We start from the raw sequence: 97,494 nt of genomic DNA, 5'->3' as shown, positions 1-97,494 counted from the left end.
GATTGATGACTTTTTGGGGCGTGAAAGCACCGACAAGTCAGTGGAAAGCACAGTCTATTTCGATAATGTGGACATTGCGAACCTCAAGAATGTTGCTGAGAGCGCGAAATATCCTGACTTCTGGAACACTCAATATTTATAGAAGGTAATTCACATACAATTAAAGAAACCTCATACAAGCGGGATTTTTTTAAATTTATATTCCAAATAACACTTATATATAAATTATCTTCATAATTCCCTATTGGTAATTCTAAAAAAACGTGATGTTCTTTTTTCAGAACTATCGCTAGAAAATAAATAGAGAGAATTTCAATGGCATTAGAACCTATTGACTCCCGACTGATAGGTGTTGGAGCACTTCTTAAACAACAACGTTTGGCCGTCCCCGCTTATCAACGCCCCTACACTTGGGAGGTTGAACATGTAAAAGAGCTTTTCAAAGATATAATTGACGCAAAAATAAAAAATAGTGACCAATATTTTCTTGGAACAGTTGTTTTAACAAATAAAGATAACTCAATAAAGAGTATAATTGATGGACAACAAAGAATAGTAACAACATCTATATTAATATCAGCAGTTAGAAACTATTTTTCTCAAAAAAAATGATGAAGCTCGAGCCTCAAAGGTTAGAGAAGATTACATATCAAATGCCGACCTTCGAACAATGAATTCAAGCCCTCGCGTACTCATACTTCCAGAAGATCAGAATTTTTACAACGAGTATGTTGTTGCTGTCCCTGATATTGGCCAGCGTGCCCCAAGAAATCTTTCAGATACTCAGAAGAGATTATTTCACGCAATCAAAGAAGCCCAAAAAACCATTAAACACTTTACAATACTTTCAAAAAATCCAGACAGTGATTTATTTGACTTAATTGATTTTATAGAAAAGAAAGTTGTTTTGGTTTATTTAGATGTCGGCAGCGAATCAAATGCCTATATAATATTTGAAGTATTAAATGACAGGGGACTTGATTTAACTGTAGCTGACTTACTCAAGAACTATGTGTTTAGCATAGCTGGGACAGAAGGCTTGCCATCTTGTCAATCAAAATGGAAAGAAATGACAACCCTCATTTCCAATTCAAACGGAGAAGGAGACATTAAAAATTTCATACGCCATGATTGGATTTCAAGAAATGGATTAGTAAGAGAAAAGAATTTATATGATGAGATAAAAAATAAAGTCAAAGATGAAATAACCATCGCATCATATGTTGAAAACCTTTTAACATCAGCAAAAATTTACTCATCTCTATCAAATGCATCATCAGATTTCTGGAAGGAATATTCAGAAACCGTTCGAAAATCACTATCTTTATTCAATATTGCCAATATCACTCAAGTAAGACCTCTACTACTTTCTGTTTTTTCTCATTTTTCCAAATCTGAAATCAATAAAACAATACCTATGCTTGCTTCTTGGAGTGTGCGCTTTTTAATATGCGGATCTGGAGGAAGCGGAGTGTTGGAAGATAATTATGCACAACGGGCTAAAGATGTTTTTGAACAAAAAATCAAAACAGCTCGTGAGCTTCTAGATTCTTTTGATATAGTACCGACTGACGCGCAATTTGAAAAAGATTTTACAAGCGCAAGGGTTGCCAAAGTACCTTTAGCACGTTGGTACTTATCTGAACTGGAATTGGAAAAAACAAAAAATACCGAGAAAATTACAAACCCAGATACATCAAGTGTTAATCTTGAACATGTCCTTCCTCAAAATCCATCTCCATCTTGGGACATTGACGCCAGAATTTCAGGAAAATATATTAATATGATTGGCAATCTAGCTTTAATGGATGCAAAATCCAACTCCATTATAGGAAATAGCTCTTTTGAAGATAAAAAGGAACTATTTTTATCTTCATCATTTGAACTCACAAGAGAAATTGGAAATAAAGAAAAATGGGGAGTTGAAGAAATTGAGAGCCGACAAAAGGATCTTGCCAAACTCGCTATAACACGTTGGAAAATTAAACCATAAAATCCATTCACTATAAAGCTAACATACTGTATCAAAACCCCACGTTTCCGGGACATGGCAAAAAAGCTCTGGCTGTCATGTCTTGGTTTCATATCAGAACTGCGGTTTATGATACAATGTGGAGGGATCGAAGAACTATTGGTTGATTTACCTTAATTCTGATTTTGGGCTTTTGGCGTGCTGATTGACGGTTTCTGGGGTAACATTCGTCTACGTTTGCAGCAGAGCAAAAATCAGAACCAGGAAGAGTTAGTCAAAACGCTAAAAACATGAAATCAGGAAAAATATTATTCAATCAATAGTTTTTACAACCATCAAACTGAAAGGTGCTGTCTGGAACCAACACCCCTCGTAATTGCATCAGGGCTGCACAAACTGTTCCTGCCCGGTAATGCCGAGTTTGGTAATACCAAGGCGCTGTGCATCCGCCATGACGTGAATGACCGTCTTGTAATTAGCAAGCCGGTTGGGCTGGACATGAAATTCGGCGCGGGTCTCCTCCGGCCCTATCGCAATCTGCCGCATACGGGCTTGCAGATCATCTTCAGACTGCACTGGCTCGCCATTCCATGTGATCGAATTGTCAAAGTCGATCACAAGCGTCACCACCGGCACTTCGATGGTCTGTGGTGGCGGATTACCCTGCGGCAGATCAATAGAGACCGACTGTGTCTGCAAAGGAATTGTTATGATCAGCATGATCAGCAAAACTAGCATCACGTCGATCAGCGGGGTGGTGTTGATATCAACAATACCCTCGTCTTCCGTTGTGCCGCCCGACCCGACATTCATGCCCATGCTCAGTTGTCCTTCGGTTTTTCGGTAATGAAGTCGATATGGGAAATACCGGCCTGCTGGCAGGCTGCGATGATCCGGCCTACCGTTTCATATTTGACCGTAGCATCGCCCCTAATCTGGATTTGTGGCTGGGGCTGCACTACCGCCACTTTCTCAAGCTGGCTTTCCAGCTCTGCCTGATCACGCAAGCCGGTCTGGTTCCACCACAGATGCCCATCCGCCGTGACAGCAACAACAATGTTGTTAATTTTTGTTGCCGTGGGCTGGCTCAGATCTTTCGGCAGGCTCACCTTGACCGTATGCGTGGCCACCGGGATGGTGATCAGGAAGATGATCAGCAACACCAGCATGACATCGACAAGCGGGGTCGTGTTGATGGCGGAGACGACCTCGTCCTCTCCCCCATCGCCGCTGCCGACATGCATCCCCATGGTTCAGCCCACCCGGTTAGAGATGGTCGCCGTTGTGGGGGAACTGTCAGGGCGCACCTGAATATGTTCCACCCCACCATGGCGCACACCGCCAATCAGGATCGACTGCAGATCATCAGCAAAATCACGCACCTGATCCATCGCCCCCTTGTTGCGACGAACCAGAAGGTTGTAGCCCAGCACTGCAGGAACCGCCGTGGCCAGACCGATCGCCGTCATGATGAGCGATTCACCCACAGGCCCTGCCACCTTGTCGATCGAGGCCTGACCGGCAATGCCGATAGCCGTCAGCGCGTGATAGATACCCCACACCGTACCGAACAGACCAATAAACGGCGAAGTAGAGCCTACCGTGCCCAGAAACGCCAGACCCTTTTGCAAGTTGTTCTGTGTATTGTTGACCGCCCGCTGAATGGACATGCCAGTCCAGCTATGCAGGTCGATGCTTTCCTGCATTGTACCTTCGTGATGTTCCGCTGCAGCAATACCGGTTTCAGCAATATAGCGGAAAGGCGAGGCCTTGGTCAGAGAAGCAGCCCCTTCCTGAATGCTGCGCTTGGTCCAGAACCGGCGCACAGCCTCCTTGCCTGCCGTAAACAGACGTGCCTGCTCAATGAATTTCGTAATCATGATGTACCATGTACAGCGACATCAGCAGCATGATCAGCAGCACACCACGGGCAATCACATCACCATTGCTCCATAGAGCGCCAAGCCCATAAGGATTGGCCTCAGGCGCTGCGACCGCGGGTGGTTCAGCCGGTGCAGTCACTGCGGGTGTAACAGGCGCCGGAGCAGGCTCCGCGGCCGGCGCATCAGCAGCAGGCGCAGGCGTTGCCGCAGAAGGAGCAGCGACCTCAGCCGGCGGTGCTGCCGGGCTTGCTGTTTCTGCTGCCGTGGGGGCTGCATCCTGCGCCATGGCCGCAACCGGCAGACCTGACATGAGTGTTCCGGCAAGAACAAGCGCGGAAAATGAGGTGCGGGACAGTGTGGTCATCGTATTCAAAATCCTCGTCTGGCTACCCCGACCGACTGAAACCAGTGCGTGCGGGAGAAGATTGCATGTCGTAACCATGGGTACTCAGTTATCCAGCCTGAAGCGGATGACATAAACCTTGTGCAGTTCCTTGACCGGCGCACCGTTGCGCAGGGCGGGGTGGTAGCGGGCCCGGTGAACATAATCCAGTGCTGAGGCCGCAAAAGCCTGCCCACCAGTTACGGAACGTACTGTACAGTTGCTGGTCATGCCTGTTGTTTCCACATCGCACACCAGTGTCACGCGGCCTTCAATATTATCCTCCTCCATTTCTGGCGGATAAACAGGCTGCACATTGTTCAACGGCACCGAGCCCGCCGCCGTATCCGGCACGCTAGGAACATTGAGCGGCACAGGCGGTGCCTCAGCCGTCATCTGCTGTGGTGCAGGCGGCGTTTTGGGCGGCGCATGTGTCACACGCCGGATAGGCGGCTTGGGCGGTGGCGGCACGGCTATTTTGGGCGGCGGAGGCGGCAAAATACGTGTCTGCATCGGCGGTTTGTGCTCAGGCAATGTCCCGCCATTCCCCATGCCTTTTACCAGCATGACGATACCCAACACATGCAGCACAAAGACCGTTAAAAGAGCCAGCGCGCTGATGCCAACCCCGACCCGCAGGGCATTGCGCTGTCCTTGCCGAAGCTCGACAGTGTCATGCCCGGTTTTATCGTGCATAATACTCCACCCTTTTCCTCGCCCCCACAGAACACGCCATACATGAACAGTGAAAAGAATAGTTCCAGATAAGGATACTTTCCTGAATCAATAAAGAACAGGGAATACCCATAATAAGCTTATAACTTACCCAACAAGGTCAGTTACACATCGCATGAAAGGGCATGAGCAGCCGCCAACGCGCAGGCTTCATCCATATCTGCGCTGGCACCGCCAACGCCAACGGCCCCCAGAAGCACACCATCCCTGATCAAAGGGACAGCTCCCTTCGCATAGATCATGTTTCTACCTTCCAGTTCCGCAATTCTCTGCATAACGACGGATTCTGGAGGAATGACCCCACTCCGGCACCGAGTAGCCGCTGCTGTAAGCGCTTTGCCCTGACTGCCATAAATGCTGGCCCAGTTAGACTGATCCATGCGGGCAAACGTAACCAGACGGCCCCCTGCATCACAGACACTGACACACACGGCAATACCAAGCTCTTCCGCCTTTGCGAAAGATGCTGCCAGTGCCTTTTGTGCCTCATCAAGACCAATGGTCATTCTTGGATCTCTTTGCAGTTTGTTCGATCACCGAACGTTTCGTTCAAGAAACTTTTGTTTTTCTAACGCATAAACTGCACCAATGAAAACAAAAATATGATCAGGAACGCGACAATATGAAAACATGATGAAAATGCAGCATGAAAGATGCCCAACCATACTGACACACAAAGGCGCACCATCATGGCTCTGACCATTCCCCGCCTGTCAGCAACAAAGAGGGGGCTCTCATAAACTCAGGAAATTATTCCATATTTATGGATATGTTTTTCTAACGAGAACGCTTTCCGTTCCATAAACACTCTCTCCTGCATGGAGTCTTGCTTACCGCTGGCAGGATGGCTCCATCAGGGCCGCCCCCCATATGAACCCAGCCAGAGAGTCGGCTCCTGATGTTGCGCCATACGCAACAATGCGCGTCATATGCTCCTGTAATACAGTGTTGGTCCTGGTATTTTTTAACTCCCGCAGGCACGCACACCATACGGAAGATGCATGTCCTTTTGATGCGGCATCCAGAAAAGCAAAGGATAATGTGGTGGTCGCCCCTCGGGCTCCTTCCAGCAGAGGCGCGCATACACGAACAGGATCAGGCAGAAAAAACCATGCTGCCAGCATAAGCCCACACAGAAAATCATCCCCCGCAGGTGTCAGCCCTATCCCCAGACCAGCAAGCTCCGCAGCCCCCTTACGTAACAATGACGCATCGTCCCGTCTGATCCCCGCCGCCAGTTGCGACAGAGCATAGCTGGGTAGGGCTGATGGATCGCACGCCCCCAGAACAGAAGACAGTAAGTCTGATCCATGCACGAGAAGCCGCGCTGTTTCGGTCAGTTTTTGCCGCAAACAGACTGCGCTATCAGATAATGTGGCAACAGCCGATGGCCACACAGCCGCATCACCAACCTGAATATCGTACGGACTATCCGTATATGACCGTTGTCGAAAAAACCCTCCTGCCCCGCAAGCTCAGACCAGACAGGCCAGTGATCCAGCATGATACATAACGGGCCATCCTGTTCGCTCAGCGGACACAGGATAACAACCCTATCCTCCTCGCGCAGGCTGACCACCAGATAAACATGGCGCGGAAACACCGCCAGAACCCGCACGGGTGCACTCACCCCCATAAGAGAGGCCGCGACAAACGCCCCGACCCGGCAGGCTCTGACTTGTTTCATTCAGCCCCGTCTTGCTCTGGTACGATCCAGGTTCCGGCGTCTCCGGCTACAATGGCTGCAATTTCAGACAGCGCACCAATGACAGCAGGTTTACCCGTGCGGTTTACAAAACGGCAGGCCGCTTCGATCTTGGGCCCCATTGATCCTTTGGCAAACTGCTCCGCCATAAGATGAGAGGGCGTGACCCGCCGCAAAAGACGCTGCTGCGGTGTATCGTAATGTTCGAAAACCCCCTGAACATCAGTGGCAATAACAAAAAGATCAGCCGGTATCTGCATAGCCAGAAGACTGGAGGCCCGGTCCTTGTCGATAACCGCCTCCACGCCTTCCATCCGCTGACCCTCTTTTTTGACAACCGGAATACCCCCACCCCCAGCACATATGACAACCGTGCCGTTATCCAGCAACCAGCGGATAGGCCTGTGCCACAGAATGCGCTGCGGCTGCGGAGAGGCAATCACCCTGCGCCATTTGCGCCCGTCCTGACGGAATACCCAGTTATATTCAGCCTGAAGCGCTTCGATCTGATCGTGTTCAAAGGTTGGGCCAATAAACTTGCTGGGGTCTGAAAACTCCGGATCATTCGGATCGACCTCCACGCGCGTCAGCAACGTTGCGACAGGGACATCGTAACCCAGAATATTCCCCAGCTCCTGCTCGAGAATATAACCGATCATGCCCTCGGTTGCCGCACCCAGCACATCGAACGGGTAAGGCTCTGCTCCTTTGAAGGATTCGGACTGCATAGCCAGAAGCCCGACCTGCGGGCCATTGCCATGGGTAAGGATGAGTTGATGCTGCCGCGCAACCTCCGCCAGCGCACCGGCGGCCACCCGTGCATTTTTCCACTGCACCGCCATACCCAGCGGTTCGTTCCGCTGCATCAACGCGTTTCCGCCCAGTGCGATCACCAGTTTCATGACTGAATTTTCCCTACCTGCATGGTGCCATGACTGGCATTAAGTTCATATAATGCACATAAGTTCGTATTAAACAATCAAATGCGTCAACCAGCCCTACCTCTGCACCGGACACTGTGTGCATTGTGAAAAAAAGAGCGCTCTGTGAACATTCGACGAAAGCTGGTTTTAGAACCAGACATCACGCAAACGTGATGTAAAAGCTTTTGCCCGGAGCCCACCATGTTCCAGATCATGGAAACATTAGAAATCTTTCCCTATATGCTACCCCCAAATTAATTCTTAAGAGCGTGGATCAATCAGTGACGACTTCAGAAGCAGAGACTCAAGACAGACCAAAAACATTTGTTGGTTCTCTCTCCTACGGCCTGAACATCATCATGGCATTCGGGCGGGCCAACCCGCGTATGACCCTGTCGCAGGTGTCTGAAAAAACCGGAATGGACCGGGCGGGAGCGCGCCGTTACCTGCTGACACTGGTGCATCTGGGGTTTGTTTCGCAGGACGGCCGCCTGTTCCAGTTGACCCCTAAAGTCATGGAACTGGGCTACGCCTACCTGTCCTCCGTGCCTCTGTCCGAGAAGGCGCAATATTATCTCGAAAAAATCCGTGACCAGTCGGGCTTTCCCGCGGCACTGGGTATTCGCGATGGACTCGACATTGTGCACATTGCCTCCGCCAACACGGATGCATTCAGTTTTCCCGCGCTCACCATCGGCCGCCGCTTTCCGCTGGCCTATGCCTCCGCCGGGCGCTGTATTCTGGCCATGATGGAAAAAAGCGAGCGGGACGCACTGCTCAAACAGATTACCCTTGAGCCGCTTACGGAACAGAGCCTGACCAGCATGGAAGCCCTGCGCCGTGAATGCCGCACGATCCACAAGCAGGGTTATGCCATTGTCGATCAGGAAATGCAGATCGGCGTCCGCTCTCTGGCCGTGCCCATTTTTGACAGCCGCCAGCGGGTTGTCGCCAGTTTCAACACTTTCACTTTCAGTTCTATGGTGCCCATGGAAAAACTGCTGGCCGACGTGTTGCCCGACATGCTGGCCGCTGCCGAAGATATCAGCCAAACACTGATCTGATTCCGCACCCAATATACAGACCAACCCAAAGGGGCTGAGCATACTCAGCCCCTTTATTTTTGGAAAAATCTTTATTTTTCAAAACACAACCATGAACCATATCAGATCAGAAAACGCAGACTGGCACATGGGTTCGTAATTTCTCCCTTGCATTCGCCCGGCCATTTGTTGCTAATACGCACATATGTTCACTATAAGACCAAGAGGCCAGCATGGGTGCATCCAGACAGTTGCGCATAGGCGTTCACTACGAACCTTCTAATGTGGACCCCCATCTCGGCGCTGCGGAACTCGCGCTGCAGATGACCAATGGTGTCTTTGATACACTGGTGAACAAGACGGCCGATGGTGCGTACCGCCCCGGTCTGGCGGAAACGTTCAGTATTTCAGATGATCATCTGACCTATACGTTCCACCTTCGCAAAGATGTCCTGTTTCACGACGGCACACCCTTTACTGCCGAGGCCATGAAGGTTTCGCTTGATCGGGCCCGCAACCCGGACAACCGCTCCCAGTTGGCGGGAGGCCTGCTTGGCAGCTACCGCGAAAGCCGGGTGGTGAACGAGCACTGCCTCGAAATTGTGCTGGATTCTCCATACGCCCTGCTGCTCGATGCCCTTAGTCAGGGCTGGCTGGCCCCTGTTTCTCTGGCCTGCGCGCAAAGTGCCGGTGGATCCTTCATGCTGCACCCGGTTGGCACGGGGCCTTTCCAGTTTGTACGCTGGGACAAGACAGACTGCCTCGTTATCCGCCGGAACGAACACTATGCATGGGCACCGGATTGCGTGGATAATCAGGGCCCGCCCCTGATTGACGAAATCCTGTTCAAATTCCTGCCAGATGACGCCACCCGCACCGCTGCGCTGCTGGACGGTAGCGTGGACATGATTTTTGCCGCCAATCCTGCAGAGGCGCAGAACCTGCGCGCAACAGACGGGCTGGACGTCACCACATGGCCTATCCGGGGTGTGCCGGTTTCGTTGATGATGAACATCAAACGGAGCCCCACCAGCAGTCTCGCCGTGCGGCAGGCTATCAGCCATGCTCTGGATGTCGATGCACTGGTGCACGAAGTTTTCCATGGCGAGTTCACCCGCGCCTACGGCCCGGTTTCGCAGTTTACGCTGGGATATGAACCTGGCGTGGAAAATATGTACCCTCACAACCCCGCCCAAGCGGTCCATCTGCTTGAACAGGAAGGGTGGCTACCCGGCCCGGATGGTATACGCATGCGTGAAGGGGAAACCCTGCGCGTGACATTCTATGCGCTACCGGTCAATTTCTACCCCCAGTTCGGCGCGATTGTAACGCGGCAGCTGGCTCAGGTCGGTATTGCTGTCGATGTTGAACTCTGCACCCCGCCACAATGGATTCAGGCTGGCATGCAGGGGCTGCACAACCTCATTCCGCAGGGCAAATACGCAAGCTCCTCGCAGCTTCTGGGGTTTGTCTATCATTCCCGCAAAAGCGGTCAGGGCTCCTATGGCTGGAGCAAACGCGCCGCTGCGGATTATCCCCAGATCGACACCCTGATAGACGAGGCGGAAAACTGCCTGACCCCGGAAGAATTCGTGCCCCTGTTCGCTCAGGTGCAGATGGAGGTCATGCAGGCTGCACTGGCGGTGCCGCTCCACTGCAATGCAACAATCGTTGCCGCACGCGACACCATTACGGGCCTGCGCTTTGATGCCATCGGAGCTACCCGCTTTTTCATGACACCACATTCCAGCAGGACAAGGCCTGAACCATGGCATCCAGACTTATCATCCGGCCGCGGGAATACCATGATTCCGTCAGGCTGATGCGCGTTTCCGAAGCCCTCCGTCATGAGGAGGGCGTAACGGAAGCCATCGCATGATGCAACGCCAAACAACCGCAAAATTCTTGCAACCTCGGGCCTGCTGACACCGCAGGCCAGTGCGGCAAACCCGGACGACCTCATCATCGCTATCGTGGCTGATACCGAGGCTCTAGCGGAACAAGCACTTGAGGCCGCAACCCGGCTGCTGGCGCAAAAACCGCAGAACGCACAGGGTACGCTTCAGCCGCGCTCGCTTGATGCCGCTGTAACCATGCAGCCGCAGGCTAATCTGGCCTGTATTTCCGTGCCGGGCGCCTATGCTTACCGCGAAGCCAAGCGCGCTCTGGAACTGGGCCTGAATGTCTTCCTGTTCAGCGACAATGTCAGCCTTGAAGATGAACGCAGCCTGAAAGAGCTTGCCGCCGCCAAAAACCGCCTGCTTATGGGGCCTGATTGCGGCACCGCGCTCATCAACGGTGCCGGGATCGGCTTTGCCAATGCCGTCGCCCGTGGGCGTGTGGGCATTGTGGCAGCATCTGGCACCGGTACACAGGAAATTTCCTCGCTACTGGACTGGCTGGGCCTTGGTGTCAGTCAGGCTATCGGCACGGGGGGGCGCGACCTCAAACAGGAAATCGGCGGGCTGAGCATGCTGCAGGGACTGCATATCCTTGCGCAGGACAGCAATACCGATGTGATCGTCGTGACATCCAAGCCCCCCAGCCCTGCCGTGGCGGAAAAAATTCTTGCCACCTGCGCGACCTTGCCAAAACCCGTTATCATCAACTTTATCGGGCAGGGAGCTACGGGCTCCGAGGGTAATCTCACCTTCACCCGCACGCTAGCGGAAACCGCGCTGGCTGCGGCGCAGGCGATGGGGGCCTCCACGCCCCTGCCAGCACTCGATACCGCCACACAGGACAGTTTCCTGCAAAACAGCCTACAGGGCCGCAAGCCGGAACAGCGTTACCTGCGTGGTCTCTATGCTGGTGGCACACTCTGCTACGAGGCGCTGTTTCTGCTGAAGGATGTTGTAAACGGCGTGTATTCCAATCTGGAGCACGGCGCTTACGCCCTGACAGACCCTTTTACCAGCAAAGAGCATACAGTCATTGATCTGGGGGAGGACGCCTATACCGAAGGCCGCGCTCACCCAATGATCGACCCCCTGCTGCGTAACCAGCGCATTCTGCACGAAGCGCAGGACCCGCAAGTCGCCCTGCTGCTGATTGATCTGGTGCTGGGCTACGGCGCACATGCAAACCCCGCGGCCCTGCTGGCCGAAACCATTGCACAGGCCCGCGCTCTTGCTGACGCACAGGGCAGAAACCTGCCCGTGATCGTGACAATCTGCGGCACCCGTGCCGACCCGCAGGATTATGCCCTGCAGGCCGCCACGCTGGAAAAAGCCGACATTCTGGTCGCCCGCAACAATGCCGAAGCCGTAACACTGGCCGGCCGTTACCTGAGGATGCTCCATGACTGATACCGGAAATCCGCTCCTGGCGGGCCAGCCCCCCTGTGTCGTGAATGTCGGCATTGACCTATTTGCCGAAACGCTCAGGCAGCAATCCATTACGGTGGTGCAGGTTCTGTGGAAGCCGCCCCCGCCGCAGGACGATGACCTGCTCAACCTGCTCGATTCCCTGATCTGACCGGAGAACCACTGATGACGACGCTTAAAGACCGGATAGAAGACGCCAATACCCGCACGGTTGACATTATCCGACAGGGCAAGCCGCAACTGGTGGACGTAGCCCCCGCACTAGACGTGCTGCCGGGCATGCTGCCCAACCTGATCCTGCACTCCGCACCCGCCATTGCGTGGGATGACATGTGCGGCCCGCACAAGCATGGCATTATTGGTGCAGCTCTGTGGGAAGGCCTTGCCAGCACGCCGGAAGAGGCGGAGCAGAAGATCCGCGAAGGCGAAATCCTGACAGCCCCCTGCCACCATCACATGGCGGTTGGTGCGGGAGCAGGCATTACCTCTGCCTCCACCCCCATGCTGGTGGTGGAAAACGCCACTTTCGGCAACCGCGCCTATAGCTGCATTTCTGAAGGTGGCGGGCTGCGCCTGCTCAAATGGGGTGCGTATGATGAAACGGTTTTTCGTAACCTGACATGGCAGGCCAAGGTTTTTGCCCCGGTGCTCAAGCAGGCGCTCAAAGCCGCCGGGCCGATTGATATTCGCAACATCATTTCCCGCGCGGTGGAAATGGGGGATGAGTGTCATAACCGCTCGATTGCCGCCACGGCGCAGTTTCTCAAGGAAATCTATGGCCATCTCATGGCTGTGGACATGCCGGCAGAAGACGTACGCGCTTCCATAAAATTCCTTGTAGAATCGGAGCATTTCTTCCTGCATGCCATTATGGCAGCCGCCAAGTCCATGCTGGTACCAGCCGAAGGTATCGAATACAGCACCATTGTCACCGCCATGGCGCGCAATGGGGTTGAATTCGGTATCAAGGTGAGCGGCCTTGGAGACCAGTGGTTTATCGCCAAGGCCAACCCCGTACGCGGTCTGTTTTTCCGTGCGGAATGGAATGATTCCAATGCCGCGCCCGATCTGGGAGACAGCGCCATTACCGAAACCATCGGCCTTGGCGGTTTCATCCAGCCTGCGGCCCCCACGGTTACCCAGTATGTTCAGGCCACCATGCAGCAGGCTATCGCCAATACGCATGACATGCTGTCCATCTGCCATGGAACCAACCCCGATGTTCGCATCCCGGCCATGGACTTTGCGCCCGGCCCCATCGGTATCGACATCCGCAAGGTTGTGCAGACCGGCATTACCCCCCTGCTGGACACCGCCATAACCCATAAGGAAGGCGGGCTGATCGGCGCGGGTGAAGTGCATGCCCCACTGGCCTGTTTTGAACTGGCACTGCGGGCCTTCGGCCAGAGCCTGCAAGGAGCGGCATGACATGACACTCCCTGACAAGATCGCCGCGGCCAACAACGAAGCCCTGTCCCGCTTTGCCGCGGCACGCCCGGTCTGGGTGGATGTGCGCCCGGCCATTGACGTACTGCCCGGTATGACACGCGCCACCGTGCTGCATGCGGGCCCGCCCATTGCCTGGCAGGATATGTGCAACCCCCAGAAAATGGGGGTTGTTCAGGCTGTCCTTCACGAAGGCCTTGCGGAAACGGAAGCCGAAGCCGAGCAGATGATCCTGCAGGGGCAGATTGTCGTAGCCCCGTGCCATGAATACGGGGCCGTTGGCGGCATGGCGGGCATTACCAGTGCCTCCAGCCCGCTGGCGGTCGTGCATGACCCTGTTCACAACCGCTATGGTTACTCGCAGCTTTTTCAGGGCCCGGCCTCGGGCCTTCTGAACCGCGATGAATACAATAACGAAGCCCGCAAGCGCTGGCGCTGGCTGGAAACCGTGCTGGGCCCGGTTCTGGGGGCTGCCATCCGCAGTATTCCCCCCATTCCGGTCAAGCCCATGATTGCCCGCGCATTGGAAATGGGCGACGAATGCCATAACCGCAACAGCGCTGGCAGCGCCGTTATCCTCAACGCCATTGCACTGGCGCTGTACGATACCTGCACGGACCGCGCCTTGTTGCAGGAAACACTGGCCTATCTGAAAGTGAACGAACAGTTCTCGCTCTGCCTGTCCATGGCAGCAGGTAAAGCCATGGCCGATTCCATCAAAAACATTCCATACAGCACGGTTGTTTCCGCCATGTGCCGCAATGGTGTTGAGTTCGGCATCAAGGTCAGCGGACTGGGTGAGCAGTGGTTTACCGCACCGGCCAACCGGATCGAGGGATTATATTTCTCGTCTGAATGGGGCGATGCCGATGCTGTGCCAGATATCGGTGATAGCAGCATTATGGAAACCATCGGCCTTGGCGGGCATGCACAGGCGGCGGCCCCTGCACTCCAGCAGTTCGTGAACGGTTCCTTTGCCCGCGCGGTCTCGACCGTGCAGAGCATGCAGCTAATCACCGTTGGCCAGTTGATGGAATTCAAGATCCCGACCATGGATTTCATCGGGGTTCCGGCGGGTATTGATATCCGTAAGGTTGTGCAGCAGGGGATTACACCTGTGATCGACACCGCCATTGCCCACTGCAAGGGCGGTGTTATCGGGGCAGGCCAGACACAGGCTCCTGAAGGCTGCTTTACCGCAGCACTGCGCGCTTTCGGCAAGGCATATCAGCCTAGCTGACAGGACAGCAGAATATAGCGGAGCGCGTAACTGGCGTTCCGCCATATTTTATCAAACCTTCCGTCTTTCAGGCCAGTTTTTATGCCACTCCGGCCCATGTATTGCGCCGCCAGTCCGCTACCGCAAAAGGACTGCCCGCCGTATCGATACCCGTACACACCACTGCCCCAAAACAGGTAGCTCCGGGTGTTGTCGGCAGCACGTCATGCCCCATGGCCGCCAGCCCCGCCTGAGAGGGATGGCCCTCTTCCATCAATAGTCGCTTGCCCTGACTACGCCAGCGTGGCGCTGCGACAGCAGTGGCAAGATCCTCCCCATGACACTGCATGCGAATAATCAGTTGCAGCAGGGTCTGTACCTGCCCATCCGCACCGGGGGTTGCAAGCGCCATCCTACCCTGTGGCGAGCGCAGCAGAGCGGGGGCCAGTGTATGCACAGGCCGCGCACCCGGCCGCCACGCATTGGCACCCTGTGTAAACCCGCCTGCCCGGTTGTTGAGCGTAATGCCCAGTTCCGGCACCAGCAGGCAGGAGCCGAAATCATCAAAAACGCTGACAAGCGAGGAAACAACCAGCCCGTTGCGGTCGGTCACGGAAACACCTGCGGTGTGCAGATAAGCCCGTGGCCCGCCCCGGCGGCTGGCCTGCGCCGGATCAACCTGCAAGGCTACATCCAGCAGGGCCTCCCCCTCCCCCGCACGGTCCCGATAGGCAAAAGAGGCTTCTGTCAGTTCCACAGCCAGATGATCGGACAGAACGGCACTGCCCTGCCCCATACGGCTGAAATTGCGTAACGCCATGCCCAGCAACACACCCTGTGTTGGCGGAGGCTGCACCATTACGCTCAGTTCACCCAATTCAACGGACAGAGCGGGCCCAACTTCCGTGACATGAGCCGCCAGATCCTGCGCATCCAGCGCACCACCCTGTGCCTTTACGGCGCGCACGATATGCGTTGCCACATCCCCTTCGTAAAAACACTGCGGCCCATGCTGGACAAACAGCCGCAACAGCGCTGCCAGTTCCTTCTGTACGAAGCGCGCTCCGGCAGGGAGGTTCAGGAGCGACCACGAGGCCGCACCATTGGCGCGCAGGCGCTCGGCATGCGTATGGACTGTCTGCGCCATGGAGGCGGACACCATCACCCCGCCTTCAGCCAGATGAATGGCACGGGCGAGAATATCCGAAAACAGCAGTGTTCCCCAACGGGCATGCATACTGGCCCATGCACCGGCAAGACCGGGCACGGTTATGCTGTTCGCCCCGTCATCAGAACAGACGGTGCCATGCCGGGGGGCTGCACCTGCGCCACTGATGGCGCTCGTGCCTATACCGTCATCCACCAGCGCAAACAGATCGCCCCCAATGCCGCAGGCATCGGGCATGATCACGCACAGCACGGCCTGGGCGGCAATGGTTGCATCCACAGCGCTGCCACCGCGCAGCAGCATGTCCTGTGCGGCGGCAACAGCCAGCGGGTGGGCAGCGGATACCGCCCCCACATCGCCCATCAGCACCGGCCTTACGGCAGAAGAATAGCCATCCGCTATCCGCCAGTTCGTGTACTGCATAGGGTCAGACCGCCGTATAACCGCCATCGACCACAATCGATGTGCCAGCAATGTAGCGCCCTGCGCTGGAGGTCAGCAGCAGCACAAGCGAGGCAACCTCATCCGGTGTGCCATGCCGCCCCAGCGGAATTTCCGCATCGATCAGGGTGCGGCGCTCCGCAGGGTCGCGCTGGTATGACCAGAACGGGTCGTTGAACGGTGTTTCAATCCAGCCGGGCAGCACACAGTTTATCCGCACACCTGCCGGGCCAAGCTCGGCAGTCAGACTACGCGCCAGCCCCGGCAGGGCCGCCTTGGTGGCTGATAGGCCGACATACCGGCATGGCCCTTGATCGCCCCGGTTGATGAGGTGAACACGATGCTCGGATTGGCAGAAGCCTTGAGATAAGGCGCTGCAGCCTGTGTGAAGAAAAACGGCATCTTGAGATTGAGCGCCACCGTGCGGTCCCACATCTCGTTCGTCCAGTCCTCAAGGGCGGAAGACACCATCAATGCAGCCGTAATCAGCAGGGTATCAACCCCGCCAAAACGCTCCACAGCCAGCGCCACGGCCTCTTTCGGCACAGCGGGGTCCGCCAGATCACGCTGGAGAAACAGGCATTCGCCCTTCCCGCTCTCATCCGCGACCGCCTGTGCTTCGGGCCGATGGTCTATCAGGACAACATTGTCGCCCCGTTCCCTGAACAACCCAACGCAGGCGCGGCCAATTCCTGTGGCGCCGCCCGCAACAATAACCGTTGCCATGGTTCTGCTATCCTTATTTTACTTGCCGGTGAGCGCCAGAGGCAGGCTGACAAGCCCCCTCAGCCCCGGATGCAGCCGCAGGGTAGAGGGGCCGGTCACTTCCAGCCTGTCCACCTGTGTGGCCAGAGCGCGGAAGAACACTTCCCCTTCAAGGCGCGCCATCATCTGCGCCACGCAACCATGAACGCCCGCTCCATACCCGACCTGTTGTGTAATCTTGCGGCGAATATCAAAACGCTCTGGCTCATCCCACACCAGCGGATCGCGCCCGGCGGAGCCGATCAGCACCAGCACCTTTTCGTGCTTGCCCAGCATCTGCCTTCGAACTCAAAATCCTCAGTGGTGGTGCGGAACAGGCTTTGCGAGGAGCTGTCATAGCGCGTGGCCTCCTCAAACGCTGCACGGGCCAGAGAGGGGTCTTCACGCAAGGCCGCCCACTGCTCGGGGTGTTCTGCCAGTGCCCGCAGGCACAGGCCGATGGAATCAATGGTTGTATCCACCCCGGCAGACAGGAAGGAGCGCACCAGCAGCTTGGCTTCCTCATGGGTAATTTCACCCCCATCAGCCGCAGCATAAATAGCCGCGCCAAGGCCGTCATCCGTCAGGGCCGAGCGCTCGCAATGCGCATCGATCCATGCACTCACTTCATCCGCACGGGAAAGAAGCTGATCATACCATGGTGTACGCGGGCCAAAGGCGCCAAACACCATGCCGCCATAAACCAGCATGATATCACGATCGAGCGGAGGCATGCCCACCGCATCGGGAAACACCTTCATGGGGAAAGGCTGCACCAGATCGGACACGCCATCTACCTGCCCCTGCGCAATGGCAGAAGCAACCATGGACTGGGCAACCTGCGTGAATTCCTCACGCATCTTCTGCAACGCACCGGGGGTGAACAACCGCATGAGAACCCGGCGGGTACGCTCATGCTCCGGTGGGTCAACCTCAAGAATAATACTGGGTTTGCGCCAGTTTTTTTCCTTAAAATAATTGGTCAGCCCGCCACCGCCAGCATTGCTGAAGCGCTTCCAGTCGGTCAGAACCGTCTTGACCTGCGCATGGTGCTGCACAACCCAGATACCGTATTTTTCCAGCCAAACAAGCGGCCCAAGAGCACGAAGCTGGGCATAATGGCTATAGGGGTCGGCCCGAAAGCTTTCCGAAAACGGATCAATATCGGAAACAACGCGACGGTCAGTGGCTATCTGCATTGGTTTTCTCCGTAAGGGTGTTCCTGCGGGCATGGGTTGCCGCCAGATCGACCCCCATCTCCTTTGTCAGCACGACACCGTATTCATCAAAGGCGTGGGACTGGGTCATTTTACCGTCCAGCACATCCTCCAGCACGCGGGCTGGCTCGCGCTCGTACGGGCTGCCATATCCCCCGCCGCCAGCCATGACATGGCGGTACAGATCGCCCGTATTGAGCATGATAGGCTCCAGCGGCATGGCGGGCAGCCTGTGTTCCTTCCCATCTATCAGCAGGATATTGGATGCCGCGGCACCCGCACGCCCGCCATCCAGACCATGGGGCGGAAAGCGTAGCTTGTCTGAGCGCACCCCAAAATACACACCATCCTGCAGAATGCGGTAATCGCGGATAATGCCAAACCCACCCCGGTTGCGTCCTGCTCCGGCGGTGTCGGGTGCTATACCGTAACGCTCGACCTGATCGGGTAATCCGCCTCAATCACCTCTACCGGCACATTGGCCTGATTAGAGGCCATATGCGGCACCCCTTCCTGCCCGTCATGCGCGCTGGTTGCCCCCCAGACACCCATCACACATTCAGAAAACACGAATGTCCGCCCATTCTGACGGCCGCTGAAACTGGGCAGGGTAGAGCCGCCAGCGCCATCCGCCGCAACGCTATCGGGCAGACAGGCCGCCAGCGCGCCGAACACGCAGTCCACAATCCTGTAACCCGTAATGCCACGCCCCCCGCAGGCTGCGGGATAGGTGCAGTTCAGCACGGTGCCTTCAGGGGCTAGAACATGAATAGGTCGCGTATAGCCATGGCAGTTAGGCACATCCGTGCCCATGACCGAACGCAACGCGGCATAGACATTGGATTTGCAAAAAGACAGCGGTGCATTGATACCCCCCGCCACCTGTGTGGACGTGCCCGTCCAGTCCGCTGTCACCTCATCACCCTTCACCTCAAGCCTGAGGCGAAAGACAACGGGAGCACCCTCCTCGCCAAGACCATCAATATGGTCTTCAAACGTATAAGTACCATCGGCAATATTGCTGATAGCGGCACGGGATAGCTTTTCCGCATAGTCATGCAGCGCCGTAGTGTATCCGGCAAGGCGTTCCGCACCATAACGCTGCAACATGTCGTGCAGACCACGGTCCCCTGCCTGCACGGCCGCACACTGGGCGGAAATATCGCCCAGAACCAGATCCGGCGTGCGAACATTGGCCGCGATAATCGCCTGAATAGCGGTATCGACAACGCCTTTTTTCAACAGTTTGAGAAAAGGCAGCCGCAGGCCTTCCTGATGAATGCTGGTGGAGCTGAGCGAGTTACTGCCAGGAACAAGCCCGCCGACATCAACATGGTGCGCAATCGTCGCAGCCCAGCCACACAGCGCACCTGCATGGAAAATCGGCTTGATAACGTAAATATCAGGCAGGTGCTGGCCAGAGGCAATATAAGGGTCGTTGCCGATAAAAATATCGCCGTCGTTTATATCCCCTTCATACTGCCCGATCAGGTTCTGCATGGCATCGTAAAAGCTGCCAAGATGCATGGGGGTTGTCAGCCCCTGCGCAATATTCTGCCCATACGGGTCGCACAGGGCCGTGGAAAAATCCATGGCATCGCGCACAATGGGAGAATGGGCCGTGCGCATAAGGATAATCGCCATTTCATCGGCGACAGCTCAAACCCGTTCTTGATGATTTCCAGCAGCGCCAGATCACACTCAGCCATCTTGCTGCTCCTCCGCCCCAAGCTGAATCACGATATTGTTGTGGCTATCCCGCCATGCCGTGCAGTCAGGCGGCACAATGGTGGTGCTTCATATTCCTCGATAATCATCGGCCCGGAACGGGGCGTATCACTCAGCGCCATGCGGGTGATAACCGGCGTTTCCATAAGCCTGACGAGGAACCGAAATAGGCTTTCCGGGTAACGATCTCACCCGTATCGACAAGCCCGGTAATACCACTCACACGCGGCGCACGCGCTGGCGGCAATGAGGCCACAACCCGCAGGCTGACAAGCTCAATCAGGCCCGTTTCATTGATATAACCATAGCTGCGCTTATGCTCGGTCTCGAAACCTGATGACAGCAGGTTCAGGGTTTCGTCCACAATCACGCCGGGTGGCACGACAACACCCAGTTCCGACCCCTGCCCCTTGTAGCGCAGCTGCACCGAGCGGGTCAGGGTTGGTGTGGTTTCGTATGTCATGCCTTCAAGAACAGACGTTTCAAGATCAGAAAACGCTTTTTCAAGCAGTTCTGTCTCTCCGTCCTTCAGGAGAAGGGATAGCGACAGCGAACGACCCATTTCGTAATCGGCCACCAGCAGACCCACCGCACTGAACACGCCAGCACCCGGCGGCACGATAACCCGGCCGATATTCAACTCCCGCGCCAGAGCTGCGGCATGCATGCCGCCATTGCCGCCAAACGCCAGCAACGTAAAGTCACGCGGGTTCCGGCCACGATATGTGGAAACCGCCTTGACCGCTCGCATCATGGTGGCATTGGCCACACGATGAATACCGTAAGCCGCTTCCAGCAGATCTATCCCTGTAGGGTCACAGACAGTGCGCGTAATCGCTTCCTGCGCGCGTATGGCCTTGACTGGCACGGTACCACCGGCAAGGGCGACCGGGTTGAGATAACCCAGCACGACATTGGCGTCAGTCACCGTTGCGTGCTCGCCCCCACGGTCATAACAGGCAGGACCGGGTACCGCGCCAACACTTTCCGGCCCGATCTTGAGCACACCGCCCGCATCAATCCGGACGATACTGCCGCCCCCGGCCCCCACTTCGGACACATCGATAATAGGCAACCGCAGGGCGTAACCACCCCCTTTGGCCAGCGCGCTCGACATGGAAATACCGCCACCCACCTCATAATCATCGGTGGCGGTTACGCAGCCATCCTGAATAAGCGAGGCCTTTGCGGTCGTGCCGCCCATGTCAAAGGTAATAATATCCTTATAGCCTGCGGCCATACCCAGACGCGCCGCCCCTACCACACCGGCGGCAGGTCCACTTTCCACCACGGTTGCGGGCCGTTCCTGCACCTGCGCTACATCCAGCAGACCACCGCTGGACTGCATCATCAGCACGTTACCATCAAAACCGGCGGCTTCAAGACGCTGCACGAGTTTTTCCAGATATGTCCTGACAACCGGCCCTACATACGCATTGACAACCGTTGTGCTGGTCCGTTCGTATTCGCGCATTTCAGGCAGGACATCGTAACTGGCGCAGATAAAACAGCCCTCGGGCAGTTCTTCACGCAGGATACGCTCTACTGCACGTTCATGCTCGGGATTAACGTAGCTGTGCAGAAAGCAGATAGCCACGGCTTCTACACCAGCCTGCGCGAGTGCTCGGCCTACGGCCCGCGCCCCGGCTTCATCCAGCGGCTGCACGACAGCACCGGTGGCATCCAGCCGCTCCGCCACTTCATACCGGTTGCGCCTCGGCACAAGTGGCGCAGGCTTTTCGTACAGGGGTTCGTACAGCCGGGGCACCCTGATACGGCGCAGCTCCAGAACATCACGGAAACCTTCTGTTGTAACAAGGCCAGTTTTAGCGCCCTTGGATTCAAGAATGGCGTTGGTCGCAATGGTCGAGGCATGAAGAAGCTGGCCGAAATTGCCAGCCTCCAGCCCAAGCTGCTCCACAATCTGCCCGATCCCTACAAGAATGCCTTCGGCATAGTCGTGCGGGGTGGAGGGCACCTTGGCGGTGATAAGCTGCCCTTCAGAGGAAAGGCAGGCCACATCGGTAAAAGTGCCGCCAATATCGGCTGCAATGCGATAATCTGTTGTCTGCATCACTGATCACACCGGAAAGCCTGAAGCTTGTCTTCATCAATGGTGATACCAAGGCCCGGCGCATCCAGCGGCAGGATCGCGCCATCCCTGACCTGCATCGGTTCTGTCAGGATATCATCATCATAGTAATGGCCCGCCACACGACAGGGATGCGTGCCCGCCGGAGCACTGATCGTAATAACCGCAGGCAGGGACACAGCCGGACGTGCAAGGGCAAAGTGCACATTGGCCGCCGTGCCGATAGCAGATTCGATCGAACCGTTGACATCGCAGGCCATCATCGCTGCCCCAGCCAAATCCGCCACCTTGCAGGCACCACCAAAGCCGCCAGCCTTTGCCAGATAGATGGAAATGCAATCCGCCGCACGGGCCTGCAGCACATCCACCGCGTCATGAATATCCCAGCAGCTTTCATCGGCAACAATCGGCACAGCACTGGCGGCGGTTACTTCCGCCATATAGCGCAGGCCTTCGGACGGCTGCTCGATCAGGCTAACCCCGGCATCAACCAGACGCCGCACAATGGCAAGGGCGTTCTTGACATGGCCATAGCCTGATTGGCATCCAGACGCAGGGCAACGCCGTCCCCGAACTCCTTGCGCAGGGCAGCAACGAGGCGGATATCGCGCTCCGCATCAACACCACCCTTAATCTGCAACGCCCGCACACCGTCTTCCACCGCCAGAATAGCTTCATCCAGCGCTTCTTTTTCAGGCATCAGGCCGACCATGTGGGCGACAGGCACACTCTCGCGCACCGCTCCACCCAGAAGCTTGTAAACCGGCAGGCCCACGCTTTTTCCCCAGGCGTCATACAGGCCGATGCTGACAGCACATTTGGCGTAGACATTGCCAACTGCCACCCGGTCCATAATGCTGGCAGCTTCCGTTACCGCGGTAACATCATGCCCGATCAGCGCCGGGGCCAGTACATCGCGCACCATGGCAATAACCGTGCTGATGGTCTCACCCGCATGGCGGCTGAAATCCCCGCCCCAATCCGGCAGAGGCGTTGCTTCGCCATAACCCACCACACCATCTTCGGTTTCAATACGGACAAGAACAAAATTGCCAAGCTGCCCGAGCATGCCCGCCCAACGAAAATCACGCCGGGTAGGAAGGGAAAAGGGATAGGCCTGAACAGAAACAATCTTCACCATATCATCTCCACATATGCGGTAGCGCACTCGCAAAGCACGCCACACGCCTCATGCTTTTACAGACAAGAAAAATCATTATTTTTAATGAAATTTTCCTGCTTCATTACAGACACCATCACCGTTTGGATGGCACGACCAAGGCAGCAAGACACAACACGATGCACGACAGGCCCCAGTATTGTGTCCAGCCGGAAAGGGCAAAATAAGTCGGGGGGGTGGCAAGGCAGACAATAGATGTAACCTGCCCGATCAGGCCGGATACCACCCCGATATCTTCCTTGTTGTTAACATAGGTCGGGAACTGCGCCGTAACCGCACCCGCCATGCCACCAAATGCCAGAAGCCAGATGATCAGCCCACCAAGGCCAGCCCGAATGTACCTTTGGGGAAAAACAGAATCAGAAGGGCCACCGCGCCAACACAGACAAGCACTCTGTACATGGCCCTGAAATGGAACTTCTTGGTCAACACATAGCCTGTCAGTGTTCCGCCCAGTATCATGGCAAAAATTTTGGCACTCGCAATGCCACTATTGGACAACCCCAGCCCCACACCATAAACCCGGTTGATATAAGAAGGCATGACAACACTCACGCCATAGGCAACCGCATTGGGCAGAGCCAGCGCCGCCGCAAGCCTGATAACACGGGTATCCTTAAACAAAAGGCTGAAGCCACATTATCAGGCCGCAATGCAACCGAGGCATCCTTGCGGGGCAGGAAAAATGACAGCACGGTCAGGCATAGCGCAACCAAACCATGCGTAAGAAACGCATGCCGCCATGCCAGACCTTCAGCAAACGGAACTGACAGCAACAAGCCAAAAGCATACCCAACAGGCCCATAGGTTGACCAGAACGATAGTGCGCGGGTTCTCGTATCGCCATTCAGCCACGAAACCAGAGCGCTCGGGCAAGCGACTACAAGACAGCCAAAGCCACTCCCGGCCAGCAGCATGCCCAGATACAGTTCTGCCCGCATGCTGGATAGAGCCAGCACGGCATCTCCCGCTGCCATCAGCAGGCCAGCCAGCACCATGCCCAGACAGATGCCAATACGGTCAATCAACCGGCCAATCGGCAGGCAGATCAGCGCGGAAGGCACGGAAAACAGCGAAAGCGCCATGCCCGCTTCGGATTTGGAAATCCCCATGTCCTGTGCAATCTGCGGCAGGAAGGAGACAAAAACGCCAACGCCGCCCATGGAGGCCACAACGGCTGCGTAACAGAGCATAAGCAGAAGAAAAGAGCCGCGACTGTCAAACAGGGGTTTGTCGAAAACGGGTTCTTTCATGTCAGGCCTGCTCCACCATACGGTTATCCATGGCGCGCCCAAGCAGCACCAGACGCTCACGGAAAGCGATATCGTCCAATGCTGGCGCGCCTTCTCCAAAACGCAGAACCTTGCCTGAACCAACCTGATATTCTGGCCAGTACGGCAGGCCCGCACCGTTAGGTGTGCCGGTTCTGGCAAAATTGAGCCAGTAGCCCGACAGTGTGTTCATCAGCCGTTCCTGTTCCGCACGGCGCTCTGGCACGTCAAAGCGGCAGGTTCTCAGGGCAAAATCGATTTCGGCGCCATGAAAGGCTCCCAGACCCTGCCCTTTTACAAAACTATCGGGTTTGGTTGAGGCATGCGCGTAATCGAAGCGATAGGCATAACTTTTTGAAACGCGTGACATAGCCATGAACAGGGCAACACTGTTCCAGTTGAACACAACATCCCCAAAGGCTTCCTGGCCCATAACCGCCGGATCGGTAGAGCCCTGTTCCTGCAGAACTCGCAGGATTTCAGGTGCATATGTGCCGTAGTTTTCCTGCAGGCTCGCTTGCAGGCCCGACAGGGTACCGCCACCCAGCGGCGGGAAAACCCGCCCTTCATCATGATTATGACCGGCAATAACCGGCACATTGGCGCAGCGCCCCGCCTCCATCAAGGTACAGGGATGATCAGGGATCAGCCAGCCATCGATATTGGGATAAAACAGCCATTTAAACCCATATGTCGTTACAAGATGCATGGCGTCCATACGGCGCATATCGGCAATGGAGCTGGCACCCATGCGCTGCGCAAACGCCACGCCTTCCTTTTGCATGTCCGCCTGCCGCCCCAGCAGAATGCTGGATGACGGACGCCCCATGGGTGCACCGCTCTGGGCAATACCCTTGTGGAACAGACCACGGGATTGAGGCATAACAAGGTGAAACCCGACACTGAACGCCCCGGCCGACTGGCCAAAGATCGTTACATTATCAGGGTCTCCACCAAAATTCGCAATATTGTCCTTAACCCATTGCAGAGCAGCAATCTGATCCATCAGACCATAATTGCCCGACACGCCTGCGGGTGATTCGCTTGAGAGTTCCGGGTGCACATAGCTCCCCAGAATCCCCACGCGATAGTTAATGGATACAAACACAGTGCCTTCGGCAGCCATCTGTGCGCCGTCATACCGTGGGTTGGCACTGCTGCCCATGACGAACGCACCACCAAAAATCCAGACCATGACAGGCCGCCGCCGCCCATCTTCCGGCGGGGCCCAGACATTCAGGGTCAGGCAATCTTCACTCATCCTGTCCGGGCTGTAATCAAGACTAACGCCCGGCATGGATGGCGCGCAGGGGCTTGCCCCAAAGCGCGTAGCATCCCGCACCCCGGCCCATGGTATGGGGGGGTGCGGTGGTTGCCACCGTAACGCTCCAACAGGTGGCGCGGCAAACGGGATACCCAGCCAGGCCGTAACTCCGGGCACGGCGGTTGCCTTACCCCTGACAAGCCCTGCCGTTGTCTGCCGGACGGGCTCACGGCCCGCCCCGACACCAATCAGGGTCGCTCCCGCCGCACCGGCGAGAAAAGTACGTCGTCCATACTGGCTATCGTGCATTGACCACTCCAGACCTGTCCGTTGCCTCAGAAACCGGCGGTAACCGTTCCCATGGCCATGAACGGCGTTGAAACATAGTAAGACGGCGCACCGGATGCAGCGATTGTCGAACCCATGGTGCCGGTTGTGGCCTGAGCGTTCGATTTCACACTGTATACGCCCGAGAGATAATGGTTGTTCGCAAGATTGACGATATTCAGGCGAAATTCCATGTTCTTGAGCATGCCGATATCATGCAGGCGGTAACCTGCCGTCATATCTGCCTGCACATACGGATCGATGGAAGCATCGTTCATGAATGTCGAGTACTGCCGACCAACCCACTTGATGCCCGCATTGCCGAAAAACCGGCCATCATCATAATCCAGACCGAAGCCAAGCTGGTATTTGGGTGCATTGACAGCCGTTTTCCCGCTTGTCGGCAGATAGTCGTTGCCAACCTTCAGGTTATTGTCCTGCCGTGCATCCAGATATTCCGCTGACATATAAGGCCGGAAATGGTGAATGGGCGCCGTGCCGATTTCAAAATCGACCCCACGTGCATGCTGGCCACCGCCATTAAGCTGCGAGGGAATCTGCTGGGTGCCGTTATAAATGACAGTGCTGACCAGACGATTGGTAAAGTTGTAGTTGAAGAAAGTCAGACGCGCCATCATCAGTTTGGACGTGTAACGGTAACCAATTTCCTCACTGATCGAATATTCAGGCTTCAGATTCGGATTACCAACCGACGACACCGCACCGTTATAGGTGCTTTCAAACATCGCATTCGACGTGGGTGTTCTGAAGGCTGTGCTACCATTCATGAAAAACTGATGGTGATCATTGAGCTTGTACGTCACACCAACTGCCGGCAAAGGTTCGGCTGTGTTGGTTTCGATGTGATACGGCGTGCCCGGAAGGGAGTTTGTGCCCTGTCGGTTCACCATCGCCTCACGGAAACCAGCCGTCAGCTTCAGCTTGTCGTGCAGCAGGGACAGCGTATCCCCGATATAGAGCACGTTTGTCGTCACATAAGAATGAGACGCCATCAGCATGATGGGGTGGCCATTGACCGTATAATAATTGGAATCGCCCCACGGATTGAGCGGAGAACCACTACTGCTAACCCGGCCATACTGCGAGAAGAGGTTATCATTCTCGTACTGGAACCAGTAGCCGAATGTCAGCGTGTTGTGCCCGCGCTGATAAACCATATTGGTGTTAAAGCCGGAGCGGGATGTTTCCTCAATATAGGGCTCGTAAGTCATATATTTGTTACTGGTGATGCTGCCATCACCATTCAGGTCAACCTGCTCTTTGCTCAGCCCGCTATAGACAGCATTTTCCGCAACCATACCACCGAAACCCGTTGTTCCGTAGTTGTAGTATGTATAGGGCGTGAAATTGAAGGTCAGACCCTTGATCAGCTTCAGCTTTGTGGGCAAGGAGACCAGCAATGCCTCGTAAGGGTTCTGGTGCAGCTTGTAATAGTTCGTGTTCGTGCCGGTATAAACATTGGTATAGTTATACCCACCCTTATCGAACTGTGCCTGAGTGGGGTACGCATAGTTCGAGATATCGAAGTTCGAATAGGAAATCGTCAGCTTGGAGCGGCTTTCTGCACCCCAGTCCTTAACGGCCCCCAGATCGAAATGGGTTTTGGAATCATGCCCGGCCCCACGGGTATGATCAGCCTCCATATGCGAAACGGACATGAACATCCGCACGCCTGAACGGCCAAGATCACCCGTATCGACACGCATAAAACCGCGAGCCATGCTGTAGGAACCACCCGTGGCATCCGCAGTAACATGGAAATGATGCGAGGGATCGCGGGTCTGGATAAAGACTACACCACCAGAGGCGTTGACAGTCGGCGTTGAAATATCAGGAGAACCCTGCTCAAGGCGGATCTGCTCCTGGTTTTCGGTATCCGCCCACTCGGAAGGATTGACCTGGCTGTTATAGCTGCTGGTCACGGGAATGCCTTCATAGACAAAGCCCATTTGTGACGAATCAAGCCCGCGCACCGAAAAACCGCCGCCGCCATACTGCATGCCAAACGGGTCTGACGACGCGGCATTGGCCCCCGGCGTCAGTTTAAGCATCTGGAATGTGGACTGCGTAGGAGACTGCTTGGCAATAAAATCGCGCGAAACAGTACTGGCGGATTTATCCCCCGTTTCCGCACGGATCAGACCACCACCGAACTGCCGCCCGGTTACCCCTGTAGCGGAAATGACATTCCCGCCCACGACTTCCAGATATTCATTCTTACGGCTTTCACTTGCCGCTTTTTTCCCCGAGCTGGCAGATGAGCCTGAAGCTGCTGTGGCAGCCATTGCTGGTGGCGCAGCCAGACTGATACAGCCTGCCAAAAGTAGAAATTTCCGACCATAACGCATCCCCGGTCCTCCGTCGCCTTTGATAGGTTGAAGATTTGCCTGTGAACAAACTCACGGAACACCGCATCTATTTTTTGATTCCGTAACGATTCGTAATCGTAATGAGATTCCAGAAAAATGAAAAGATTTTTCTTAATTTTATTATAAATATAATTACACTATTAAAATAACGCGAGCATAACAGAATACTATTTCTGATTTACATCAGAAATACCCTCTTCACCCCAAATAACTGCGATCAATTATCATCCATTCATGCCAGAAGCCTTTTCAGATCAAAATCGACATTTTCAACCTGAGAGATTTCTGGAAAAACACCCGACAAAATCATTCGCCTTGAAAGAATATGCAACGCAGGGTGATTAACCGTTTCCACTGCACAGAGCTGACCAGAATATGAAAAATGAAAGAAAGACATTTTCCCTTTTTCAGATTCGTCTCGCACTGCACAGGTCATGCCATCTTCCCACCTACCGGCAGTCTGCAGTTTCATGCCCAACTGATCGGACCAGAACCACGGAACTGCCGTATAGGGCTGGGCTTTGCCTGAAATAACCGACGCGACAGTTCTGGCCTGATCATGAGCATTCTGGACACATTCCAGACGCACCAGCCTGCCAGAAAATGCCTCTGGAAAACGGCAGCAATCCCCGATGGCAAAAATGGAAGAATCCGATGTCCGGCAATACTGATCAACCAGAATGCCATCCTGACAATCCAGCCCGGCCATGACTGCCAGTTCCTGATTGGGCAGAATACCAACACCCTTGATCACAAGCCCGGCGGGAAGAACCTCGCCATCCTGCATCACAACACCAGAAACCGCACCGTCCACCTGCTCCAGCCCTGTCACGCAGCGACCAGCATGCACGACCGTACCCGCTTCCTGATGCCTGGCGGCGACCAGAGCCGAAAGAGCGGGCGAAGCCGCACGCATCAGCAGGCGCGGTGCGGCCTCGACAACATGCACCATGCGCTGGAAATGCGTGCGGAATGTGGCCGCCAGTTCCAGCCCCACATACCCACCACCAACAATAACAACCGGCCCTTCGGTCGTTTCTGCCGCAGCGCGGATCGCTTCGGCATCACGCAGTGTCCGCAGGGTGTAGACATTCTCAACTGCGCAATCTTCAAGGAACGGCCGTGCACGGCTGCCTGTGGCGATAACGAGCGTTTCATACGCCAGCTCCTGCCCATCGGACAGAAGCACTTTATGCTCATCCCGCACGATGCGTTCGACCTGCACACCAAGCCGCAGGTCGATGTTTCCGCATCCAAAAACACCTCACCCCGCAGGCAAAGGCTTTCCGCTGATGCTGCTCCCGTCATGAACCCCTTGGAAAGAGGCGGGCGCTGGTAAGGATGATCCTTTTGTACATCAACAAGCGTTATGGAACCCAGATAACCGGACTCCCGCAATGCAGCAGCACACTGCACACCGGCATGAGACGCTCCAAGAATGACAACACCCGCGGTCATCAGAACTGACGATCCGGCACTTCGACCACCATACCGTCGAGCGCATCACTCACAATGACCTGACAGGCCAGCCGGCTGCCATCACGCCGTTCAGCCGCCACACCTTCGAGCATTTCCTCTTCATCCTGAGCCGGCGGGGTCAGCAGGTGCAGATATGCATCATCTATATATACATGACAGGTGGCACAGGCGCAGGCGCCACCACACTCCGCTTCGATACCGCGAATATTTTCCTGAATGGCAAGCTGCATCACGCTACCACCCGCTTTGGCCTCTGTTTTTTTGACACTCCCGTCACCCTGTCGAAAAAAAAATTTCAGCCATATTCGAAAACTCCGCGAAAGGATGCGTAAGGCCCTGTCGGGCCGCCATCCTGTTTTATTGTCTCGACTTCAAAACAAGCTTGCATAGTTTTTTCATTTCTTGCAAGCATATTGTTCACATAAGGTATTTATGTTCGTTAAACGAACAAATGCACGCAAAACCCTGTTCTCCGGAGACCGATCTCTCATGATGAGTGCCGAGCAAAATGCACTGATAACCCAGGTTTCAGCTGGCAAGCCCGCGGGCAATCTACTGCGCCACTACTGGCAGCCTGCGGCACTTTCAATTGAGCTGGAAGGCACACGCCCCGTACGCCCGGTGCAACTTATGGGCCAGAATTTTGTCCTTTTCAGAGACGAAAACGGGGCTCTGGGCTTTCTGGACAGGGACTGCCCGCATCGCGGAGCGGATCTTGCCTATGGTCGTCTGGAAGATGGCGGGCTGCGCTGCCCTTTCCACGGGTGGCTTTTCGACACACATGGTAATTGCCTGCAAACACCAGCAGAGCCCAAAGGCAGCACCCTGTGCAAGCGTATCCGCCAGAAATCCTATCCGGTTGTTGAGAAAAGCGGCATCATTTTCGTCTATCTGGGCGAAGGGGATGCCCCGAGCTTTCCCGACCTTGACTGCTTTATTGCCCCTGAAAGCCATACCTTTGCTTTCAAGGGGTTGATTGACTGCAACTGGCTTCAGGCTCTTGAAGTTGGCATTGATCCATCACATGCGAGCTTCCTCCATCGTTTTTTTGAAGATGATGATACGGAAACCGCTTACGGACGGCAGTTCCGCTCGACATCCGCGGAAAGCGATATTCCCATGACACGCGTCCTGCGTGAATTCGACTGCCCGGACATCGCCGTGGAAAAAACCCCTTACGGGCTACAGCTGGTTACAACCCGCACGATGAACGAATCGCAGACCCATGTGCGCGTTACCAATGTGCTGTTCCCGCAGGCTTTTAACATTCCCATGTCCAGCGAAATGACCATCACGCAATGGCATGTGCCCATTAGTGATACGCGCACGTACTGGTACGCCATTTTCACCAGCTTTACCGGCCCCGTGGACAAGGAAAAAATGCGCGAACAGCGTCTGCAGCTCTACACCCTGCCGGACTACCTGCCGCGCGTCGGCCGCGAAAACAATTATGGGTTTGACCCCGAGGAACAGCTCCACAAAACCTATACCGGCATGGGTGAAGATATTAACGTACACGACCAGTGGGCCATTGAATCGCAGGGCCATATACAGGACCGCACCCGCGAGCATCTGAGTCAGGCGGACAAGGGCATTATCGCCTACCGTCGTATGCTGGTGGAAGCCATTGAAAAAGCAGAGCGTGGCGAAACGCCGCTGATGGTGCTGACCCCGCAGGAAGCCGCACACATTCAGGGCCCATCGACCATGGATGGCGTTTGCGCTTCCAGCGATCTCGAACACTGGCATGAAGTCGATTCGCGCCGACGTGCCGGAGCCCCGTGGCAAACACTCGCCGCAGCCAGCTAGGGAGCAGTGCGATGAGCTTTATTGAACAGCACGGACTATGGACACCGCAGCAGGCTGAAGCCGCACGCGCGGTGGAACAGCGCATACAGGCGGATGGGCTTGAAACCATCCGTTTCTCCTTCCCCGATCAGCACGGCATCCTGCGTGGCAAAACACTGGTTGCCTCAGCATTGGGGGGAGCGTTCTCGGCGGGTATATCCGTCCCGTCTTCCCTGCTGATGAAAGATACGGCTCATCGGACGGTTATCTCCATCTTTTCGGCCCAGAACAGCACGGGCATGACGGAAGTGCGTGGGTCTGCCGATATTATTATGGTGCCGGACCCCACGACATTCAAAATCCTGCCCTGGGCGCCTGCGACAGGCTGGATGTTGTGTGACCTGTATTTCCGCGATGGGCGCAAGGTGCCCTTTGCCACCCGGCATATCTGCCGCGATGCGCTCTCCCGTCTGGCAGATGCCGGTTATGCTTTCATGACCGGGCTGGAGGTAGAGTTTCACCTCACCCGTCTGGAGAACCCACGCCTTGCCCCCGAAGACGCAGGCCAGCCCGCCACAGCGCCCGAAGTCAGCCTTACACACAGGGGCTACAATTACCTGACGGAGCTGAACTACGATCAGCTCGAGCCCATTCTGGATATTCTGAGAAAGAACATTCAGGGACTTGGTCTTGGCCTACATTCGATGGAAATCGAGTTCGGCCCCAGTCAGGTGGAAATGGTGTTCAAGGTTGCCGAAGGCATCCAGTCCGCCGATGACATGGTGCTGTTCCGCTCGGCGGTCAAACAGGTCTGCCGCCGCCATGGCTACCACGCCAGCTTCATGTGCCGCCCGCGCCTGCCCGATGTCATGTCCAGTGGGTGGCACCTGCACCAGTCGCTCAAGGTTCTATCTTCCGGAGCGAATGCCTTCGTACCCGACAGCTCGGCCGCACCCCTGTCGGAAACCGGCCTGTTCTGGCTCGGGGGCCTGCTGGAACACGCGGCGGCGGCCACTGTATTCTCCACCCCCACCATCAACGGCTACAAACGCTACAGGCCGTTTTCGCTCGCCCCAGACCGCGCAATCTGGGGTATGGACAACCGAGGGGTGATGCTACGGGTTATCTCCGCGCAAAACGACCCTGCATCCCGCATTGAAAACCGTGTGGGCGAACCGGCAGCCAACCCCTATCTCTATCTGGCTTCGCAGGTCATCGTCGGGCTGGATGGCCTTGCCAAACGGACCTCGCCCGGCACACCAGCGGATGAACCCTATGGCACGCCAGCCCCGCTCCTGCCCACCACCCTTGCCCGCGCGGTAGAAGCACTAGAGCACAGTAGTGTTTTCCGCACCGCCATGGGGGATGGCTTCATCAATTATATGACAGAAATCAAAAAGTCAGAAATAAAACGCTATGAACTTGAGGTTTCCGAATGGGAGCAGCGTGAATATTTTGACATGTTCTAGTTGCCCGCAACAACGCTCCTGTCATTCGTTTTTAACGCCCATCACTTTGTCATAGTGTTTTCTTGCAGAAAGTGAGGCAACGGTGTCCAGAATCATACCGCGCGATGCGGAAGCGCGCAAAAATAACCCTGTCGGGCGTGATTTTTCGGAAGCTCTCGCGCGCGGCCTTCTGATTCTGTCCGCGTTCGATGCCGACCATCCTGCCATGACACTCAGTGACCTTGCCCGCAAGGTGGATCTGCCGCGCGCAACTGTGCGCCGTGCATTACTGACGTTACTGCACCTTGGTTATATTGCCGATGAGGGACGCCTGTTCCGCCTCCAGCCCCGGGTGCTGCAACTTGCAGCCACTTACCTTCAGTCAAACCTCATTTCCACCCTGATCCAGCCTGTGTGCGAACGTCTGGCCCGCACACTCAATACAACCTGCTCCATGGCGGTTCTGGACAGAACAGAAGCCGTCATGATCACCTATGCCTCGGCCCGTCGCACACAGCCTTTTGGCATAACGGAGCATATCGGCCTGCGCCTTCCAGCCTATTGCAGTGCTGTCGGGCGGGTTCTTTTGGCTAATCTCGACAGTGAGCAGCTTGATGCAACCCTATCAGCCATAGACATGGAAAAAATTACCGAGCACACGATTACGGACAGGAAAAAACTCGAAAAAATACTTCTATCAACAAGGGAAAAACAATACACTCTTGTTGATCAGGAAGTGGAGATCGGTTTCCGGTCCATTGCGGTTCCCCTCTTCCGCAGGGATGGAACACCCGTCGCAGCCCTTAATATCGGTATCAGGCTGGAGCAGGCCAGTAAGGAGCAGATGGAAAGTGATTATCTGCCCCATCTGCAAAAAGAAGCCGACACCTTGCGTATGCAGTTGCTCTGAGCACCCTTAACCCGCCATCATGACCAGAACCCAGACAAGACGAGAAAGCATCTTCAACATGTCAGGTTATTTTTCAAAACTTCTTCTCATGCCGTTGGCACTTGGCCTTCTCTCCAGCCCCGCCATGGCCACGCCGGATGTCTCGTCTTTCTACCAGTGGCAGGCCCCTGTCACTGCGGCTCCGGGCACCATCTTGCGCTCCGAACCGCTCAAGGCAAGCTGGCTGCCAGCCGATACCAGCGCGGCCTATCGCTTCCTGTACAGCTCTACAGACGGCATGCAGCCCAAGCAGCACGTCGCTGTTTCGGGCTATATGCTGTTCCCTGACGGACCGGCCCCCAAAGGCGGCTGGCCGGTTGTCATCTGGGCACATGGTACCACCGGTGTGGCGGATCGCTGCGCGCCTTCATGGATGGGCCCGCGTGCGCGCGATACGGCCTATCTTGGCGCGTGGCTCAAGCGCGGCTTTGCCATCGTAGCCACCGACTATCAGGGCCTCGGCACGCCCGGTGTGCACCCCTATCTGCTCTATCAACCCGAAGCTTACAGCCTTCTAGATGCAGGTCGGGCCATTCTGAGCCAGAAAAACTTCCCTGTTCGCAATACCATGCTGATTGTCGGACAATCTCAGGGTGCTGGTGCAACACTGGGTGCGTCATGGGTCTTCCCCCACTATGCACCGGAACTCGGCATCAAGGCTGCGGTCATGACTGGTCTGGTAACCGCCATCCATCAGGACCACCCGCAGAGTGAAGACGCCAACGAAAAACGCTATACCACGGTCAGCAATATGGACCCGGCTTTTGCCACCTTGCGGCTCGCGGGCAGCGATCAGGCCATTCACCCCGAAACGGACCCCAAAACACTCCTGAGTGAAAAAGGACGCATCATGTTCAGCGTTGCCGAACATGGCTGCCTGCACGACCTGTTCGACAAAGCCAAGGAGTTGCACATTACCAAGGGGGGAGAAATGCTGGCGCATGACATTACCGCCTATGATCAGGACATGGACCGGTATTTCGAGCTCCCGGACGGGCATGTAACCATCCCGCTGTTTCTGGGCACAGGACTGGCGGACGGCATGGCAGGCACAAAGGGACAGTACGATGCCGCACAGGCCCTGTGCCGGGCAGGTTCCACCGTGCAGTGGCACACCTATCCCGGCCTGAGCCATGGAGGCGCAGTCAATTACTCGCTTCCTGATTCTGCAATTTTTGTCAAAGATGTTCTGTCTGGCAAAGCCGTGCCCTCCTCCTGCGGCAACCTGACACCCCCCGGCCCGGTGCAGGATGCCCTGCCCGGTATTCCGTTCAACTGATGCACATGTCCTCACCTCGCGCCTCATGGGCAGTCGAACGCCTGCTGCCGCTCCCGGGCCATGGCCCGGTTCTGCGTAACCATACACTCAGTGCCCGTGATGGCGTGATTGAGGGCATTGTTCCGACTACTGGAGAAAACGTGCAGGCAGGCTCTCTTGCCATGCCTGCTTTTGCGAATGCTCATGACCACGGTCGGGGCCTGCCCACACTTTCCTGCGGTATTCCCGATGGCCCGCTCGAACTCTGGGTTTCCCGTCTGGGTGTGGAGCCACACACACTGTCTTTCCTGAACGCCGCTTGCGCTTTTGCCCGCATGGCACAATCCGGTATCGGTGCGGCAGTACATTGCCATAATACACAAAATGGACGCACCCTTCTGCAAGAAGCGCAAGGCGTTGCCAAGGCGGCAAAAGCCGTTGGTATCCGTATTGCCTTTGCGGTTCCCTTCGCGGGGGAAAACCCATTTGTGTATGAAAGCAGCGCACCGTTCAGGGATATTTTTGACTACCCGGATCAATTCCCGGCACTCTCTGCATCACGCTATCGCAGAAGCCTTCAGGAAGGGCTGGATATTACCGATGCGCTGGCCGAACTGGAAAGCGAGACTTTCCATGTGCAGTACGGCCCCGTAGGCCCACAATGGACCGACAGGGCCACTCTGGAAGCAATCAGTGCACGATCGGCCAGCACCGGCCGTCGTGTTCACATGCATTTTTTCGAAACCCGCCTTCAGCAGGAATGGGCGGATGCAACTTTTCCTGAAGGTATTGTCAACTATTTTGACAGGATTGGCCTGCTTTCACCCAGACTAACACTGGCACATGGCGTGTGGCTGCGCCCCGATGAAATTGAACTGCTGACTGCTCGCGGTGTTCTACTGTCGTGCAATATTTCATCCAACATGCGGCTGGCATCCGGCTTGCCTCCCATCAGCACCATTATCGACAAAAACATGAAGTTCGGCATCGGTCTGGATGGTATGTCCCTTGAAGATGATGACGACATTTTAAGAGAAGCCCGCCTTCTGCGTGGCCTCATGCAAACAACCCAGCCGGCATCCTTGGCCCGGGTGACAGCCGCATCAGCACGCCGCTCTGCTTCAATGCCCTGATGCGCACGGGACGGGAAAGTATTACAGGCCCCGATAATGGCGGCCTGCTTGAAGAAGGGCGACCGGCTGACATAGTTATTGTCAACACAGACCGTGTCCTGCCTTATGAGATACCAGATGCCATTCTGCCCGAACTCCTACTCACACGCCTGACAAGGCGTGATGTGCGCACACTTGTCGTCAATGGAAATACCATTGTGGATAATGGAAAGTGCCAGACTATCCCGCAGGAAGATATGGAAAAAGAACTCCATGACATTGTGCGGCGCGCCCTGAAGCAGGCCACGGCCTCCTATGCCGATACCGTGCCATGGGAGGAGCATATCAGGCGGTATTATACCGGCAACCTGCATACAAATAGGCAGTAAACCCAACATGGTGCATCAAAACAGCGCTACAGATATAAAAAAGCTTTATATCCTTCTTTGCGGATATGAAATTCTGCCTAAATCCGTTTCTGTAGCCGATGCCGACCCGCGCTTCATGCTGTGTGAACCTATCTGCGTCTATCTACTTGAAACACGCCATGGATGGGTTCTGCTCGATGCGGGGCTGGACCCAGACAATATTGAAGACCCCGCGAAGAAACAAAAATATTTTACTTCCCTGAATATGACACCGCCTATCATCAGCCGGCACACAATCTTGAAAATCAGCTTGCAGCCCTTGGCATCAGAAAAGAAGACATTGCATGGGTTATCCTGTCGCATCTTCATTTCGATCATTGCGGCTATATAAAATATCTGAAAAATGCGCGCATTTCCGTGCAGAGAAAAGAATATACTGCCGCCCTATCATCATCCTGCCCCGGCTATATTCAGGAAGATTTTAATTCTGATGATATTCAATGGGACTTTCGGGATGGCGACTGGCAGGCTTTTCCGGGTCTGAACCTCATCACAACTTTTGGCCACACGCCAGGCCACCAGTCCGCCGTTGTCACCCTCCCTCATTCAGGCCCCATGATTCTGTCTTTCGACACGGGCGACCTGCAGGAAAACTTTACGGCTCTCCATATCCCCGGATCGACAACGAACGCTCAGGACGCCCTGCTCTCAATTAAACGTCTTAACGACCTCAAAACACAGCTTGATGCCGAGCTTGTTCTGTTCCATGACCCGCAGGCCATAGAAAAACTGAAAATTTTCCCACACTATTATGATTGAGTTTAGCCCCCGGCTTTCTGCCAGGGGCTTTCAGGACTACCAGGCTGTAAACCCATTATCCACAAACAGATGAGTGCCGTTGACAAAACGGGCATCATCACTGGCAAGAAACAGCACGGCACCCGCCACTTCATCCGGGGTGGCCGCACGTCCCTGCCGGGCGGTCAGCTCTGCTTCGGAAGCGCCCACACCATAAGCCTGCAACGCGCTGAGCTCCCTTTGTCCATGAGGCGTATCAATAAAACCGGGGCAGACCGCATTACACCGGATATTACGATCCCGGAACTCGGTAGCGATGGCGCGCGCAAACATATGGCAGGCCCCCTTGGTGGCATTATACGCCACTTCTGTCGGAGTTGCGGCAATGGCGGAAATTGAAGATGTGCAGACAATCGCCCCACCACCACCCGCAATCATATGGGGCAGTACAGCCTTGGTAACAAGAAACATGCTTTTAACATTGATAGAAAAAAGAGAATCCCACTCCTGTTCTTCAATCTCAAGGAACGGCTTGATCAGTATGGTGCCAGCATGGTTGAAAAGCACATCAATTTTACCAAATGTTTCCACACAGGCACGCACACCCTCGCTCACCATATGAGTATCGGAAACATCAACCTTAAAAAAAGCGATGGAATGACCGGCTTCTGAAAGGCGGTCTGCAAGCGCTTCTCCCGCTTCGGCATTGCGGTCAAATATGGCAACCTGCGCCCCTTCCTGAGCAAAGCGCACAACACTTGCCGCGCCCACACCCGTAGCGCCGCCCGAAACAAGAACCGTTTTGCCCGCAAATTTCAGTGTCATTTTCAATTTCCTTCACTCGACCCGATAAGACTGGCAGGACGCCGAACCGCCAGCACGACGCCAATACAGAACACACTAAGCAAAACAACCGGAATTAGCATGACCGAAACCAAGCTCTGATCCGGTGAGGCCGGGCGCGGCCAGACAAGATTGATCAATGCCCCAACCTCGAAACAGAGTGCAATAACCGTCAGCGGCCACCCGAAACCACCCAGACGGAACGGCCCCGATGGCACCCACCCGCCAAAACGGGCAAAGGCTCCGGCAATCAGCACCATGGTAAATGTGGTATAAATACCCGCTGTAGCAAAATTGATAACCGCTTCCGCAATATGCGGCGCAAAGCCACCAACAAGCAGAACCATACAGGGCAGCACGGTCGCCGCCAGCACGGCGGCCGTAGGCAGGCCGGTTCGCGGGTTGACGCGCGACATCGCCGCAGAAAACGGAATGACCCGATCCCGCCCCATGGAAAACAGTAAACGGCTGGTAGAGGCAATGACCGAAATAGTCGCACTGAATGCAACCAGCATGAGGCAACCAAGCATGGCAGTCGCCCCTATTGGCCCAATAGCAGCACGCAGGGCTGCATCTGCCGGGTTGGACACAGCACCCGAGACAGCGCCAGCCATATCGGGCACGGCCAGAATCATGCCAAGAGCGATCAGCAGGGCTGAACCACCACCGGCCAGCATGGTTGTCAGCATGGCACGGGGTACCTCCCGCGAGGCGTCATGCACTTCCTCGGCCAGATCGCCGCAGGCTTCATGGCCAAAAAATATCCATATTCCCAGAAGGCTGGCAGCCAGCATCGCGCCTGTGTGGTGCCCTTCTCCCGCGCCAAAACTCTCAAACAGAACACTGAAAGGCTGAAGGCGGGCAAAACACAGCATATACCCCCCGCAGACAGCCAACCCCACAAGACCCGCCCACACGCCCAGTTCGGTCATTCTGCCCAGCACTTTTGTGCCAATCAGATTCAGCGCGGCCGATAGAATAATAATGCTCAGTGCCACATAGGTATCAAACGTATTGGCGGCCTCTATGCCAATCAACGCAGCCAGATACGGCGCAACCCCTGCGGCAAGTCCAGCCGCCACGCCAACCAGCGCCAGAAAATACATCCACCCGGTCAAAAATCCCCACCGCTCCCCAACCAGACGCCTGCTCCACTGATAGACACCCCCGGCGATTGGATATTCAGACGATATTTCGGCAAAAATCAGGGCATTGACAGTATGGCCCAGCAGAACGAGGGGCATTGTCCAGAAAAACGCGGGGCCTGCTGTCGCAAGCGCATAAGAAAACAGTGCATAAAAACCCGCAAGCGGGCTCATATAGGAGTATCCTATTGAAAAATCAGCAAAAAACCCCAGAACCCTGTGAAACTGCGGCTTATAACCAAACTGCTCAAGGTTGCTGTCATCAGACTGGATGACCCGATCCCTGCCCTGCATCTTCACCTCCGTTACCGGCGGACATTGCCCCTCAACCTTTACGGTTGCCATATCGTAATAATAGAGTGAGAGCAGAGAACCGGCCTATATCCCCAAAGGGGTAGTGCGCGGATACAGACCCAAACGCCGCGGGCAAGGAGACCAGCGTGGTTAACCGGATAGATGTCCTGTCAGAAGTGGCGACCCTCGCCATAAGACACATAAATGACAGCGAGGTTTTTGCTGCAATCGAGTCTGCACTGCGTACAGTCGCGTTTTTTGATATTGCCGCGATTTTTGCCTACCCTCCGGCTGAACAGCCCGAAATGCTGCATGATGGCTGAAAGGCATTTCCCTGCCCAATGCCATGCAGGATTATCTGGCGGGTGGTTATCTGCTTGATGCTGTTTACGTAGCGTGCATGCAGGGACTGGCTGACGGGTTATACCGCCTTGCCACACTGGCACCGGATGCTTTTTTTGAGAGCGATTACTTCCTGTCGCCTCTTGTGCATCCCTGTATTTCTATGGAAAGCGGCAGTCTGGTAGAGGAAATTGCTTTTTGCACCCATGCACCTGATGGCACGGCACTGGTTTTTTCTCTTATGCGCTCCACAGGGATGGAAGCTTTTTCGAAAGAAGATTTTTCAGCACTGGAAGCATTTGCCCCCATCATCAATGCAGCGCTGATCCAGCACTGGATCAACCGGACCGAAAAAAAGGCATTAGAAAAAACTGCTCTAAATACCGAAAACCTAAACAAATCTTTCCGGGATTTTGAACGAGACAGGCTCTCTCCGCGTGAGCAGGATGTGGTGGCCCTTCTGCTACGGGGCCACAGTTCGTTATCCGCAGCAAAAAACCTTGGAATTACAGAAGGAACGGTCAAAATCCATCGTAAAAATATTTACGCAAAACTTGGCATATCGAGCCAGAGCATGCTGTTTTCACATTTCATTGCTTCGATTATAAAAAACTGAGCAATGAAAAAACAGACAGCTTATTGAGTCAGTGCTCTTTCAGGCCACCGCCTCTTCCAGATACTCCATTAAAACCCGTGCATGATTATGTTCAGTATCATGGGCTGCATAGAGCAGCGTGACCGTGCTGTTTTTCATGAGTGTAATAATCTGCTCAAGCTCGGCATTAGGCTGCGAGAGCTCCTGACGATACCGGGCCTGAAACACCTCCCAATGCGCCGGATCATGACCGAACCACTGCCGCAACTCGGTGCTGGGGGCGACATCCTTCAGCCAGAGATCCATTTTGACATCGGATTTATGCAGCCCTCTTGGCCATAACCGATCAACAAGAATCCGCACACCGTCATCCGGCTCTGCTGCGGCATAAACCCGCTTTATTCTGATATCCGGCACTCTGTGTTTCAGGGTCACAACTCTTTTTCCTTTTCCTGCCATAGGCGATGTCAGGCAGGCATCCCTTGCGGTTCCCATCATGGAAACCGCAAGGATGCGTTCTGGTTTCAGAGCACCAGATCAGGATTGGAGGCTGAGCCGAAAATTTCGTACCGGATCTGGGCTGCGGGCAGTCCTGCATCCCGCAGGGTGCCTATCATGTCCTGCATGAAACTTTCCGGCCCGCAGATGTAATACGTAGCCGTGGGGTCCACCGTCGCGCGCAGCCATTCTGTGCTGATCCGCCCGGCATGGCGGGTTACACCCTTGCCGGTTTCTTCATCCACCCCCGTATCTCGGGCGTAAAAAAAGTCAGCACTCAGAACATTATCTGCGGCAAGTGCTGTAATTTCGGGCACAAAAGCCGCCAGTTCCCGACTATCCGCACCATGCACATAGCGTATTGCACGCCCGGCTTTTGTTCCACACAGTTCACCCAGCATAGATACGATGGGGGTCAGCCCCACTCCGGCTGTCAGCAAAACAACCGGGCCAGAAGCGGATTCATCAAAGAAGAAATCACCTGCTGGATTGGCGGCCAGCAGGGTATCCCCTTCCCGCACACTCTCATGCAGCCATGGCGAGACAAGCCCAAGTTCATGTCGCCGCACGGTAATACGGTAATGATCCGCGCCGGGGGATGACGAAATGCTGTAATTGCGGCGCTGGGAACCATGGCCGGGAATATCCAGCCGGAAGCTGAGATACTGCCCGGCCTTGTGCCGGAACAGGGCACCGCCATCAGCAGGCACCAGATCGAAAGAAACAATTTCCGGGGTTTCCTGCCGCCGACTGCGCACTGTAAAAGCGCGCCAGCCTTTCCACCCGCCCGGCGCCTGCTCATGCTCGTCGTAAATCTGCTTTTCGCGCCCGATCAGAACATCGGCCAGAAACCAGTAAGCCTTGCCCCAGGCCTCGACAATCTCGGGAGTTGCAGCACTGCCGAGCACATGCCCGATCGGCCCCCAGAAGCGCATCCGCCACAAAGGATAATGCTCGGGCAGAATGTTGAGGCCGACATGCTTTTCAGCAATGCGCTCAACCATACCGCCAAGCCGCCCTAGGTCGTTGATGTGCTGGGCATAAGCAAGCACGGCCAGTGCCAGAGCCTTGGGCTGCTCCAGATCGCGCTGGTGCGACTGGTTGAACAGATCGCGGATTTCGGGGCGGGCCAGAAGGCGCTTGTACATTTCCTCGGTAATAGCCAGACCATGCGCCTTAAGGGCGGGCACGGTCGCGAGGATTATGGAGCGGGTTTTTTCATCAAGGGGGGTAGGCATGGGGTTTACGTCCTAAAGGTATACAATACGTATACCTTTTAATATCTTGGAAAACCTGTCAAGAGCGTGCATCTTCGGTCTTATGAAATTAACATTGCAGACTGATTATGCCCTGCGCGCCCTGATTTACCTTGGCGTCCGAACCGAAGGGCTGTGCTCGATCCGCCAGATCGCACAGGCCTATCAGGTCTCGGAAGGGCATATGATCAAGGTGATTCACCGGCTGGGCATGGGCGGATTTATCGAGACAATCCGCGGCCGCAATGGCGGTGTGAGGCTGGGCAGAGCCCCCGAAACCATCCTGATCGGGGCTGTCGTGCGTTATATGGAGGAAGACCTCTCCCTGCTTGCCTGCATGGAACCAGACGCAGAGCGCAAAGCTGACTTGTGTGCGCTCATGCCCGGCTGCCGCCTGCGCGGTGTGCTGTCACAGGCCATGGGGGCTCTGCTGGGTGTGCTGGATCATTACACTCTGGCCGATGTCATCACTCCGCATGAGCGCCAGCGCCTGACAGAGAAAGCGGACTGATGCACCTGCCTTCTTCCCATGACGTGCGGCGTCAGAGATTTTCGTGTTTCTCCGACAACTGACATATCTGATCGCGCTGGATCGCTTTCGTCACTTTTCCCGCGCGGCGGAGTATTGCGGCGTATCGCAACCTGCCCTGTCTGCCGCAATCCGCCAGCTTGAACACGAACTGGGTGTGACCATTGTCATGCGCAACCGGCGGGTTTTCGGCCTGACTGCGGAAGGGGAGCGTGTGCTAGAATGGGCACGCCAGAGCGTTACCGCTCTGGATAACCTGCGGCAGGAAGCCCGCTTCGCACAGGATGTGGCAGGCGGCAGCCTGTCTATCAGCGTGGTGCAACCTGCTATACAGATCATTCCGCTGCTGATGGAAAACCTGCGCGCGGTGGTACCCGCCCTGCAACTTTCCCTGACAGTCGGCCCCAATACCCAGATCCTACGTGACCTGGCCGAGCAGCGGACACAGATCGGGCTGGCCTATCTGGATCAGGTTCCACCCGATGGCCCTTTTGAAACCCACTGCCTGTATGCCGAACAGCTTGTGCTGATCGCCTCATCACGCATCCGCCTGCCCGGACGCCGCCGGTGTAGCTGGCAGGACGCAGCCCTTCTGCCGCTCTGCCTGCTGGAGCCCGGCACCCGTAGCCGCCAGATTATTGATGCGGGTTTTCATACCGCGGGGTGCGAGCCCACCGTGCTGCTAGAAGCCAATGCGCTGGAACTGCTGCATGCCGAACTGCTGGCCGGGCGGATGGCAAGCATTCTGCCGGTCGCGGCCATACCTGCGCAGGGGGACATTGCTGGCCCGCTACAGACCCGGCGGCTTGAACCCTGCCCCATGTCAAAAGTCGGGCTTGTACGCCTGCGCCAACCAGCCAGAACCGCCCTGATGAACCGAAGCTGGGACATTGCCTGCGGCCTTGTTCTGGATGATGCGCTGTCCCTTTAACACTCGCCCCTCCGGCTGCCTTTCCTGCCCCATACACCTGCGTGCAGTTTCATAAGTAATGCTTATGAACAGATGAAAACAAACACTTGGACGGATAATCCCGGCAGGCCCACCTTGTCGCTTTTTGGAGCGGAGCGGTGGCGGAAGGATCAAGAAGCGCTGGGCTGGCAGGGACAAACCTGCCCGTATGGGGCGACCGCTGGCGCTGGCTGACCGCCCCTGCCATGGCCGATCTGGGGTTTGCGCTGCGCAACACGCTGGCAGCGATGCTCTCGCTGCTTATCGCCATGTGGATGGAACTGGACAGCCCGCAATGGGCTCCCCTGACAGTCTGGGTCGTGGCGACTGCATCACGCGGGGAATCGCTGTCAAAAGCACGCTGGCGGCTGACGGGCACAGGAGTTGGCTGCGTTGCAGGTGTAGGCCTGATTGCTTTGTTTCCCCAGCAGGAAGGGCTGTTTTTTGTGGGGCTGGCTTTATGGATCGGCCTGTGCTGTGGCGGAGCACCTTTTTCGACGGTTACCGGGGTTATGGCCTGCTTGTCGCCAGTTTTACTTCAGCCATTGTTGCCGCCGGAGCCATTGAACAGCCGGATAGTGTTTTCGATATCGCTATCGCACGTGGCAGTTACATCGTGCTGGGTATTTTATGTGAATCGGCTCTGGCCGTACTGTTCCTCCCCGGTGCGCGCACGGCAGCCCGTGTTCGCCTGCCCGCACGCCTGCGCGCGCTGGTGGACAGGGTGGCCGCAGGTGTCAGCCCCTCTCCCGCTGCCTTTGATGTGGAAACAGAAAGCCACCTGCTGAGCGATCTGGTGGCCACCAACGCCCGTGTTGAATTCGATGTGCTGGAAATGGGCGGCGGACAGGGGCATGCGGCTGACCACGCCCGTGCGGCACTTGCCAACCTGCTTGCCGCCATGGCCCATGCACGTGGTGGCGCAGCCCAAACCATCTGCACGCGCGATCTGACGGCAGCGCGCCAGCATATCAGCGCCATTCTGGCCCCACCCCGGCGGGACCGCTTCCGTTTTGCCAGCCGCTCACCCCGCCATGCGGTCGAAGCCCTGCATAACGGTATCCGGGCGACCTTTGGCATTCTGGCCGCATGGCTGGTCTGGATTGTTACGGCATGGCCTGCCGGGCCTACCTTTGTCTCGTTCGTGGCACTGGTATACGGGCTGCTGGCCACGCGCGAAGTGCCTGCTCTAGCCTCGGCCGGTTTCTACCATGGAGCAGCCCTGTGCGCGGGGGTGGCGGGGGTTTGCGTCTTTCTGATAATCCCCTCCGTCACCGCGCCGGAATGTCTGGCATTGCTGCTACTTGTGCCGATGGTCATAGGTGGGCTGGCCGCCCGCTCACCCCGGCTGGTCAATCAGGCCTTTGCTTTCAACATGTTCCTGCCTGTTCTGATCGGCCCCTCCAATACAGGACGGCTGGATGAGGCTGCATTTCTCAACACGGCACTGGCTTTTCTGGCGGCTGTGCTGTTCGTGCGTTTTACCTTTGTCACCATTCTGCTTTCGTGCTGACAGCCACCTGCGGCGCACTACCGCATGGGTGGAACGCCGCCTGCGCGCCATCACCCGCACAGGCAGCCGGATTGGCGAACACCAGTGGCTGATGACGAATGCGGACAGCATGGTGCGCGCGATGCGAACCAGTCAGGGCATCCCGCATCAGGAAGTCCTGACCTATATGGACCATCACCTACAGGCGATGGTGCGGGGACTGTGGCTGATCGAACAGCGTGAGGCACGCACACCACCCCAGACACCCGACCACACGCCCTGAAAATTGCGATAAGCAGCCTTGTCTGTGGCATTCGGCGCGGACTGTTACCATGTTAAAGGCAAGGCTTGGCCAGCATGGGCGCATGCCGCACCAGCCCACAGCATGGACGCATATTTTTACAATGCTGCCTGATCTCTTTGCCTTTGAACGCCGCCGGACCGACCTCGGGCCAGAAGCCGCCATCCTTGGCGGTTTTGCCCTTGATCAGGCCGATATGCTTCTGGAACAGGTCGAGCATCTTTCCCGGCTGGCACCATTTCGCCATATGCAGACACCAGGTGGCCGACACATGTCCGTAGCCATGCTCAATGCAGGCTCACTAGGCTGGATTTCAGACCCCTCCGGCTATCGCTACACACCAATAGACCCCCAGACAGGGCTTGCATGGCCACCCATACCACCCCTGTTCATGGAACTTGCCAGCAGGGTTGCACAGGCTATGGGTTTCAGCGCGTTTGTACCCGATGCCTGCCTCATCAACCGCTACGCGCCGGGCACCCGCCTTTCTCTACATCAGGACCGGGATGAGCAAGACCATAACGCGCCCATCGTTTCGGTCTCGCTCGGTTTGCCTGCAACCTTTCTGTGGGGTGGGCTACAGCGCAATGACCCCACAGCACGCTACCGGCTGACCCATGGCGATGTCGCTGTCTGGGGAGGGCCGTCACGTCTGGTGTTTCATGGTATCACTGCCCTCAAAGAAGGCATGCACCCGCTCACGGGCGCATTGCGCTATAACCTGACGTTCCGGAAAGTACGATGAGCGACACCCTAACACGCTGCCGCTGGGCGCAGAACGACCCCACCCAGTGGGTCTATCATGACAGGGAGTGGGGTGTGCCGGTACGCGACAGCCGAACATTATGGGAAAACCTCATACTGGATGGTTTTCAGGCCGGTCTTTCATGGCGCACCATCCTGCTCAAGCGCGAGGCATTCCGCCGGGCGTTCGAGGGCTTTGATCCAGCCCGTATCGCAGTTTACGGCGAAAGCGATATTGAACGGCTTATGGCCGATAGTGGCATTGTCCGCTCCCGGCAGAAAATTACCGCCACCATCCGCAATGCCCGGGCCTACCTGACCATGCAGGATAATGGTGAGGATTTTTCGCATTTTGTCTGGAGCTTTACCGATGATCAGCATCATGGGTCAGGGCGATACGCACAGCCCCCGCTCCGCACAGGGTGATGCGCTCTCCCTCGCCCTGAAAAAACGTGGTTTCAGCTTTGTGGGGCCAGTTATCGTACATGCGTGGCTACAGGCCTGCGGGCTGATAAACGATCATGAAACCGGCTGCTTCCGGCATATGGCATGATACAGACCGGCAATACGGCCAGACGCATGAAGCCAGAAAAAACACGCATGACCAGCAGACCACGCCTTGCCATTCCATATACACTAGGCGTGCTGCTTTTTCTGCTTTGCGGATGCGTAGATGATCAAGGCCGCGGTGCCATGCACGAGGCTGTATCGCAGTGTTTCGCGGCTTATCCGTTCAAAAAAGGCAGTGCTTATGAGCGCTTTAACTGCATTGCTCTTGCGCACCAGCATTATGGCCCAGCAGCAATGGGGCCGGGCTACGGCCTGATAACTCAGGTGGATCAGGCATCGCTGAGCATTGGTCAGGATGTCGATTCCGGTGCGCTTGATCTGCCAGAGGCGGAAACAGCCCTCCACTGGGTGACCATCAAGGCGCAGCAGGCAGCACAATACCCCCGTAGCTAAGCCCTGCCCCCGCCCGAACACTCGTTACGGGCAAGCGCTTGAGCAGAGCACCCCTTACTTGGTGCGCGGAATAATCGCCGGTTCGGAGGAAGTCTTGTCAGGATTGACCACAACCCCGCCCGACTGGGTAGAATAGGTAGCCGAGGTGGACTGGTTAGGTGTTGTCGGTGAATGGAACGCAGAAACCCCGAACACACCCCCGGCCGAGGACTTCATCGTGCCTTCAGGCTGGCGGGCGCAGCCACGGGTAATAATGGAGCAGATCCCGTCTGTGCCAATAATCTCGTCGTTATTACCGGCATAATGCACATCCGACACCCGATCATGATCCAGACGGATTACGGCTGTGCAGGATGTACCCCCACCACCGCCAAGCTGGGCAACGGTTGTGACAATATCCCCTACCGGAATAAGGGTAGACCCCCCAAAGCTCGGCTGCGGCTGGGTGCCGGTATAGACAAAAATCTGTGTCGTATCGTTAAGCTGCTTGGTGGAACTGGGCAAACCGGCACAGGCCTGAAGGTCATACGATGTCATGCCGATCATAGTGACCTGCGCCTTGTGAGCCGCCCGCGAATCAAAATATCCACATCCACTCAGGCCAAAAAGCGAAAAGGACAGGCACAGCGCACTCACATTACGATACTTCATCTACCGGGGTCTCTCCACATTCTGGCCTGTTGGCAGGCGCACCATAACGGACCTGTCTGGTCAACTTAATGCGCCCTTTCCACCAGATGCAACCCTTGCGGCCACATGAACAGGCGCACCAACCCGACCACGCGCCCCAATAGGGCCGGGGCGGCACATAATCTTCTACCCCAGCATTGCCTTCCGCTGCCCGAGCCATCATCATGGGCACTTAATCGTCAAGGCCAGCAGGCCGGGGTGGTGCAGGCATGCCCCGCCCGACAGCGTTACAGAGCAAAGACTTCAGGGAGACACCGCCGATCATGTCAACAGCATCGCGCTTCAGGCTGCACGCCCTGCTGCCCCTCATGACATCGCTGCTCGCGCTCGGTGCCTGCACCCATGCACAGCCGCCAGCCCCCCCCCTCCCCCCGCTGAAAGCGACTGTTGCAGCGCTCACGCCAGCCGATATTGCCTTCGTGCAGCAGCTCAACACCATGAACATCGTGCAGAGCGCTACCGCCGCCAGTGCCAAGACCAATGCAGGCCGCAGTGACCTCGCAACACTGGGTGCGACCATCGCGCAGGACACCACAGCCCAGCAGGCTACCCTTACAAAGCTGGTAGCCCCCCATACCATCACGTTGCCTACTGCGGCCCCCAAAGAAGACCAGAGCGTCATCAACCGGCTGAAAACACTCCATGGCGCGGCTTTCGACCGCCAGTATATCCGCTACCTCACCCGTGAAATCGCCCGGATGAAACCGGTGCTCGATGCTGAAATCATCGCCTCATCCAATATGGATCTGGTCAAACTTGCAAAAGACATCAACACAAAACTGGCTGCCTATCAGGCGCAAATTCAGTAACCACGGCATTTGCCAAATGCCAGTGACCCACCGCATGCCAGTTGCTCGCACACAATCAGTCTTTGGTATAACCGGGCGCAGCGGATCAGGAAAAACAACGCTCATTACGCGTCTTTTACCGATTTTTCTTGAAAATGGCATGAAGGTTTCGACTATCAAACACACCCATCATGGTGTGGATATGGACCAGCCGGGCAAGGATACGTTCCTGCACCGGCAAAATGGTGCGCATGAAGTCATGCTGGCAACCCCGCAGCGATGGGTGCTCCAGCATGAAATGGATCACCCGCCCTCCCTGACCACGCTTTTACAGGCCATGAGCCCCGTGGACCTGATTTTAGTGGAAGGCTTTCATGCGACGGTTCCCGCCAGTCTGGAAGTCTGGCGGCCTACTACACAAAAACCCCCGCTTTTTCCCGATACAGCAGCGATTTCCTTGGTGGTGACAGACAGCCCAAGCATACCGCAACACCGGCCTGACCTGACCTTCATGGCGCTAAATGCTCTTGAAGGCATTGCTGCATTCATCAGAAAAAATGCAGCACCCATAGTGCTGGATCAGGCAGAACCTACGCGTTGAGCGCGCTAAACGGTATCATCCGCGCCCAGTCTTCCGCCTGCACCGCACAGCCCGCCTCAACCTGCATAACCCCACAAGCGCGAGTCAGGCACTGGATGTCCGACGCCCCGACCGAAGGCACAAGGCTGAAACGGGTTTCACCCCCATCATTATGAGCCGCAACCGGCAGGAAGCACGTTGCATCCGGCGGCGGCATATAGGCAAACTGGCTACGCCCCATAACGGGCATACGCGGCTGCAACTGCGCGGCACAACCGCTCATGGCGGCCAGAAACGGCACGACAAAAAGCTGGGCGCATAACGCCGCCGCCCCCGGATTGCCCGGCAGGCAGAACACAACCGTCTTGCCCACCTGCATGACCGTCATGGGTTTGCCCGGCCGCATGCGAACCCTACGGAACAGACAGGATGCCCCCATCCGTTGCAGCACAGGCAGGACATGATCTGTCTGGCCGACAGAAATCCCCCCTGTCGTTACCACCACGTCCGCCTGTTGCAGACAGCGGCGCAGAGCATTTTCCAACTCGTCAGGATTGTCCGAGGCCGCAACCTGTCTGGTCACACACACGGTTTCGCTGCGCAGCATGGCTTCGAGCATGTGTGTATTCAGTTCCGTTCGGCCATCTTCCGCCTGACAGCCAAACTCCGCCCCATTGGCTAACACGCTCACGGTCAGGGGCCGGTAAACCTGTACCGCCGTCTTGCCTGATCAAGCAGCAAGGGCACATGCCGCCAATCCAACTTTGCACCCCTTTCAAGAAGGCATTGCCCTGCCGAAAACTCTTCTCCTGACCAGCGGATATTCATGCCCGGCTTGGCAGTAACACCCTCCGCCAGAACGACATGGCCACTCACGAGTGCTGTCCGCTCCCGCGCCACCACGCAATCCGCTCCATCAGGAATACGCGCACCCGTCAGGATTTCAGAGGCAACACCGGCAGCAAGGGGAGCAGGTCTTGTACCCGCCGCAACATAACCCCGCACCGGAAGACCCGCCGCACCAGCCTGCTGCATCTCCCCAAGGCGGAAGGCATATCCATCCATGGCGGAAATATCGACCTCTGGCCGGGGGCTTCTGGCCTGCACATCTTCCGCCAACACACGGCCACAGGCCTGCAGGGGGGTAACGGTTTCCACCCTGTCGTGCAGCAACCGGTTGAGTGCGGCAGTCAGAATAGCCTGTGCGGTATCATATTCAACCATACAGGGTGTATCGTCCGACATTCAGGCTCTCTCGTTTCTTATATCCGGTTTTCTATCGGGCCCGAGTTTATCCGGGGAAGGCAAAAGGGTTAAAACCAAAACCAGAAAACCCTTCCTGCTCTACAAGATCATCCAGTATCTGGCTGACGAAATTACCCGATACTGCCTCCAGATCAGGGTCGTAATCCAAACGATATACGTTGATATAGGTTTCGCACTCACCGCAGACTTCTGCCTGTTCGGGGGCTTTTTCATAAAGTGAATAGTGCTGAATATCAGCCGAAGAATGGCAGTTTACACAGACACCCCGCACCCGGTGCCAGCGCGTCTCACACAGGCTGCATTGCAGATAACGCAGGCCCTCGCGGTCGCCCCCGAGCACAAGGCTTGCGACCGGCGGTGCTCCGCAACAGGGGCAATGCGTAGCCTGCCCGATACCAGCCACCACTTCATGCTGGCTCATGGCCTGCGCCCAGCACACGGACAAAGCTGCCCACAGAATAACCGCCAGCCCCGGATCAACCTGATCATACTGCCCACGCAGCAGCAGCGCAGCCTGCCCGCTCAGGGTGGCGGGCGTATCCAGAGCGGCTATCAGCGCCGTTGCGACCGATGGCTGCAAGTGAGGCCTCAGGTCTTCCATCAACTGCGCGTAGGCAGATTGCCAGACAGTCAGGGCCAGAAGCGTGTCTTCAAGACCTATCTGCCCGTAACCATCCTTTGCCAGATTACGGACAATCGCAGCATCTGCCGCGTTGAGGGGAAACTGCTCGACAAACTTTTTCTGCCCATCGACCAGATGCGCCAGAAAAAGAAAATATTCGCTGTTCAGTAACGGCGTATTTTCTTCTTCGCTTTCCGTCAGCGCGCGCAGTTTTTCCGCACGCCGTGTGTAAAGGCGATCAAGCCGGGGAAAAATCAGCGGTTCTATGGCCGCCACACCCGGTGTCCGCTTGTCCAGCGGAACAATGTCGGAATCAGGCCGCATCAGGAATGAGGCTTTACGGGCGTGGTGTCTTCAGGGGCTACTTCCTCGGCATACCATCTGTCATGATGCTGACGTGCCCAGGCGCGCGAAACATAGCCGGTAATCATGCCCGTAATGGACCCGCGCACCCACAGCCCCATGTAAATATGCCCCAGCACCAGCAGGATCAGTGCCAAAGCCGCCGCCGAATGGGCCAGAAGGGCAAGCCTGATAACCGGAATGGGAAAATACATGGCAAAATAAGCGCGCCAGATCACCACCCCCGTCACGAACAGCGCGCTGATCAGCGCCATAATGCCCCAGAACAGGATTTTCTGCCCGGCATTATATTTGCCGATCTGGAGTTTCTGCCCATGCCGGTTCAGCAGCACATCGAGAACATGGCGGAACCAGACAGCATCGGTACGCACCGGCATGTTATGATGCACAAAGCGCACGAACATGCACATCAGCAGCACAAATACCGCCACCCCCAGAAACGGGTGCAGAATACGCGCAAGCTGCGGCGGCCCGAGCACGCTGCCCAGCCAGTGCAGGCTCGGGAAAAACCACGACAGACCTGACATAGCGACAAGAAAGAAGCAGCTCACCATTGTCCAGTGGAGCAGACGGTCACCAAACTTCGTGCGCAGCACGCGATTATCAGTATCCATCACGCATCTCCCGCTTTGTCTGAAGGCCCGTTATCGGGCTTCTGCTCCGCCGGGTCTGGCTCCGGCTCCTTATGGGGTGTTTCGTCCGTCTCATTGGGGCCAACCCCCATGTAATGGGCAAAGGCCCCGGCCACAGTTGCGACAAAACCAAGTGCACCGAGTGGTTTGAGCACTCCTTCCAGCCCCGCACAACAGGGCTGATGGTCGGGTCGGCTGGCAGGCGATGATAAAGCTCTGGTTTGTCAGCGTGGGTCAGCACGTACATGACATGCGTGCCGCCAACACCCGGCGGGTCATACAGGCCTGCACCATTATGGCCACGCCCTTTGAGTTCATCCACGCGGTCTGCCGCCAGATCCTTCATTTCTGCCTTGGAGCCGAAAGAAATCGCGCCTGTGGGGCATGTTTTCACGCAGGCTGGTTCCTGCCCCACTGCCACCCTGTCTGCACAAAGTGTGCATTTATAGGCACGGTTATCCGTTTTGCTGATACGCGGAATATCAAACGGGCAGCCTGCCACGCAGTAACCGCACCCGATACATTGGTCGGACTGGAAATCGACAATACCATTGGCAAACTGCAAAATGGCACCGGGGCTCGGGCAGGCCTTGAGGCAACCCGGGTCCTCGCAATGCATGCAGCCTTCCTTGCGTAACAGCCATTCCAGCTTGTCGCTTTCGTCTTCCACCTCGTCAAACCGGATGACGGTCCATGTTTCAGACGTCAGATCGGCGGGGTTATCGTAAATACCCACATTATGCCCGACCTCATCGCGCAGGTCGTTCCATTCGGAACACGCGACCTGACACCCCTTGCACCCCGTGCAGAGGGAAACATCGATCAGCTTGGCCACCTCGGTTTCATGGCTGCGTGCCTGTGGCGCAGGTGTAAAACCGTTGGTGGCGGAGCGTCTGATAATATCCTGTGACTGCATGCCCATTGTTCAGCGCTCCTCAGACTTTCTCGACATTAACAAGGAACGCCTTGAACTCCGGTGTCTGGGAGTTCACGTCTCCCATGGCCGGTGTAAGCGTATTGGCCAGAAAGCCCTTGCGCGTAGCCCCCTTGAAGCCCCAGTGGCAGGGAATACCCACCTGATCGAGTTCCTGACCCAGCACATTCAGCCGCTTGAGCCGCTTGGTCACCACGGCCTTGGCCTCGATATAGCCACGCTGTGAGGAAACGCGCACCATATCCCCGGCCGCAATACCCAGCTTGCCCGCCAGACGATCACCAATTTCGACAAACTGTTCGGGCTGCATAATGGCGTTCAGCCGTGAATGTTTTGTCCAGTGGCGGAACAGCTCCGTAACGGAATAGGTTGTGGCCACATAAGGGAACTGTTCAGGCTTGCCCATGCGCGACACGTCATCAGGGAACATGCGTGCAACCGGGTTGTGCCGCACGGTCTTGCCCAGTGCGCCGCCCATAATGGGGCTTTCTGTCGGTTCGTAATGCTCGGGGAACGGGCCATCCACCAGCCCCTTGCGCGAGAACAGGCGCGCCACGCCTTCGCTCTGCATAATAAAAGGTCCAACTCCGCTGGCCGGCGGCGAGGTAGGCGGATAATCCGCCACATCGGCCCCTGTCCAGCGCTGTCCGTTCCATTCGATAATCTGGCGGCGCGGGTCCCATGGGCGGCCTGCGGGTCAAGAGAGGCGCGGTTATAGAGCAAACGCCGATTGGCTGGCCACGCCCAGGCCCAGCCCGGTGTGTTGCCAAGCCCGGTATCAGTATTGTCGCGCCGGGCCATCTGGTTGCCTGCCTGCGTCCATGACCCGGCAAAAATCCAGCAATAGCTGCTTGTCGTGCCATCATCTTTCATAACCGAGAAATCAGGCAGCAGCTCGCCCTTGCGCACGACAACCGCGCCAGACGCATCCTGAATATCGGCCAGAGCGTACCCATTGGCTTCACGCGCCACTTCTTCTGCCGTGGGCTCTTCAGGGTCGCGGTAGTTCCACTGCATGTTCAGCACAGGCTCGGGGCATACGCCGCCTTCCTTGGCGTAAAGAGCGCGCAGCTTGGTAAAGATCGTGCCCAGAATACGGCCATCGCCCCATGCCTCGCCCGGCGGTTTCGCCCCGGCGAAGTGCCATTGCAGCCACCGCGCGGAATTGACAATGGAGCCATTTTCCTCGGCAAAGCAGGTGGAGGGCAGACGGAAAACCTCGGTATGAATCTCTTCGGGTTTTACGTCGTTATACACACCCTGATTCTGCCAGAAATTGGCTGTTTCCGTATCAAGCGGGTCGATCGTGACCAGAAATTTGAGCTTGGAGAGCGCATCGCGCATCTGGTTCTTGTCTGGCATGGCGGCCAGCGGGTTGAAACCCTGCGCGATATAGCCGTTAACCTTGCCCTGCCCCATCAGGTCGAAATAGGCCAGCATGTCATAGCTGCGATCCCATTTGGGCAGCCATTCATAACCCCAGTTATTGGCAGCGTCGCATGATCGCCCCAAAGGGTTTTCATCAGACTGACAAAGAACTTGGGCGTATTGTGCCAGTAATTGACCTCACCCTGTTCATCAGCCTTGGGGGTCGTGTCCTGCAGATAGGTATCAAGTGTCTGCTGGCTGTCCTTGGGCAGGTTCATGTAACCGGGCAGGCGGGTGGAAAGCAGGCCCAGATCGGTATAGCCCTGAATGTTCGAATGGCCCCGCAGGGCGTTCATGCCACCACCGGGCATACCAATATTGCCCAGAAGCATCTGAACAATGGCGGCCGTGCGAATAATCTGCGAACCATTCGTGTGGTGGGTCCACCCCAGCGCGAACAGGATGGTGGAGGTGCGATCGGGAACACTGGTGGCGGCCAGTGTTTCGCAAACATGGAGAAAATCCTTTTCCGGCGTGCCGGTTATCTGCGAGACAAGTTCAGGCGTGTAGCGGCTTGCGTGTTCACGCAGCAGGTTCAGCACACAGCGCGGGTTTTGCAGCGTGGGGTCTTTTTTCGCATAGCCCTGCTCATCACGCTCATATTCCCACGAGGCCATGTCATAGCTGCGGGTTTTCGCATCGTACCCAGTAAACAGCCCATCATGAAACTGGAAATCATCCCGCACGATCAGGGCTGCATTGGTATATGCCGCAACATATTCATGCTGGATCTTGTCATGGGTCAGCAGGTAATTGACGACACCGAGCAGAAAAGCGGCATCGGACCCGGCCCGGATTGGCGCGTAGAAATCCGCCACCGCTGCACTACGGTTAAAGCGCGGATCCACCACCATCACATGTGCGGCGTTGCGGATCTTGGCTTCCATAACCCATTTGAAACCAACCGGGTGCGCTTCCGCCGGGTTGCCGCCCATGATCAGCACGACATTGGCGTTCTTGATATCCACCCAGCTATTGGTCATGGCCCCACGGCCAAGGCTTGAACCGAGCGCGGAAACGGTTGGCCCGTGGCAAAGCCGGGCCTGACAATCCAGCGCTACAATACCCAACGAGCGGGCGAACTTGAAATCCAGCAGCCCTGTTTCGTTACTGGCGGCGGAAGAAGCCAACATGCCGGTGCTGACCCAGCGGTTGACACGCTCACCTTTCGCGTTGGTCTGGATAAAGTTCTTGTCGCGGTCATCCTTGAGCAGACGGGCGATGCGGTCGGTCGCTTCTTCCCAGCTTATGCGCTTCCACTCCTGACTGCCGGGCGCACGATAGGACGGGTATTGCAGGCGGCTTTCGCTGTGAATGAAGTCGACCAGCCCGGCACCCTTGGGGCAAAGGGAGCCACGGCTTACGGGGTGATCCGGATCCCCTTCGATATGGAAAATGGAAGGCTTGGCGTTTTTTGCGCCGTCTCCCAGAGAATACATCAGAATACCGCAGCCAACCGAGCAGTAGGTGCAGTTATTGCGTGTCTCACGCGCGCGGAGCAGCTTGTACTGCCGCGTTTCTTGCGCCTGCGCGCGGGGCGGGACAAACCCCAGAGCAATAGCACTGGCACCCGCGACGCATGTGCCGGTGTTCACCAAAAACGCTCTGCGCCCAAGGCTCGTCATAAGGATGTGTCCTGTTATTCTGATCGCTACAAAATGGATAATATTTGAAACACGTACGGTTTACTATGTCTTTGATCCTAATCAAGACATTGTGTCTTATAATTTCAAATTTTAAGAATACCGTCACTTTATCTATATATAGGGAATTATAGTGATTAACTTGGTACTATTTCCCCCAATACCCGGATACTGGCACTTTTAACCTCCCCACACCTGTTTTCCCTATCGCCCAACCAGACGCTGCCCCCCACAAAAGACAAACTGCCTGTGCGGCCGCGCAATGGCGATTACGGTCTGGTTCATGCTTTCAGCCAGCCGCAGAGCCCGGCCCGTGGGGGCAGAAACCGCCACAACCATATCCATGCCTGCCCGCACGGTCTTGAGCGCCATTTCAAACGAGTACCGGCTGGTGAGCACGCATATTCCGGCTGAAGGCCGGGCATGAGCGCGCATGCGCGCACCAATCAGTTTATCCAGCGCATTGTGCCGCCCGATATCCTCACGGATAAGCAGAATCCGCCCCTGTGGGTCAGCCCAAGCCGCACCATGCACCATACGGGTTGCGGCATTCAGCGTCTGGCACGCCTCAAGCGCGTGCAGGGCATCCAGCACGGCCTCAGCGGCAATTTCTCCCCCCCATGCCAGCGGCGCGCAGCCCACATCCTCAGGGGTAGGGACATCATCGCTCCCACACAGGCCGCAGCTCGAATGGCCTGTCTGGGCACGGGGCCTGCGCCGGAGCAGCAGAGTAAGCCGCTCTCCGGTTATGACGATATGCAATGCCAGACCATCGCCCTCATCCACCACCCTGACAGAACGGATCTGCTCCACGCCCTGCACAATCTGTTCGGTCAGGCAGTAGCCAAACGCGAAATCCTCCAGATCATCAGGCGTCAGCATCATGGTGCCGTGTGGGAAAATATCGTTGAAAACCAGCCTGACTGGCACTTCATCCGCAACATTGAGTGCAACTGGCGCATCGGGGCTGTCCAGCGCTGTCACGTCCAGCGTTTCAAACAGGGGGCGCAGGGGCGAAAGCCGCGTGCCGGAACCCTCACCCATTTCTGGCTACATTCCGCATGGTGTTCATCATCTCCACGGCTCTTTCACGCTCCTGCCCGGTATTGACATTATGCAGCACCACGGGGCTAGGGGCTGGTACAACCCGTGTGGCCTCCCCCACCAGCACCCGGCGCGGGCTCAGCCTGCCCGCCGCCACCTGCTGACCCAGCAGCTCAAGGGCCACAGGTTCCCAGATCGTGCAGAATGGTTCGGGCAGGCCATCATGCTCACTCCTGAACGCTACCGCATGGTAGCGGGGCGCGCGCTGCGCGATCAGCACATCAAGCTGGCACCGTCCATCAGTGGCATATCACAAGCCAGCACCAGCCACGCCGCGTCAGGATACGCCGTATGGGCCGCAACAAGCCCCGCAATAGGCCCACACCCCTCCAGCGTATCGACAATGGCAGGATAGTGCCGCCGCAACGGGTCGTTACGCTGCGCCTCACGCAACGAGACAAAACAGGATGCCACCCGCGGGCTCAGCAGGGTAAACGCCCGCACAAGCTGCGGCTGGCCCGCATATGGCAGGGCGGCCTTGTCCGTGCCCATGCGCTGACTCTGCCCCCCAGTCAGCACAAGCCCGAACAATGGTGCGCTCAGACCCGACAGTGATGCGCATCCGGTGTTCATTGAATGGCCCTTTGTTTTCTGAAAACCTTTTATCCCACCTGAACACTGATTGCATGCCCTTTCATCGGCAGGATGTGGCCACCCCCATTCATTCCTTTACGGAAGAAATGCAGTGCCATTCGCCCCGATACTCAGCACAGGCAGGAGAGCCTACACAGGGGTTCATACAGTATGCGCCTGAAACACAAGTCCTTCAGGGCCGTTTCAGCCATATGGTCCCCCAATACAGGAACAGAGGCCCCCTATGCTCGTGGATGGAAAATGGGTTGAAAACTGGCAACCCGTGCAGAACAAGGATGCAAAGGGCGGTTTTGTCCGCCAGACCTCATCCTTCCGAAACTGGGTAACACCGGACGGACGCCCCGGTCCGACCGGTACGGGTGGGTTTACCGCCGAAAAAGACCGCTACCACCTGTATGTGGCGCTAATCTGCCCATGGGCCTCGCGCACACTGATCGCACGCAGGCTGAAAGGGCTGCAAGAGAGCGTGTCCCTGTCTGTGGTGGAACCGTTCCTGACCGATCAGGGCTGGCGCTTTGGCGATTATCCGGGGGCCGACCAAGACACACTCAATGGCGCCACGTGGATACATGAGCTCTATACCCGTGCAGACCCGCATTTTACCGGCCGCGCAACCGTGCCGGTGCTGTGGGACAAGAAAACCCGCACCATCGTCAACAACGAGTCCGCCGATATTGTCCGCATGTTCAATGCCGGTTTTGGGGCTCTGGCCTCGGCTGAATACGATCTGTACCCCATAGCCCTGCAACCCCAGATCGATACCCTGAACGACAGCCTCTACCAGCGTCTTAACAACGGGGTTTACCGCGCCGGGTTCGCCACAACGCAGGAAGCGTATGACGAGGCCTTTCTGGATGTCTTTGGCATGCTCGACACGCTCGAAGCCCGACTGAGCCAGCACGATGGCTGGCTTGTGGGCAACACACTGACGGAAACCGATATCCGTCTGTTTGTCACACTGGTGCGTTTTGATGCCGCCTATCATGGGCTTTTCAAATGCAACCGCCGACGGATCGCGGATTACCCAGCTCTCAGCCGCCACCTTGAGCGCATGCTGGCGGTGCCCGGCGTTGCGGAAACAGTTAACCTCGATCATATCAAAACAGGCTATTACTCGATCAAAGCCCTCAACCCCACCACCATCGTCCCGCTCGGGCCTGATCTTGCCTGGGCACACTATCTAAGCCCTACGGCACGCGGAAAGGGCTATCAGCCATGAGCCGCGGCTTATCATTCTGCTCCACGGTGTTGGCAGCCACGGGGCTGCTTTTGCCCCCGTTATCCGGCAATGGTCCACCCAGAGACCAGACCTTGCCTTTGCAGCCCCCGATGCGCCCTTTGCCTTTGACCATGCCCCAATGGGGCGGCAATGGTTCAGCATTCAGGGTGTGACAGACACCAACAGGGCAGAACGGGTTGCCTCGGCCCGCGCCGCGTTTGATACGACCCTGCTGGCCTGCATGGATGATGCCGGTCTGGCGGGTCAGCCAGAGCGCGTGGTGCTGGTCGGGTTTTCACAAGGTTCGATCATGGCGCTGGACGCGGTTGTTTCCGGCCGCTGGCCCGTGGCCGGAGTGGTGGCGTTTTCTGGCCGTCTGGCCTCACCACTCCCTTACACGCCAGCCCTGCATACCCCCGTATTGCTGGTGCATGGCGATGCGGACCCCATCATGCCGGTAAGGGAGGCCTCCCGCGCAGCACAGGCGCTGGAGCAGGCAGAGGTAGCCGTCAAAACCGTTATCCTGCCCGGTGTTGAGCATACACTCTCCGCAGAGGGCGTTGCGCAGGCGGCCGCCTTCATTCACACTTGCCTGCCTCCGGCATCAGCGGAGCCTTTAGCCTAGGGGCCATGTATGGTTGACCGCATCAGTCTGGACCGTCTGTTCGTCTCCGTTCTCGAAACAGGGAGTTTCGTCGCGGCGTCCGAGCGCATGGGGGTCAGCAGCGGTCAGGCCTCCAAAATGCTGTCCCGGCTTGAAACCGATCTGGGTGTCCAGCTTATCAAACGCACCACCCGGGCTCTGTCCCCAACGGAAATCGGGCAGGTTTATTACGAGCGTATCAAAGTTCTGCTCGAACAGCGTGATGAGCTGGATGCCTCCATACGCAACACCAGCGGCGCACCCTCCGGCCGCCTACGCATAACGGCTCCCATGTCGTTCGGCTCCGCCCAACTCATGCCCGCCCTGCTGGACTTTGCCGAACGCTACCCGACCCTGAAATTCGATGTCAGTTTTTCCGACCGTCTGGCTGATCTGGTCGAGGATGGCTTTGACCTTGCCGTGCGCATTGGCCAGTTATCAGACAGCAGCCTGATTGCCCGCAGGCTTTGTGATGCCCGAATTGTCATGGTTGCCTCTCCCGCCTATCTCGAAGCGCATGGCACCCCCACAACACCCGAAGACCTGACGCACCACGAATGCATTATCGACACCAATTTCCGTAACCCCTATAGCTGGCCATTCCGCAATACGGTATCGGGCCAGTCCATCACCATTCCTGTTACGGGGCGGATTACCCTTTCCAATGGCGAGGCCTGTCTCATGGCGGCTGAACGCGGACTGGGCGTGGCACTACTGCCCAGCTTTATTGCCGGGCCAAAACTGCGCGAAGGCAGGCTGGTTCCCCTCTTGCTGGATGCGCAGGCCCCACCTCTGGGCGTGCATGCGCTCTACCCGCCTGCCCGCCATCTTGCACTGAAAGTGCGGGTATTATCGGATTTTCTGGCCGATTATTTCAGGGGTAGGCCCGAATGGGATGAGGGGTGGTGAACATCACCGGATATTCACCTGACTTATGCAGCCTGTCAGAGACCGTAAGCCTTACTCAACCCCTACCATGACATCCGATGCTTGATAACGGCATAAGCGGAAGCGCCTTGTGTCAGGGCGAGATCGGCCACGGCTTCATTGGTGATGGACGCCATGAGCACTACCCCGCCGCCGATTTCGATACTGACATGCGATGTCGTGGCCCCTTTTTCAATTTTAACGACGGTGCCTTTGATCTGGTTGCGCGCGCTCAGTTTCATGATCATCTCCCTGAAATTTTTACTCAATCCGGCTCCTGTTGAGAACAGACTGATTTTATCGGGTCTTTTCCTGACCGGCGGCCATAGTGCCACACACCATACGCGGGGAAACACAAAATTTGGCCGCTGGCGTGCATATCTGGCAGGCAGGCGGGCACGCCGCCATGGGCTGCACCCTACTGGCAATACTGCGTGTATTACGCAATCCGGGCAGGCGACTATGCGCTGGGCAGATTAAAGAATAGTAAAAACAGAAAATCATTTGCCAGAAACAATTTGTTTTACCATTTCCACTGGCGCGATTAGTATCGCCCCTTATTTTGAAGGTGGCTCCAGTCAGCCATCCGGCTACCACGGGAAGCGCACGCCACATGAAACTACAGCAGACTGCCCTGATCGTTCTGGCAACTGCCTACCTTGCAACGCCCCTGTGTGCCGCAAAAACACCCACACCACCTGATATGCCCGGCTCACCCCGGCTGAACTTCCAGCGCCTTACCCTCAACACGGGTGGAGATACGCCAGAGGCCTGCCTGCGCTTTGACCAGCCTCTGGACAGCGCAGCCGCCCCGCAATACGCCGACCACCTGACCCTGACCCCCAGCTTCAAACCCGATGTACGGGTCAGTGGTACAGATCTGTGCCTTGGGGGGCTGGGCTGGAACACACGCTACCAGATCGCCCTTTCCCCCGGCCTGCGCGACATGGAGGGCGGCAAACTGGCTGTACCTGTCCACGTGTCCGTTGCCACGGGCGACCGCATGCCGCAACTGGCCCTGACAGGAAATGGCTATATCCTGCCGCGCCTGACCGCCGCAGGGGTCGATGTGCAGAGCGTCAACATGGATCGTGCACGTATTGTCGTATGGCGTCTGCCCAAGGCGTCCTCCCTGCGCATGAGCGGAACAACCGATAACGGCCCCCGGATCGACCTGTCCGCCACCTCCATGTCTTCATGGGAGTTCCAGTCCCTACACAATGCGCAGCTTACCCGCGTCTGGGCTGGTGTGCTGGATATCAGAAACGACCACAACAAAACCGTTACAACCGCTTTCCCGCTCGCAGGAGTAGTGCAGGGCAAACAATCCGGCCTGTATCTTGTCACAGCGGAAAACGCCGCCACACCGGCAGAAAAAAGCATTCTGCTCACCACGACCCAGTCCGACATGGATAGTGACGAACTCGCAATGCACTGGGTCAATGTCTCCGATATCGGCCTGTCTGCCATTCAGGGACATGACGGGCTGCATGTTTTTGTCCGCTCACTTGCAACAGCAAAACTTCTGTCCGGCATCGCTGTCTCGCTCATAGCCCAGAATGGCGACGAACTGGGCCAGCTCACCACCGACAGCAGCGGGCAGGCCGTGTTCGCCCCCGGGCTACTACGCGGCCAGCAGGCTCTGGCCCCTGTCTCTGTCATGGCGCAGGGGGCTGAGGGCGATTTTGCAATGCTACAGGTCAACCAGTCCTGGTTCGATTTTTCTGACCACGGCTCCGCCGGGCATCCGGCTCCCGGCGCACAGCAGGCGGTGCTGGTTACGGACCGTGGCCTGTACCGCCCGGGTGAAACCGTAAACGTCACAGCCTTGCTACGTGACCAGAAAGGCAACGCGCTTTCAAACCAGCCGCTTGTCCTTGTCCTGACACGGCCTGACGGCGTTGAAGCCCAGCGCATAACACTGCCTGCACGGGCCGGAGGTGGTTTTGTCACCACGGAAACGCTCGCCAGCAGTGCCCCCCATGGCACATGGTCGCTCTCCGCCTATGCGGACCCGACCTCTCCCTCCATCGGCGGGGCCTCGTTCTCGGTGCAGGATTTTGTGCCGCAGACACTGGAAACCACGCTCACAAGCAGTGCCAAGACATTCCCGGCCACTGGTGAGCTGGATGTTCAACTCACCGGACGTTACCTGTACGGAGCCCCTGCCACCGGACTACACGGCGAAGGCTGGGTCAAAATCATTGCCGACACCACGCCCCTGCCCGGCCTGAGTGGTTACACCTTTGGCCTGTGCACGCAGACACTCGATGAAAACAACCAGAAACTGGCCGTGCCCGACACCGACGATCAGGGCAATACGACCTTTTCCGTTACCCCTAACCTTCCCTCCGGGCAGAACCGCCCCCTGAGCGCAGTCATAGAGGCCTCGCTTTTCGAGCCGACAGGCCGCGCCGTTAAACAGACCCTCTCGCTACCGCTGGCCCGCACACAACCCATTATCGGGATCAGCACTCAGGACAGCGGCTCAAGTGGCGAAACACAGTCTGTTCCGGCGGATATTGTCACCCTCGGGCCAGACGACAAACCCGTGGCCATCAAGAACCTTGCGTGGAACATCGCACGCGAAAACGTCGTTTATGACTGGATTTACGATGCCGGACGCTGGAGTTTTCATGAGCATGTGATTGATGAGCCGGTTCAGCATGGCACCACCAGCACCGCGGAAAATGGTCGCGCCAGCCTGTCCCTGTCTCTCGCCCCCGCACGCTATCTGCTGGTTGTAACCGACCCGGCAACAGGCGTTTCAAGCTCGCGGAAGTTCTATGTCGGCTGGTGGTCGGCCGATAACAGCCAGACCAACGCACCCGACCGCCTGACCGTTACGCCCAAAGAGACAACCATCGCCCCCAACGGCAGTACGTCTGTGCATATCGAGGCCCCCTTTGCCGGGAAAGCACAGGTTATTGTCGCAACGGATCATATCGAGAGCATCCGCACGCTCGATATCCCGCAGGGTGGTGCGGATATTCCCGTGCAGGCCGGAGCCGACTGGCCCGGCGGCGCTTATGTGCTGGCAACACTCTACCGCCCGCTTGACGCTCCTGCGCGGGCACATGAGCCAATTCGCGCTGTGGGGCTGGCCTATATCGGCACGGATCAGTCCGCACACCGCCTGTCGGTTTCGCTCAAGGCTCCGGACGTCGTGCGGTCCCGCACGAAGCTGAGCATCCCCGTAACCATCAAAGGGGGGCAGACAGGCCCCCTGCACCTGACGCTCGCCGCCGTGGACAAGGGTATTATCGGACTGACAGACTGGAAACAGCCCGATATCTTCAAATCTCTTTATGGCCAGCAGGCATTGGCCATTGATGTGACAGACACGTATGCACACCTGCTCACTCCCTCCGGCCTTGCCGGCGCCATCCACGAAGGTGGGGATGAAGGGGGTGGTCAGGGTAGTGCGCTGGCCGTGACATCTACCCGCGTGGTCTCGCTTTTTTCTGGCGAGGTCACGCTGATGCCAGCGGCCATGCTGTCGTCACGCTGGATGTACCGGACTTTGAAGGCACGCTGGACCTGATGGCCACCGCATGGCGTGATGATGCCGTTGGCACCGGCAGTGCAGAAACCATCGTGCGCGACCCTGTCTTTACAGAAATAACGCTGCCACGCTTTCTTGCGCCGGGCGATACCGCCACCAGCCTTGTCTCTCTAGTAAATACAGACGGCGCCACCGGGCATTACACCGTCAGCCTCAAGGCTGATGGGCCTGTAACACTCACCGGCGCGCATGACTTCGCGGCTGATCTGACAAAGGGAACCCGCAAAAGTTTCCCCACCACATTAAGCGCGCAGGCACCGGGCATCGCCCATATTACCGCAACACTGCATGATGCCAGCGGCCATACCCTGCTAACCCGCGCGTGGGATATTCAGGTGCGCGCAGGCCACCTGCCCATGACACGCTCGCTGACCCACCAGCAGGCACCCGGAGAGTCCTATACGCTCCCCCCCAACCTGCTGGCGGATTTCGAGCCCGGTGCCACGCTGACACTCAGCTATACCGGCGTGAATGGCGTGGACACGATCGGGCTTTTGCAATCCCTGCAGGATATTTCATGGGGATCATCGGAAAACCTTGCCTCTACCGCGCGCGCCCTGCTGTCCTTCAAAGGGCATGAACATCTGGGCGCGGAGCTGGTCGAAGGGGGAGTGGATCCGTTTATCCGCAATGCCATCACGACACTGCTCAACCGCGAGGATGCAGGTGGGCGCATTGGCGATTGGCGCCTGAACGATGGTGGGACCCTGCCGTCAACACAGATCTATCTTGTTGATTTCCTCAGCCGGGCCAAAACCGCGGGCTATGCCGTGCCCCAACCCGCTCTCAACCGCGCACTGGACTGGCTTGCTACAGAACAGGCCAATGCCTCCAACACTGACAGCGATACGACCGACACCACAATAACCCCCGATACCCGCGCCTATGCGCTTTATGTGCTGGCACAGGCCGGACGCCCAAATGCACCAGCCCTGCGTGCGCTGTACGACAACATCAATATCTTTGGTGGAAGCGACCAGAAACGCACTCTGTTCTGGGGTTCAGACGCAGCAAACGCCACAAAGGCGAGTGCCCTCGCACTCGGCCATCTGGCGGGCGGGCTGATGCTGGCCAACCAGCGCAACGCAGGCCATGACGTGTTTGCCTTTGCGCGCGAAGCCCTTGTGCCCCCCAGAATCAGGCAGCCTTACCCGTTTGACGCAGCATACTGGATTTATGTCCGTGACCTGACAGGGCTGGCGGCGGTCGCCGCCGAAAGCGGCGATACGGCACTGGCGCAACATCTTGTGGACCGCTTTGCCACGCTGGCCCCCAACCCTGCGGACCTGTTGGAGCAGAGCAAGGTCAACCTGCTGGAAACCGCCAGCGCACTCAACCATGAAAATGCCGGACGGGCCATTGCCATCAACGGCAAGCGTCTGCCCGAACCTCTGAACCTGCCGGTTGCCTTTACACCTACCCCAGCCGAACAGCAGGGATATACCTCACCAATGCTGGCAGCACCCCGCTCTGGCTTTCAGTCACGACAAACGGCGCGCCCAAGGAAGCCGCAAAACCCATATCAAAAGGGTTTACGCTGACTGTTTCCACCCTGAACATGGATGGCCAGCCGGTTAACCCCGATTATCTGCGCCAGAACGACCGCTTTGTGGTGATTATCAACGGCACGGTAAAAGACCGCTATCCGCACCAATGCGTCATAACCGACATGCTGCCCGCAGGCTGGGAAATTGAAGGTGCGCTCAGTGGTGGTTCCGAAAATAGCGACGACACCGACAACGGGCTGCCCTTCCTTGGGCAAACCACCGCCGCGCGTTCCATTTCAGTCGGGGATGACCGTTTTGTCGCCGCCTTCAATATCGACGCGAATAGCGTGGAAGAAACAGACGATACGGATAGCAAGGACCATAATGCCCTGCCAGCCGGTGCCTTCCGTTTTGCCTATAGTGTGCGGGCCGTAACGCCCGGCCATTTCCTGCGCCCTGAAACGGTGGTGCAGGATATCTACCAGCCCACCAAGACCGCCCGCACCGCTGCCGGAACAACGACCATCGACCACGATGAGCCGCCCTGAAAGCGGTCAGAAACACCCCCCTTCATGGCTCCGTCTGGCTATAGCGGGGGGGCTGCTGACCTGTCTTGTGGGCAGCATTCTGGCCCTGACACTCGACCACCTATTTCCCCCGGACCTGCGCCGTGCCCACGCGCAGGCCCTTGTTCTGTATGATGCCACGCACACCCGGCTTGATGGGCGCGTCAGCACGGATGGAAGCTGGCGGCTGACCACAAACCACGCCGCAGTCGATGCGGCCTATCTGGCGCTGCTGCTCAAAACCGAGGACCGGCGCTTCTGGTGGCATCCGGGGGTGGACCCCTTTTCCATCCTGCGGGCCGCCGGGCAGCTCGCCTTCCGTGGGCATATTGTTTCAGGCGGCTCCACGCTGGCCATGCAGACAGCCCGGCTCCTTACCCCGCACCGCCACACATGGCGCGGCAAGGTTCAGGATGCCCTGCGCGCCCTCCAGCTCGAATGGCGTTACGGCCATACAGGCGTGCTCGACCTGTATCTGACGCTTGCCCCTGAAGGGGGTGCCATAGAAGGCATTACCGCTGGATCGCTCTTCTGGTTCGGCCATGAACCTGCCCATCTAAACCCAACGGAAGCGGCCCTGCTGGTCGCCCTACCCAGACGCCCCACCACCCTGCGGCCCGACCGCCACCCACAGGCCGCGCGGCAGGCAACTGCCCTTGTGCTGGCCCGCACGGGTGCCACCAGCCCGGACAGTCTGGCGTGGCACATTGGCACCGCGCATAGCCCGCATGATGCCCCCTCCCTGTTAGCGTATCTATGGCACACTGGCGCACGTGGCCCTGTCAGAACCAGCCTTGAGCACACAACACAGGCAACCGTGCTGCGTATCTTGCACGCAACCCCGCCCCCACGCCTCGGCGGCTGGGCAGCGCTTGTGCTTCGGCCCGATGCCAGCGTTGCCGCTTGGGCAGGCAATGCTGGCAATAGCTGTCCCGGCTGCGCAATGGATATGGTAACGGCCTGGCGCTCGCCGGGCTCCACATTAAAACCGTTCATCTACGGGCTGGCTTTCCAGCAGGGCGTTCTGGCCCCCGATACGCTTATGCATGACAGTGCAACGCGTTTTGCAAACTACGCGCCCCGCAATTATGACCGCATTTTCCACGGCACCACCACCGTGCGCACGGCCCTGCAACAGTCTTACAACCTGCCCGCCGTGCAAGCGCTCAACCTGATCGGGGCGCGTTATTTCATCGCGACACTACATGATAACGGCGTTGATCTGCGCCTGCCACGAGGCGCCACCCCCAGCCTTGCGCTGGCACTGGGCGGGGCTGGCATACGCATGCTTGATCTGGCGCGGCTCTATAATGCGCTCGCACATGATGGCCTTAGCACACCCCCAAGCGTTTCATGGCCTGTGCCCAACGCCCAGCCATCACGCCTGTTCAGCAGTGCTGTGGCGCGGCAGGTTCTTGGTATTCTGCGCGGCACACCTTTGCCCGATGCCGCACAAGGTAACGCTGAACGCTCCATCGCCTTCAAAACCGGCACGTCCTACGGACAGCGGGACGCCTGGGCCGCTGGCATACAATCCGGCTGGGTGGTTATTGTCTGGGCTGGCCGACCAGATGGCGCTTCCAGCCCCGGCATAACCGGGCTGCATATTGCAGCCCCCGTCATGGCGCGGATCATGGATACGCTGCCCACCACGCCTTCCAGCACCGGCATGCCCCTGCCCGCCCTTGCCCCGCTGGCTCCTTCCCTACGGGTGCTGCCCGAACAGCAGGAGCCACGCGTGCTCTCACCGCCAAATGGAGCGGTTATCGAAAGCTTCGGGCAGGATGGCACAGTAACCCCCATCGGGCTGGAGGCATCGGGGGGCGCACAGCCTTATCGCTGGATGGTCAATAACAAACTGCTGACAACCCTGCCCGGCCTGACACCTTCATGGCTGCCAGACGAGCCGGGTTTTGCCCATGTGGCCGTAATCGACGCACAGGGCCGTGCGGCGTCCGTCACTATACAGGTGCGCTAGAAACACTCTGCACAGAAAACATTAGATTTCAGCGGCCCATTTCAAGCAGGCGATAACACATCTTTAGGCGAGAGTGCCAAAAGAGCTGCAATATTGCGGGCGGTTCCACGAATGTTGGGCCGCGCATCGGCCAATGCTTCTTCCAGCAGGCAGGGACGGTTGACAACACTGAACACGGCGCTGATCCCGTGATCATAAACTGCCTCGTACCCGGCACCCAGCGCACCCGCCAGTGCAATAACCGGAACACCATGCTGGCGGGCAAGGCGGGCCACGCCCACCGGGGTTTTTCCACGTGCGGTCTGGCCGTCCAGCCGTCCTTCTCCGGTAATCACCAGATCAGCCCCCACCAGTGCGGTGTCCAGTGCCAGCGCATCCAGCACGATATCCACACCGGGCCGTAGCTTCGCCCCCAGAAAGACAGAAGCCCCCGCTCCAAGACCACCCGCAGCACCAGCCCCCGGTGCTGTCATAATGCCGGTGCTGCCCAGTGCTTCGAGTGCCTCGCCAAAGCGGATAAGTGCTGTATCCAGCAGGGCTACCATATCCGGGGTAGCCCCTTTCTGCGGCCCGAAAACGGCGGAGGCCCCGTGCTCGCCAGTCAGGGGGTTATCAACATCGCAGGCAATTTCGAACACGCACTCACCCAAACGGGGGTCGAGTGCGCTGGTGTCGATCCGGGCGAGGGCCTGCAAGGCAGCACCGCCAGTTGGTAGTTCCTGTTCGTTCTGGTCTAGAAGGCGCACGCCTAATGCTTGTGCCATACCCGCCCCACCATCATTGGTGGCGCTACCGCCCAGACCCAGAATAAAGCGGCGGCATCCGCTATCAAGCGCATGCAGGATAAGCTGGCCCAGCCCAAAAGTGGTGGCAATACGCGGATCGCGCACGGCACGGGGTACAAGGTCCAGCCCGGCGGCGGCGGCCATTTCGATAACAGCAGTTCGGCCATCGCCCAGCACACCGTAACGCGCCTGCACGAGATCACCCATGGGGCCTGTTACGTGGTGGAGACGAAACTGGCCCGCCGTTGCATGCACCAGTGCATCCACCGTGCCTTCACCCCCATCGGCAACAGGTAGGCTGATACATTCGACAGCAGGAAAAACAGCCCTGAAACCTGCCTCCACTTCCTCGGCCACAGAAAGTGAAGACAGACTTTCTTTGAAGGAATCACATACAATAACGATTTTCATGATTCTCTCCGCCCGCGCCATAACCCGACGGGCCTACTGTCAGGCCGATTTCAGGCGCGGCTGTACACATCTTCTATCCGCACGATATCGTCATCACCCAGATAAGGACCGGACTGAACCTCGATCAGCGTGAGAGGAATCTTACCCGGATTTTCCAGACGATGTACAATGCCAAGCGGCAAATAGATGCTCTCGTTCTCACGCAGCATCACAATGTCTTCCGCCTTGGTCACCAGCGCTGTACCTGCCACAACCACCCAGTGTTCGGCACGGTGGAAATGCTTCTGCAGCGACAGCTTCTGCCCCGGCTGCACCACAATACGCTTGACCTGAAAACGCTCGCCCTGAATCAGTCCTTCGTAAAATCCCCATGGGCGGTAGATGCGGTTATGGGCTGTTGCCTCCTGCCGTCCTGCATGCGTCAGGCGGGCGACCATTTTCTTGACATCCTGTGCCCGGTCACGGTGCGAAATCATGACCGCATCACGCGTGGTCACCACCACAAGGTCACTGACCCCGCACACGGTGGTCAGAATACCTTCAGAGCGGACATAACAGTTGCGGGCGTCATCCAGAAAGACATCGCCATGCACGGCATTGCCGTCTTCATCCTTGGGGCTGAGTTCCCACAGGCGTCCCAGCTTCCGATATCCGACCAGCCGAAATCTCCCGGCACGGTGGCGGCCAGTGCGGTGCGCTCGGCAATGGCATAGTCCACCGAAATATCCGGGGCAGCACAGAACGAAGCCGGGTCAAGACGCTCGAAATCCAGATCCGCCACACGCCGGGATACGGCCTGCTGCACCGCGTCGAAAACCTGCGGCGCATGGGCGCGGGTTTCTTCCAAAAAGGTGCGGGCACGGGCAATGAACATGCCCGAATTCCACAAATAGCGGCTGTCGGCCACAAGTGTTGCCGCCACCTCTGCCGAGGGTTTTTCCACAAACCGGGAGACAGTCCATGCACCCGGCACGCCCGGCAGTTCCGCCCCCTGTTCAATATAGCCATAACCCGTTTCCGCACGGGTGGGCCGCATGCCAAATGTCACCACATAGCCTTCGGCAGCGGCTGCAACGGCCTTATCCAGCGCACGGGACAGGGCAGGCACATCGCCAATCGCGGCATCGGCGGTCATGATCCACAAAATGGCATCCGGGTCCTGTTCGGCCACCAGAAACGCTGCAGCCGCCACAGCCGGAGCGGAATTACGCCCCTCCGGCTCCAGCACGATGGTGGCGTCCGTCACGCCGACCTCACGCAACTGCTCGGCAATAATGAAGCGGTGCTCCGCATTGCATACGATAACCGGTGCGGACAGACCGATGCCACTGCTGCGCAGCACGGTGTCCTGCAACAGCGTATGCTCGCCCAAAAGCCGCCAGAACTGCTTGGGATAGCTACCCCGTGACAGCGGCCATAAACGGCTCCCCGATCCCCCGGACAGAATGACCGGAATCACCTTCGGGTTTGACAGCAATACGGCTTCGTTCACAGCGCAGGCTTCCTGTTTTGTTCAGACACAGGCCCGAGCACGCATGTCTATGCTCCAGCTCTGTTCTGTCTTTGGCATGATCCCCGTCATGACACCAGTGTCCGGTCGGCAAAGACATGCCGCGTCACCCGAAAAAGGGTCTCCCGCAGCCAGCGATGCACCGGGTCCGTATCCCGGCGCGGATGCCATGCCTGAAACGCCTCAATAAACGGTAGAGCCAGCGGAAACTCGAAAGACGCCAGCCCCAGCCGGTCCATGGAAATGTTTTCAAGCACCATGCCCGGTATGGCCAGCACCAGATCGGTTTTGGCCATGGTTTCAATCATGGCATGATAATTCGGCACCACCATGGTGATCCGCCGTGTCAGGCCGTAGTCACGCAAGGCCCAGTCAATCGGCCCGCGTGCGCGCCCCCGGCGCGATACACTGATATAGTCATACTGCACCATGCTGTCCGGGGTCAGGGGCTGATCCAGAATAGGGTGCCCCTTGCGCACCAGACCGTACATCCTGTCACGGAACAGGGTCTGGCGGCGGATCTCGGGCTTGAGTGCGTCCGTAGCCCCTATGTACAGGTCTATGCTGTTATGGCGCAGCGGATCGGAGGCGGGGTCATCCACCTCGGGGGCGAAAATAATATCGCATTGCGGGCAGTCATGCCGCAGAGCCCTAAGCAGCGGCAGGCCAATCGCGGCGATGATCAGGTCATTGGCTCGGATGGTAAAGGTAGGGGCCATATTGGCAGATCGGCCAGTGCTTGTGTTTCTATCAGCGCATCGGCCATCCGCACCACCTCCTGCACACGGGCCAGAATACCCGTGGCAAAGGAGGAAGCCGTCATCCGACGGCCGGACTGCACCAGAATAGGGTCGGAAAAAACCCGCCGCAGCTTGGCCAGATGGCGGCTCATCGCGGGTTCGCTCACCTGCATGCGCCGGGCCGCGGCCGACACGCTCTCTTCTTCCACCAGCACGTGCAGATACCGTAGCAGATCGAGGTCGTACTGTCTCATCCTTCCAGTTTTAGACATCATCTGGCGCAGAGACCAGATTTAATGGTTCCGAAAAGTGGAATCATCTTCTGCCGGAAATGAGGGTTTTTTCGCGGCGGCTTTCCTTTGATCATACCAGCCATGACACATCCCGCGCCCTCTGGCGGCCCTGCTCCGGTCATTCATGCCGCACCGGCGCTGCCATCCTATATTCCGCCTTTTGGCCTGCGTACCGTTATCGGCTGCCTTGGCATGCTGCTGGCCGTGCATGTCGCGGGGTTCAACGAGCATGTAACGGAAATCGGTCTGGCCGATATCCGGGGCGCCATGCACATAGGCCATGATGAAGGAACGTGGCTGATCACACTGTACGAAGCGTTCAACATTGCCGCCATGGCTTTTACGCCGTGGTTTTACATGACTTTCTCGATCTACCGTTTTTCCATTTTCATGACGGCGGCCATGGCGCTGCTGGCCATACCAGCCCCTTTCATGCCCGATGTAACATCGCTGTGCATGTTACGGGCCATGCAGGGCATGACGGCCGGCTGCCTGCCGCCTGTGCTCATGACCGTCATGCTCAAATACCTGCCGCCTGAAATCCGTGTTTTCGGTATTGGCGGCTACGCCATGAGCGCCACATTCGGCCCCAACCTTGGCCTGCCGCTGGAGCCTTCTGGTTTGAAAACCTCGGCTGGCACTGGCTCTACTGGGAAATCATTCCCATGGCAGTACTTGCCATCGGCATGATGGCCTATGGCCTGCCCAAAGACCCCGTGCATCTGGAACGCTTCGAAAAATTCAACTGGTTCGGGCTCATGGTTGGCCTGCCCGCCATTATCTCCCTCGTAACCGTACTCTATCAGGGAGACAGGCTGGACTGGTTCCGCTCGCCATTGATCACGCATCTGACCTTCTGGGGGCTGGCGGCGTTTGTGGTGTTTGTCATCAACGAGGCGTATCACCCCAGCCCGTATTTCCGTATCCAGTACTGGAAATCACGCAACATTCAGGCGGCACTGCTGTCTCTGGTCGGTATTCTGGCCATCTGTTCGCTGCTGTCAGAAATTCCCGCTACCTATCTTGAGGAAATACGCGGCTACCGCCCGATTCAGACAGCCCCTGTCTCACTTGTAGTGGCATTGCCGCAACTTATCATGCTCCCGCTCATTGCGGCCCTGTGCAACAGTGCCCGGGTAGACTGCCGCTATGTTCTGGTGGCGGGCATGCTCTGCTTGGCCGGGGCCTCATGGCTAGGCACGTGGCTGACACCTGACTGGGTGCGCGACAATTTCTACCCCATCCAGATGCTGCAGATTCTGGGACAGCCCATGACGGTTATCCCGACACTCATGCTGGCAACACTGGCCATGGGGCCAGCGGATGGTCCCTTTATCTCGGGCATGGTCAACATGCTCAAAGGTCTGGCAAACGCCATCGCCTTTGCGTTGTTTTCCATTCTGACACGCCGCCGCGAACAGTATCACTCCACCATGCTGCTGGGCCATGGCAGCGCCCACGCCACCCCGGCGGATGGTGTTGGCAGCCCTATTGCCGGCCAGCTTGCTGGCACCTCACCCGACACGGCCCATGTGGCACACAACACGCTGCAAGTCTTTCATACCTATGTCCATGAGCAAGCCCTCGTGCTGGCTCTGGCCGATATCTATCTGGTGGTGATGGTGGTCTGCCTTGGTTACGCGGTGCTCAACCTCGTGCTGCCCAAGCGGGTTTACCCACCCCGTGCGCCCGCACGCCCCGCACCGACACAGCCTGCACCCGCTCCTGCCCTCAGCCCCCTGCCTTCTTCAGACTCCGCTCCCAATCCCGCTTCCTGACTGTTCGGAACACCCTTCGCATGATCTACAGAAAACCCCTCCTTTACGCCGGATGCGCCGCCGTGGCTCTGTCCTGCGTCGCCTGGCTCGGCTCACGTCTGGTTATTGGTGACGGCGTTCACCAGTACACCAACGATGCCTATGTCACGGCCGATTTCACCCTTGTCGCGCCCAAGGTAGCAGGCCGGATCGACCGGGTAACGGCACAGGACAACGAGCGCGTACAGGCCGGTGAGGAACTGGTGCATATCGAAGATGATGACTACCGCGCTGCACTGGATGTGGCCCACGGTGCCGTACAGGCGGCACAGGGCGACGTGTCCAACCTTGAAGCCGCCCTGCACCGTCAGGATGCGCTGATTGCGCAGGCACAGGCCGCCGTGCAGGCGGATGAAGCGGATCTGGTGTTCGCACGGCAGAACCTCGCACGTTACCGCACCCTCTCGGCGGGTGGTGCGGGCACCGTGGAACAGAAACAGTCTTCCGAAGCGAAGGAAAAGGAAGCGCTCGCCGCCACAGCGCGCGATACTGCGGCTGTCAGCGCCACTACATTACAGGTGAATGTACTGCGCGCTCAGCTTGAACGTGCACGCGGCGTGCTCCTGCGCGCCAGTGGCGATGAAAAACAGGCGGCCCTCAATCTTTCCTACTGCACCATTCCCGCCCCGGTAGACGGTGTGGTGGGGGCCCGTGGTGCCCGCGTTGGCGCTTATGTACACCCCGGCACGACAGTGATGGCAATCGTTCCCACACAGGAAGCCTATGTGCTGGCCAATTTTCAGGAAACCCAACTGACACAGGTACAGACCGGACAGAGTGCGACCGTCTGGGTCGATACCTTTCCCGGCCACCCGCTCAAGGCCCATGTGGACTCAATCGCTCCGGCAACGGATGTCGCCTTTGCCCCCATTCAGCCTGACAACGCCACTGGCAACTTTACGAAAGTGGTGCAGCGCGTTCCAGTCAAGCTGACATTCGATCCGGGCCAGAAGGAAGCCGCGAAAGTGCGCGTGGGCATGTCGGTTGAGGTCAGTATCGATACGGCTTCCCACCCGCAGGGCACCCACGCCGGAGATGCGCGCTATGTCTGGCAGTAACCCCACACGCAACAGCCTGAACAGGCCGCGGCTTAAGCTAATGACCCTGCCTGCCCTGCTGGCTTTTTCAGCCTGCACCGTAGGGCCGAACTACCACGCCCCGCAGGTGAAAGCCCCCGCCACATGGCGGCAGACCCTGCCGCCTGAAAGCAGTCAGGTCACGCTCGCCACCACGGATGCGCAATGGTGGACCATTTTCCACGACCCCATCCTTACCCGGCTGGAAGAAGAAGTCACCCGCGAGAATCTGGACCTGAAAGCCGCCTCCATGCGGTTGATGCAGAGCACCGCAGAACGACGGATCGCCAGCGCGGCGCAAATGCCCCATGTGGAGGGCAATGCGTCCTATGCGCGTGAGCGCGCCAGCACCAATGGTATTCTCGGCCTACTAGGCACCATGGAGCGCGAACGGGCAGGACAGATCGCCAGTGGCACGCAGGGCTTCGGCCCGGCTGCCATGCCCGGCAGCGTGGGCAATCCTTCGTTCAACCTGCCTCAATACGGCATGAACGCCTCATGGGAAGTAGACCTGTGGGGCCATGTGCGCCGTCAGGTGGAAGCCGCCACAGCCGCCGTGCACGCCACGGAAGACATGCGGCGCGATGTGCTGGTGTCGCTCATGGCGGAAACCGCACAGGACTATATCGCCCTGCGAGGCGTGCAGGCCCATATCGCCATCGTACATAATAATATTGATGTCGCCCGCCATAGCGTGGAGCTGACACGCCTGCGCTTTCAGCAGGGGGCTGCAACCCAACTGGATGTGGCTGAAGCCACCGGGCAACTCCACAGTTTTGAATCGCGTCTCGCTCCGCTGGAAAGCCAGCAGGTGCATTTCCTCAACGCGCTGAGCTTTCTGGTCGCGCGCGAACCCGGCGCACTGGATGCGGAACTGGGCAGGCCGCAGGCTATTCCCGTTGCCCCACCCGCTGTGCCGGTGGGCCTGCCCTCGCAACTGGCTGAACGCAGGCCTGACATCCGCATGGCGGCTGAGCGCCTGCACATGGCCACAGCCAGTATTGGCGTTGCCATCGCAGATTTTTTCCCACGCATAACGCTCTCGGGTAGTCTTGATATTCAGGCGCTGCAATTCAGCGGCCTTGGGTCATGGGCATCGCGCCAGTATGGGTTTGGCCCGACCGCCACCCTGCCTCTTTTTGAGGGCGGGCGGCTGACCGGCCAGCTTCACCTGCGCAAGGCCCAGCAGCAGGAGGCCGCTCTGGCGTTCCAGCGCACGGTGTTGAAAGCCTGGCAGGAAGTAGACAACGCCATGGCCGACTTTACCGCCGCCCAGAACGAACGCGATCACCTGAACGATGCCGTGCATGAAAACGAAACAGCCGTAAAAACCGCGCAGGCCCAGTATGTTGCCGGGGCGTCTGACTTCCTGACCGTACTGACACTACAAAATGCCCTGCTTTCATCTCAGAACGCACTGGTGGACGCCACAACGCAGGTGGCCAGTAATCTGACACAGGTCTACCGCGCCTTGGCGGGGGATGGGAAAATGTCGCCCCGCTGGCCACGATCACCCGCACCACCTCCACAGGCAGCAAGACCACGGCAGGCAAGGGATAACAGCAGCATGATAGTGCTTTTACAGCCAGAAGCCTGTCCACAGAACCACCAGACAGGCCTGCGCATGCAGGCCTATGCCCTTCCGGGCGATGCAGCCACGCGCAGCGCACTGGCGGCGGTGCTGGTAGCAGACATGCCCGCAGGCAGTCTCTACTCCCCACCACCCCCGGTGCGGGATATGGATATCCTGACATGGCTGCACCACGGTGCTTTGCGGGCCAGTGCCCCGCCCTTTCCGCCCGAAGATATCGCGGCTGACTGGCTGCATGCTATCGGCACGCAGGAAAACGGCACGCCCCCCACATGGCAGGCGGAGCAGGACAGCCGCCTGATCCAGTTCCACCTCCTGCCCGAAACACAGGATTCGGCACCCGAACAGAGTCTGCGCCCCGGTTTTGCGGCACTTGAGGATGGTGGCTTGCGTATTCTGGCTTCAGGCTTTCCCGAGGACGACCCGGAAGACAACCCCGAAAGCACCCTCACCATTACCGATGGTGCTCCCCTGACCCTACGCAGCAGGGCCCGGTTACTACACGCGGCCCTACCACCGAACGAAGGGGCCGCCTACCAGACAACACCCGGGCGCGCCCTGTTTGCACTGGTAGTGGAAGGAACCGTGCAAATGGGTGAAACCATGCTTCAGGCACAGGACGCCGCCTGATAACCGACAAGGAAAGCCTGACCATAATAGCCATTGCCCCCAGCGTGGTTCTGCTGATGGACAGCCCCCTCGCACCCCCGAGCCTCTTATGAGGCTGTCACCTCAAAACTACTAACATCCAGCATAAAACTGCCATCCGCCGCCATTTCAAAAAAACGGGTAACCTCTTCAGGTGCACTCTGCTGAAGAGCGCGAATGGCCGCTACACAGGTGGGGGAGGTTTTCGTACGGGCCACCCAGCTTTCGAACACCATTGGCAGGCGGTGTGTCTGCATCGAACGAACAACAAAACCCGCCTGCCCCAGCATCGCTGTCCATTCCGCCATGGAGTAGTCCCGCACATGCGAGAGATCACGCAGCAGTTCGAGCGTTTGCAGCCAGCTATCGCACAGGGCGGAAGAGGGCGCCGTCACGTCAATGAACACGGCCACGCCATCTGGGGCGAGCACACGCCGGGCCTGTATCAGTCCTGCGAGGGCATTCGCCCAGTGATGAATTGTAAAACGGCAGAAAACCGCGTCGAACGTGCCCGCCGCAAACGGCAGGTTTTCTGCCGGAGCCTGCACCGTGCTGATATTGGACAGCCCACGCCGTCCGGCTTCCTGCGCTACGGCATCCAGCATGGCGGGCGTAACATCGCAGGCCACCACCTCCTGCACATGCGGAGCCAGCCGATAACTAACATGCCCGCCGCCGCACCCCAGATCCAGAACCCGCCTTAGCCCACGCCCTGCGACACTGCGCTCGATCAGGTCCAGATCCTGCCCCTGACTATGGACGGCGCTGGCCACATAATCCTGTGCCCGCTCGCCATAATGCCTTGCCACGAAAGGTTGCGTCATTGTCCTGATCCTGTCCCTCGATCGTCGCGCATAACCGCGTAAAGTGCCGGTTTACCCAGCGCTACCGGCCGCAACCATACGGGGGGAAACACCAGCGCGCCAGCACGTTCAAACCCTGCCTCCACACAGAAAAGTGTGCGGCTGTCCAGCCCTTCTCGGCGCGTAGCGCATGAAGATACAACATATTGGCATGCAATTTTTGCATATTTCGTATACACTCCCCTCTCTAAACGCAGGACCAGACAGAACAAGGATGAAACATGGCAGAAATAACGGCACTTCTGGCTGATATCGGACTTTTTGTACTACTCCCATGGATATTCTGGCGGCTGACCCGCAAGGTGCTGCCTATTGTCGTCTTGCCGATTCTGCTGGGTATAGTGCTTGCTGCCTGGCATGTACCGGTCAAACAGATCGGCATTCCTTCGGTTTATGGTACCGATATTGGCTGGGTTGCTGTTCTTGTTCTGGCTTTTACTGCCGGGCTGGAAATGTGGCAGCACCCCGGTGATGGCCCCTCCGCACATGCGCTGCCCCAGCCCGGCCTCTGGCGGCTGCTGACAGGCGCACTTGTGGCGCTGGGCGGGCCCTTTCTGGTGGGCTCCATTCTGGCTTATACGGTTTTCCTGCATCTGCCCGGCTGGGCCGCACCGCAGGCAGCGCCGTGGGTTTCTGCCGCATCCATCGGGCTCTGCATTGCTGTCAGCGCCCTGCCTGTACTGATTGGCGTGGTGCGCGAGCTTGACCCTGTGCACAAACCCATGGGCCAGCTTGCCCTCAAGCTTGCGTGGTGGACGATGCAGCATTGTGGATCGGGCTGGCAGCCCTTCAGTTCGCAGCCCGCGGGTCTTCCGCGCTGCATGGCTGGACATCACTGGAATTTCTGGCCATCGGGCTGCTTGTCGCCATGGCGGCGGCTGGCAACTGGGCCTCGCGCCATTTCCTGCACCCGCCGACATGGGTTATCTGGGTAACGGTGCCGGTTTATATGGCTGCCGGTGCATGGGCCAGTATGCAGCTTGGCCTGCATGAGCTGATCGGGGCCTATTTCGCTGGTGCGCTGATGCCCCCAAGCTGGGTGCGCCGCCTGCCAGTGGAAGAAGTCGGAGCCTTCGCGCTGATCTGGCTCGCCCCGCTGTTTTTCGGCCATTCGGGCATGAAAATCGATGGCGATGCCCTGACATGGCCTTCCGTTCTGGCGTCTCTAGCACTTGTGGCGGTGTCGATCGTAGCAAGATTGCTGCGGTCTTCCTCTATCCGCCCACCTCCGGGCTCAAACTCCGCCAGACACTCGGTATCGGCGCGCTGCTGCAATGCAAAGCTGATGGAAATCGTGGCAGCCACCATCCTGCACCAGAAAGGCATGCTATCGGAATTCGCCTTTGCCGCACTGGTCGTGCTTGCCGTGCTGTCCACCACACTCACCGGGCCGCTGTTCAGGCTTCTGGCTCCGCCCATCCCGCGCGATCAGCCTGCTCCGTCATTGCGGGCATAATCTGCCAGCCTGCGCACGGCGGTAATAATCCGCCGTGGCGGAATGGCCGCAAAGCCGAACAGCACACCCTGCCGGGCCGGGGGACCAAGATAAGTATCAGACAAGGGCCGCAGCAGAATACCGCAGGCCCTTGCCCCGGCACAGAAAGCCCGGTCATCGCGCCCGTCTTTGAGGGTACCAATCAGATGCACACCCGCATCGGACGGCTCCATATGCACGATATCGCCCATATGCCGGGTTATTTCCTCCACCAGTATCGTTTGGCGCTCCCTGTATATCCGGCGCATACGTCGGATATGGGCTGCAAACTGGCCTGAGCGCATGAAAGACAGTAGCGTGACCTGTTCCAGCAATGGCGGGTGCCGGTCGATCACACTTTTGGCGTTGGCAAATGCCGCCGCGTAAGCCGGTGGCGGCACCAGCACCCCAAGCCGAAACGTGGCAGAAGCGATTTGCTGAACGTCCCCAGATAAAAAACCCGCCCAGCGCTATCCATGCTCTGCAATGCGGGCAACGTGGTGCCTGCGTAGCGAAACTCGCTGTCGTAATCATCCTCCACCACCAGCGCACCGCAGGACTGGGCAAACGCCAACAATTCGACCCGGCGCGCCATGCTCATCGTCACCCCCAAGGGATACTGGTGCGAGGGCGTGACAAAAATCAGCTTGGGCAAAGGCTCACGGCGGCGGCCTTCCTCCACGGACAGGCCCTCGGCATCGACTGGCACCGGCACAAGCCTTGCCCCTGCCGCACTAAAGGCGCTGCGAGTGCCGCCATAACCCGGCTCTTCAACCCAGACAGCCTCTCCGGGGTCCAGCAGCACGCGCGCCAGAAGATCCAGCGACTGCTGCGAACCCGATGTCATGATCACATCGCTACCCGCCGCCCGCAAAAACCGCGTTGCGCGCAGGTTCTGGGCTATGACCTCACGAAGGGGCGCATGGCCTGCCGCTGGTGCATAACCGAGCATATCAGGCTGCACCTGCCGCCAGCTTCGCGCCATCAGCCTGACCCAGCTATCGAGCGGAAAAACATCAAAAGCAGGTACATCCGCCACAAAGGGAACCGGGCTCGCGCTCCCGCCTTCAAGCCCCATAGCGGCAAGCTGCCGCCCCCGCGCGGACAAAACAGGCGGCGCGCCCGCTCCCTCATCGGGCACCGCGTCGGTACGGGCCTCCAACGGGGGAAATGCCGCATCCTCTGGCAAAACAGATGCCACATAAACACCAGCGCCACCGCGCGCATGGGCATAGCCCTCATCTGCCAGACGGGTATAGGCCGCCACCACCGTATTACGCGACAGCCCTAACTCCGCCGCCAGAACCCGGCTAGCAGGCAGGCGCGTGCCCGCCTCGACACGACCAGTCAGAATGGCCTCGCGCAGTTGCGCATAAAGCCGAGCGTAAACCGGCTGCCCGCTGTCAGGCTCCAGATTAAAGGCCAGCAACGAACCAGAGGCAGCATATTGACGTGGCACGGCTTCCCCACACGACAATTGTTCGGGCATAGCCTATCGTGGAGCAGGCTTCCCCTGCTGACAAGGCGCGAAAGGGCCACATGTCAATTGGCTCCTTTTGCACGCAGCAACTGGCCCTATCACCCATCCTCCGCACCGTGGCATCCTGCCATGGTGCTCTTGTATTTCTGCCGAGGTTTTCATGAATATTCTTGTCTTCCAGCATCTTGATGTCGAACACCCCGGCGTTTTCCGTGATTTCTGGAAAAAAGCCGGACACGACGTTCATACCGTTCATTTCAACCGCGATGACGCCATCCCCCCCCTGCAAGATTTTGATCTGCTGGTCGTACTTGGCGGGCCGATGGATGTCTGGGAGACTGAACAAAACCCCTGGCTGGTGCGCGAAATGTCCGCAATCCGCACATGGTTCGTGATCTGGGTAAGCCCTATTTCGGTATCTGTCTGGGGCATCAGCTTCTGGCACAGGCTCTGGGTGGGCATGTGGGGCTGATGAAAGAACCCGAGGTCGGGCTTGCCACTATCCACCTGACAGAAGAGGGACAGCATGACACCCTGTTTTCCAAAACCCCCCATGAAATGGAAATTTTCCAGTGGCACGGGGCAGAAGTTCAGACCCTACCCGAAGGTGCGGTGATACTGGCCGCCAACGCAGCCTGCCCCGTACAGGCCATGCGGGTCGGCCCCCACGCATGGGGTTTGCAGTACCATGTGGAAATGACCGACACCACCGTAGCGGAATGGAGCGCCATTCCTGAATACAAGGCCAGCATGGAAAAAGCGCTGGGCGTTGAACGCGCAGCAGGTCTGGAAAGCACACTGGCCCCGCTTCTGCCCGGCTTTAACGCCATGGCGCACAACCTGAACGAGAGCCTATTCGCCCGTCTACCACCCCATAGCTGAAAGACAGACCATGACCGGACCGACCGCTCCCCCGCCCCCCAGTGCGCGCACCCGCGTGCGGCGCTTTCACCAGATCGCGTCTTACGACCCGCAGACCGTGCACGCCATACTGGATGCCATGCCGCTCTGCCATGTCGGATACGTGCATAACGGCACACCCATTGTCACGCCTACGCTGCAATGGCGTGATGGAGATCGTATTTTCTGGCATGCGTCATCCGCCAGCCGCATGATCGACAGCGTGCTGGAACAGGATGTGTGCGTGACTGTCTCGCTTTACGATGGTCTGGTCATGGCGCGTTCAGCCTTCAGCTACAATATTAACCACCGTTCGGTCATGATTTTCGGTCGCCCCGAAAAACTGTCCGAAACCGAAAAAGCTAAACAATTACGCAATATGGTCAACAAAACCATTCCGGGCCAGTGGGAACGTCTGCGCCCTGTTACTGCACAGGAACTCAAAGCCACGACCGTGCTTGGCATGTCCATTACCGAGGCCTCGGCCAAAGTGCGCACTGGCCCCCCGCAGGATGAAGGATCAGACCTCGATTTTCCCGTATGGGCAGGCGTTATTCCCGTACGTATGCAAGTGCTCCCCCCCGAGCCTGATCCGCAAAATCTGCCGGGCCTTATCCCCCCTACCGAAATCGCGTCCTTCCATATCGGCTGAGTGTTTTTCTGAATCGGTCAAGCGGAAGCGCCATGTTAGAAAAACATGGAGCCATGTGTGGAAAAATACTGAAAATTATTTCATTTTTTCGCACACTGTCCGCCTATTCCGAATCCATTAAGGAAACCGGCACATCCCGGTTCAGGAGACCCGCTTGCCTACCGCTCTTTCTCCCATCACCCTGTCCGATCTGGCGCAGGGGCGTGCCGTGCCTTTCATACACAAGCCCTACTGGTGGGAAGCCATGCCCGCCTTGGCGCATGACGACGCGGTCTCAGGATTTGCGGATGTTGCTGTAGTAGGCTCTGGCTTTACCGGCCTGTCTGCTGCCCTGACACTGGCGCGGGCGGGCCGGGCCGTCACCATTCTGGAAGCTGGGACAGCCGGATACGGCGCATCCACCCGCAATGGCGGGCAAGTTGGCTCAGGCAATCAGAAATTCCGTGTCAAAACCCTGATCGACATGATGGGGATGAAAAAGGCACAGGCCCTTCTGATGGAAGGCGTTGCCATGCTCGACAACATGGAAACCCTGATCACAGACGAGAAAATATCCTGCTTTTTCAAGCGTTGTGGCCGTTTTCGTGGTGCCGTGCGGCCCGAGCATTACGATGCCATGGCGCGTGATATGCAAGACCTCGAACGCTATGCGGGGGTACACTCCTTCATGGTTCCGCGTTCGGAACAGCATAAGGAAATTGCAACGGATTTCTTCCATGGCGGCTCTGTGCTGCCTCAGGATGCCAGCCTGCACCCCGGCCTTTACCATGCTGGTCTGCTCGACAGGGCACAAAATGCTGGTGCACGGCTGATCTGTCAGGCCCCTGTTACCGCTGTACAGCGTGACTCTGACAGTTTTACCCTCATAACGCCACGTGGCAGCATGAAAGCCCGACAGGTCATTATCGCTACCAATGGATACCAGCAGTCTTTCAGCAGTTTCTGCCGCAAACGGATTGTACCCGTCACATCAGCCCTGATTGCAACCGCCCCCATGCCTGCTGAACGCCTGCAGGCTCTCATGCCCGGCGGGCGCATGTATGGAAATTCTGCCCGTGTTTTCTCCTATTTCCGTGCAGCCCCAGACCAACCTCACCTGATCTGGGGGGGGCGTGTCGGCCGTGGTGCCTCTGCCAGCAGTGCTAGAGCCTATGCCCATCTGGCCCGTGATCTGCTTGATGTTTTCCCACAGGCGGGAGATCTGACCCTTTCTCACGCATGGTCTGGACAGATTGGCTATACGTTTGATGAGTTCCCGCATCTGGGCCTGGCCCCCGACGGACTGCATTATGCCGTAGGCTATTGCGGCACGGGTGTTTCGCGCTCCACATGGTTCGGACGCAAGATCGCTCTACAGGTTATGGACAAGCCCGAAGGGTTTTCGGAATTTACCGGCCTGCGCTTTCCCTCGCACCCATTCCAGAAATTTGCTCCGGCCGCCGTGCCATTTTTCGAGCAATGGTACCGCCTGCGCGATACCTTCAATATCTGACCTTACGCAGGGTGGAGGGTAACCCCCTCCACCCCATAAGAGAAAACCCCCGCCAACCGAAGTTGGCAGGGGTTTTTTTACTAGATGATTAAGAAAATACCCTTAGTGGTAAACCGCTTCCTCATCACCAGTCATAGTGCTGAGGCGATAGGCCGTTTCACCATGGCAGGCCAGATCGAGGCCGGATTCTTCAATCTCGTCGCTCACACGCAGGCCACCAGTCAGGGCTGCTGCTTTCATGGCAATGAACGTCGCCACGACAGAGACCAGAATGCTGAAGCCCATGATAAAGACCTGCACACCCATCTGGGAGAGCATGTCCCGCCCTTCGCTGTAACCAACACCGCCGAGGTAGGGGGCCGCGAAAACGGTTGTGAGCAGGCCGCCGACCATCGCGCCAATACCGTGGATGCCGAACACGTCAAACGCATCATCGTAACCGAAGATGTTTTTCAGGTTATCAACAGCCCAGATACAAGCCGCACTGGTCAGCACACCCACGGCAATGGACCCGGCCGGGCTGACAAACCCGCAGGCAGGCGTAATACCAACCAGACCAGCAATAGCCCCGGAAATGATACCAAAGGTGCTGGGGCGTTTACGATGCACCCATTCCATGATCATCCAGCCCAGAGCACCGCCAACACCGCCCAGCATGGTGTTGATAACCAGCTCGATGGCATGGCCGCTGACCGCGTAATCGCATCCGCACAGAAAGCCAGCCAGCCCACGAACAGCATGCAGCCACCCGTATAGGTCATGGTCATGTCATGCGGCGCCATAACAACGGAGCCCAGACCGCGGCGCTTACCAATCATGATAGAAGCAACGAGAGCCGCAACACCAGCATTCATATGCACGACGTTACCACCGGCAAAATCCTGCGCGCCCCAGTCAGCAACCCAGCCGCCGCCCCAAGCCATATGCGCCATGCACATAATCGATCAGGAACCACACGCCCAGAAAAACCAGAACTGCTGCAAAACGCATCCGCTCGGCAAACGAGCCGACAATAATGGGCGGCGTAATGGCCGCAAACAGCGCCATGAAGAAATAATAGAGATATTCAGGCAGAACACCGACATTGTTATCCGGCGTGACACCCCGCAGGAAAATCTTGTCCAACCCGCCAATAACCGACTGAAACGGCCCTTCGCTGAAGGTGAGGGTATAGCCCACAGCCGTCCACAGGAAAATAACCAGACAGGCCCCTGCAAAAACCTGGGTCAGAATGGACAGGACATTCTTGCTGCGTGACATGCCGCCATAAAACAGGGCAAGACCCGGCAGCATCATGAGCATGACAAAGAGCGCACAGGTCGCAACATAGGCCGTGTCCGGCAGGCCATAAGCGGGTTTTGCCGCCGCGTCTTCGGCCATGGCCGAAATGGGTGCCGCCAGTGAAGCCAGCGTCACGCCCGTTGGTAGTAGCTTTTTACACAATCTTAACATACAGATCCCCCTTTTATTGGTCTCATTCAGTTGTCAGATGTACGCGACTACCAAATCCGGGAGGTAACAGCCCTATACCCTGATCATAGAAAAATCTTCTTGTGATCAGTAAAATTTCAAAAAAACTGTTACCTATCCCGTCTTTTGCTCCTTTTCCTGATATTCTATCGGCCCACGTGCCAGGACAGGAACATTTTTATTTTAGTTTCGTAACATTATACAGCAAAGAACTCTCTTTCCAGAGTTATTTTCGATCATAGGTGAACTATACCTTATGAAGGGTATAAGTTCACCTTATCATTAAAAAATCCTTAGCAATCCATGGTCATCTGCCGTTCCCATTCGGACAGATGGCCACAATGCGCATTCCAGTCTGCGGTTTTGATTTTGAGATAGGGGTCAACAAAACCATCGTCCAGCATGCCGCGCAGCACGGTTGATTCGTCCAGCGCACGCAGGGCATCAAGCAGGTTCAGCGGCAGGCGCATGGCGTTCTGCACCTTGTAACCTTCAAGATACATGTTGATATCCAGAGGCTCACCGGGGTCACGCCCCTGCTCAATACCATCCAGACCAGCCGCCAGCAGGGCAGCCTGCAACAGATAGGGATTGGCCGCGCCATCGGGCAGACGCATTTCAAACCGGCCTCCGCCCGGCACGCGGATCATGTGCGTGCGGTTATCCCCTGCATAGGTAACGGTGTTAGGTGACCAGGTTGCCCCCGAGACCGTACGCGGCGCGTTGATCCGCTTGTAGGAATTAACCGTGGGGTTGAGAATAGCACACAGCGCCTTGGCGTTATGGATCAGCCCGCCGACAAAGTTATACCCCTTGGCCGACAGTTCCATTTTATCCGCCGGATCGCGGCAGATATTTTCATCACCCTGCCACAGCGAGATATGGGCATGGCAGCCACTGCCTGTCAGGTGCATGAAAGGCTTGGGCATAAACGTTGCCCGCAGGCCGTGTTTTTCAGCAATAGCGCGCGCCATGAACTTGAAAAAAACATGCCGATCGGCTGTCACCAGCGCATCGGCGTATTTCCAGTTCATTTCAAACTGGCCGTTGGCATCTTCATGGTCGTTCTGATACGGCTCCCAGCCAAGAGACTGCATGGCGTCGCACAGTTCGGCAATCACATCGTAACGGCGCATCAGGGCTGATGCATCATAGCAGGGTTTGACGCTGGAATCGTGCTCGTCACCAACCTGAGCACCATCGGGGGTGACCAGAAAGAACTCGGCTTCCACACCAGTCTTGACCGTAATGCCCTGATCGGCTGCACGCTTAATCAGGCGCTTGAGCGTGTTACGCGGCCCCTGCGTTACGTACTGGCCGTGCATTTTCAGGTCTGCGGGCAGCCAGCCGACTTCGGGCTTCCAGGGAAGCTGCACAAGGCCCGAAGCATCGGGGATAGCCAGAAGGTCAGGATCGGCGGGAGACATATCGAACGCTGCCGCAAAACCGGCAAAGCCCGCGCCATTTTTCTGCATATCGGCAATAGCCGAAGCGGGCACGAGCTTGGCGCGCTGCGCGCCGGAAAGGTCTATAAACGAGATCAGAAAATAGCGAATACCCTTTTCACGGGCCACAGTTTCTAGATCGTAACATTTTTGTTGGACGTTATCCATTGGTGCGCTTCCATTCCTTAACACTGCTTCCCCCGGCTGGTGGCACGGGGGAAGTCCTGTCTTGATCAAACGCCTTTCAGAAACCGGCCTTGCCCGGGTACCAGTCTGTTCCCGCCAGAGGTAGGCGCGTCATGGCGGCTGCCTCGATTGTCAGGGCCACCAGGTCTTCGGGTTCAAGGTTATGCAGGTGGCTCTTGCCACAGGCCCGCGCGATGGTCTGGGCTTCCATGGTCAGAACCGAGAGGTAGTTGGCCAGACGCCGCCCACCTAGAATTGGGTCCAGCCTTGCGGCCAGCGTGGGGTCCTGCGTTGTGATCCCTGCCGGGTCGCGGCCATCCTGCCAGTCATCATACGCGCCGGGCACTGTGCCGAGCTTGGCGTATTCAGCCGCCAGATCGGGGCTCTGATCCCCCAGCGCCACAAGAGCCGCGGTGCCAATGGCCACGGCATCAGCACCCAGCGCCAGCGCCTTGGCCACATCGGCCCCGGTACGGATACCACCAGAGACAATAAGCTGCACCTTACGATGCAGGCCGAGATCCTGCAGCGCCTGCACCGCCGGACGAATAGCGGCCAGAATGGGCAGGCCAACATGCTCGATAAACACTTCCTGCGTTGCCGCCGTGCCACCCTGCATACCGTCAAGCACCACAACATCGGCCCCTGACTTCACCGCAAGCGACACATCGTAATACGGACGGCTGGCACCGACCTTGACGTAAATCGGCTTTTCCCAATTGGTGATTTCGCGCAGTTCTTCGATCTTGATTTCCAGATCATCCGGGCCAGTCCAGTCCGGGTGACGGCAGGCAGAGCGCTGGTCGATCCCTTCGGGCAGGTCGCGCATCTGTGCCACACGCGGGGAGATTTTCTGCCCCAGCAGCATACCGCCACCACCGGGCTTGGCACCCTGCCCCACCACGATTTCAATCGCATCGGCCTTGCGCAGGTCATCGGGGTTCATGCCGTAGCGTGACGGCAGATACTGATAAACCAGCGTAGAGGAATGACCACGTTCCTCGGGTGTCATGCCACCATCACCCGTGGTGGTGGAGGTTCCTACAGCGCTGGCGCCACGGCCTAGAGCTTCCTTGGCCTGCGCGGACAGCGCGCCAAAGGACATACCCGCGATCGTGACCGGGGTTTTCAGGTGGATAGGCTTTTTGGCAAAACGCGTGCCGAGCACAACATCCGTGCCACAACGCTCACGATAGCCCTCAAGCGGATAACGCGACATGGACGCGCCAAGAAACAGCAGGTCATCAAAATGCGGCAGTTTGCGCTTGGTGCCACCACCACGGATGTCGTAAATGCCTGTCGCGGCCGCGCGCTGGATCTGCGAAACGGTGAACGGATCGAACGTGGCGGAAAACCGGGGCGTTGTCTTTGTGTAATCGTGATGTTTTTCAGTCATGACAGCCTCAGTATGCCGATGCGTTATCGACGTTGAAGTGATAGAGCGTGCGGGCCGAGCCATAGAGCCGGAACTCTTCAGCCTTGCAGTCCGTTATACCGGCCTGTTCGAGCAGGGCTGTAAGGATGGCGCGGTCTTCGGCCTTCATTTCCTTTTCTTCACAGTCCGCCCCAAGCTACGCACCTTGCCGCGCACGAAAATACGTGTCTCGTAAAGGGAATCTCCGAGCGCTTCGCCAGCATCCTCACAAACAACCAGATTGCCGCTCTGCGCCATGAAAGCACTCATGTGGCCAATGGAGCCACGCACGACAATATCGACACCCTTCATGGAAATACCGCAGCGTGCACCGGCATCACCCTCAATCACCAGCAGGCCACCATGGGCCGTGGCCCCGGCGCTGGAGCTGGCATTGCCCGTGACATGCACCCGCCCACTCATCATGTTTTCTGCAACGCCCTGACCGGCATTGCCGTTGATAACCACGCTGGCTTTCTGGTTCATACCCGCAGCGTAATACCCGGTATGGCCTTCAATCGTGACCTCAATCGGCTGGGTCAGCCCCACGGCCAGCGCGTGCCGACCATTAGGGTTGGAAACCTTGCATTGCGTACCAGCACTTTCCGTCTGCAGGCGGCTGTTCAGCTCACGCAGCGTGGTCGTATTCAAATCTATCGTCTGCATTGCTTCAATCCCGCCTTACGCTGCGTGTTCCCAATGATAAACCGCTGCGGTTCCGGCTCGAACACCTCAGCACTGGCAATGCCGGGCAGACCGGCAAACGCGCGGTATTCCGAGGCAAACGCCACGTAATCATCTGTCTCGACCATGACAGCAGCTTGCACGCCACCGGATCGCGCAGAACGGCAAAGCCATCACGCGTACCAACGACAAAAGTATAGAAACCATCAAGATCGTTCAGAGACGCCTTGAGAGCCTGATCAAGCTTTTCGCCCTTGGACAGGCGCCAGGACAGATAACCCGCCGCCACTTCGGAATCGTTTTCCGTCTCGAAGCGCAGCCCTTCGCGCACGAGCTGGCGGCGCAGGGAGTTATGGTTGGAAAGCGAACCGTTATGCACGAGGCACTGATCCGGCCCGGTGGAGAAAGGGTGTGCGCCAGCCACTGTCACGGCTGATTCCGTCGCCATTCGCGTATGACCAATTGCGTGTGTACCACTCATTTTTTCCAGAGCGAAACACGAAGCAACCTGTTCGGGCAGGCCCACTCCTTTGTACAGTTCAATGCTCTCGCCGCTGGAAGCAAAAGCCACGCCATCGGCAAACATATCGACATAGGCGCGCACGGCGGTTCATGCTCGGCAGCATAGGTCAGGATTACGTGGTCATGGCGCTTGTGAACTTCGCCGCTACCACCGATAATTTCCAGAAATCCAGCTTCAAACGGGCCGATATTACCATCGGACAGGCCGCGGACGGTCATCTTGCGCTGGCCTTTGCCTGCACCGTTATAGACTGCAAAACCCGCGCTATCGGGGCCGCGCTCGGTCATGGTTTTCAGCATCTGGGACGTCAGACGCCCCAATTCAGGCTCAAGCGCCCGGTTTTTGATAAACAATCCTACGATGCCGCACATCGCAAACCCCCGAAGAGCATGGAACAACTGTCACCATACAATCAGAAGACGAAACGATGTGTCAACGGTAAAGAATAAAACTTTCCTATCAGGAAATATTCCGTTTTATTCACCCTGTCGGGGATACACGATGATCGACAGATAACTAATTGGTTTTTCAATAAATTTTTCAGGTCCATGCGGGGCCTGACTATCGAACATCAGCGTATCGCCCGGCCCCATTTCGTACACTTCCTCGCCGTGCCGATAGGCTACACGCCCTTTGAGCATGTACAGCATTTCGATTCCCTGATGCCTGAAGCTGACATAAGGCTGGGCATCGTCATGCAGCGTAATCAGATACGGCTCCAGCACCAGTGGCCCGCTGAGCAGATGGCCCAGCAAGCGGTAATGATGCCCGGCCTTGGTGCCGCGCCGCTCGATTGCCACACCCTGCCCCGCCCGCACAAAAGAACAGTCGCGCTGTTCCTCGGCGGTGGCAAAAAGCTGGCTTAGCGGAATATTGAGTGCGCGGCAGACAGCCTGCAATGTGGAAAGCGATGGAGAAATCTGGCCATTTTCTATTTTTGACAACATGCCGAGCGAAATGCCCGCCGCTGTCGCAAGGTCGCTCCCGGTCAACTCCGCGCGGCGGCGAAGCTGACGGATCTGCGCACCCAGAGATTCCTCAAGTGTCAGTTCCCTCGCGGGGCTAGCCAGAGACCCTGTTGCGAGAACTGCGGCCTGATTTTCATCAGTATTTTTGGGTGATACTGGCTTGCGGCCCGCCGTTTGGCGGCGTGTCACTGGTGTTGCCATGCTTCATCCTACCCTGCACCGCATGGAGGGAGCCTGATGCAGCTCAAATCCGAGCTGTTCATAAAACGGCACGGCGGTATCGCGGGCATCCAGAAACACGGTACCCATGCCGCGTGCCGTGGCTTCTTCCTGCGCATAAGCCATAAGAGCGCGGCCTATGCCCCGCCCTCGGCAAGCGGCATCCACCACCAGATCATCCACATGCAAAAACGCGCCACGCGCAAGCGTATGTACGGGCCGCAACCCTATCACGCCCACCAGCATCCCGGCCTCAAATGCGCCGATCAGCTCATATCCGGCGGCCATCTGCCGCAGCACCGCCTGCTCGAACGAAGCCCTGTCGAGCGTTCGCAACTGCGCGATAACCGGATAAGCCTCCGGTATTTCCCGCGAGGCAAGACGCCGCACCACAAGAGAGTCTGTCACTGCTTCCTCCCCGGTTTCATCCTGTACCGGCCAGTCTGTGGGGAATAATCCCCCATCAGAACCGGCCGGGCAGACAAGCTATGTTACTGCGCGGCGGGAGCGGGAGCCGGAACTGGTGCGACAGAAGGAGCAGGCGCAGCAGCCTGAGGAGCCGCGGCAGGCACGGTTTCGTTAGTGATCACGTAGGAAATTGATTCCATCCGCGTCATGTCCACCACGTCACCCACTTTCAGCGTAGCCAGAAAATCCTGCATGGCTTTGGTGTGCAGAACGGCCACATGCAGCGCGTTATCATCGGTCACGAAGGAGACGGAATGTGTCTTGAGGTCGATAGCCTGAATGGTGGCGCGCTCACGGTTGAAGGCGGCAATCACACCACGCGGGTGACCATGCGCAAAGCCGCGCGCCGTTGTCAGGGTGGATTCAGGCAGGGGGCTGCCGGGAGGTGCCATATCCGCGCCCAGTGTTTCCACAAAGGAAATCCGCAGGTGGTCGCCTTCATGAAGGTGCGGCAGGTCGCTCACGCCTGCACCATATTCGATGGTGATCAGGTGACCATTATCCTCACGCAGGAGAACTTCACGCGCTTCACGGTCCACCGTTTCCACAATGGCGCTGGTCTGCTGGTGCTTCAGCAGTACGGAAGCCTGCGCATGAGCGGCTGAAGGCAGCACCGCCCCACCAAAGGCGCACAGGCCGGTTGCAAAGAGTGCCAGAGCCTTGAAAGAAAAACGCGGAGCATGAATGTGCATGGTCTTCAATCCTTTCCATCATCAGCCACAAACAGCGTGCTCCCGGCATGGGGCCACAGGCCCCTTCCGCACGATGAGCCGCCCGGCTGAATACGATCCGTTATTCTGACCATAACACACGCAAAGACAAAGCGTTATTCGTTAGCGCCGGTCGTTTGTGTCTTTGGCGCACTGATACAAAAAAACCCGCCCGGCGAACCGGACGGGCCAGAGCCACTCCCGAACAAGAACCGGGACGGCCGGCTTTGCCTTAGCCGCAGCACTTCTTTTTACGGAAGAAATAGAATGCGCTCGCGATCAGACCAACCAGAAGCAGGCCACGCACGCAGGGAGATTTGGGGCATTTCACAGGACAATTTGCCATGGGGAGGTATCCTTACAAACTCATGTTCAACCTGTTGGGGCACAGGTTGGCACGAGTTTACCCCATACTCCCCCTCCGTCATGCCACTTGTCCGCTCCGTGGTGCCCGGCAGGGCTGGCATGTCCGCCAAAGCCTGATACGGCGCTGCCTCCATACCCGCTGCAAGCAATGCGCCGTGGCGTACGAATCGTCTGTTACCCGGTCATATCTGTGCCCGAAATTTTTTCAGGCAGTTTTAGCACGCCGCGCGAACAGGGAACGCCAGCTGCTCCAGTAGCGGTTTTTGGGCATCCTGTCGGCATCATCATCACCCAGAAGCTGGATAAGGTGGCGCAGGTCTGTCAGCAGGATACCGACCACAAAGCGGATAATCGGATCACTCGTGCCCGTAGCAGACGGCAGAGCCGCGATTACTTCCGCCGCAATCCGGTTATCCTCACCCGTACGGGCCACGGCTTCGCTCTCACAACGCTGGATGATCCACTGAAACCCCCGCAACATGCCCGCCCGCAACGAGGCGGCGGACTGCGCGGGCAGCGCCACCCCGCTATCAGGCAGGCTGAGCATGGCGCGCGCCACCACCAGCGCATCCATCTGCAACTGCCGCAGGCCATTGGGCAGGCGGGCCAGCATGGGATCTCGCTCTTCCAGCGGCACCCAGTGTTCGCGCCGTGCTTCTTCCAGTGCCGCATGCACCAGACGGAGCGAGGCCGCGCATTCGTCGTTCATGTCCTGAATAACGGACCATTCGACATGGCCTGCACGCGCCTTTTGCAGCATGGCCAGAATCTGGCGCACCGTTACGGCCGCACTCCGAAAAGCATCACGCCGAGCCTGCTCATGCAGCACCACATAGGTTACAAGTGTTGAAGCACTCACCCCGATCATAATCGCGAGCACCCGCTCGATCGGGCGCATATAGGGGCTGTCATCCGTCGGAAACAGAATGGCAATCATGAGCGTGACAATGCCCATGCGCGCTTCAGGCTTGAACGACACCAGCACAACCAGCGGCACGAAAGCCAGCGCAAACGCCCACCATAACGGCCAGTGCAGAAACATCATGAGCGTAATGGGAATAACGCTGACCGAAGCGCCGATCAGCGTACCCACCAACTGGTCACGCCCTTTGGAAATGGTGTCCGTAATGCTGTTCTGGGTCACGATAACCGAGGTAATCAGCGCCCAGCCCGGTTCCTGAAGGTTGATCAGCCACGCGGCCACAGCCGAAACGCCCACCGCACTGAGCAGGCGTATAGACTGGCAGAAGGCGGATTCGACACGCCAGCGCCCCAGAGAAGACAGACCGGGCAAGGTCATCGGCCAATGCCGCAGCTTTACCCACCAGTGTGCAGTCGAGAGGCTCAGGGTGTGGTCTCCCCTCCCAGGGGGAGCGGAATCCACCGCACGCCGTCCGTATCATGCACCAGCAGCAGCGCCGTGCGCCGGTGGTCCTTACGGGCGGCATCCAGCCTCTGCTTGAGGGCCGCAGGGGTTGTCACCTCCGCCTGCTGCACCTCGGTAATGACATCGCCTTCCTTCAGGCCACGTTCGGCGGCAATGCCGTCTTCGCGCACAGAATTGACCAGAACACCCTTCTGGTTGGCGGGCAGGTTATATTTCTGCCGCGCGGCCGCATCGAGCGCCGAAACCGAAAAACCGAAATCTGAAAAGCTGACCGTGGCAGGCCCCTTGGGTTCCTGCACGGGCTTTGCCGGGGGTTCGTCCTGCGTTTCAGGCAGGGCCCCCACAACCAGCGTGACATCACGGGTTTTGCCGTGCTGCCACACACTCAGCCGGGCCTGCGCCCCAACCGGCAACTGCGCGGACAGGCGCGGCAGGGCGCGACCATCCACCGGTTTGCCGTCCAGCGTGAGAATGACATCGCCCGTCTTCAGCCCCGCCTTTTCGGCTGGACCATTTTTTTCCACGCCCGCAACCAGCGCGCCCCCGGCGGATTTCAGGCCCAGCCCCTCGGCTATGTCCTGCGTAACCGTCTGTATCCGCACGCCCAGCCAGCCACGCGAGACCTTGCCGTTCTTGCGGAGCTGCTCGAGCACACCGCGCGCCTCGTTAGCCGGAATGGAAAAGCCAATGCCGACCGACCCACCCGAGGGAGAGTAAATGGCCGTGTTCACGCCAATGACGTTGCCTTCCATATCGAACAGCGGGCCACCGGAATTACCCTTGTTGATGGGCGCATCGGTCTGGATGAAATCATCATACGGCCCTTGGTCGATATTACGCCCGCGCGAGGAGATGATCCCTGCCGTAACAGTGCCGGACAGGCCGAACGGATTGCCGATAGCCAGCACCCAGTCTCCCACGCGGCGGCGGTCACTATCCCCAAAGGACACAAAAGGCAGCGGCGTATGGCTGTCCACCTTGAGCAGCGCCAGATCCGTCCTGTCATCATGGCCGATCATGCGCGCGGTCAGCACCGTGTTGTCCTGCAGGGTCACGGTAATGCGGTCCGCCTTGCGGATCACATGATTGTTGGTGACGATATACCCTGCGGGTCGATGATAAAGCCAGACCCAAGCGCCTGCATGCGCCGGGGCGGAGCGTTGGGGTCGGTCTGGCGGTTCATGAAGTCATGAAAGAACTTCTCGAACGGTGAGCCACGCGGGAAGTCAGGCACCTGCGAGGCTGGTCGTCGTCATCCTCATCATCACCATCCGCTTCGCCGCGCACTGTCTGGGTGGTGGAAACGTTCACCACGGCAGGCAGCAGGCGGGCCGCCAGATCGGCAAAACTTTCCGGCACGGGGCGCGGAGCCCCCGCTACGGCCACGGGTGCCGCAGGTGCTCCGTCCGCCCGTGCGGCCCCTATTCCTGTCCAGACGACGCCCCCCAACAGCACACCGGACAGCAGAATAGCGCGAAACGGGGGGGGGGACAGAAACATGGGCAAACACACTTTCACGTCATGGATAGACTTGCGGGTATGGTAAGCCAATCAAACGCAGGCCAGCAAGACCGGCTCAGGCGGAGTGGGCGACCGGCCGACCCACACCGCGCCGCTGGTCAAGCCAGAAGGCGAGGCTCAGCAGCACGCCCAGCCCCACCACATTCACGCCCACCTGTAGCGACCACATATCCCCAAACGTGCTGAACACCAGACGGGCCAGCAGGTCGAGCACAGTACCAATAACGAATACCTCAAGCGAATGGCGGCCCACACAGGCCAGTATCTGCCCCACCACTGTCTCGCCCGACCAGCGCCGCGCAGCGGCGGAAGACTGCACCAGATAGAAAATGGCCAGCACATCCAAAAGCCGCAAAGGCGAGAGCCACGCCTTGGCCGGGGCCACGGCATCGCCAAAAGGCCGCAGGTCAGGCAGGTTCCACTGCATCCACGGGAATGCCTGCAGGCTGAAAACGCCAGATAGGCCCAGCATACACCCACCAGCCAGCGCAGCCGGGCAAAATCCTTGCCGCGCCGCTGTGTCCGCTCGGAAGCTGTCAGCCCCAGCGCGAACAGGAACTGCCAGGCAAACGGATTGAAATACCAGCCATCCGGGTCGAGCCAGTTTGGAAAATTCACCGCCGGGTCAAGGTTGACCAGCGCCCAGATTGCTCCGGCCAGCACAAGGGCAAGGGAATGTTGTACCCGCATGAGCAGGTAAAACAGCGGAAAGCCCGCCAGCAACACAATATAGAGAGGCAGGATATTGAGGTTACTGGGCAGGGCGTCAAAACTCATGACCCTCCACACCCAGCTCATGCCATGCGCCAGTTCGGGCTCCAGATAGTCAACCGAAACCGGCGTAAAATGCCGCCACAGGCGGATAATGAACACATAGGCCACAACCATGATTGTCTGGCCTATGTAAAGCTGCACACAGCGCCGCAGCAGGCGGCCCAGTGTTACGCGCATGCCGTATTTGCCAAAGGCCCGCCCGTAAGCCAGCCAGGACGCATATCCCGCCAGCAGCACGAACACCTCGGCCGCATCGGCAAAGCCGACATTGCGCATGGTAAAGCGGTTGAGCAGGTTCTGGGGAATATGATCGACAAACATCATCAGCAAAGCAGCACCCCGCAGCGCGTCCACCCGATGGTCACGCCCCCTGAGGGACAGCGTATGCGACGTTGCGGCCAGCCTGTCGCGCAGGCCTGCTGCCAGACGCCACCAGGCACCATCCTGCATTCGATCCTGCGTTACAGGTGCATTCTGCGGGTTTTCCACCTGCTGCATACCCGCTCTGCCTCTCTCTCCCATGCCCGGCATCGTATGCTTGTTACGCACGCCAGTTCCTGTTCCTTATAGCCCGAGGCTGCCGCCCATCTACCCATCCCGCCTAATCTGTGCCAGAAAAAATATGGCCTCTTTCCGCCCGCAGACGGAAAAAACAACACGCGCGGCCTTTTCCCCTTCCCCTTTTTCAGGGCCGCGCCCTCTGCCTTGTTCCGCAAGGCGTGACCCACCAGCATCAGGATCAGACCCGTGGCGCAGAACGCTCCCTTCTCCCCCGACGATATTCTCAGCCTCCTGCATCAGGCTCAGGACCCCGCCACGGGTCTGTCTCTGGCGGAAGCAGGGCGGGTGCAGTCGTGCTCCTACGAACAGGGGCGACTGGCGCTGACGCTTGAAGTCCCGCGCGATCAGGCGGATGCGCTGGCGGCCCTGTGCCCTGCGGCCGTTGCCAAGCTTGAAACCCTACCCGGCGTGCAAACCGCCAGTATTGTCC

At 57.6% G+C, this 97,494-nt stretch carries 90 protein-coding genes and 15 pseudogenes; 47 read left to right on the top strand and 58 right to left on the bottom strand.

Annotated elements, in window-relative coordinates:
• The first annotated feature begins 315 nt into the window (after positions 1–315).
• The gene (locus JCM25143_RS21240) at positions 316–612 is read left to right on the top strand and encodes a DUF262 domain-containing protein (RefSeq protein ID WP_081773452.1); all 297 of its coding nucleotides are present in this window, start codon (positions 316–318) and stop codon (positions 610–612) included.
• Between the two features lie 58 nt (positions 613–670).
• Positions 671–1,993, top strand: coding sequence for a DUF262 domain-containing protein (locus JCM25143_RS21235; protein ID WP_081773451.1), 1,323 nt, complete (start codon positions 671–673; stop codon positions 1,991–1,993).
• 360 nt (positions 1,994–2,353) lie between these two features.
• On the opposite strand, the gene JCM25143_RS02280 is transcribed toward JCM25143_RS21235, so the two are convergent.
• The 8 genes and pseudogenes from JCM25143_RS02280 to arcC form a co-directional block, all read right to left on the bottom strand.
• Positions 2,354–2,791 (bottom strand): ExbD/TolR family protein, encoded by a 438-nt coding sequence (locus JCM25143_RS02280; protein WP_025859884.1) that lies wholly within the window; start codon positions 2,789–2,791, stop codon positions 2,354–2,356.
• A gap of 2 nt (positions 2,792–2,793) precedes the next feature.
• Positions 2,794–3,222: an ExbD/TolR family protein gene (locus tag JCM25143_RS02275; RefSeq protein ID WP_025859883.1), complete on the bottom strand. Its 429-nt coding sequence runs from the start codon at positions 3,220–3,222 to the stop codon at positions 2,794–2,796.
• Between the two features lie 3 nt (positions 3,223–3,225).
• Positions 3,226–4,219 (bottom strand): annotated as a pseudogene (locus JCM25143_RS16095) (MotA/TolQ/ExbB proton channel family protein).
• An 84-nt stretch (positions 4,220–4,303) separates the two neighbouring features.
• Positions 4,304–4,933, bottom strand: a complete 630-nt coding sequence (locus JCM25143_RS02265; RefSeq protein WP_025859882.1) for an energy transducer TonB — start codon at positions 4,931–4,933, stop codon at positions 4,304–4,306.
• A 143-nt stretch (positions 4,934–5,076) separates the two neighbouring features.
• On the bottom strand, positions 5,077–5,478 hold the full coding sequence (locus tag JCM25143_RS02260) for a GlcG/HbpS family heme-binding protein (protein ID WP_025859881.1): 402 nt from the start codon (positions 5,476–5,478) through the stop codon (positions 5,077–5,079).
• 324 nt (positions 5,479–5,802) lie between these two features.
• Entirely contained in the window at positions 5,803–6,288 is a 486-nt protein-coding gene (locus tag JCM25143_RS25055) for an oxamate carbamoyltransferase subunit AllH family protein (protein WP_159101581.1), read from the bottom strand.
• 20 nt (positions 6,289–6,308) lie between these two features.
• Positions 6,309–6,659 carry a hypothetical protein gene (locus JCM25143_RS21830; protein WP_025859879.1) on the bottom strand — a complete coding sequence of 117 codons (351 nt, stop codon included), beginning with the start codon at positions 6,657–6,659 and terminating at the stop codon, positions 6,309–6,311.
• Positions 6,656–7,579: a carbamate kinase gene (gene arcC / locus JCM25143_RS02240; RefSeq protein WP_025859878.1), complete on the bottom strand. Its 924-nt coding sequence runs from the start codon at positions 7,577–7,579 to the stop codon at positions 6,656–6,658. The genes JCM25143_RS21830 and arcC overlap by 4 nt, the downstream gene beginning before the upstream one ends.
• Before the next feature lie 302 nt (positions 7,580–7,881).
• Between arcC and JCM25143_RS02235 the strand changes: the two genes are divergently transcribed.
• The 6 genes from JCM25143_RS02235 to JCM25143_RS02210 all read left to right on the top strand — a co-directional run bounded on the left by JCM25143_RS02235 (position 7,882) and on the right by JCM25143_RS02210 (position 14,655).
• Complete coding sequence (locus JCM25143_RS02235; protein ID WP_025859877.1) at positions 7,882–8,664, top strand: IclR family transcriptional regulator domain-containing protein; 783 nt, start codon at positions 7,882–7,884, stop codon at positions 8,662–8,664.
• A gap of 212 nt (positions 8,665–8,876) precedes the next feature.
• Positions 8,877–10,466: an ABC transporter substrate-binding protein gene (locus JCM25143_RS16090; RefSeq protein WP_199897804.1), complete on the top strand. Its 1,590-nt coding sequence runs from the start codon at positions 8,877–8,879 to the stop codon at positions 10,464–10,466.
• A 78-nt stretch (positions 10,467–10,544) separates the two neighbouring features.
• Complete coding sequence (gene fdrA, locus JCM25143_RS16085) at positions 10,545–11,951, top strand: acyl-CoA synthetase FdrA (protein ID WP_199897808.1); 1,407 nt, start codon at positions 10,545–10,547, stop codon at positions 11,949–11,951.
• Positions 11,944–12,120, top strand: coding sequence for a hypothetical protein (locus JCM25143_RS22620; RefSeq protein WP_199897803.1), 177 nt, complete (start codon positions 11,944–11,946; stop codon positions 12,118–12,120). The genes fdrA and JCM25143_RS22620 overlap by 8 nt, the downstream gene beginning before the upstream one ends.
• Before the next feature lie 14 nt (positions 12,121–12,134).
• Complete coding sequence (locus JCM25143_RS02215) at positions 12,135–13,397, top strand: YlbE family protein (RefSeq protein WP_025859876.1); 1,263 nt, start codon at positions 12,135–12,137, stop codon at positions 13,395–13,397.
• Between the two features lies 1 nt (position 13,398).
• Positions 13,399–14,655, top strand: coding sequence for a YlbE family protein (locus tag JCM25143_RS02210; protein ID WP_025859875.1), 1,257 nt, complete (start codon positions 13,399–13,401; stop codon positions 14,653–14,655).
• 79 nt (positions 14,656–14,734) lie between these two features.
• On the opposite strand, the gene JCM25143_RS02205 is transcribed toward JCM25143_RS02210, so the two are convergent.
• The 17 genes and pseudogenes from JCM25143_RS02205 to JCM25143_RS16050 form a co-directional block, all read right to left on the bottom strand.
• On the bottom strand, positions 14,735–16,225 hold the full coding sequence (locus tag JCM25143_RS02205) for a gamma-glutamyltransferase (protein ID WP_025859874.1): 1,491 nt from the start codon (positions 16,223–16,225) through the stop codon (positions 14,735–14,737).
• A 4-nt stretch (positions 16,226–16,229) separates the two neighbouring features.
• Positions 16,230–16,463 carry an SDR family oxidoreductase gene (locus JCM25143_RS25050; protein WP_369347346.1) on the bottom strand — a complete coding sequence of 78 codons (234 nt, stop codon included), beginning with the start codon at positions 16,461–16,463 and terminating at the stop codon, positions 16,230–16,232.
• A 6-nt stretch (positions 16,464–16,469) separates the two neighbouring features.
• Positions 16,470–16,969, bottom strand: a pseudogene (locus JCM25143_RS16080) (SDR family NAD(P)-dependent oxidoreductase); the annotation flags it as partial.
• 18 nt (positions 16,970–16,987) lie between these two features.
• On the bottom strand, positions 16,988–17,284 hold the full coding sequence (locus JCM25143_RS22615) for a cytochrome P450 (RefSeq protein WP_199897802.1): 297 nt from the start codon (positions 17,282–17,284) through the stop codon (positions 16,988–16,990).
• The gene (locus tag JCM25143_RS16075; protein WP_199897801.1) at positions 17,251–18,186 is read right to left on the bottom strand and encodes a cytochrome P450; all 936 of its coding nucleotides are present in this window, start codon (positions 18,184–18,186) and stop codon (positions 17,251–17,253) included. Before JCM25143_RS16075 ends, JCM25143_RS22615 begins: the two co-directional genes overlap by 34 nt.
• A pseudogene (locus JCM25143_RS16070) lies at positions 18,170–19,833 on the bottom strand (hydantoinase B/oxoprolinase family protein). The gene JCM25143_RS16075 and the pseudogene JCM25143_RS16070 overlap by 17 nt, the downstream one beginning before the upstream one ends.
• A gap of 211 nt (positions 19,834–20,044) precedes the next feature.
• Positions 20,045–22,006, bottom strand: a complete 1,962-nt coding sequence (locus tag JCM25143_RS16065; RefSeq protein WP_234394888.1) for a hydantoinase/oxoprolinase family protein — start codon at positions 22,004–22,006, stop codon at positions 20,045–20,047.
• Positions 22,006–22,527, bottom strand: coding sequence for an enolase C-terminal domain-like protein (locus tag JCM25143_RS24590; protein WP_199897798.1), 522 nt, complete (start codon positions 22,525–22,527; stop codon positions 22,006–22,008). The genes JCM25143_RS16065 and JCM25143_RS24590 overlap by 1 nt, the downstream gene beginning before the upstream one ends.
• Positions 22,494–23,165: a mandelate racemase/muconate lactonizing enzyme family protein gene (locus JCM25143_RS24585; RefSeq protein ID WP_199897797.1), complete on the bottom strand. Its 672-nt coding sequence runs from the start codon at positions 23,163–23,165 to the stop codon at positions 22,494–22,496. Before JCM25143_RS24585 ends, JCM25143_RS24590 begins: the two co-directional genes overlap by 34 nt.
• 115 nt (positions 23,166–23,280) lie before the next feature.
• Complete coding sequence (locus JCM25143_RS02175; RefSeq protein WP_025859873.1) at positions 23,281–23,490, bottom strand: hypothetical protein; 210 nt, start codon at positions 23,488–23,490, stop codon at positions 23,281–23,283.
• 26 nt (positions 23,491–23,516) lie between these two features.
• Positions 23,517–23,747, bottom strand: a complete 231-nt coding sequence (locus tag JCM25143_RS02170) for a hypothetical protein (RefSeq protein ID WP_148299975.1) — start codon at positions 23,745–23,747, stop codon at positions 23,517–23,519.
• Between the two features lie 8 nt (positions 23,748–23,755).
• Positions 23,756–24,457 (bottom strand): MFS transporter, encoded by a 702-nt coding sequence (locus JCM25143_RS02165; RefSeq protein ID WP_025859871.1) that lies wholly within the window; start codon positions 24,455–24,457, stop codon positions 23,756–23,758.
• Position 24,458: 1 nt separating this feature from the next.
• The gene (locus JCM25143_RS02160; protein WP_025859870.1) at positions 24,459–26,048 is read right to left on the bottom strand and encodes a carboxylesterase/lipase family protein; all 1,590 of its coding nucleotides are present in this window, start codon (positions 26,046–26,048) and stop codon (positions 24,459–24,461) included.
• Between the two features lie 26 nt (positions 26,049–26,074).
• Positions 26,075–28,372, bottom strand: coding sequence for a TonB-dependent receptor (locus tag JCM25143_RS02155; protein WP_025859869.1), 2,298 nt, complete (start codon positions 28,370–28,372; stop codon positions 26,075–26,077).
• A 316-nt stretch (positions 28,373–28,688) separates the two neighbouring features.
• A complete protein-coding gene (locus JCM25143_RS24580; protein ID WP_267879901.1) occupies positions 28,689–29,693 on the bottom strand; it encodes an NAD(P)/FAD-dependent oxidoreductase in 1,005 nt (334 codons plus the stop codon).
• Positions 29,694–29,749: 56 nt separating this feature from the next.
• Positions 29,750–29,914, bottom strand: a pseudogene (locus JCM25143_RS25045) (FAD-dependent oxidoreductase); the annotation flags it as partial.
• Positions 29,914–30,234 (bottom strand): 2Fe-2S iron-sulfur cluster-binding protein, encoded by a 321-nt coding sequence (locus JCM25143_RS16050; protein ID WP_035370340.1) that lies wholly within the window; start codon positions 30,232–30,234, stop codon positions 29,914–29,916. The gene JCM25143_RS16050 and the pseudogene JCM25143_RS25045, both read right to left, overlap by 1 nt.
• A 190-nt stretch (positions 30,235–30,424) precedes the next feature.
• Between JCM25143_RS16050 and JCM25143_RS02140 the strand changes: the two genes are divergently transcribed.
• The 8 genes from JCM25143_RS02140 to JCM25143_RS02105 all read left to right on the top strand — a co-directional run bounded on the left by JCM25143_RS02140 (position 30,425) and on the right by JCM25143_RS02105 (position 37,677).
• Entirely contained in the window at positions 30,425–31,744 is a 1,320-nt protein-coding gene (locus tag JCM25143_RS02140; RefSeq protein ID WP_025859867.1) for an aromatic ring-hydroxylating dioxygenase subunit alpha, read from the top strand.
• Between the two features lie 11 nt (positions 31,745–31,755).
• Positions 31,756–33,192, top strand: a complete 1,437-nt coding sequence (locus JCM25143_RS02135) for a glutamine synthetase family protein (RefSeq protein WP_025859866.1) — start codon at positions 31,756–31,758, stop codon at positions 33,190–33,192.
• A gap of 82 nt (positions 33,193–33,274) precedes the next feature.
• The gene (locus JCM25143_RS02130) at positions 33,275–34,081 is read left to right on the top strand and encodes an IclR family transcriptional regulator domain-containing protein (protein WP_025859865.1); all 807 of its coding nucleotides are present in this window, start codon (positions 33,275–33,277) and stop codon (positions 34,079–34,081) included.
• Positions 34,082–34,169: 88 nt separating this feature from the next.
• Positions 34,170–35,399 carry a lipase family protein gene (locus JCM25143_RS02125; protein WP_234394882.1) on the top strand — a complete coding sequence of 410 codons (1,230 nt, stop codon included), beginning with the start codon at positions 34,170–34,172 and terminating at the stop codon, positions 35,397–35,399.
• A gap of 5 nt (positions 35,400–35,404) precedes the next feature.
• Positions 35,405–36,511, top strand: a complete 1,107-nt coding sequence (locus JCM25143_RS16045; protein ID WP_159101579.1) for an amidohydrolase family protein — start codon at positions 35,405–35,407, stop codon at positions 36,509–36,511.
• Positions 36,511–36,879 (top strand): hypothetical protein, encoded by a 369-nt coding sequence (locus JCM25143_RS02115; protein ID WP_025859862.1) that lies wholly within the window; start codon positions 36,511–36,513, stop codon positions 36,877–36,879. The genes JCM25143_RS16045 and JCM25143_RS02115 overlap by 1 nt, the downstream gene beginning before the upstream one ends.
• A 7-nt stretch (positions 36,880–36,886) precedes the next feature.
• Positions 36,887–37,249, top strand: coding sequence for an MBL fold metallo-hydrolase (locus JCM25143_RS23215; RefSeq protein WP_025859861.1), 363 nt, complete (start codon positions 36,887–36,889; stop codon positions 37,247–37,249).
• Entirely contained in the window at positions 37,183–37,677 is a 495-nt protein-coding gene (locus JCM25143_RS02105) for an N-acyl homoserine lactonase family protein (RefSeq protein ID WP_234394886.1), read from the top strand. Before JCM25143_RS23215 ends, JCM25143_RS02105 begins: the two co-directional genes overlap by 67 nt.
• Before the next feature lie 36 nt (positions 37,678–37,713).
• On the opposite strand, the gene JCM25143_RS02100 is transcribed toward JCM25143_RS02105, so the two are convergent.
• Together JCM25143_RS02100 and JCM25143_RS02095 are read right to left on the bottom strand one after the other, a co-directional pair.
• Positions 37,714–38,481, bottom strand: a complete 768-nt coding sequence (locus JCM25143_RS02100) for an SDR family NAD(P)-dependent oxidoreductase (protein ID WP_025859859.1) — start codon at positions 38,479–38,481, stop codon at positions 37,714–37,716.
• Between the two features lie 2 nt (positions 38,482–38,483).
• Complete coding sequence (locus JCM25143_RS02095; RefSeq protein WP_025859858.1) at positions 38,484–39,938, bottom strand: amino acid permease; 1,455 nt, start codon at positions 39,936–39,938, stop codon at positions 38,484–38,486.
• A 146-nt stretch (positions 39,939–40,084) separates the two neighbouring features.
• Here JCM25143_RS02095 and JCM25143_RS22215 point away from each other — a divergent pair, with 146 nt between their 5' ends.
• Both JCM25143_RS22215 and JCM25143_RS16040 read left to right on the top strand, forming a co-directional pair.
• Positions 40,085–40,261, top strand: coding sequence for a hypothetical protein (locus tag JCM25143_RS22215; RefSeq protein WP_159101578.1), 177 nt, complete (start codon positions 40,085–40,087; stop codon positions 40,259–40,261).
• Between the two features lie 23 nt (positions 40,262–40,284).
• A complete protein-coding gene (locus JCM25143_RS16040; RefSeq protein WP_051542765.1) occupies positions 40,285–40,896 on the top strand; it encodes a helix-turn-helix domain-containing protein in 612 nt (203 codons plus the stop codon).
• Between the two features lie 39 nt (positions 40,897–40,935).
• On the opposite strand, the gene JCM25143_RS02085 is transcribed toward JCM25143_RS16040, so the two are convergent.
• Together JCM25143_RS02085 and hmpA are read right to left on the bottom strand one after the other, a co-directional pair.
• On the bottom strand, positions 40,936–41,304 hold the full coding sequence (locus JCM25143_RS02085) for a DUF488 domain-containing protein (RefSeq protein WP_025859857.1): 369 nt from the start codon (positions 41,302–41,304) through the stop codon (positions 40,936–40,938).
• A 95-nt stretch (positions 41,305–41,399) separates the two neighbouring features.
• Complete coding sequence (gene hmpA / locus JCM25143_RS02080) at positions 41,400–42,611, bottom strand: NO-inducible flavohemoprotein (RefSeq protein ID WP_025859856.1); 1,212 nt, start codon at positions 42,609–42,611, stop codon at positions 41,400–41,402.
• A gap of 82 nt (positions 42,612–42,693) precedes the next feature.
• On the opposite strand from hmpA, the gene JCM25143_RS02075 reads away from it, so the two are divergent.
• The 9 genes and pseudogenes from JCM25143_RS02075 to JCM25143_RS02050 all read left to right on the top strand — a co-directional run bounded on the left by JCM25143_RS02075 (position 42,694) and on the right by JCM25143_RS02050 (position 47,607).
• Positions 42,694–43,140 carry an Rrf2 family transcriptional regulator gene (locus JCM25143_RS02075; RefSeq protein WP_025859855.1) on the top strand — a complete coding sequence of 149 codons (447 nt, stop codon included), beginning with the start codon at positions 42,694–42,696 and terminating at the stop codon, positions 43,138–43,140.
• 43 nt (positions 43,141–43,183) lie between these two features.
• Positions 43,184–44,089 (top strand): LysR family transcriptional regulator, encoded by a 906-nt coding sequence (locus tag JCM25143_RS02070; protein WP_025859854.1) that lies wholly within the window; start codon positions 43,184–43,186, stop codon positions 44,087–44,089.
• Positions 44,090–44,313: 224 nt separating this feature from the next.
• Positions 44,314–44,963, top strand: a pseudogene (locus tag JCM25143_RS25040) (FUSC family protein); the annotation flags it as partial.
• The gene (locus JCM25143_RS25035; protein WP_369347345.1) at positions 44,943–45,620 is read left to right on the top strand and encodes an FUSC family protein; all 678 of its coding nucleotides are present in this window, start codon (positions 44,943–44,945) and stop codon (positions 45,618–45,620) included. The pseudogene JCM25143_RS25040 and the gene JCM25143_RS25035, both read left to right, overlap by 21 nt.
• Positions 45,595–45,882 carry a hypothetical protein gene (locus JCM25143_RS23205; protein ID WP_234394881.1) on the top strand — a complete coding sequence of 96 codons (288 nt, stop codon included), beginning with the start codon at positions 45,595–45,597 and terminating at the stop codon, positions 45,880–45,882. The genes JCM25143_RS25035 and JCM25143_RS23205 overlap by 26 nt, the downstream gene beginning before the upstream one ends.
• Before the next feature lie 121 nt (positions 45,883–46,003).
• Positions 46,004–46,645: a DNA oxidative demethylase AlkB gene (gene alkB, locus JCM25143_RS02060; RefSeq protein ID WP_051542776.1), complete on the top strand. Its 642-nt coding sequence runs from the start codon at positions 46,004–46,006 to the stop codon at positions 46,643–46,645.
• Entirely contained in the window at positions 46,642–47,070 is a 429-nt protein-coding gene (locus JCM25143_RS16030) for a DNA-3-methyladenine glycosylase I (protein WP_267879900.1), read from the top strand. Before alkB ends, JCM25143_RS16030 begins: the two co-directional genes overlap by 4 nt.
• The gene (locus tag JCM25143_RS24575; RefSeq protein ID WP_267879899.1) at positions 47,015–47,197 is read left to right on the top strand and encodes a DNA-3-methyladenine glycosylase I; all 183 of its coding nucleotides are present in this window, start codon (positions 47,015–47,017) and stop codon (positions 47,195–47,197) included. The genes JCM25143_RS16030 and JCM25143_RS24575 overlap by 56 nt, the downstream gene beginning before the upstream one ends.
• Positions 47,198–47,337: 140 nt before the next feature.
• Positions 47,338–47,607, top strand: coding sequence for a hypothetical protein (locus JCM25143_RS02050; RefSeq protein WP_025859852.1), 270 nt, complete (start codon positions 47,338–47,340; stop codon positions 47,605–47,607).
• 54 nt (positions 47,608–47,661) lie between these two features.
• On the opposite strand, the gene JCM25143_RS02045 is transcribed toward JCM25143_RS02050, so the two are convergent.
• Entirely contained in the window at positions 47,662–48,153 is a 492-nt protein-coding gene (locus tag JCM25143_RS02045; RefSeq protein ID WP_025859851.1) for a hypothetical protein, read from the bottom strand.
• Between the two features lie 407 nt (positions 48,154–48,560).
• Between JCM25143_RS02045 and JCM25143_RS02040 the strand changes: the two genes are divergently transcribed.
• Positions 48,561–49,106: a DUF4142 domain-containing protein gene (locus JCM25143_RS02040; protein ID WP_025859850.1), complete on the top strand. Its 546-nt coding sequence runs from the start codon at positions 48,561–48,563 to the stop codon at positions 49,104–49,106.
• Between the two features lie 34 nt (positions 49,107–49,140).
• Positions 49,141–49,686, top strand: a complete 546-nt coding sequence (mobB, locus tag JCM25143_RS02035; protein ID WP_025859849.1) for a molybdopterin-guanine dinucleotide biosynthesis protein B — start codon at positions 49,141–49,143, stop codon at positions 49,684–49,686.
• Here the strand turns inward: mobB and JCM25143_RS23200 are convergent.
• The 9 genes and pseudogenes from JCM25143_RS23200 to mobA form a co-directional block, all read right to left on the bottom strand.
• Positions 49,676–50,356 carry a molybdopterin-binding protein gene (locus JCM25143_RS23200; RefSeq protein WP_234394880.1) on the bottom strand — a complete coding sequence of 227 codons (681 nt, stop codon included), beginning with the start codon at positions 50,354–50,356 and terminating at the stop codon, positions 49,676–49,678. The two genes, mobB and JCM25143_RS23200, sit on opposite strands and share 11 nt — an antisense overlap.
• 2 nt (positions 50,357–50,358) lie before the next feature.
• A complete protein-coding gene (locus JCM25143_RS23195; protein ID WP_234394879.1) occupies positions 50,359–50,910 on the bottom strand; it encodes a MoeA family protein in 552 nt (183 codons plus the stop codon).
• A 46-nt stretch (positions 50,911–50,956) separates the two neighbouring features.
• Positions 50,957–51,877: a formate dehydrogenase accessory protein FdhE gene (gene fdhE, locus JCM25143_RS02025; RefSeq protein WP_025859848.1), complete on the bottom strand. Its 921-nt coding sequence runs from the start codon at positions 51,875–51,877 to the stop codon at positions 50,957–50,959.
• Positions 51,877–52,530 (bottom strand): formate dehydrogenase subunit gamma, encoded by a 654-nt coding sequence (locus JCM25143_RS02020; protein WP_025859847.1) that lies wholly within the window; start codon positions 52,528–52,530, stop codon positions 51,877–51,879. Before JCM25143_RS02020 ends, fdhE begins: the two co-directional genes overlap by 1 nt.
• Positions 52,530–53,470, bottom strand: a pseudogene (gene fdxH / locus JCM25143_RS16020) (formate dehydrogenase subunit beta). Before fdxH ends, JCM25143_RS02020 begins: the two are co-directional and overlap by 1 nt.
• 13 nt (positions 53,471–53,483) lie before the next feature.
• Positions 53,484–56,535 (bottom strand): annotated as a pseudogene (gene fdnG / locus JCM25143_RS16015) (formate dehydrogenase-N subunit alpha).
• A gap of 222 nt (positions 56,536–56,757) precedes the next feature.
• The gene (gene fdhD / locus JCM25143_RS02005) at positions 56,758–57,597 is read right to left on the bottom strand and encodes a formate dehydrogenase accessory sulfurtransferase FdhD (RefSeq protein WP_234394878.1); all 840 of its coding nucleotides are present in this window, start codon (positions 57,595–57,597) and stop codon (positions 56,758–56,760) included.
• Positions 57,590–57,877, bottom strand: coding sequence for a hypothetical protein (locus tag JCM25143_RS23190; protein ID WP_234394877.1), 288 nt, complete (start codon positions 57,875–57,877; stop codon positions 57,590–57,592). The genes fdhD and JCM25143_RS23190 overlap by 8 nt, the downstream gene beginning before the upstream one ends.
• Positions 57,871–58,230 (bottom strand): molybdenum cofactor guanylyltransferase, encoded by a 360-nt coding sequence (gene mobA / locus JCM25143_RS23185; RefSeq protein WP_234394876.1) that lies wholly within the window; start codon positions 58,228–58,230, stop codon positions 57,871–57,873. Before mobA ends, JCM25143_RS23190 begins: the two co-directional genes overlap by 7 nt.
• A gap of 244 nt (positions 58,231–58,474) precedes the next feature.
• Between mobA and JCM25143_RS01995 the strand changes: the two genes are divergently transcribed.
• Genes JCM25143_RS01995 through JCM25143_RS01980 form a run of 3 tightly spaced genes read left to right on the top strand, consistent with a single transcriptional unit; the run spans position 58,475 to position 61,022 of the window.
• Positions 58,475–59,470: a glutathione S-transferase family protein gene (locus JCM25143_RS01995; RefSeq protein ID WP_025859845.1), complete on the top strand. Its 996-nt coding sequence runs from the start codon at positions 58,475–58,477 to the stop codon at positions 59,468–59,470.
• Positions 59,460–60,095, top strand: a complete 636-nt coding sequence (locus JCM25143_RS16005; RefSeq protein WP_035370337.1) for an alpha/beta hydrolase — start codon at positions 59,460–59,462, stop codon at positions 60,093–60,095. Before JCM25143_RS01995 ends, JCM25143_RS16005 begins: the two co-directional genes overlap by 11 nt.
• Before the next feature lie 9 nt (positions 60,096–60,104).
• Positions 60,105–61,022 carry a LysR family transcriptional regulator gene (locus JCM25143_RS01980; RefSeq protein WP_025859843.1) on the top strand — a complete coding sequence of 306 codons (918 nt, stop codon included), beginning with the start codon at positions 60,105–60,107 and terminating at the stop codon, positions 61,020–61,022.
• A gap of 51 nt (positions 61,023–61,073) precedes the next feature.
• Here JCM25143_RS01980 and JCM25143_RS16000 read toward each other — a convergent pair.
• Positions 61,074–61,282, bottom strand: a pseudogene (locus tag JCM25143_RS16000) (TOBE domain-containing protein).
• Between the two features lie 371 nt (positions 61,283–61,653).
• On the opposite strand from JCM25143_RS16000, the gene JCM25143_RS01970 reads away from it, so the two are divergent.
• The 4 genes from JCM25143_RS01970 to pbpC are packed head-to-tail and all read left to right on the top strand — an operon-like array spanning position 61,654 to position 68,636.
• A complete protein-coding gene (locus tag JCM25143_RS01970; RefSeq protein ID WP_025859842.1) occupies positions 61,654–64,584 on the top strand; it encodes an alpha-2-macroglobulin family protein in 2,931 nt (976 codons plus the stop codon).
• Positions 64,479–66,146, top strand: coding sequence for an alpha-2-macroglobulin family protein (locus JCM25143_RS01965; protein ID WP_081773442.1), 1,668 nt, complete (start codon positions 64,479–64,481; stop codon positions 66,144–66,146). Before JCM25143_RS01970 ends, JCM25143_RS01965 begins: the two co-directional genes overlap by 106 nt.
• Positions 66,147–66,163: 17 nt before the next feature.
• Positions 66,164–66,640 carry an alpha-2-macroglobulin family protein gene (locus JCM25143_RS01960; RefSeq protein ID WP_025859840.1) on the top strand — a complete coding sequence of 159 codons (477 nt, stop codon included), beginning with the start codon at positions 66,164–66,166 and terminating at the stop codon, positions 66,638–66,640.
• The gene (gene pbpC, locus JCM25143_RS01955; protein ID WP_025859839.1) at positions 66,627–68,636 is read left to right on the top strand and encodes a penicillin-binding protein 1C; all 2,010 of its coding nucleotides are present in this window, start codon (positions 66,627–66,629) and stop codon (positions 68,634–68,636) included. Before JCM25143_RS01960 ends, pbpC begins: the two co-directional genes overlap by 14 nt.
• A 41-nt stretch (positions 68,637–68,677) precedes the next feature.
• Here pbpC and JCM25143_RS01950 read toward each other — a convergent pair whose 3' ends face one another.
• From JCM25143_RS01950 to JCM25143_RS15990, 3 genes and pseudogenes are all read right to left on the bottom strand, one after another.
• Complete coding sequence (locus tag JCM25143_RS01950) at positions 68,678–69,832, bottom strand: glycerate kinase (RefSeq protein WP_025859838.1); 1,155 nt, start codon at positions 69,830–69,832, stop codon at positions 68,678–68,680.
• 50 nt (positions 69,833–69,882) lie between these two features.
• Positions 69,883–71,324: pseudogene (locus JCM25143_RS15995) on the bottom strand (mannose-1-phosphate guanylyltransferase/mannose-6-phosphate isomerase).
• Positions 71,325–71,410: 86 nt separating this feature from the next.
• Positions 71,411–72,336: pseudogene (locus JCM25143_RS15990) on the bottom strand (LysR family transcriptional regulator).
• A 120-nt stretch (positions 72,337–72,456) separates the two neighbouring features.
• On the opposite strand from JCM25143_RS15990, the pseudogene JCM25143_RS15985 reads away from it, so the two are divergent.
• The 4 genes and pseudogenes from JCM25143_RS15985 to JCM25143_RS23180 all read left to right on the top strand — a co-directional run bounded on the left by JCM25143_RS15985 (position 72,457) and on the right by JCM25143_RS23180 (position 77,489).
• A pseudogene (locus JCM25143_RS15985) lies at positions 72,457–74,153 on the top strand (MFS transporter).
• A gap of 20 nt (positions 74,154–74,173) precedes the next feature.
• Complete coding sequence (locus JCM25143_RS01930; protein ID WP_025859837.1) at positions 74,174–75,250, top strand: HlyD family secretion protein; 1,077 nt, start codon at positions 74,174–74,176, stop codon at positions 75,248–75,250.
• 40 nt (positions 75,251–75,290) lie between these two features.
• Positions 75,291–76,828, top strand: a pseudogene (locus JCM25143_RS21815) (efflux transporter outer membrane subunit).
• A complete protein-coding gene (locus tag JCM25143_RS23180; RefSeq protein WP_369347344.1) occupies positions 76,758–77,489 on the top strand; it encodes a pirin family protein in 732 nt (243 codons plus the stop codon). The pseudogene JCM25143_RS21815 and the gene JCM25143_RS23180 overlap by 71 nt, the downstream one beginning before the upstream one ends.
• 86 nt (positions 77,490–77,575) lie before the next feature.
• Here the strand turns inward: JCM25143_RS23180 and JCM25143_RS01915 are convergent, their stop codons facing one another.
• Positions 77,576–78,331 carry a class I SAM-dependent methyltransferase gene (locus tag JCM25143_RS01915; RefSeq protein ID WP_025859835.1) on the bottom strand — a complete coding sequence of 252 codons (756 nt, stop codon included), beginning with the start codon at positions 78,329–78,331 and terminating at the stop codon, positions 77,576–77,578.
• 787 nt (positions 78,332–79,118) lie between these two features.
• On the opposite strand from JCM25143_RS01915, the gene JCM25143_RS21215 reads away from it, so the two are divergent.
• A complete protein-coding gene (locus JCM25143_RS21215) occupies positions 79,119–79,826 on the top strand; it encodes a cation:proton antiporter (RefSeq protein WP_081773440.1) in 708 nt (235 codons plus the stop codon).
• Here JCM25143_RS21215 and JCM25143_RS20560 read toward each other — a convergent pair.
• Complete coding sequence (locus tag JCM25143_RS20560; RefSeq protein WP_051542756.1) at positions 79,799–80,251, bottom strand: aminotransferase-like domain-containing protein; 453 nt, start codon at positions 80,249–80,251, stop codon at positions 79,799–79,801. The genes JCM25143_RS21215 and JCM25143_RS20560 overlap by 28 nt on opposite strands.
• Entirely contained in the window at positions 80,197–81,273 is a 1,077-nt protein-coding gene (locus JCM25143_RS15970; RefSeq protein WP_234394875.1) for an aminotransferase-like domain-containing protein, read from the bottom strand. Before JCM25143_RS15970 ends, JCM25143_RS20560 begins: the two co-directional genes overlap by 55 nt.
• A 211-nt stretch (positions 81,274–81,484) precedes the next feature.
• On the opposite strand from JCM25143_RS15970, the gene JCM25143_RS22595 reads away from it, so the two are divergent.
• From JCM25143_RS22595 to JCM25143_RS01890, 4 genes are all read left to right on the top strand, one after another.
• Positions 81,485–81,796 carry a type 1 glutamine amidotransferase family protein gene (locus tag JCM25143_RS22595; RefSeq protein WP_199897796.1) on the top strand — a complete coding sequence of 104 codons (312 nt, stop codon included), beginning with the start codon at positions 81,485–81,487 and terminating at the stop codon, positions 81,794–81,796.
• Positions 81,709–82,206, top strand: a complete 498-nt coding sequence (locus JCM25143_RS15965; RefSeq protein WP_199897795.1) for a type 1 glutamine amidotransferase — start codon at positions 81,709–81,711, stop codon at positions 82,204–82,206. The genes JCM25143_RS22595 and JCM25143_RS15965 overlap by 88 nt, the downstream gene beginning before the upstream one ends.
• Positions 82,207–82,216: 10 nt before the next feature.
• On the top strand, positions 82,217–82,876 hold the full coding sequence (locus tag JCM25143_RS01895; protein ID WP_025859834.1) for a pyridoxamine 5'-phosphate oxidase family protein: 660 nt from the start codon (positions 82,217–82,219) through the stop codon (positions 82,874–82,876).
• Between the two features lie 154 nt (positions 82,877–83,030).
• On the top strand, positions 83,031–84,368 hold the full coding sequence (locus tag JCM25143_RS01890; RefSeq protein WP_025859833.1) for an NAD(P)/FAD-dependent oxidoreductase: 1,338 nt from the start codon (positions 83,031–83,033) through the stop codon (positions 84,366–84,368).
• Between the two features lie 102 nt (positions 84,369–84,470).
• Here the strand turns inward: JCM25143_RS01890 and JCM25143_RS23175 are convergent.
• From JCM25143_RS23175 to JCM25143_RS15950, 6 genes and pseudogenes are all read right to left on the bottom strand, one after another.
• A pseudogene (locus JCM25143_RS23175) lies at positions 84,471–85,661 on the bottom strand (ammonium transporter).
• Positions 85,662–86,131: 470 nt separating this feature from the next.
• The gene (gene glnT / locus JCM25143_RS01880) at positions 86,132–87,412 is read right to left on the bottom strand and encodes a type III glutamate--ammonia ligase (RefSeq protein WP_456303591.1); all 1,281 of its coding nucleotides are present in this window, start codon (positions 87,410–87,412) and stop codon (positions 86,132–86,134) included.
• 115 nt (positions 87,413–87,527) lie between these two features.
• On the bottom strand, positions 87,528–88,865 hold the full coding sequence (locus JCM25143_RS01875; protein WP_025859831.1) for an FMN-binding glutamate synthase family protein: 1,338 nt from the start codon (positions 88,863–88,865) through the stop codon (positions 87,528–87,530).
• Positions 88,866–88,872: 7 nt separating this feature from the next.
• Positions 88,873–89,013: a hypothetical protein gene (locus JCM25143_RS23170; protein WP_234394874.1), complete on the bottom strand. Its 141-nt coding sequence runs from the start codon at positions 89,011–89,013 to the stop codon at positions 88,873–88,875.
• Positions 89,010–89,549, bottom strand: coding sequence for a GltB/FmdC/FwdC-like GXGXG domain-containing protein (locus tag JCM25143_RS15955; protein WP_234394873.1), 540 nt, complete (start codon positions 89,547–89,549; stop codon positions 89,010–89,012). The genes JCM25143_RS23170 and JCM25143_RS15955 overlap by 4 nt, the downstream gene beginning before the upstream one ends.
• 4 nt (positions 89,550–89,553) lie before the next feature.
• The gene (locus JCM25143_RS15950; protein ID WP_234394872.1) at positions 89,554–90,171 is read right to left on the bottom strand and encodes a class II glutamine amidotransferase domain-containing protein; all 618 of its coding nucleotides are present in this window, start codon (positions 90,169–90,171) and stop codon (positions 89,554–89,556) included.
• Positions 90,172–90,212: 41 nt separating this feature from the next.
• On the opposite strand from JCM25143_RS15950, the gene JCM25143_RS25500 reads away from it, so the two are divergent.
• Positions 90,213–90,539 carry a hypothetical protein gene (locus JCM25143_RS25500; protein WP_234394871.1) on the top strand — a complete coding sequence of 109 codons (327 nt, stop codon included), beginning with the start codon at positions 90,213–90,215 and terminating at the stop codon, positions 90,537–90,539.
• A 27-nt stretch (positions 90,540–90,566) separates the two neighbouring features.
• Here the strand turns inward: JCM25143_RS25500 and JCM25143_RS01860 are convergent, their stop codons facing one another.
• The 6 genes and pseudogenes from JCM25143_RS01860 to JCM25143_RS15940 all read right to left on the bottom strand — a co-directional run bounded on the left by JCM25143_RS01860 (position 90,567) and on the right by JCM25143_RS15940 (position 96,953).
• Positions 90,567–91,259: a helix-turn-helix domain-containing protein gene (locus JCM25143_RS01860; RefSeq protein ID WP_025859830.1), complete on the bottom strand. Its 693-nt coding sequence runs from the start codon at positions 91,257–91,259 to the stop codon at positions 90,567–90,569.
• 3 nt (positions 91,260–91,262) lie between these two features.
• Entirely contained in the window at positions 91,263–91,685 is a 423-nt protein-coding gene (locus tag JCM25143_RS01855; RefSeq protein WP_025859829.1) for a GNAT family N-acetyltransferase, read from the bottom strand.
• 83 nt (positions 91,686–91,768) lie between these two features.
• Positions 91,769–92,437 carry a hypothetical protein gene (locus tag JCM25143_RS01850; protein ID WP_025859828.1) on the bottom strand — a complete coding sequence of 223 codons (669 nt, stop codon included), beginning with the start codon at positions 92,435–92,437 and terminating at the stop codon, positions 91,769–91,771.
• Between the two features lie 589 nt (positions 92,438–93,026).
• Positions 93,027–94,121: an FUSC family protein gene (locus JCM25143_RS01845; protein WP_025859827.1), complete on the bottom strand. Its 1,095-nt coding sequence runs from the start codon at positions 94,119–94,121 to the stop codon at positions 93,027–93,029.
• Between the two features lie 44 nt (positions 94,122–94,165).
• Positions 94,166–95,708 (bottom strand): annotated as a pseudogene (locus JCM25143_RS15945) (DegQ family serine endoprotease).
• 76 nt (positions 95,709–95,784) lie between these two features.
• Positions 95,785–96,953 (bottom strand): annotated as a pseudogene (locus JCM25143_RS15940) (OpgC family protein).
• A gap of 297 nt (positions 96,954–97,250) precedes the next feature.
• On the opposite strand from JCM25143_RS15940, the gene JCM25143_RS15935 reads away from it, so the two are divergent.
• Positions 97,251–97,494 (top strand): iron-sulfur cluster assembly protein (locus JCM25143_RS15935; RefSeq protein WP_035370335.1); only part of this gene is annotated, 244 nt, incomplete at its 3' end.

Origin of the sequence: Acetobacter papayae JCM 25143 (genome assembly GCF_000613285.1) — a bacterium.
GTDB classification, from domain to species: domain Bacteria; phylum Pseudomonadota; class Alphaproteobacteria; order Acetobacterales; family Acetobacteraceae; genus Acetobacter; species Acetobacter papayae.
The sequence above is the reverse complement of the archived record's forward strand: the minus strand, read 5'-3'. Positions and strand labels throughout refer to the sequence as shown.

Excerpts from the sequence above, each read along its gene's own strand:
- JCM25143_RS21240 (WP_081773452.1), top strand. The coding sequence starts at position 316 with ATGGCATTAGAACCTATTGACTCCCGACTGATAGGTGTTGGAGCACTT.
- JCM25143_RS21235 (WP_081773451.1), top strand. The coding sequence starts at position 671 with ATGAATTCAAGCCCTCGCGTACTCATACTTCCAGAAGATCAGAATTTT.
- JCM25143_RS02280 (WP_025859884.1), bottom strand. The coding sequence starts at position 2,791 with ATGGGCATGAATGTCGGGTCGGGCGGCACAACGGAAGACGAGGGTATT.
- JCM25143_RS02275 (WP_025859883.1), bottom strand. The coding sequence starts at position 3,222 with ATGGGGATGCATGTCGGCAGCGGCGATGGGGGAGAGGACGAGGTCGTC.
- JCM25143_RS02265 (WP_025859882.1), bottom strand. The coding sequence starts at position 4,933 with ATGCACGATAAAACCGGGCATGACACTGTCGAGCTTCGGCAAGGACAG.
- JCM25143_RS02260 (WP_025859881.1), bottom strand. The coding sequence starts at position 5,478 with ATGACCATTGGTCTTGATGAGGCACAAAAGGCACTGGCAGCATCTTTC.
- JCM25143_RS21830 (WP_025859879.1), bottom strand. The coding sequence starts at position 6,659 with ATGAAACAAGTCAGAGCCTGCCGGGTCGGGGCGTTTGTCGCGGCCTCT.
- arcC (WP_025859878.1), bottom strand. The coding sequence starts at position 7,579 with ATGAAACTGGTGATCGCACTGGGCGGAAACGCGTTGATGCAGCGGAAC.
- JCM25143_RS16090 (WP_199897804.1), top strand. The coding sequence starts at position 8,877 with ATGGGTGCATCCAGACAGTTGCGCATAGGCGTTCACTACGAACCTTCT.
- JCM25143_RS22620 (WP_199897803.1), top strand. The coding sequence starts at position 11,944 with ATGACTGATACCGGAAATCCGCTCCTGGCGGGCCAGCCCCCCTGTGTC.
- JCM25143_RS02215 (WP_025859876.1), top strand. The coding sequence starts at position 12,135 with ATGACGACGCTTAAAGACCGGATAGAAGACGCCAATACCCGCACGGTT.
- JCM25143_RS02210 (WP_025859875.1), top strand. The coding sequence starts at position 13,399 with ATGACACTCCCTGACAAGATCGCCGCGGCCAACAACGAAGCCCTGTCC.
- JCM25143_RS02205 (WP_025859874.1), bottom strand. The coding sequence starts at position 16,225 with ATGCAGTACACGAACTGGCGGATAGCGGATGGCTATTCTTCTGCCGTA.
- JCM25143_RS22615 (WP_199897802.1), bottom strand. The coding sequence starts at position 17,284 with ATGCTGGGCAAGCACGAAAAGGTGCTGGTGCTGATCGGCTCCGCCGGG.
- JCM25143_RS16075 (WP_199897801.1), bottom strand. The coding sequence starts at position 18,186 with ATGCAGATAGCCACTGACCGTCGCGTTGTTTCCGATATTGATCCGTTT.
- JCM25143_RS16065 (WP_234394888.1), bottom strand. The coding sequence starts at position 22,006 with ATGCAGACAACAGATTATCGCATTGCAGCCGATATTGGCGGCACTTTT.
- JCM25143_RS24585 (WP_199897797.1), bottom strand. The coding sequence starts at position 23,165 with ATGGTGAAGATTGTTTCTGTTCAGGCCTATCCCTTTTCCCTTCCTACC.
- JCM25143_RS02175 (WP_025859873.1), bottom strand. The coding sequence starts at position 23,490 with ATGGCGGGTGCGGTTACGGCGCAGTTCCCGACCTATGTTAACAACAAG.
- JCM25143_RS02170 (WP_148299975.1), bottom strand. The coding sequence starts at position 23,747 with ATGCCTTCTTATATCAACCGGGTTTATGGTGTGGGGCTGGGGTTGTCC.
- JCM25143_RS02165 (WP_025859871.1), bottom strand. The coding sequence starts at position 24,457 with ATGAAAGAACCCGTTTTCGACAAACCCCTGTTTGACAGTCGCGGCTCT.
- JCM25143_RS02160 (WP_025859870.1), bottom strand. The coding sequence starts at position 26,048 with ATGCACGATAGCCAGTATGGACGACGTACTTTTCTCGCCGGTGCGGCG.
- JCM25143_RS02155 (WP_025859869.1), bottom strand. The coding sequence starts at position 28,372 with ATGGCTGCCACAGCAGCTTCAGGCTCATCTGCCAGCTCGGGGAAAAAA.
- JCM25143_RS02140 (WP_025859867.1), top strand. The coding sequence starts at position 30,425 with ATGATGAGTGCCGAGCAAAATGCACTGATAACCCAGGTTTCAGCTGGC.
- JCM25143_RS02135 (WP_025859866.1), top strand. The coding sequence starts at position 31,756 with ATGAGCTTTATTGAACAGCACGGACTATGGACACCGCAGCAGGCTGAA.
- JCM25143_RS02125 (WP_234394882.1), top strand. The coding sequence starts at position 34,170 with ATGCCGTTGGCACTTGGCCTTCTCTCCAGCCCCGCCATGGCCACGCCG.
- JCM25143_RS16045 (WP_159101579.1), top strand. The coding sequence starts at position 35,405 with ATGTCCTCACCTCGCGCCTCATGGGCAGTCGAACGCCTGCTGCCGCTC.
- JCM25143_RS02115 (WP_025859862.1), top strand. The coding sequence starts at position 36,511 with ATGCGCACGGGACGGGAAAGTATTACAGGCCCCGATAATGGCGGCCTG.
- JCM25143_RS23215 (WP_025859861.1), top strand. The coding sequence starts at position 36,887 with ATGGTGCATCAAAACAGCGCTACAGATATAAAAAAGCTTTATATCCTT.
- JCM25143_RS02100 (WP_025859859.1), bottom strand. The coding sequence starts at position 38,481 with ATGACACTGAAATTTGCGGGCAAAACGGTTCTTGTTTCGGGCGGCGCT.
- JCM25143_RS02095 (WP_025859858.1), bottom strand. The coding sequence starts at position 39,938 with ATGCAGGGCAGGGATCGGGTCATCCAGTCTGATGACAGCAACCTTGAG.
- JCM25143_RS16040 (WP_051542765.1), top strand. The coding sequence starts at position 40,285 with ATGCAGGATTATCTGGCGGGTGGTTATCTGCTTGATGCTGTTTACGTA.
- hmpA (WP_025859856.1), bottom strand. The coding sequence starts at position 42,611 with ATGCCTACCCCCCTTGATGAAAAAACCCGCTCCATAATCCTCGCGACC.
- JCM25143_RS02075 (WP_025859855.1), top strand. The coding sequence starts at position 42,694 with ATGAAATTAACATTGCAGACTGATTATGCCCTGCGCGCCCTGATTTAC.
- JCM25143_RS25035 (WP_369347345.1), top strand. The coding sequence starts at position 44,943 with ATGGGCGGCGGACAGGGGCATGCGGCTGACCACGCCCGTGCGGCACTT.
- alkB (WP_051542776.1), top strand. The coding sequence starts at position 46,004 with ATGCTGCCTGATCTCTTTGCCTTTGAACGCCGCCGGACCGACCTCGGG.
- JCM25143_RS16030 (WP_267879900.1), top strand. The coding sequence starts at position 46,642 with ATGAGCGACACCCTAACACGCTGCCGCTGGGCGCAGAACGACCCCACC.
- JCM25143_RS24575 (WP_267879899.1), top strand. The coding sequence starts at position 47,015 with ATGATCAGCATCATGGGTCAGGGCGATACGCACAGCCCCCGCTCCGCA.
- JCM25143_RS02050 (WP_025859852.1), top strand. The coding sequence starts at position 47,338 with ATGCACGAGGCTGTATCGCAGTGTTTCGCGGCTTATCCGTTCAAAAAA.
- JCM25143_RS02045 (WP_025859851.1), bottom strand. The coding sequence starts at position 48,153 with ATGATCGGCATGACATCGTATGACCTTCAGGCCTGTGCCGGTTTGCCC.
- JCM25143_RS02040 (WP_025859850.1), top strand. The coding sequence starts at position 48,561 with ATGTCAACAGCATCGCGCTTCAGGCTGCACGCCCTGCTGCCCCTCATG.
- mobB (WP_025859849.1), top strand. The coding sequence starts at position 49,141 with ATGCCAGTTGCTCGCACACAATCAGTCTTTGGTATAACCGGGCGCAGC.
- JCM25143_RS23195 (WP_234394879.1), bottom strand. The coding sequence starts at position 50,910 with ATGTCGGACGATACACCCTGTATGGTTGAATATGATACCGCACAGGCT.
- fdhE (WP_025859848.1), bottom strand. The coding sequence starts at position 51,877 with ATGCGGCCTGATTCCGACATTGTTCCGCTGGACAAGCGGACACCGGGT.
- JCM25143_RS02020 (WP_025859847.1), bottom strand. The coding sequence starts at position 52,530 with ATGGATACTGATAATCGCGTGCTGCGCACGAAGTTTGGTGACCGTCTG.
- fdhD (WP_234394878.1), bottom strand. The coding sequence starts at position 57,597 with ATGGGTGAGGGTTCCGGCACGCGGCTTTCGCCCCTGCGCCCCCTGTTT.
- mobA (WP_234394876.1), bottom strand. The coding sequence starts at position 58,230 with ATGAACACCGGATGCGCATCACTGTCGGGTCTGAGCGCACCATTGTTC.
- JCM25143_RS01995 (WP_025859845.1), top strand. The coding sequence starts at position 58,475 with ATGCTCGTGGATGGAAAATGGGTTGAAAACTGGCAACCCGTGCAGAAC.
- JCM25143_RS01980 (WP_025859843.1), top strand. The coding sequence starts at position 60,105 with ATGGTTGACCGCATCAGTCTGGACCGTCTGTTCGTCTCCGTTCTCGAA.
- JCM25143_RS01970 (WP_025859842.1), top strand. The coding sequence starts at position 61,654 with ATGAAACTACAGCAGACTGCCCTGATCGTTCTGGCAACTGCCTACCTT.
- JCM25143_RS01960 (WP_025859840.1), top strand. The coding sequence starts at position 66,164 with ATGGATGGCCAGCCGGTTAACCCCGATTATCTGCGCCAGAACGACCGC.
- pbpC (WP_025859839.1), top strand. The coding sequence starts at position 66,627 with ATGAGCCGCCCTGAAAGCGGTCAGAAACACCCCCCTTCATGGCTCCGT.
- JCM25143_RS01950 (WP_025859838.1), bottom strand. The coding sequence starts at position 69,832 with ATGAAAATCGTTATTGTATGTGATTCCTTCAAAGAAAGTCTGTCTTCA.
- JCM25143_RS01930 (WP_025859837.1), top strand. The coding sequence starts at position 74,174 with ATGATCTACAGAAAACCCCTCCTTTACGCCGGATGCGCCGCCGTGGCT.
- JCM25143_RS23180 (WP_369347344.1), top strand. The coding sequence starts at position 76,758 with ATGTCGCCCCGCTGGCCACGATCACCCGCACCACCTCCACAGGCAGCA.
- JCM25143_RS01915 (WP_025859835.1), bottom strand. The coding sequence starts at position 78,331 with ATGACGCAACCTTTCGTGGCAAGGCATTATGGCGAGCGGGCACAGGAT.
- JCM25143_RS22595 (WP_199897796.1), top strand. The coding sequence starts at position 81,485 with ATGAATATTCTTGTCTTCCAGCATCTTGATGTCGAACACCCCGGCGTT.
- JCM25143_RS15965 (WP_199897795.1), top strand. The coding sequence starts at position 81,709 with ATGGTTCGTGATCTGGGTAAGCCCTATTTCGGTATCTGTCTGGGGCAT.
- JCM25143_RS01895 (WP_025859834.1), top strand. The coding sequence starts at position 82,217 with ATGACCGGACCGACCGCTCCCCCGCCCCCCAGTGCGCGCACCCGCGTG.
- JCM25143_RS01875 (WP_025859831.1), bottom strand. The coding sequence starts at position 88,865 with ATGACTGAAAAACATCACGATTACACAAAGACAACGCCCCGGTTTTCC.
- JCM25143_RS23170 (WP_234394874.1), bottom strand. The coding sequence starts at position 89,013 with ATGAAGGCCGAAGACCGCGCCATCCTTACAGCCCTGCTCGAACAGGCC.
- JCM25143_RS15955 (WP_234394873.1), bottom strand. The coding sequence starts at position 89,549 with ATGCAGACGATAGATTTGAATACGACCACGCTGCGTGAGCTGAACAGC.
- JCM25143_RS25500 (WP_234394871.1), top strand. The coding sequence starts at position 90,213 with ATGGCGCTTGTGAACTTCGCCGCTACCACCGATAATTTCCAGAAATCC.
- JCM25143_RS01860 (WP_025859830.1), bottom strand. The coding sequence starts at position 91,259 with ATGGCAACACCAGTGACACGCCGCCAAACGGCGGGCCGCAAGCCAGTA.
- JCM25143_RS01850 (WP_025859828.1), bottom strand. The coding sequence starts at position 92,437 with ATGCACATTCATGCTCCGCGTTTTTCTTTCAAGGCTCTGGCACTCTTT.
- JCM25143_RS01845 (WP_025859827.1), bottom strand. The coding sequence starts at position 94,121 with ATGACCTTGCCCGGTCTGTCTTCTCTGGGGCGCTGGCGTGTCGAATCC.